Here is a 110120-nt window from a genome sequence, read left to right as displayed (position 1 = left end):
AAGACGCCGCCGTACTCGTCCGCGACCCGGCGCCAGGAGCGGTAGACGTCGTGGAGTTCGTCGCGGTCGACGTAGGGGTGCGGGTCGCGGCCGGGGGTGAAGTCGGGCAGGCGGGGGTCCTTGGCGAGCAGGGCGGCGGAGTCGATACGGACCCCGGCGACGCCCCGCTCGAACCAGAACCGCAGGATGTCCTCGTGCTCCTGGCGGACGGCCGGGTGCGCCCAGTTGAGGTCGGGCTGCTCGGGGGCGAACAGGTGCAGGTACCAGGCGCCGTCGGGCAGCCGGGTCCAGGCGGGGCCGCCGAACTCGGACGTCCAGTCGTTGGGCGGGAGTTCGCCGTGGGCGCCGCGGCCGGGCCGGAAGTGGAACAGCTCGCGCTCGCCGCCGCCGGCCAGCGCGGCCCGGAACCAGGGGTGCTGGTCGGAGACATGGTTGGGCACGATGTCGACGATGGTGCGGATGCCCAGCTCGCGGGCCTCGGCGATGAGTTTCTCGGCCTCGGCGAGGGTGCCGAAGGCGGGGTCGACCGCCCGGTAGTCGGCGACGTCGTAGCCGCCGTCCTTCATCGGGGACAGGTACCAGGGGTTGAACCACAGGGCGTCCACGCCGAGTCCGGCGAGGTACGGCAGCCGGGAGCGGACGCCGGCGAGGTCGCCGGTGCCGTCGCCGTCGCCGTCGGCGAAGCTGCGGACGTACACCTGGTAGATGACGGCGGAGCGCCACCAGGCGTCGTCGGCGCGGCTGCTCCGGGCAGGGGCGGGCTGTCCCACAGTGCGTGCCTTTCTGTCTCATTCTGTCCGAGCCTGTCTAGGGCTGTATAGGACTGTCTCGATCTGTCTCGGTGCGAGGGGCCGGGTCAGGTCAGCCCTTGGTGCTGCCCGCGCTGATCCCGGCGATGATGTGCCGCTGGAAGACGAGGAAGAGCGCGACCATCGGGATGCTGGCGATCACCATGGCGGCGATGAGCACGGTCAGCTGGATGTTCTGCGAGAGCTGGACGAGGGCCACGCCGATGGGCTGCTTGTCGGTGTCGGAGAAGACCATCAGCGGCCACAGGAAGTCCTGCCAGACGGCGACCAGCGCGAAGATGGACACCACGCCGAGCACGGGCCGCGACATGGGCAGCACGATCGACCACAGGGTGCGCAGCTTCCCGGCGCCGTCGATCTCGGCGGCCTCCAGGACGTCCCGCGGTATCTGGTCGAAGAACCGTTTGAGCAGGTAGAGGTTGAAGGCGTTGGCGACGGCCGGGAGCCAGATGGCGAGGGGGTCGTTGAGCAGGCTGGTGTGGAGGAGCGGCAGGTCGGCGACGGTCAGGTACTTCGGTACGACCAGGGCCTGGGCCGGGACCATCAGGGTGGCGAGGATGGCGCCGAGGATCACCTTGCCGAAGGCCGGTCTCAGCTTGGACAGGGCGTAGGCGGCCGCGGTGCACAGGACGAGCTGGAAGGCCCAGGCGCCGGCCGCCTGGACGAGTGTGTTCCACAGGTGCCGGGGCAGCTGCATCAGGTCCCAGGCGTCGGTGTAGGCACTCAGGTGCCACTGCTCCGGGACCAGGGTGGGCGGGGTCCGCGCCACCTCGTCCGGCGACTTCAGGGCGCCGGTGATCATCCAGTAGACGGGGAAGAGGAAGGCGAGCGCGAACAGCAGCACCACACCGGTGAAGACGGTCCAGTAGAGGACCTTGCCGCGCGGGCGGGCGAGGGCCGCCGGGGAGACGAGGGTACGGGTGCTGCTCATGCGTCCTCCTGGCCGGAGCCGGAGCGGGTCAGCCGCAGGTACAGGGCGGAGAACAGGCCGAGCAGCACGAGCAGCATCACGCTGAGCGCGCAGGCGCCGCCGAAGTCGTTGTAGAGGAAGGCGTACTTGTAGATGAGGTAGAGCACGGTGACGGTGGCGTTCTCGGGGCCGCCGCCGGTGATGACGAACGGCTCGGTGAAGACCTGCATGGTCGCGATGATCTGGAGGAGCATCAGCATCAGGATCACGAACCGGGTCTGCGGGACGGTGACGTGGCGGACGCGCTGGAGGAGGTTCGCGCCGTCCAGTTCGGCGGCCTCGTACAGCTCGCCGGGGATGGACTGGAGGGCGGCCAGGTAGATGAGGACGGTGCCGCCGAGGTTGGCCCAGGTGGCGACCAGGACCAGGGAGACCAGGGCGGTGTCGGCGCCGTTGGTCCAGTTCGAGGTGGGCAGGTGCAGGGTGCGCAGTGCCTCGTTGGCGAGGCCGGCGCCCGGGTCGTAGAACCACTTCCACAGCAGGGCGCTGACCACCGGCGGGATCATCACCGGCAGATAGACGGCGACCCGGAAGAAGGCGCGGGCGTGCCGCAGTTCGTTGAGGACGAGGGCCAGCACGAACGGGACGGCGAAGCCGATCAGCAGGGCGAGTCCGGTGAAGACGAGGGTGTTGCGCCAGGCGTCGGCGAACTCCGGGTCGTGCAGGACATGGGTGAAGTTGGCGGTGCCCACCCACTGGGGCCGCTGTCCGGGCGTGTACTTCTGGAAGGCGATCACGACGGCGCGGATCGCCGGGTACCAGGAGAACAGGGCGAAGCAGATCAGGCCGCCGAGCAGGAAGGCGTAGGCGCGGGCCTGTTCGGCCAGGCGGCGCCGCCGGTGCCCGGCGGGGCGGGGCGGCTGCCGCGGCGGCGGGGGGACGGCGGCCCGCTCCCGCGCGGGCCGCCGCTCGGCCGTCTTGGTCATGGCGGCTCAGCTCCGCTCCAGGATGCCGTCGATCTTGCCCGAGGCCTCCTTCAGGAGCTGGTCGATGTCGGCGTCCTTCTTGGTGAGCACGGCGGACACGACGCCGTCCAGCACGGAGTAGATCTGCTGGGCGCTGGGCGGTTCCACCTTCAGCGTGAGGCTCCGGTTGCCGTCCAGGAAGGCGCGGTAGTTCTCCACCGGCACATTGGCGTTGGCCTTCTTGACCTGCTGGTCGGTGGCGTCGGCGGCGCCGGTGAACAGGCGCGGCTCGGGCAGGCCGACCGGGGCGTCGTGCTTCTTGGCGCGGGCGTAGTCGCCGAGGAAGCCCTTGCCGGGGGTGAGGAACATGTGGTCGAGCCACTTCAGACCGGCCCGGATCTGGGCGGGTGTGTCCTTCTTGCTGAACATGTATCCGTCGCCGCCGACGAGGGTGCCCTGGCCGCCGGGCATCGGGGCGAGGGCGAGGTCCTTGTAGTTGCCGCCCTTCTCCTTGACCAGGATCGGGATGTTGTCGGGGGCGGAGAGGTACATGCCGAGCTTGCCCGAACCCATCATCTGCTGGGCGTCGTTGATGACGAGGAGCTGCTTGCTGCCCATGGAGTCGTCGGTCCAGCGCATGTCGTGCAGGTTCTGGAGGACGGCGTGGCCCGCGGGGGTGTCGACGCCGGCCTTCTTGCCGTCGGCGCTGACGACGTCGCCGCCCTGGGAGTACAGCTCGGCGGTGAAGTGCCAGCCGCCCTGGTTCTGGGCGCTGTAGTCGGCGTAGCCGACGGTGCCGCCGCCGAGCGCGGCGATCCGCTTGGCGTCGGCGCGGACCTCGGCCCAGGTCGTGGGCGGCTTGTCGGGGTCGAGTCCGGCCTTCTCGAAGAGCTTCCTGTTGTAGATCAGACCCATCGAGTAGCCGGTGCGCGGGATGCCGTAGACCTTGCCGTCGACGGTGTAGATGTCGCGCAGCTGCTTGCTGAGGGTGGGGTAGCTCTTGAGCTCCTTGACGTACGGGGTGAGGTCGGCGGCCTGGCCGGTGGCGACCACATGGCGGACGTCGGTGAAGTAGGTGTAGAAGACGTCCTCCATCTGGCCGCCGGCCAGTTTCGCGTCGAACGTCTTGGGGTCCTCGCAGGGGAACGCGTCGTGCGCGACGACGTCGATGTCCGGGTTCTGCTTCTCGAAGGACGCCACGTCCTCGTCGAAGAACGTCCGGTCGGTCCTGGCGCTCTTGGGCGGCTGGCAGTTGACCGTGATGCGGGTCTTGCCGTTCGCGGACGCGTCGTCGTCGGAGCCGCACGCCGTCGCGGCGAGGGCGAGGGAGCAGACGCCGATCGCGGCGACGGCATGGCGGAACCCGGTGCTTCTCATCGGTGGACCCCTCTGGACAGGAGCGGTGGGCGCCGCACACTCAAGCACCGGCGACAGGTCTTCGCAAGATGTCGCGCAGAATCTGCAATTATTTGACAGGACGATGGATCTCCGGGACGCTACCCGGCATCGTCACCCCCGGAGGCGGCCTCAGGGGCGGGGGGCCTGGGCGGTCGAGCCGCGGACCACCAGCTCCGGTTCGAACAGCAGCTCGTCCGCCGGTACGGCGCTGCCCCCGATCCGGGCGTGCAGCAGCTCCACGACCGCCTTGCCCATCGACTCGATGGGCTGGCGGACCGTGGTCAGCGGCGGTGCGGTGCAGTTCATCAGGGCGGAGTCGTCGTACCCCACGACCGAGATCCGGGCGGGGACGTCGAGCCCGCGGCGGCGGGCGGCCCGTACGACGCCCAGGGCCAGCGGGTCGCTGGCGCAGATGAACCCGGTGACCCCGCGGTCGATGAGCTTGGCCGCCGCCGCGTGGCCGCCCTCGATGGAGAAGATGGCGCGGGCGACGAACTCCTCGGGCAGATCGGGGCGGATCGCGCGGGCCGCCGCGAGCTTGCGCGCGGACGGCACATGGTCGCCGGGGCCGAGGACGAGGCCGATCCGCTCGTGCCCCAGGGAGGCCAGATGGCGCCACGCCTGCTCCACCGCCACCGCGTCGTCGCAGGACACGCCCGGGAAGCCGAGGTGTTCGATGCGGGCGTTGACCAGCACGACCGGGATGTTGCGGTCGGCCAGCAGCCGGTAGTGGTCGTGCGGCGCGTCCGACTGGGCGTACAGACCGCCGGCGAAGACGACGCCGGAGACCTGCTGCTGGAGCAGCAGCTCCACGTAGTCGGCCTCCGAGACCCCGCCCTTGGTCTGGGTGCACAGCACGGGGGTGAGGCCCAGCTGGGCCAGGGCGCCGCCGATGACCTCGGCGAAGGCCGGGAAGATGGGGTTCTGGAGCTCGGGCAGGACCAGCCCGACCAGGCGCGCGCGCTCGCCCCGCAGCTGGGTGGGCCGCTCGTAGCCGAGCACGTCCAGCGCGGACAGCACCGCCTGCCGGGTGGCCGCGGAGACTCCCGGTTTGCCGTTGAGCACCCGGCTGACCGTGGCCTCGCTGACCCCGACCTTCTTCGCCACTTCCGCAAGTCGTCGCGTCATGGCCGCAAGAATAGCGCAATTCATGCAAGCCGCTTGCGTTCCGTATGTGCGTGCCCGCTACACGCGGCTCGTGGTCGCCGTGTCGGACGACAGCCGCTGGGCGAGGTGGATCGGGACGACGGAGAGCAGCACCAGGACGGCCGCCACGACGTTCACCACGGGTGCCTGGCGCGGCCTGGTCATGTTGCCGTAGATCCAGACGGGCAGGGTCTCGACCCCGGGTCCGGCGGTGAAGGTGGTCACCACGATCTCGTCGAAGGACAGCGCGAAGGACAGCAGCGCGCCCGCCAGCAGCGCGGAGCGGAGCAGCGGGAAGGTGACGTCGGCGAAGGCGCGCAGGGGGTGGGCGCCCAGGTCCGCCGCCGCCTCCTCGCAGGAGCCCGAGGTGCGCCGCAGCCGGGCCACCACGTTGTTGAAGACCACGACGACGCAGAAGGTGGCGTGTCCGACGACCACGGTGAACAGGCCGAGGCCGATCCCGAGCGGGGCGAGGACCGTGGAGAACGCGGAGTTGAGGGCGATGCCGGTGACGATGCCGGGCAGCGCGATGGGCAGCACGACGGCGAAGGACAGGGCACCGCTGCCGAAGAAGCGGTGGCGGGCCACCGCGAAGGCGATGAGCGTGCCGAGGACCAGGGCGATCGCGGTGGCCCCCAGCCCGGCCCGCACCGACACCCACAGCGCCTGGCGGGCCCCCGAGCTGTGCCAGGCCGCCGCCCACCAGCGGGTGGTCAGCCCCGGCGGCGGCCAGGTCGCGCTGCGGTCGGGGTTGAGGGAGTTGACGAGGACCAGCAGCAGCGGGACGTACAGCAGCGCGAAGCCCGCGCAGGCGGCGGCGCGCAGCGCGATGCGCGCCCGGCGGGAGAGGTACAACACGGCGGGAACCCCCTGTGACGTGCCGCGACGGGTGGTCAGAGCCCGCTGAGCGCGCCCGTGCGGCGCAGCGCCAGCAGATAGACGACGATGACGGCGACGGGCACGGTGGCGAGGGCGGCGGCCAGCGGCGGGTCGAGTTCGATCTCGGAGTGGACGAGGTTGCCGATCAGCTGGGTCTTGCCGCCGACGATCTCCACGGTGATGTAGTCGCCGAGGCTGAGCGAGAAGGTGAAGACCGACCCGGCGGCGACCGACGGCAGCACGAGGGGCAGCACCACCGAGCGGACGGTGCGCCAGGGCCGGGCCCCGAGGTCGGCCGAGGCGTCCAGCAGCCCCGCGGGCAGCCGCGCCAGGGCGGTGTGCACCGGCAGGATCATGTACGGCAGCCACAGGTACGTCAGGGTCAGCACCGCCGCCGGCAGCCCGAATCCGGGTCCGCTCAGACCGAGCGGCCGCAGCAGCCAGTCGGCGAGGCCGCCCTGGGACAGGATGAGCCGCCAGGCGTACACCTTGACCAGGTAGCTCGCCCACAGCGGGGTGAGGACGGCCACCACGAGCAGCGGGCGCAGCCGGGGCCTCGCGACACACGCGGTGCAGAAGGCCAGCGGCAGGGCGATCACCGTGCACAGGGCGGTGACGGCGAGCGCCACACCGATGCTGCGGACCGTCACCTGGCGGTAGACCGGTGTCGTCAGCAGGGTGTGGAAGTTGTCCGCCGACCAGACCTTGACGACCGCCGAGGTGAAGGAGTCCGTCGTCCAGAAGGCGGAGACGAACAGCATGGCCAGCGAGCCGAGATAGAGCACGCCGAGCCAGAGCAGCGGGGCGGTGAGCAGCAGCCCGAGTCCGAGCCGGGGGCGCCGGTGCAGGGCTCCGGCGAGCCGGGTGAGGGGGCTGCGGGCCGGTGCGGCGGCCCGCTCGGTGGCGGCCACGGCTCAGCCCTTGATCTCGGTCCAGGCGCGCACCCACGCGGCGTAGGGCACGCACTTCACGCCGGTACGGCCGTCCAGGCACTGTTCGATGGGCGTGTTCCAGAAGGCGATCCGCTTCCAGTACGCCGCGTCGGCCGCGTGGTAGACGGCGCAGAAGTTCCGGTCGGCGGTGTGCGCGCAGGCCCCGGCGTTGGCGGGTGCCTCGCCGAAGTACTCGGCGACCTGGGCGTTGACCTTCGGCGAGACGATCCAGTCCAGCCACTTGTAGGCGCAGGTGGGGTGCTTCGCCCTGGCGGAGACCATCCAGGTGTCGGACCAGCCGGTCGAGCCCTCCTTCGGGACGAACGCCCTGACCTTCGCGCCCTCGGAGGCGGCGAAGTTGGCGATGACCTGCCAGGTGGTGCCGATCACGGAGTCGCCGCTCTTGAAGGCGGACACCTCCTTGAGGTAGTCGCCCCAGTACTCGCCGATGTCCGCGTTCTGCTTCTTCAGCAGGGCCACGGCCGCGTCGAACTGCTTCTGGTCCAGCGCGTACGGGTCCTTGATCTTCAGCTCGGGCCGGGACGCCTTGAGGTAGAGCGCCGCGTCGGCGATGTAGATCGGCGAGTCGTAGGCCGTGACACGGCCCTTGTACGGGGCCGCGCCGTCGAAGACGGCCGACCAGGAGGTGGGCGCGGGCTTCACCTTGCCGGTGTCGTACATGAGGAGGTTGGCGCCCCGGCCGTGCGGGATGCCGTAGGCGCGGCCCTTGACGGAGTTCCACGGCCGCATCCTCAGATCGGGGTAGACACCGCGGTAGTTCGGTACGAGGTCGGTGTTGACGGGGGCCGCGTCGCCGGACGCGATGAGCCGCAGGGAGGCGTCCCCGGAGGCCGACACGGCGTCGTAGTCCCCGGTCTTCATCAGCTTGACCATCTCGTCGGAGTCGGCCGCCACCTTGGCGCGGACCCGGCAGCCGGTCTGCTTCTCGAAGCCGCTGACCCAGTCGGCCTTCGGATCGTCCGAGCCGTCCTCGACGTAGCCCGCCCAGGCGATCAGGTTCACCTGTCCCTCCGCCCGGCCCAGGTGGGCGGGGGCCTTGAGATCGGGTGGCCGGAGACCGCCGGACGAGGCGGAGCCGCCGGAGGAGCCGCAGGCGGTGGCGGCGAGCAGCAGTGCGGCGGCGGTCACGCGGATGAGGATGCGGGTGGGGCGCATGCGGTGACTCCCAGTGGGGTGGGACGGGGGTTCAGCGGGTGCGTCAGCGGGTGTCGGGGACCGGGACCGCGTGGCGGCGGTGCCAGGTCAGGCCGACGCGGGTGCCGCGGTAGGCGGCGACGTCCGCGGCGGAGGTCTCCAGGTTCTGCTGGAGCGCGGTGAGCCGGCCGCCCGCGTCGAGGTCGACCAGGAAGCGGGTGGAGTCGCCGAGGTAGACGACCTCGGCGACGGTGCCGGTGGCCGTGACGTATCCGGGACCGTCCGCCCCGGTGGCCTCCTCGCCGACACGGATCTTCTCCGGGCGGACGGTGTGCAGGCCGCCGGTGCCCAGGATCCGCCGGGCGGCCGCGTCCCGGAGCAGGTTGGAGGTGCCGACGAAGCCCGCGACGAAGGCGGTCGCGGGCCGTTCGTAGATCTCGGCGGGGGTCCCGGCCTGTTCGACGCGGCCCTCGCGGAGGACGGCCACCCGGTCGCTGAGGGCCAGTGCCTCGGTCTGGTCGTGGGTGACGAGGACGAAGGTGATGCCCACCTCCCGCTGGAGCGCCTTGAGTTCGCTCTGCATCCGCTCCCGCAGTTCGCGGTCGAGGGCGCCGAGCGGTTCGTCCAGGAGCAGCACCCGGGGGCGGCCCACCAGGGCGCGGGCGAGGGCGACGCGCTGGCGCTGGCCGCCGGAGAGCGCCCCGGGGCGCCGGGCGCCGTAGCCCTCCAGGCCGACCTGGGCCAGTGCCTCGCGCGCCTGGGCCAGGCGCCGTGCCTTGGGCACCTTGCGGACCTTGAGGGCGTAGGCGACGTTCTGTTCGGCCGTCATGTGCGGGAAGAGGGCGTAGTCCTGGAAGACGGTGTGCACGTCCCGCTCGAACGGGGCGAGGCCCGTGACGTCCCGTCCGCCGAGGGCGACGGTTCCGGCGGTGGGGCGCTCGAAACCGGCGATCAGGCGCAGCACCGTGGTCTTGCCCGAGCCCGAGGGGCCGAGCAGGGAGAAGAACGCGCCGTCCGCGATCTCCAGGTCGACCCCGGCCACCGCGGTGGTCCGCCCGAACTCCTTGCGCAGGCCACGCAGCCGGATCGCGCTTTCCCGCATGCGGACCCCTTCCGGCCCTCATGGACAGTGCAACGTTGCACGCAAGATAGGGAGTCGTGGTGCAAAGCTCAAGACCGCCTCGGGGCGCACCCCTGCCCGAGGGGTGGGACGGGTGGGGTGCGCGCGGGGCGGGAGCGAAGGGGAGCCGGGGGCGGGGGCCGGGGCCGCCCGGCGCCGTCGGCGACCTGAACGCCGACGGTGCCGGGTCAGACCTCGGAGTCCGGTACCACGCTGAGGTGGCCGGACGGGCGGCGGACACGACGGGCCCGGCGGGGCGCCGGGGCGGGGCGGCGTGCCTCGCGCAGGACCAGGGTCAGCCGGGAGTAGCCGAGGTCGCGCAGGGTCGCCGGGGTCTCCTCGACCACACGGCAGTCGGTGGCGCCCCAGCGGGGGTCGGGATGCAGCAGCGGACGGACGGCGCCGTCCGAGCGGGTGGCCGCGGCGCCGACCGCGCGGATCCAGTGCGGCAGGCCGTGCCGGTAGGCGGCCTCCATGATCGGGTCCTGGGCGATGTCCCGGCGGATGGCCTGAAGTCCGTGGTCGGGGCCGGTGCTCTCCACGGCGGCCGCGAACTGCGCCAGCATCGGCAGGCACCAGCGGGACTCGTGCTCGCCGAGGACCGCTCCCGCGTCCGGGTGGAAGAGCACGAAGCGCAGGAAGTTGTCGCCCGGCATGGCCGACGGGTGCTGCCCTATGCCCCGGAAGAGCGCGGTGTAGGCGTTGTTGGCCAGGATCACGTCCCAGCGGTGGTCGACGACGAAGGACGGAAAGGAGACGGCCTCCAGCAGCACGGCGTAGTCCTGAAGGTAGGCCTGCGCCTCGGGTCGGACGGGAACGGGCTGCGGCGCCGGCCGCTGCCCTCCTGCCTGAAATGCCATCGGGAGGTCACCCCTCTTGCCTCTGCGGCCTTCACGCGGCGCCTTGATCCTGCTGCTCAGCGGCATGCCATGTCAACTATCGTGGCATTTCATGCCGGTTGACGGCTGAAATTGGCCACAGTTGTGGCGAGACCTGGATGCGAGTTCGAACAAGGGGCTACTCTCCGGGAAGTTCACGGCGACCCCGCCCCGTGAGAAGCCTGTGAGAGACGTAGGAGATCTGTCGGTGACGGACGGCATCGAGGATCCGGGCACCACGGCGTCGGTCGTGCTGACGGCGGCGGTCACGCGTGTCACCGCGCTCGCCGGTCGGCTCGGCGTGCCCCAGGCGGAGGTTTTCGACACCGGCCGCCTCTCCGTGGCCTGCGGAGTGCCGGAGCCCGTGGTCAAGGCCCTGCTGAGCGGCCGGAGCGCGGGCGAGCCGGATGTGCAGGCACGCTTCCTGCAACGGCTCGGTCTGCTGCGCCGCACCCGGCTGAAACCGAACGGCCGGCGCTACACGCAGCAGGAGATCGCGGACGGCGCGGGCATGTCGCGCCAGCAGGCGGGCGCCCTCATCAACGGCGACCGGCGCCCCACCATGGAGCACTGCGACGCCCTCCAGCGGTTCTTCCGCGTGCACGCCGGGTTCCTCACCGCCGAGGACCCGGAGGCGCTCGCGAGCGCGCTCCAGCGCACCGAGCAGGATCTGCTCCAGCGGCTCGCCGACCGCGAGCGGGAGGCCGCCGCTGCCGCCGGTGATCCGCTGGAACGCCTGCTCCAGAACCACGGCGTCCGCTCCATCGCCTGGCGGGCCGCCCAACTCCCCACCGACCAGCACCGCGACAAGGTCGCCGAATGGCTGGACATGCTCCTGGAGAGCGTCAAGCGCCCCGAGGAGTGAGGCCGCCGCCGGTCGCCACCGGCCGCCACGGGCCGCCACCGGTCCCGGGCCGCTCGCGGGGCGTGCGCCGGCCGGTCACCCGCTGGGCCGAGCGGGCGAAGCGGGACGCCGCGCGGGGGCATTGTCAGCGGGGGGCGGCAAGCTGGAGGGGTGCCACCGCCACGCGGGGGGCACGGCGCGCCGTCCGGGCGACCGGACGCGTGCGCGACCGTGTGCTGCCGAAACCGGGGAGAACGAGCCATGCCGACCGCCGTACCGACCGACCACGAGCGCACCGCAGTCCAGGCGTATCTGCGGCTGCTGCACACCGTGCGCGCCGCCTTCGACGCCCCGGCGGCCGTCCGGCGGCCCGTCCCCGTCCCGCCGTCGGTGCTCGCCGAGGCGGAGACGGCGCTGGCGGGCGCCGGACTCGCGGGCAACGAGGAGGAGTTCTTCCGGCTGCTGCGTGACTGGTCCGCGCCCGGCGGCTGACGGCCGCGCCGCGGACCGCGCGGACCGGGACGGGCGGGACGGTCAGGTGTGGTGCACCGTCACCGCGGTGACCAGCAGCCCCGCCCCCGCGGCCCAGCGGCCGTCGAAGTGGGTGAGGTGACGGCCGTCCAGCACGGGGCCCGGGACGAGGAGCCGCGCCCGGAAGCCGCCGCTGTGCGGGGCGCCCGGGTCGGTGCCGATCTCGACGTCGGCCTCCGTGAAGTCCAGCCACTGCCCGGTCAGCGGGTACCACGCCTTGTAGACGGACTCCTTCGCGCTGAACAGCAGCCGCTGCCAGTGCACGTCGGGCCGCCGCTCGGCCAGTTCGTCCAGCCGTCGGCGCTCGTCGGGCAGCGTGACGGCGGGCAGGACCTCCTCCGGGAGCGGTTCGTCGGGTTCCGCGTCGATGCCGACGGAGGCCACGTCGGCGGACCGGCCGAGCGCGGCGGCGCAGTAGCCGTCGCAGTGGGTCATGCTGCCGACCAGCCCCGAGGGCCAGCGCGGGGCGCCACCGGCGCCGGGCAGGACCGGCTGCGGCGGCACGCCGAGCTTCTCCATGGCGCGGCGCGCGCAGTCCCGCACTCCGGCGAACTCCCGGCGGCGCTTGGCGACCGCCCGTACCATCACGGCCTGTTCCTCGGGGTACAGCGGGGCGTGGCCGGGCCCGTCCGTGCCGTACGCCTCCACCGCCACCACCCGGTCCGGCAGCAGCTCACCGATCACCGGTTCCGTCCTCCATCGGCAGTACGCGGCGCAGCCGGCCCGGTGGTTCGGGGCGCTTGCGCCACTCGCGGGGGTATCCCACCGACACCTCCTCGAAGCGGACGCCCTCGTGCCAGGTGGTCCGCGGTATGTGAAGGTGACCGTAGACCATGGCGGCCACCCGGAACCTGCGGTGCCAGTCGGCGGTGAGCCGCGTGCCGCACCACATGGCGAACTCCGGGTACCAGAGCACGTCCATGGGGTGCCGGTCGAGCGGGTAGTGGTTGACGAGCACGGTGGGCAGGTCCTCGGGCAGTTCCGCGAGCCTGCGTTCGGTCTCGCTCACCCGGGCCCGGCACCACGCCTCCCGGCTCGGGTAGGGGTCCGGGTGCAGCAGGTACTCGTCGTTGCAGACGATGCCGGTGCCGTGCGCGTAGGCCAGGCCCTCCTCCTTGGTGGCGCAGCCCTCGGGCAGGAACGAGTAGTCGTAGAGCAGGAAGAGCGGGGCCACGGCCACCGGGCCGCCGGGTCCGGACCAGACCGGGTAGGGGTCCTCGGGGGTCGTCACGCCCAGGTCCCTGCAGAGTTCGACCAGGTACTCGTAGCGGGCGACACCGCGCAGGGTGACGGTGTCCCGGGGGTGGGTCCACAGTTCGTGGTTGCCGGGGGTCCAGACGACCTTGCGGAACCGGCTCGCCAGCGTCTTCAGCGCCCAGCGGATGTCCGCGACGGTCTCGGCGACATCGCCCGCGACGATCAGCCAGTCGTCGTCCGAGCCGGGTACCGTCCGTTCGACCAGGGCCCGGTTCTCGCTGTAGCCGATGTGCAGGTCGCTGATGGCCAGCAGTCGCCCGCTGCCACCGACCGTCCCCGTCACCGCTCACCCCTCTGTCACCCGCCCGTGGGAACCACAACAACACACCCGGCCACCTGCGGACAAGGTCCGGCCCGGCAACCGGCCACCGCCGTGGCCGGATCCGGCGTACGCGCCCGCCGGGCGGCCGCCGCGGAGCCCGCCGCCACGGGCCGCGCTTCCCCTCGCGCGTCCTTCGCAGGCCCCTTCTCCCCCGCCGGGAAATTTTTTCGCGGCTTTTTTCGCCGCGGGGTGTATCAGGGCCCGTACCAGCGACTCTCAAGGGTGGGGGACGCGGGGAGCACGGGGGAACCGCGGGGGAATCACGGGGGACACGGGGGACCGGGGGAAAAGGGGACGGGGGAACGGGGAGTCGGGGCGGTCGGTCGCCGTACGGGGGAGCGACCGACCGCCTCGGCGCGTTCGCCGCCCGCCCCCGGACCCGCCCCGCCTCGCCTCGCCTCGCCGCCCGCCGCTACCCGAGGTAGGCGAGACCGGGATGGACCCGGGTGTACTCCTCGACCAGCCTGCGGGCCACGTTGACGGAGTCCACCAGCGGATGCAGGGCGAACGCCTTCACCGCGACCGCCCGGGAGCCGGATGCCGCCGCGGCCAGCACCTCGCGCTCGACCGCCTTGACCGAGCGGACGAGACCGGCCGCGTGCCCCGGCAGCGGGCCGGTGGAGACCGGGTGCGCGCCGTTGGCGTCGACCAGGCAGGGCACCTCGACGACGGCGTCGGAGTCCAGCTCCGGCAGGGTGCCGCGGTTGCGGACATTGAGGATGAGGGTGGTGCGTTCGTCGCGGGCGACGGCCCGCATCAGGGCGAGCGCCACCTTCTCGTAGCCGCCGGAGAGGTCGTCCTCCTCGCGCTCGCCCGCCCCGGCCGCCTCCCGGTTCTCCGCCATGTACGTGGCCTCGCGCTCGGCGCGGGTGCGGTTCCAGGCGTCCAGCGCCGGGGCGTGCGGGTCGCCCAGCTCCTCGTAGAAGCGGGCCTGCTGGTCGCGCAGGAAGGCGCCGCGGGTCTGCCCGGCCCGCTGGTAGGCGTCGACGGCCTCGCGGTTGAAGTAGTAGTAGTGCAGGTACTCGTTGGGGATCGCGCCCAGCGTGCGCAGCCACTCGGCGCCGAAGAGGCGGCCCTCCTCGAAGGAGCCCAGCAGCGCGGGATCGGCGAGCAGGCGCGGCAGTTCGTCCCGGCCGCCGACCCGCAGCCCGCGCACCCAGCCGAGGTGGTTGAGGCCGACGTAGTCGATCCACGCCTCGCGCGGGTCGGCGCCGAGCACCCGCGCGATACGGCGGCCCAGGCCGACCGGTGAGTCGCAGATGCCGATGACGCGGTCGCCGAGGTGGCGGGACATGGCCTCGGTCACCAGCCCGGCCGGATTGGTGAAGTTGATGACCCAGGCGCCGGGTGCGAGCCGGGCCACCCGCCGGGCGATGTCGACGGCGACGGGGACGGTGCGCAGGCCGTAGGCGATGCCGCCCGCGCCGACGGTCTCCTGGCCCAGGACGTCCTGGGCGAGCGCCACCCGCTCGTCCGCCGCCCGGCCCTCCAGACCGCCCACCCGGATCGCCGAGAACACGAAGTCGGCTCCGCGCAGGGCCTCGTCCAGGTCGGTGACGGCCCGCACCGCCGGGGCGTCCGGCACCCCGGCGGCCTGCTCGGCCAGCACCCGGGTGATCGCCGAGAGCCGGCCCGCGTCGAGATCGTGCAGGACGACCTCGGTGACACGGCCCGCGCCGCGGTCCGCGAGCAGCGCCCCGTACACGAGCGGCACCCGGAACCCGCCGCCGCCCAGAATCGTCAGCCTCACCCTCGCACCTCTCCGCCACGGCCCCGCGCCGGCCACCGGATCCGCGATCCGGCGGGCGCGCGCACATCCGGAACGAAACCCTACTCGGCGCCGCGCTCCGGGCCCGTGAGCCGCCCGCCGCCACCGGGGGCCGCCCCGCCGTCCCCGCGCGCGGCCGACCGGGTGATCCGGAATCCACCGCCCCGGCAGGCGATACGTGATTCCATTCGAATCCCCACCCCCTAGTCCACGGCAGGAAACTGATGAGACGTCACCTCTTCGCCCTGGCCGCCCTGTCGGCGGCCGTCACGCTCGGTGCGGCGACCTCCTCGGCGGCGGCCGGGCCGGTCTGGCAGGAGACCGGCACCGCGCACGTCGACTCGCTGAGCGGCAGCCAGGGCCTCGCCAGCCGCGCGGACGGTTCACTGGTGTACCGGGGGCTCGCCTCCGTCCCACTGGACCTGCGCGTCAAGGGCTGGAACCACGTCGGCGACCCGGATGTGGCCCAGGGCCATGTCTTCGACGCCTACCAGGGCGCGGACTCGGCGACCTCCAAGATGTTCGCGGTGACCACCCCGGGCGGCCAGCGCTACGAGTACGTCCATCCGCTGGACGCGGGCGAGAAGGTGAACAACTCCTTCGCGGCCGTCTCCCCCGACGCCCAGTGGCTGGTGTCCGGGGAGTGGGGCGACCAGAACCGGCTCCAGGTCTTCCCCGCCCCGCTGCTCAACCCGTCCACCCCGCGCACCGGCGGCACGCTGCCGCAGGCCCCGCAGATCACCCTGGACAAGCCGGTCCGCGACATCCAGGGCTGCGACTTCGTCGATGACACCCGGCTGCTGTGCGCCTCGGACGACGGCTCCAAGGAGCTGTTCCCCGAGGACCGGCCGCTGCTCCAGGTGGACCTGGACCACAAGCTGGACGGCGGCGCCGTGACCGGGCACGTCACCAGCCTGTTCGCGCTGCCCCAGCGCAGCGTGTGCAGCGGGGGGTTCGAGGCGGAGGGGGTGGACTACGAGACGTCCACCGGCACCCTGCGCGCGGAGGTCGTCCCGCCGAGCGTCTGCAAGGTCGCCACGACCGTGTACAGCTTCCGCCTGGGATAGCGGCGGACGGGAGTGGTCACCGGACGGCGGCGGGCCGGGCCCGCCGCCGTCCGCGTTCCGCGGCCGGGTCCCCGCACCGCCCTCTCCCCCGCGTCCTCCTCCGCTCACCCCCTTCGCCCCGCCTCACCCCCCTTCACCCCCTGAACTCCCCCGCCCGCACCGGACTTTCCCTGCTTCAACTCTTGACGGCCGGGGCGGTGGGGAGCACATTGGCGGGCGCACCTCCTGAGAGCGCTCTCAGAACGTTCCCCTCGCTCCCCACCCCACCCGGGAGGCCCCCGTGAGTGAACCCTCAGGCGCACCCGCCCAGTTGCCCGCCGCACGCAGCGCGCCCCGACGGCGGCGCTCCGCGCGCCGCGCGCTCGTCGCGGCGCTCGGCACCCTCGGTCTGGCGGCGGCCCTGGCCACCGCCGCGACGCTTCCGGCCGACGCCTCGGCCCCCGCCCCGCCCTCGGGCTGGACCCAGGTCTTCCTGGACGACTTCGACGGGGCCGCGGGCTCCGGTGTCGACACCTCGGCCTGGCAGTACGACACGGGCACCTCGTACCCGGGCGGCGCGGCCGGCTGGGGCACCGGCGAGGTGGAGACGATGACCTCGTCCACCGCCAACGTCGCCCTGGACGGCAAGGGCGATCTGCTGATCACCCCGCGCCGGGACGCCTCCGGGCACTGGACCTCGGGCCGGATCGAGACCACCCGCACGGACTTCGAGCCGCCGTCCGGCGGCAAGCTGCGCGTGCAGGCCCGCATCCAGCTGCCGGACGTCACCGGCGCCGCCGCCAAGGGCTACTGGCCCGCCTTCTGGGCGCTCGGCTCGCCCTTCCGCGGCAACTACTGGAACTGGCCCGGCGTCGGCGAGCTGGACATCATGGAGAACGTCCAGGGCCTCAACACCGACTGGGCGACGATGCACTGCGGCACCAGTCCGGGCGGCCCCTGCAACGAGACCACGGGCATCGGCGGTTCGACCCCCTGCCCCGGCGCGACCTGCCAGGCCGGCTTCCACACGTACGCCATGGAGTGGGACCGCTCCGCCAGTCCCGAGCAGATCCGCTTCTCGGTGGACGGCACCGTCTTCCACACCGTGCGGGCGGACCAGGTCGACGCGACCACCTGGGCGAACGCCACCCGGCACGGCTACTTCGTGATCCTGGACGTGGCCATGGGCGGCGGCTTCCCGGACGCCTTCGGCGGCGGCCCGGACGGCGGCACCGAGCCGGGCCACCCGATGACGGTGGACTATGTGCAGGTGCTGACCTCGGGCGGCGGTGGCGGCGGCACCACTCCCCCGCCCGCCGGCCACCGCGACGCCTACAGCCCCGTACAGGCCGAGTTGTACGACAGCCAGAGCGGTGTGAGCACGGAGGCGACCACCGACAGCGGCGGCGGACAGGACATCGGGTCGCTCGCGAACGGGGACTGGGCGCTCTACAAGGGCGTCGACTTCGGTTCCGCGGGCGCGCGGCAGTTCTCCGCCCGGGTCGCGAGCGGCGCGGCGAACGGGGTGAGCGGGCTGGTCGAAGTGCGCCTGGACAGCCGGGGCAACGCGCCGGTGGGCAGCTTCGCGGTGGGCAGCACCGGCGGCTGGCAGTCCTGGCGCACGGTACCGGCGAACATCGGCACGGTGACCGGCACCCACGACGTCTATCTCACCTTCACCAGCGGCCAGCCGGCCGACTTCGTGAACGTCAACTGGTTCGACTTCGGCCACTGAGCGCCGTACCGGATGAGCGCCGTACCGGGTGAGCGCCGTACCGGACCGGCAGGCGCGGCCGGACCGGCACGGACAGGGGCCCCGCGACGGCGCGGGGCCCCTGTCCGTTCAGCGCAGTTCCGCCCGGAAGGCCACCGGGGTCTGCCCGGTGTGCAGATGGAAGAACTTCGAGAAGTTGGCCGCGTCCGGGAAGCCCACCGCCACGCCGACGCGCCCGATGGGGAGTTCGGTGTGCGCGAGCAGGCGTTTGGCCTCCAGCACGACGCGCCGGTCGATGAACCCCTTGGGCGTCTGGCCGGTGGCGGCGCGGACCGCGCGCACCAGCGTGCGGCGTGAGTAACCGAGGGCGTCGGCGTAGGCACTGACGCTGTGGTTGGTGGTGAAGCCCTGTTCGACCGCGTCGCGGAACAACGTGAAGGTGGTGTCGGCCTGTTGCCGGTCGGCCTCAGCCGAACTGGCCGCGAGATGGGCGAGGCGGAGCAGGAACGCGGTCAGCGAGTGCCGCAGCACCGCCGTGTGCAGGCTCAGCGGCAGGGTCTCCGTGTCCTCGTACTCGCGGCGGAGTTGGGCGAGCGCGGCCTCCAGCGCGACGCGCCCGGCCGTGTCGGGGTGGAGCAGCGGCGGCAGGTCGTAGCGGTACAGGCCGGTGGCCTCGACGGTGGCGCGGGGCAGGAAGCCGGGCTGCATGGTCAGCACCGTTCCGCGGTACTCGTGCGCGCGGGAGAAGCGGTGGACCTGTCCGGGGCGGATCCACAGCACGTCACCGGCGGCCGCCTCGTACTCGGTGAAGTCGACCATGTGCCGGACGGGGCCCGCGGCGAAGAGCATGACCACATGGAAGTCGATGCGGTGGACGCGGTGGAGAGGAGCCCCGGCGTGCCAGGTCCGGCCGGTGCCCAAGGGGCCTATCTGGAGTCCGACGCCGCCGAGGCTCAGGTCGACCGGGAAGGGGAAGGTCCTGATCGCGTGGCCGCCGCTTCCCGCGCCGTCCTCGTCGCCACCGTCGCCGTCCTGGGTGATTTCGTCCGCCATGTCCTTCTCGTACCGGCTCGGCCGCCCGCCGACGGGCCGCGTGATCCAACTGTGTCCCACTTTCACCACAGGCTGACACACGGAGACCTTCCGGCAAAAAAGTCTGACTTTTAAGTTCGAACACGTCCGGCAGCAATCCAGCTTCTCCCGAGGACTTCTTGAAGATGAGCGAGCAGACGACCGTCCCCTTCGAGTGGACCGACCTCGACCGGCGCGCCGTGGACACCGCGCGCCTGCTGGCGGCCGACGCCGTGCAGAAGGTCGGCAACGGCCACCCCGGCACCGCGATGGCCCTGGCCCCGGCCGCGTACACGATCTTCCAGAAGCTGATGCGGCACGACCCGGCCGATCCCGAGTGGACCGGCCGCGACCGCTTCGTCCTCTCCCCCGGCCACACCTCGCTGACCCTCTACACCCAGCTGTACCTGGCCGGCTACGAGCTGGAGCTGGACGATCTGAAGGCGTTCCGCACCTACGGCTCCAAGACCCCGGGCCACCCCGAGTACGGCCACACCGCCGGGGTGGAGACCACCACGGGCCCGCTCGGGCAGGGCGCCGCGATGGCGGTCGGCATGGCGATGGCCGCCCGCTACGAGCGCGGCCTGTTCGCCCCGGACGCCCCCGAGGGCACCTCGCCCTTCGACCACACCATCTGGGCCATCGTCTCCGACGGCGACCTGGAGGAGGGCGTCTCCGCCGAGGCGTCCTCGCTGGCCGGCCACCAGAGGCTCGGCAACCTGGTCTTCCTCTACGACGACAACCACATCTCCATCGAGGGCGACACCGCCACCGCCTTCTCCGAGGACGTGCTGGGGCGCTACGAGGCGTACGGCTGGCACACCCAGCGCGTCGAGCCCGCCGCCAACGGCGACGTGGACGTGCGCGCCCTGCACGCGGCGCTCTCGGCGGCCCGCGCCGAGACGTCCCGCCCCTCGATCGTGGCGATGCGCACGGTCATCGCCTGGCCGGCCCCGCACGCCCGGAACACCGAGGCGTCGCACGGCTCGGCGCTGGGCGAGGAGGAGGTCGCCGCGACCAAGCGCGTGCTCGGCTTCGACCCGGAGCGGACCTTCCAGGTGGACGAGGACGTCCTCGCGCACACCCGGCGGGCCCTGGACCGGGGCGCCGAGGCGCACGCCGCCTGGGAGAAGCAGCTCACCGAGTGGCGCGGGGTGCGGCCCGAGCGGGCCCGGCTGCTGGACCGGATCGTGGCCGGGAAGCTGCCCGAGGGCTGGCAGGACGCGCTGCCGGTCTTCGAGGAGGGGAAGTCCGTCGCCACCCGCGCGGCCTCCGGCAAGGTGCTCCAGGCCCTCGGCGAGGTGCTGCCCGAGCTGTGGGGCGGCTCCGCCGACCTGGCCGGCTCCAACAACACCACCATCGACAAGACCTCCTCCTTCCTCCCCGCGGGCAACCCGCTCCCCGAGGCGGACCCCTACGGCCGCACCATCCACTTCGGCATCCGCGAGTTCTCCATGGCCGCGGAGATGAACGGCATCGCCCTGCACGGCAACACGCGCGTGTACGGCGGCACCTTCCTGGTCTTCTCCGACTACATGCGCAACGCCGTGCGCCTGTCCGCCCTGATGCAGCTCCCGGTGACGTACGTGTGGACGCACGACTCCATCGGCCTCGGCGAGGACGGCCCCACCCACCAGCCCGTCGAGCACCTCGCCTCGCTGCGCGCCATCCCGGGCCTCAACATCGTCCGCCCGGCCGACGCCAACGAGACCGCCCTCGCCTGGGCCGAGATCCTCAAGCGGCACGCCACCCACCCGGCGCCGCACGGCCTCGCGCTCACCCGCCAGGGCGTACCGACGTACGCGCCGGACCCGGACACCGCCAAGGGCGGCTACATCCGCCTGGAGGCGTCCACCGGCACCCCGGACGTGATCCTCATCGGCACCGGCTCCGAGCTCCGGCTCGCCGTGGCCGCCCGGGAGGCGCTGGAGGCCGAGGGGATCGCCACCCGGGTGGTGTCGATGCCGTCCGTCGAGTGGTTCGAGGAGCAGCCCCTCGCCTACCGCGAGCACGTCCTGCCGCCGTCGGTGCGGGCCCGGGTCGCCGTCGAGGCGGGCATCAATCTGACGTGGTACCGCTTCACAGGTGACGCAGGACGGATCGTCTCCCTCGATCACTTCGGTGCCTCCGCCGATGCCGGGACCCTGTTCGCCGAGTACGGCTTCACCCCCGAGAACGTCGCCGCCGCGGCCCGCGCCTCGCTGGCCGCCGCGCGCGCATGATCCGAACGCAACAAGGAAGATGATCACTGTGACCGAACAAACCGCGGCCTCGGAAGCGCTGGGGCGCCTGTCCGACCAGGGCGTGTCGATCTGGCTGGACGACCTGTCGCGCCGCCGGATCACCTCGGGCAACCTGGCCGAGCTGGTGGCCGGACGGCATGTCGTGGGCGTCACCACGAACCCGTCGATCTTCCAGGCCGCCATCGGTTCCGGCGCGGGCTACGAGGAGCAGCTCGCCGACCTGGCGGTGCGCGGCGTCACGGTCGACGAGGCCGTGCGCATGATGACCACCGCCGACGTACGGGACGCGGCCGACGTGCTGCGCGGGGTGTACGACGCGACCGGCGGGCAGGACGGGCGGGTCTCCATCGAGGTGGACCCGCGCCTCGCCCACGACACGACGGCGACCGTCGCCGAGGCCCGGCAGCTGGCCTGGCTGGTGGACCGGCCCAACGTCATGATCAAGATCCCCGCCACCCGTGCGGGCCTGCCGGCCATCACGGAGGTCGTCGGAGCGGGTATCAGTGTCAATGTGACGCTGATCTTCTCCCTGGAGCGCTACCGCGAGGTGATGGACGCCTACCTCGCCGGTCTGGAGAAGGCGCGCGCCGCCGGGCACGACCTGGCGTCGATCCACTCCGTGGCCTCCTTCTTCGTCTCCCGGGTCGACTCCGAGATCGACAAGCGGCTGACGGCGCTGGGCACCGGCGAGGCCCTGGCGCTCAAGGGCCGGGCGGCCCTGGCGAACGCCCGGCTGGCCTATGCGGAGTACGAGCAGGTGTTCGGTTCCGCGGACGGGACGACCCGGCCGGGCGAGCGGTTCGCCGCACTGGTGGGCGCGGGCGCGCACGCCCAGCGTCCCCTGTGGGCGTCGACCGGGGTGAAGGATCCGGCGTACAAGGACACCCTGTACGTGGACGAGCTGGTCGCGCCCGGCACGGTGAACACCATGCCGGAGGGCACGCTGAACGCCACCGCCGACCACGGCGCGATCACCGGTGACACGGTGACCGGCGGCTACGAGCAGGCCCGCGCGGACCTGGCGGCCGTCGGGCGGCTGGGCATCTCCTACGACGAGGTCGTCCAGCAGTTGGAGGACGAGGGCGTCGCCAAGTTCGAGACGGCCTGGCAGGACCTGCTGGACGCGGTCACGAAGTCCTTGAACAGCAAGGGAGTTGACGCGGAATGAGCAAGAAGCCCGCCGAGCCGGCGGCTGCGGAGGCCGGGGCGGCGAGTCCGTCGCCCGCCGCCGCCGTACGGCCCGAGGACCAGGAACCGGATCCCAAGGCCATGCAGCAGGCGCAGGCGTCCGGGGCCACGGGCTCCGCCGCGGCGCGCGGGACGGCGGACGCGCGCGTCCCGGCCGTCCCGGCCGCCGACTGGGTGAATCCGCTGCGCGACCCCCGCGACCGCCGGCTGCCCAGGATCGCGGGCCCCTCCGGGCTCGTCATCTTCGGTGTCACCGGCGACCTGTCCCGCAAGAAGCTCATGCCGGCCGTCTACGACCTGGCCAACCGCGGTCTGCTGCCGCCGGGCTTCTCGCTGGTCGGCTTCGCCCGCCGGGACTGGGAGGACCAGGACTTCGCGCAGGTCGTGCACGACGCCGTCAAGGAGCACGCGCGCACCCCGTTCCGCGAGGAGGTGTGGCAGCAGCTCGCCGAGGGCATGCGCTTCGTCCCCGGTGACTTCGACGACGACACCGCGTTCAAGCAGTTGCACGACGCGGTGCAGGAGCTGGACTCCTCGCGGGGCACCGGCGGCAACTTCGCCTTCTACCTCTCGGTGCCGCCGAAGTTCTTCCCCAAGGTCGTGCAGCAGTTGAAGAAGCACGGTCTGGCGGAGGGCCCCGAGGGCTCCTGGCGGCGCGCGGTCATCGAGAAGCCGTTCGGCCACGACCTGGCCAGCGCCCGCGAGCTGAACCGGATCGTGCACGAGGTGTTCGACCCGGACCAGGTGTTCCGCATCGACCACTACCTGGGCAAGGAGACCGTCCAGAACATCCTGGCGCTGCGCTTCGCCAACCAGATGTACGAGCCGATCTGGAACCGTTCCTATGTCGACCATGTGCAGATCACCATGGCCGAGGACATCGGCATCGGCGGCCGGGCCGGCTACTACGACGGCATCGGCGCCGCCCGCGACGTCATCCAGAACCACCTGCTCCAGCTGATGGCGCTCACCGCGATGGAGGAGCCGATCGCCTTCGACGCGGAGGCGCTGCTCACCGAGAAGCTGAAGGTGCTCAAGTCGGTGCGGCTGCCCGAGGAGCTGGGCGAGCACACCGTGCGCGCCCAGTACGCCGAGGGCTGGCAGGGCGGCGAGAAGGTGCCCGGCTACCTCCAGGAGGAGGGCATCGACCCGAAGTCGAAGACCGACACCTACGCGGCGGTCAAGCTGGAGATCGACAACCGCCGCTGGGCGGGCGTCCCCTTCTATCTGCGCACCGGCAAGCGGCTGGGCCGCCGGGTCACCGAGATCGCGGTGGTCTTCAAGCGGGCCCCGCACTCCCCCTTCGACACCACCGCCACCGAGGAGCTGGGCGAGAACGCCATCGTGATCCGCGTGCAGCCGGACGAGGGCATGACGGTCCGGTTCGGTTCGAAGGTGCCGGGCACCTCGATGGAGATCCGGGACGTGACGATGGACTTCGCCTACGGCGAGTCCTTCACGGAGTCCAGCCCGGAGGCGTACGAACGCCTCATCCTGGACGTGCTGCTCGGTGACGCGAACCTGTTCCCCCGTCACCAGGAAGTGGAAGAGTCCTGGAAGATCCTCGACCCGATCGAGGGCTACTGGGACGAGCACGGCAGGCCCGCCCAGTACCCCTCGGGCACCTGGGGACCGCGGGAAGCCGACGAGATGCTCGCACGAGACGGACGGAGCTGGCGCAGGCCATGAAGATCGACCTGACCGACACCACGGCAAGCAAGATCAACAAGGCGCTGGTGGAAGGCCGCCGCGCCATCGGCACGCCCGCCGTGGGCATGGTCCTGACGATGGTGATCGTCGCCGACGAGGAGAACGCCTACGACTCGATCAAGGCGGCCGAGGACGCCTCCCGCGAGCACCCCTCGCGCACCCTGGTCGTGATCAAGCGGCACGCGCGCACCCTGCGCGACCGCACCCACTCCCGGCTGGACGCGGAGATCCGCCTCGGCTCGGAGGCCGGCACCGGCGAGACGGTGGTGCTGCGCACCTACGGAGACGTCTCCGACCACGCCGACTCGGTGGTGCTGCCGCTGCTGCTGCCGGACGCGCCGGTCGTCGTGTGGTGGCCGGTGGAGGCGCCCGGCAACCTCGCGGCGGACCCGCTGGGCGCGCTGGCCCAGCGCCGCATCACCGATCTGTACGCCTTCGAGAACCCGCTGGAGGTCCTGCGGACCCGGGCGCGCCACTACGCGCCCGGCGACACCGACCTGGCCTGGACCCGGCTCACCCTGTGGCGCTCGATGCTGGCGGCGGCGCTGGACCAGGCCCGGGTGCGGGTGACCTCGGCGGCCGTGGAGGCGGAGGCCGACAACCCGAGCGCGGAGCTGCTGGCCCGCTGGCTGGAGGCCCGGCTGGGCGTCCCGGTCGACCGGGTGGGCAGCGAGGGACCGTTCGTGACGGCCGTCCGCCTGGGCACCGCCGACGGCGAGATCGTCATCGACCGGCCCGAGGGCCCGCTGGCCACGCTGAGCCTGCCCGGCCAGCCGTCCCGCACCCTCGCCCTCAAGGTCCGTCCCACCTCCGAACTCATCGCCGAGGAGCTGCGCCGCCTCGACGCCGACGAGATGTACGCCGTGGCCCTGCGGGGCGACGGGATCAAGGAGACCGTCTGACATGTCCGACACCACCAAGCTCACCCGGCGTCCGCAGTGGACCGCGCTGGAGGACCACCGCGCCCGGTGGACCTCCCACCTGCGGGAGCTGTTCGCCGAGGACCCCGCGCGCGCCGAGCGCTACACGGTGCGCGTCGGTGATCTGCGCATCGACTACTCCAAGCACCTGGTCACCGACGAGACGCTCCAGTTGCTGCGGGAGCTGGCCGAGGCGACCGGCGTGGCCCCTCTGCGCGACGCCATGTTCGCCGGGGAGAAGATCAACGTCACCGAGGGGCGGGCCGTGCTGCACACCGCGCTGCGCGCGCCCCGGGACGCGGTGATCGAGGTCGACGGCGAGAACGTGGTGCCCCAGGTGCACGCGGTCCTCGACAAGATGGCCGGCTTCGCCGAGCGGATCCGCTCGGGCGAGTGGACCGGGCACACCGGCAAGCGGATCCGCAATGTGGTCAACATCGGCATCGGCGGCTCCGACCTCGGCCCGGCGATGGCGTACGAGGTGCTGCGCGCCTACACCGACCGCGCGCTGACGGTCCGGTTCGTCTCCAACGTCGACGGCGCCGACCTGCACGAGGCGACCCGCGACCTGGACCCGGCCGAGACGCTGTTCATCGTCGCCTCCAAGACCTTCACCACGATCGAGACGATCACCAACGCCACCTCGGCCCGGGACTGGCTGCTCAAGGGGCTGGACGGGGACCCGAAGGCGGTCGCCAGGCACTTCGTGGCGCTGTCGACGAACACGGAGAAGGTCACCGGGTTCGGTATCGACGTCGACAACATGTTCGAGTTCTGGGACTGGGTCGGCGGCCGGTACTCGTACGACTCGGCGATCGGCCTCTCGCTGATGATCGCGATCGGCCCGGACCGCTTCCGCGAGATGCTGGACGGCTTCCGCATCGTCGACGAGCACTTCCGCGACGCGCCCGCCGAGGCCAACGCGCCGCTGATCCTGGGCCTGCTGGGCATCTGGTACGGCAACTTCTTCGGCGCGCAGACGCACGCGGTGCTGCCGTACTCGCACTATCTGTCGAAGTTCACCGCCTACCTCCAGCAGCTCGACATGGAGTCCAACGGCAAGTCGGTGCAGCGCGACGGCGAGCCGGTGGAGTGGCAGACCGGGCCGGTGGTCTGGGGCACGCCCGGCACCAACGGCCAGCACGCCTACTACCAGCTCATCCACCAGGGCACCGAGCTGATCCCGGCCGACTTCATCGGCTTCGCCAACCCGGTCGCGGAGCTGAGCGACGAGCTGAAGGCCCAGCACGACCTGCTGATGGCCAACCTGTTCGCGCAGGGCCAGGCGCTGGCCTTCGGCAAGACCGCCGACGAGGTGCGCGCCGAGGGGGTGCCCGAGGAGCAGGTCGCCCCGCGCACCTTCCACGGCAACCACCCCACCACCACGATCCTGGCGGGCGAGCTGACCCCGTCGGTCCTCGGACAGCTGATCGCCCTCTACGAGCACAAGGTGTTCGTGCAGGGCGCCGTGTGGAACATCGACTCCTTCGACCAGTGGGGCGTCGAACTCGGCAAGGTGCTGGCCAAGCGGGTCGAGCCCGCGCTGACCGAGGGCGCCGAGGTGCCCGGTCTCGACCCGTCCACCGCCGCCCTCGTGGCCGCCTACCGCGAACTCAAGAAAGTGAACTGACATGGCATCGACGCAGATCGGTCTCGTGGGCCTCGGCAAGATGGGCGGCAACATGCGGGAACGCCTCCGCAACGCCGGCCTCACGGTCGTCGGCTACGACCGCAACCCCGAGGTCTCCGACGTGCCCAGCCTGGTCGACCTGGTCGACCGGCTCGACGGCCCGCGCGCCGTCTGGGTGATGGTCCCGGCCGGCGGCGCCACCCAGCACGTCATCGACCAGCTCGCCACCCTCCTCAAGCCCGGTGACCTGGTGATCGACGGCGGCAACTCCCGCTGGACGGACGACGAGAAGCACGCCAAGCAGTTGCACGCGCGCGGCATCGGCTTCGTCGACGCGGGCGTCTCGGGCGGTGTGTGGGGCCTGAAGAACGGCTACGCGCTCATGGTCGGCGGCGACAAGGAGCACGTCGACCGGCTCAAGCCGGTCTTCGACGCCCTCAAGCCCGAGGGCCCCTACGGCTACGTCCACGCGGGCAAGGTGGGCGCGGGCCACTTCGCGAAGATGGTCCACAACGGCATCGAGTACGCGATGATGCAGGCGTACGCCGAGGGCTGGGAGCTGCTGGAGAAGGTCGACTCCGTGGACAACGTCCGCGAGGTCTTCCGGTCCTGGCAGGAGGGCACCGTCATCCGCTCCTGGCTGCTCGACCTGGCCGTCAACGCGCTGGACGACGACGAGCACCTGGAGAAGCTGCGCGGCTTCGCGGAGGACTCCGGCGAGGGCCGCTGGACGGTGGAGGCGGCCATCGACAACGCCGTGCCGCTGCCCGCGATCACGGCCTCGCTGTTCGCCCGGTTCGCCTCCCGCCAGGACGACTCGCCGCAGATGAAGATGGTCGCGGCGCTGCGCAACCAGTTCGGCGGCCACGCCGTCGAGTCGAAGAAGGGCTGACGCGCCGTGGGGGACCTTCTCCTGGTCCGCCACGGCGAGACGGAGTGGAGCCTGTCGGGACAGCACACCAGCCGTACCGACCTGCCCCTGACCCAGCGCGGCGAGGAGCAGGCCAAGCTGCTCGCTCCGCTCCTGACCGGCCGGACCTACGCACAGGTGCTCACCAGCCCGCTCGGCCGGGCCGTGCGCACCGCCGAACTCGCGGGTCTGACCGGCGCCGAGGCGGAACCCGATCTGCACGAATGGGACTACGGCGGCTACGAGGGCGTCACCACCGCCGAGATACACCGCTCCCGGCCGCACTGGGACCTGTGGACCGACGGTGTGCCGCACGGCGCCTCCCCCGGTGAGTCCCCGGAGGAGGTCGGCCGGCGCGCCGACCGGGTGCTGGAGCGGGTCGCCCCGGCGCTCGCCCGGGACGGCGGCGACGTGGTCCTGGTCGCGCACGGCCACTTCCTGCGGGTGCTGACGGCCCGCAGGCTGGGCCTGCCGCCCGCCGAGGGCCGCCTGTTCCAGCTCGCGACGGGCACGGTGAGCCGGCTCTCGACCGAGCACGACCGGCCGGTCGTCGCGGAGTGGAACACCAGGGCGGCGTAGCGGCGGACACGCTGCCCGCCCGCGCGGGGGCCCCGGCACCGAGCCGGGGCCCCCGCGCGTGCGCCGGACGTGTCCTCAGGTGGCGGGCGGGCGGTGGTCCGGGGCCACGGCCGCGTCCAGGAACGGGCCCAGTTCGCGGGCCACGGTCGTCAGCGGGGCCACGCCGCCCTCGGCGCGGGCCATGACGAGCGCCCCTTCCAGCGAGCTGATCATCAGCGTGGCCAGGGCCGGTGCCCGCCCGGACGGCACGCCCAGCTCCGTGAGGGCGGCGACCAGCGGCTCGCACCAGGTGGCGAACGCCGCGGCGACCGTCCGCCGTACGGTGCCGCCCTGGGCGCACTCGACGGTGGCGGCGGCGACCGGGCAGCCGCGCAGTTCGCCGACCGCCTCGTACTCGTCCGTCCACTGGCCCACCATCGCGGCGAACAGCGCGCTCGGCGCGGGCTCGGCCAGACCCGCCAGGAAGCGGGCGACGCGCCGTCCGGCGTACTGCCCGGCCCAGGCCACCGCTTCCTCGACCAGCTGCTCCTTGCCGCCCGGGAAGTAGTGCTGGAGCGAGCCGCGGGGTGCCCCGGCATGGGCGGCCACGTCCCGCATGCCGGTCGCGGCGACGCCGTCGCGCCGGATGAGCTGGGCCGCGCTGAAGACCATCCGTTCGCGGGGCCCGTACCGGGATCCCGTCCCGGTCCCGGCCGGCCGCTCTGCTGGATCGCTCATCCCGAGACTCTATGACTCGCGTCATAGGGCTCGCTACTATGACAGCCGTCATAGCATCGGCCCCGACCCCAGGGCGGCACCCCATGAACGTCGGCTTCCTCGGTCTCGGAGTCATGGGCCGGCCCATGGCGCTGCGGCTCGTCCGCTCCGGCATCCCCCTCACCGTGTGGAACCGCACGGCGGCCCGCGCGGAGCCGCTGCGCGCCGCCGGAGCCCGGGTGGCGGCGGACCCGGCGGAGGTGTTCGCCCGTACGGACACGGTGGTCCTGATGCTGGCCGACGAGCGCGCCATGGACGAGACCCTGGGCCGGGGCACCCCGGACTTCGCCGCCCGGGTGGGCGGCCGGACGCTCGTGCACATGGGCACGACGTCGCCCGCGTACTCGCACGGCCTGGAGGCCGACGTCCGCGCGGCGGGCGGGCGCTACGTCGAGGCGCCGGTCTCCGGCTCCCGGCTCCCGGCCGAGCGGGGCGAGCTGGTGGCCATGACCGCCGGGGACGAGGAGGCGGTACGGTCCGTGGGCCCGCTGCTCGCCCCGCTGAGCCGCCGGACCTTCGCGTGCGGGCCGGTCCCCGGCGCGCTGCTCATGAAGCTGTCGGTGAACCTGTTCCTGATCACCCAGGTCACCGGGCTCGCCGAGGCGTTCCACTTCGCCGGGCGGCAGGGGCTCGACCGGCGGCTGTTCCTGGAGGTGCTGGGCGCGGGCCCGATGGCCAGCCCCGTCTCGCTGATGAAGGCGCCCAAGCTGCTGGACGGGGACTTCGCGGTGCAGGCGGCGGCCCTGGACGTGCTCAAGAACAACCGGCTGATCGCCGGGGCCGCGCGGGAGGCGGGCATCGCCTCCCCGCTGCTCGACGCCTGCCACGCCCTCTTCGAGGAGACGGTCACGCTCGGGCACGGCGGCGAGGACATGGTGGCCGTGCTGCGGGCACTGGAGGCGCGCACGGGGGCCTGACCCGCGACGGGCGACGGGCGACGGGCCCTAGCCGGATTTCGGGATGCCGTACGCCCGCTCCACCCGCAGGCGCAGCACGAGGCGGCGGTCGCGGACCATGGTGGCGCGGAAGTCGTCCCAATCGGGGTGTTCGCCGACGACGTCGCGGTAGAGGCGGACCAGTTCCTCGACGGTCGCGTCGTACGGGTCCGCGGCGACCGGCGACAGGTCGGCGGTGCCCTCGGCGACCGTGTAGGCGCGGCGGTCCGGGGCGGTCACGTGGTAGGAGGCACGCGGGTCCCGGCGCAGATTGCGGGTCTTGGCCCGGTCGTCGGTGACCGAGACGCGCAGGACGCGCTCACCGGGGTCGTAGGCGTGGCTGACGTTCGACAACTGGGGGCGGCCGTCGCGCTTGAGGGTGACCAGCACGCCGCCGTGGACGTCGGCGAGGAGGGCGAGCAGCGCGTCCGGTGCGGGACCGGGCGCCGCGCTGTGTGTGTCCTGAGTCATACCCCGCTCAACTGCCGCGACCACGCGGCGCATTCCCGGCGGGGAGAAGACCCGGAGCATGAGTAGACACTGTCTACTGACGCCTGGTAGACACTGTCCATGCATGAGCAAGAGTCGGAGAAGAGCCCCGGCGGCCTGCGCGAACGCCTGGTGGACGTCGGGGTGGACCTGGTCGCCGAACAGGGCGCGCAGGCGCTCACCCTGCGGGAGATCGCGCGCCGCGCGGGCGTCTCGCACGGCGCGCCGCGCCGCCACTTCCCCACCCATCTGGAGCTGTTGTCCGCCATCGCGCGCCGCGGCTTCGAGGAGCTGGCCGCGCGGGCGCGGACGGCGACCGCCGACCCCACGGCACACCCCCGTGACCAGCTCACGGCGCTGGGCCGGGTCTATCTGGACTTCGCCCTGGGCCACCGCGGCATGTACGACCTGATGTTCCGCCACGATCTGCTGGAGAGCGGCCACCTCGGGCTGCGGGACACCAGCCTGCCGCTCTTCGCCACCCTGGTGGACCTGGTCGGCCGGGTCCGTCCCGGCGCCGACGCCCGGACCGTCGCCGCGTCCCTGTGGGCCGCCCTGCACGGCATCGCCCAGCTCTGGCGCTGGGGCAGCCTCCAGCTCGCCACCGGCACCGACGACATCGCCCCGCTGCTGCGTACGGCGCTCGACGCGCACCTCGGCCCGGAGCGGCACGGATGAACCGCGTCCAGGCGCTGACCCTGGCGAGCAGTGTGGCCGGGGCGGTCGTCGTCGCGCTGGACGGCACCGTCCTCACCGTCGCGCAGCCCGCGCTGCGCCGCGACCTGGACGCCTCGTACGCGCAGGTCCAGTGGACCAGCACCGGGTATCTCGTGGCGGTGGCGAGCCTGCTGGTGTTCGCCGGGCGGCTCGGCGACCTGCCGCGCGGACCGACCCGCCGGTCGGCGCCGCTCGGCCACCGGCGGATGTTCGCCGCCGGGATGCTCGGCTTCGGCGCCACCTCGGCGGGCATCGCCGTCGCACCCGGCATCGGCTGGGTGATCGCCCTGCGGGTCGCCCAGGGCGTGTGCGGGGCCATGCTGCAACCGGCCACGCTGGGCATGCTCCGGTCGGCCTTCCCGCCCGACCGGCTCGGGATGCCGCTCGCGGTGCGCACCAGCGCCATCGGGGTGGCGGCCGCGGCCGGACCGGTGCTGGGCGGGGCGCTGGTGGCCGGGCCGGGCTGGCGGGCGGTGTTCCTCCTGAACGTCGTCCCGGCGCCGGTCTTCGCCCTGCTCGCGCTCGCCCTGCCCGGCAGGGGGCCGGACCCGGCCGCCCGCCGGGCACCGGCCGTCCGGCTCGACCTGCCCGGCGCGCTGCTGCTCGCCCTCGCCCTGGGCTGCGCCGTGCGCGCCCTGGTCGCGGTGGCGGAGCCCGGCGGAGCGGGCGCGGACACGGTCCCCGTCGTGCTCGTGGGCGCCGCCGCCGCGGTCCTCCTCGTCCGGCACGAGCGCCGCGCCGCCGATCCGCTGCTCCCGCCGGACGTCATCGGCTCGGCCGTCGTCGGCTCGGCGGTCGCCGTGCTGGTGGCGGCCTCGGCGACCTTGTCCGGCACGCTGTTCGTCCTCACGTACGTCCTCCAGGACACCCTGGGGCTCGACCCGTTCCAGAGCGCTCTGCGCAGCCTGCCGCTGGCGGTGCTGATGGTGCTCGCGGCGCCGCTCGCCCCGGTGCTGCTGCGCCGGCTGGGCGCGCGCCGGACGACCGTGGCGGCCATGGCCGCGCTCGCGCTGGGCGTCCTGCTGCTCGCCCGCGCCCCGGGCACGGTCGCGCTGTGCGGGGGCTTCGCCGTGCTCGGGGCCGGGTTCGGCACGGTGCTGGTCGCGGCGACCCATGTCGTCGTACGGGAGTCGGCCGTGGCCTCGGCCGGGGTGGCGGGCGGTCTCCAGCAGACCGCCATGAACATCGGCCCCGCCCTCGGCGTGGCCGCCGCGACCGCCCTGCGCGGCTCCGACGGCGGCCCGGGGCTGCCCCTCGCCGTCCTGGCGTCGGTGGCCGCGGCGGGCGCGCTGACGGCCCGCGCCCTGCCGGGACGCGTCCACGCCCGGCCCGGGGAAGCGGAAAAAGAGAGGCAGAGGGGCGAGGAAGAAGAGGCGGAGGCAGGGGCAGGGGCCGTCTGAGCCCCCGGCGGTCGGCGGTGCGCGACGACAACACCCAGCCCCCTCCCGGGGGGCGCTCAGCCGGCGGCGCCCCGGGGCGCTCGGTCCCGGCGGGGCAGGAGCCCGATCGCCGCGACGGGTACGGCGGCCAGTGCCAGCCAGGGGACGGCCGGGGGGAGGGAGGAGTCGAGCAGGCGGCCGCTCGTCGCGCTGCCGAGGAGCACGATCAGGCCGGAGACCGAGGACAGGGCGCCGGTGTAGAGGCCGAGCCGGCCCTCTTCGGCCAGGTCGGGCACCCAGGCGCGGGCGACGGGCGCGACGGTCAGCTGGCCCAGCGTGAGCAGGACGACGAAACCGGCGGCGGGCACCAGCCCGGCCGGGCCGCTGCCCGTGGCGGCGGCCGGGCGCCCCACCGCGACCAGCGCGAAGGCGGCGCCGGTCAGCAGCAGCCCCGCCGCCATGCTGCCGCGCGGGCCGAGCCGCTGTGCCGTCCAGCGGGTGAGGGGCAGTTGCACGGTCACCGCGAGCAGGGAGGACAGCGCGAACAGCCAGGCCAGCGCCGTCTGGGAGCCGGTCACCCGCCGCACCTCGGCGGGCAGCGCCAGATAGAGCTGGTTGTAGGCGAGCAGACAGGTGCCGTACGCACAGCACAGGGCCAGGAAGCGGCGGTTGCGCAGCAGGACGGTGAGGCCGCCGCGCGCCCGGGTGCGGGTGCGGCCGGGGATGTGCTGGGGCAGCAGCCGGGCGTGCCCGGCGAGGACGAGGACGAAGACGCCCGCACCGGCCAGGCAGGCGGTGCGGAAGTCCACCGCGAGCAGCAGCGCGCCCAGCAGCGGGCCGGCGAACGCCCCGGCCTGCCCGGACGCGGCGAACAGCGCCAGGACCCGGGTGCGGGGACCGCCGCCCGCCGCCTCCAGGGCCACGGCCTGCCGTACGACCTCCGACTCGACGGCGGGCGAGAACAGCGCGGCGGCGAAGCCGATGAGCAGGACCGCGCCGATGACCGGCCAGGTGCCCTGCGCGTAGGCGAGCCAGGCGAATCCGGCGATGCGCAGCACACAGCCGCCGAGGACGACGGGCCGGACGCCGAAGCGGTCGGTGAGGATGCCGCCGACGACGAACAGCCCCTGCTGGCTGAAGGTCCGCAGCCCCAGCACCAGTCCGACCAGCCAGCCCGCCATGCCGACGCCCTGCCCCAGATGTCCGGCGAGGAAGGGCAGCACGGCGAAGAAGCCGATGTTGAAGGCGAGCTGCGTCCAGATCAGCAGGCGCAGCAGCGGCGGCAGCGGAGCCCGTTGCGCTGCGGGGGACGCGGTCGTCGTGGTGGGCGGCTGCGCGGTCACCGGCGCGCCGCCTCCGTGGCCACCGCGGCCGCCGTGGCCGCCGTGGCCGCCGCGTCCGCCGGGACCGGTGACCGCGAGAAGCGCGTCCGCAGCCGTCCGGCGCCGGTGCCGGGTGACCCCCCGATCCCCCCGGCCGCCGTCACCGCGAGGGCGCCCAGCAGGGCGAGGACGGCGGCGGGGGCGAGGACGGCCCAGGGGGCGCGTTCGGCGTAGGGCTGGTTCTCGGCGAGCAGCAGGCCCCATTCGGGGGACGGCGGCTGGGCGCCGAGGCCGAGGAAGCCCAGCGCGGCGAGGGCGAGGGCGACGCCGGGCAGCCGGAGCAGGGCGTGCCGGGTGACGGAGGGCAGTACGGCGGGCAGGAGGTGGCGGCGCAGCAGATGGCGGCGGCTCGCGCCGAGGCCCCGGGGCGCGGCGAGGTGCAGGGCGGCGCGTTCCTGGCGCAGCAGCGCGGAGGTGTGGGCGGCCAGCGGTGCCCAGGCGACGGCGGTCACGGCGAGCGCGGGGGTGGCCGGTCCGCTGCCCCAGACGGCGGTGGTGAGCAGCGCGGCGAGGACGGGCGGTACGGCGTTGACGGTGTCGACGAGCGGTCCGGACAGCCGGGGCAGCAGGCCGAGCAGCACCCCGGCGAGCAGGCAGGCCGCGCTGATCGCGAGGGCGAGGAGCACGGTGTGCAGGGCGCCGTGCGCGACGCGGCCGAGCAGGTCGCGGCCGAGCGCGTCGGTGCCGAAGGGGTGTCCCGGCGAGGGGGCGCGCAGCCGGGCGGTGGTGTCGAGGGCGAGCGGGTCGCGGGGCAGCCCGGCGAGGACGACGGCGAGGAGCAGCACGCCGTGCAGGAGCGGCAGGGCCCGGCGGGCGGGCGGCCGGGGCGGGTGCAGGGTGGGCAGGGCGCCGTCGCGCAGGGCGGGGCCGGTGAGCGGGCGGGCGGCGAGGCGGGCGGCCAGCGAGGCGGCGGCTCCGAGCAGGACGAGGACGAGGGTGCCCGCCTGGAGCACGGGCAGGTCCTGGGCGAGGGCGGCCTGGAGCGTGGTGCGGCCGAGTCCGGGGATGTCGAAGACCTGCTCGACGGCGACGGCGCCGCCGGTCAGGCCGACGGCGAACAGCCCGAGGTTGGGCAGCAGCGCGGGCAGGCAGCGGTGCACGGCGTGTAGGGCGATCCGGCGGCCGGGGATCCCGCGGGCGGCGGCGGCCCGCGCCCAGGGTTCGGCGAACGCGCCGGGCAGCAGGTCGGCCAGCAGCCGTCCGAGCACGGCCCCGGCGGGCAGGCCGAGGGCGAGCGCGGGCAGCACGGTCCAGCGGGGCCCGTACCAGCCGAGCGCGGGCAGCCAGCCGAGCTGGACGCCGACGACGGTGGCGAGCACGGAGGCGGTGAGGAACTCGGGCAGCGCGGCGAGCATCGCGGCGGCGGTGCCGCCGGTCCGGCCCGCCGGGCGGCCGCGGGCGCCCCGGCGCAGGACGGGGGCGCACACCAGCGCGGCGGTGGCGGCGGCGACGGCGAGCGCCACCGCCATCAGCAGCAGGGAGGCACCGAGGGCCTGGAGCACGGCGGGCGTGACCGCCTGTCCGGACAGCCAGGACCGTCCGGCGTCCCCGCGCGGCAGCCCGCCGAGCCAGTGGGCGAGCAGCCGCAGCGGGCCGTCGTCCAGGCCGAGCCCGGCCCGGATGTCGGCCAGTACCTCGGGGGTGGGGTCGCGGTCCGCGGAGCGGGCCTTGAGCACGGTGAGCGCCGGGTCGGTGCGGGTGAGCCAGGGCAGCAGGCCGATGCCGCACAGCAGGGCGGCGGCGACGGCGAGCCGCCACAGCACGGCGCCCGCGGCGGCCCCGCGTCCGCCCCGGCGCCCGCGCGGCCGGTCCGCCGCGCGCTCCCCCGGCCGCCGGGCGGCACGGCCGCCCGGGGTGATCGTCGCCGCCATGGTTCAGCGGCGGGTGCCGGTGCCGACGAGGACGCGCTCGTACGGGTCGAGGAGGACGCCCTTGACCGAGGTGCCGACGCCGGTGATGACGCGCTGGTGGACCAGCGGGACCACGGCGTCGGTGCCGAGGATGCGCGCCTCGGCGGCCATCGCGGCGTCCTGGCGCCTGCCGTTCTCACCGACGCCCTCGGCGTCGGCCACGGCCTCGTCCACGGCCCGGTCGCACAGCCGCGCCAGGTTGTAGCCGCCCTTGCAGGTGTAGTCGCTGGCGAGCACGGCGACGGGGTCCCCGGTGTCGACGAGGGTGTTGCGGGCGAGGACGACGCCGTCGAACCTGCCCGCGAGCGCGTCGGTCTCCAGCCGTGAGTACTCCCGTACGACCAGTTCGACCTTGAACCCGGCCTTCTCCAGCTGCTGCTTGAGCACCTGGGCGGCCTCGGGCAGCTCGGGGCGGTTGTCGTAGGTGGCGAGGGTGACGGAGGCGCCGTGCGGTGCGCCGGCCGCCGCCCTGCCCACCGGCGGTGTGCGCTTGCCCGCGGCCCAGGTGACGGCGGGGCCGTAGATCCCGGCACCGGCGTCGGCGTGGTTCTCGTAGACGCCGCGCGCCAGGGCGGCGGGGTCCACGGCGGCGCGGGCGGCGGCGCGCAGCTTCGGGTCCTTGAAGGGTCCGGCGGCGCTGTTGAGGAGCAGGCTCGTGGTGCGGGTGGTGGCGGTCTCGCGGCGGGTGGCCGCCTCCAGGGTGGCGGCCTGGGCGACGGGGACGGCCTCGGCGATGTCGGCCTGGCCGGTGCGCAGCGCGTTGGCGCGCGCGGTGCCGTCGGCGATGAAGCGGGCGTCGATCCCGGCGGACTGGGCGCGGCCGCCCCAGTAGTCGTCGAACCGGTCGAGCCGGGCGGAGGTGCTGCCCTCGACCTCGGCCAGCGTGAAGGGCCCGGTGCCGGTGCCGACCGGGTTCACCCGGCCGTTCCTGGCGGCGTACGCCTTGGCGGAGAGCACGGCGAGGCTCGGGCTGGACAGCCGCAGCGGCAGCACGGGGTCGGAGGAGCCGGTGCTGACGCGCAGGGTGCGGGCGCCCTCCGCCTTGACGCCGACGGTGACGCCGGACAGGGCGGCGGGGGCGGGCTTGGCCCGGGTGGCGTGGGTCAGGGAGGCGGCGACGGCGGCGGCGGTGACGTCGGTCCCGTCCTGGAAGGTGGCCTCGCGCAGGGTGAACAGCCAGGTGTGCTCGTCCTGGCGGCGCCAGGACTGGGCGAGCGCGGGGGCGGCGGCGCCGTTGGCGTCGAGCGCGGTCAGGCCCTCGGTGACACCGAGCCTGCTGAGGATGGTGGCGTCCGCGCCGTAGGGCGAGAGGTTCTCGGCGGGCGGGAAGGCGAGGGCGACCCGCAGGCGGGACCCGGCCGCGGTGTCGGCGGACCCGCCCTGCGCTTCGCCGCCGCCGGAGGCGAAGCAGGCGGACAGGAGGGGGGCCAGCAGGAGGGCGGCGAGCAGCCGGGGGCGACGGTGGGGCATGGTCCTCGTTCTGGATCTTGTCTGGGCGCTGAGCCGACAGGCTACATGAAAATGGTTTCCATCAATCCCCCGCTCCCGGCCTCGCAGGCCACGGCCGCCCGACTGCGGGGCAGCCGGGCAGCGGGCAGCGGGCGTCACACCAGCGGGACCTCGAAGTGCACGATGCCCTGGCCGCCGCCCGGGTCCTGGCGCTCGTCGTGCACGGCCTTGCCGAGCGAACGCCAGAACGCCTCGGCGCCGGGCACGGCGGGGTCGGTGTGCAGATAGACGGAGCGGTAGCCGCCGTCGGCGGCGGCGAAGGCGAGCAGCTCCCCGACGAGCCGCCGGGCCAGGCCGCGCCTGCGGTGCCCGGGACGGACGTAGACGCGGCGCAGCTGCGCGGTCTCGCCGGAGGGATAGCGTTCGGCGAGGTGGCGCGGGTTGGGCGGGTGCGCGGGCCCGCGCGCGTCGAGCGCGGCGGTGGCGACGACCTCGCCGGTGGCCTCGTCGACCGCGACCAGCAGGGTGTGCCGGGCGGGGGCGAGATAGGCGGCGGCCGGGTCGACGATGTCGCCGTGCCAGCGGGGCACGTAGCCGGTGCCGAAGTCGCGGTACACGGTGTCGAGCATCACCGCTCGGGCGCCGTCGACGTCGCCGGGGGCCGCGGGCCGGATGAGGTAGTCACGCACCTGCACATCATATGCATTAAGGGACGAGCGGAACGCAGGGGGCAGGGGCGGACAGGCACGGACACCGGCCACGGCGTGCCAAGATGATGTTCTGACAGTCACTCACCACGGTGCAGGTGGTGGCGGGACGTGAGTCCAGGACGGAGCCAGGCAGCGATGACCTCCCCGAGCAGCGGCGGCGGCGCCCCCGCGCACGAGATAGACACCAGCAAGCCGCATCCCGCACGGATGTACGACTACTTCCTGGGCGGGAAGGACAACTACCCGGTCGACCAGGAGGCCGCCGAGCAGTTCATGAAGGCGGCCCCCGAGGTGCGCACCGGTGTCCTCGCCAACCGGCACTTCATGCACCGCGCCGTCCGGCACGTCGTCGCCGAGGGCGGGGTGCGGCAGATCCTCGACGTGGGCACCGGCCTGCCCACCGAGCCCAATGTGCACCAGATCGCGCACGGCATCGCCCCGGGCACACGGATCGCGTACGTCGACAACGACCCGATCGTCAGCACCCACTCGATGGCCCTGCTGGACGGCACCGGCACCTCGGTGGTCCTGGCCGACCTGCGCGAGCCGCAGGCTCTGCTGGACCACCCCGAGGTGCGCCGGGTCATCGACTTCGGCGCACCGGTGGCGCTGCTGCTGGTGGCCGTCGTGCACTTCCTCGCGGACGCCGACGACCCCGACACCGTCCTCGCCACCCTGCGCGACGCGCTGCCCGTCGGCTCCTACCTGGTCCTCTCGCACGCCACCGGCGACATCCACGAGGACCGGCGGGAGGACGCGGCGGCCGTCTACCGGCGCGCCACCGCCTCCCTGAACCTGCGCCCGCACGCCCGCGTGCTGGACTTCTTCGGCGACTTCACCCTGGTCGAACCGGGCCTGGTCAAGGTCACCGACTGGCGCCCCGACGAGGCGCCGCAGCCCGGCACGCCGCCGATCGGCATCTACGGGGCGGTGGCCCGCAAGGACCGCTGAAAGGACCGCTGAGCGGCCCGGCGGACCGCGGCGCACACCCCGGCGGACACGGCCCCCCGCGCCGCGTCCACCGGTGCGCCCCCGGCCCCTCCCCGTCGCACCGGTGCGCCGCTACGCCGCCCTGCGGCCCCCGCCCCCTTCCCGGTGCGCCCGGACGATCTCCGCGTACCGGTGGCCGCTGCCCTTGACCGTGCGGACCTGGGTCCGGTAGTCGACGTGGACGAGGCCGAAGCGCTTGTCGTAGCCGTACGCCCACTCGAAGTTGTCCAGCAGCGACCAGGCGAAGTAGCCCGCCAGCGGGGCGCCCTTGCGGGCGGCGGCGGCGCAGGCGGCCAGATGCCGCACCAGGTAGTCCTGGCGCCCGGTGTCGTCGACGGTGCCGTCCGGGCCGACCGTGTCCGGGAACGACGAGCCGTTCTCGGTGACATGGATCTTGCGGGCGCCGTACTCGTCGGTGAGGCGCAGCAGCAGCGTCTCGATGCCGCTCGCGTCGATCTCCCAGTCCATGCCGGTGCGCGGCACGTCGGGCAGGCGCACGGCGCGGGCGTACGGCACCGGCCCGTCCGGGTCGTCGGCGACCGTCGCCGGGAAGTAGTAGTTCAGCCCGACCCAGTCCAGCGGGGCGGCGATGGTCTCCGCGTCGCCGGGGCGCTCGGGCAGCTCGACGCCGTAGACCTCGCGCATGTCGGCGGGGAAGCCGCGGCCGTGCACCGGGTCGAGCCACCAGCGGTTGACGTGCCCGTCGTGGCGGCGGGCGGCGGCCAGGTCCTCGGGCCGGTCGCTGGCGGGGAAGACGGTGGAGAGGTTGTTGACGATGCCGATGCGCGCGTCCGGTGCGGCGGCGCGGACCGCCTGCGCGGCCAGACCGTGCCCGAGGAGCAGGTGGTAGGAGGCGCGGACGGCCGCCGTCAGATCGGTCAGACCGGGCGCCATCCTGCCCTCCAGATGACCGATCCAGGCGGAGCAGGAGGGCTCGTTCAGCGTGGTCCAGTGCGTGACGCGGTCGCCGAGGCGGTCGGCGACCACGCCCGCGTACGCCGCGAAGTGCTCGGCGGTGGCGCGCTCGGGCCAGCCGCCGCGGTCCTGGAGGACCTGCGGCAGGTCCCAGTGGTAGAGGGTGACGGACGGCGTGATGCCCGCCTCCAGCAGGGCGTCGACCAGCTCGTCGTAGAAGGCGAGCCCCTTGGCGTTGACCGGGCCGTCGCCGCCGGGCACGACGCGCGGCCAGGCGACGGAGAGCCGGTAGGCGTTCGTGCCCAGCCGGCGCATCAGGTCGACGTCCTCGCGCCAGCGGTGGTAGTGGTCGCAGGCGACATCGCCGTGGTCGTCGTTGTCGACCTTCCCGGGGGTGTGCGAGAAGGTGTCCCAGATGGACGGCGAGCGGCCGTCCTCGGCGACGGCGCCCTCGATCTGGTAGGCCGAGGTGGCCGTGCCCCACAGGAAGTCGTGCGGGAGCGCGGCGAGGTCGATGGCGTCGGACACGGAAGCCCTTTCGGTAGGACGGTGGCCGGTCACTTGACGGCTCCCGCCGTCAGTCCGGCGACGAGATAGCGCTGGAGGAGCAGGAACCCGGCGACCACCGGGACGCTCACGACGAGCGAGGCGGCCATGATCTGGTTCCAGTAGACGTTGTTCTGCGTGGAGTAGCCCTGGAGGCCCACGGCGAGTGTGCGGGTGGTGTCGTTGGTCATGACGGAGGCGAACAGCACCTCGCCCCAGGCGGTCATGAAGGCGTAGACGGCGACGGCGACGATGCCGGGGATCGCGGCCGGGACGACGACACGGAAGAGCGCGCCGAGCGGGCCGCAGCCGTCCACCAGGGCCGCCTCGTCCAGGTCGCGCGGCACCGAGTCGAAGTACCCGATGAGCATCCAGATCGAGAACGGCAGCGAGAAGGTGAGATAGGTGAGGATCAGACCGCCGCGCGAGCCGAACAGGGCGATGCCGGTGGCATTGCCGATGTTGACGTACAGGAGGAACAGCGGCAGCAGGAAGAGGATGCCCGGGAACATCTGCGTGGACAGCACGGTGACCGTGAAGACGCGCTTGCCGTGGAAGGCGTAGCGGCTGACGGCGTACGCCGCGAAGACCGCGATCACCACCGAGCAGACCGTCGCGGCACCGGCCACCACCAGCGAGTTCACGAAGTACTTCGCGAGCGGCACGGTCGACCAGATGTCGATGTACGGGCGGAAGGTCAGCCCGCTGGGCAGCCAGCGGAACTTCCCGGTGACGTCCGCGAGCGGTTTGAGCGAGCTGGAGACCATCACGTAGACCGGCACCAGGACGAAGCCGGTCAGCAGGGTCAGGAAGACGCGCCGCGACCAGGTGAAGGAGCGGGGCGGCGCCATCGGGGACCGGGGGATGTCAGACATCGGCCGCCTTCCGTCCGCGTGAGGTGATCGCCAGATAGGTGCCGGTGACGACCAGCAGGAAGAGCAGCAGCAGTACGGACATGGCCGAGCCGGTGCCGAAGTCCCAGCTGACGAAGGACGCCTGGTAGATGTGGACCGAGATGAGGTCGGCGGCCTCCGGGGCGGCCCGCCCGAACAGCACGTACGGCGTGTTGAAGTCGTTGAACGTCCACAGGAACAGCACCAGCACCAGCACCTGGTTGACCGGGCGCAGCGAGGGCAGGGTGATCCGGCGCAGCTGCTGCCACTGGCCCGCGCCGTCCAGCGCCGCCGCCTCGTACAGCTCCTTGGGGATGTTCTGGAGTCCGGCCATGACGATGAGGAAGGCGAACGGCCAGCCCTTCCACACCGACACGACCAGCAGGGCGACGAAGCTGTTGTCGCCGATGAGCCAGAAGGACGGCTTGTCGGTCAGGTGCAGCTGGTCGTGCAGGACGTGGTTCACCAGGCCGTTGTCGTGCTGGAACATGAACACCCAGGTGATGACGGCCGCGTAGACCGGCAGCGCGTACGGCACCAGGAACAGCGCGCGCAGCAGGCCCCGGCCGCGGAAGGTGTCCTGCATGCAGATCGCCGCGGCGGTGCCGATCAGCCAGCACAGGCCGACCGAGAGCAGGGTGAAGGCGACGGTGACGGCGAAGGAGTGGAGCAGCGCCTCGCCGATGGGGGCGTCGAAGTCCACCGACACCTTGTAGTTGTCGAAGCCGGACCAGGGGGCGGTGCCCCAGTCGCGGATGTAGAACTGGGTGAGCTGTTTGAAGCTCATGACGATGCCGATGACCATCGGCACCAGGTGGACCAGGAGTTCGAGGACGAGCGCGGGCAGCAGGAGCAGATAGGGCAGGGTGACCCGGCGGATCCACCCGGCGCGGCGGCGCGGGCCGGGCGCCGCCGCGCCGGGGGACTTCCCGGGCGCGGCGGTGGGCGCGCCCGGGTCGCCGGAGACGGTGGTCGTGGTCATCGTGCTCACTTCGCCGGCATCTGCTGCTGGGCCTTCTGGAGCTTGGCCCTGACCGAGTCGGTGGTCACCACGCGGCCGGCCGCCGCGTCGGCGAACAGCTCCTTGACGGCCGTGCCGACCGTCGTCTCGAACTGGGACTCGGCGGCCACCTGGGGCAGGGCGGCGGCGCTGGTGGCGAGGGTGTTCTTGAGCACCGCGTTGGCCGTGGTGCTGAACGCCGGGTCCGACTGGGCCGACTTGACCGGCGGGATGGAGCTGTACGCCTTGTTGAGGATCTTCTGCTCCTCGTCGCCGGTCAGGAACTTCACGAACTGCGCGGCGCCGTCGAGGTTGTGGGTGTTCTTGAAGACGGCGACGTTGATGCCGGCGACCATCGAGTTGACCTGGGTGCCGGTGCCCGGGGTGCCGGACCGCACGGGCACGGGCGCGACCCCGTAGGCGTCCTCGCTCATTCCCTGGGACTTGAGGTTGGCGGAGGCCGTCTGCCACAGCAGCATGGCGGTCCGGCCCTTGGCGAAGTCGCTGACCGACTGGTTCTGCGCGTACTCGGCGTCGCCCGGCGGGATGGCCTTGTCCTTCGCCATCAGGTCGACGTACTGCTTGACGGCCGCGACGACCCCGTCGCCGGTGAAGTCCGGCTTGCCGTCGGCGGTGAAGAAGTCGGCGCCGTGCTGCTTGGCGAAGACGAAGACGTGGTGGATGTTCTCCGACACGTTGGAGCCCTCGGCACCGAGCACCTGCTTGCCCTTGGCCTGGATCTTCTGTCCGTCGGCGACCAGTTCGTCCCAGGTGGCGGGCGGCTTGGCGATACCGGCGTCGGCGAAGATCTGCTTGTTGTAGTAGAGGGCGTAGGCCAGCGAGTACAGCGGCACGGCCGCCGGGTCCTTGCCCTGGACGCCGGTCGAGCCGAGCGCGGAGCCGACGAAGCGGTCCTTGCCGCCGATCTTGGCGAAGTTCTCGTCGTCCCACGGCAGCAGCGCGCCGGTCGCCTGGAGGGAGGCGCTCCAGGTGTTGCCGATGTTGAGGACGTCGGGTCCCTGTCCGGAGGTGGTCGCGGTCAGGATCCGGTTCAGCAGGTCCGACCAGGGCACGACCTCCAGCTTCACCTTGATGCCCGTCTGCTTCTCGAACTTGTCGAGTTCGGGCTGGAGGACCTTCTTGTCGACCTCGATGCTGGCGCCCTGGTTGGAGGCCCAGTACGTCAGCGTCTTGGGCGAGTCGTTGGACCCGCCGCCCGTCGACGAACCGCCTCCGCAGGCCGAGGCGGCAAGGGCGAGAGACAGGGTGACGGCGCCTACGGCCGCGGCTCGGATGCTGCGCATGGCTCCTGGGTGTCCCTTTCCGGGAGTCGAGGCCCGAGGGCGTCCTCCGTTCGACTTCCGAACGACTACCTCAGGGCTTAATTTAGGACGTGAGTTAAACCCTCCCGGAAAGGTTCGTCAAGGGATCCGGCAGCAGCGAATCGGCACGCGGGGCCGATGCGGACCGGCGCGTCCGGGGACAGGCGCCCGGCCCACCCGGCTGACCTGCGGCGCGAGGGCCTACGGGGTCAGTACAACGGTTGGATATCGGCGGCCCCTCGGGGGGGTGGGTGCGTGCCGCGCGGCGGGGATGCGGTCAACTCCCGGCGGGAAGTGGGGAGAAGGGGCCGGGCAGGACCGGTGTTCACTTCCTGAAGCGGGGGGTGCGGGCGGGCCTGCGGCCCTGGCGGCGCGCCCTTCCGCCGCTTCCTGCCCCTTCGCCCCGCCGTGCGGAAGGACGCCTCCGGGGAGTCCTTCACCTGCATGGCGCTGTCGGTCGGCGCGGCGCCTGTGGGTCGGCCGCCCGCGCCTGCTCCGCGCCGTCGTCCGTGCCCCGTACGGCAGACACGCGGCGACGGCGTCGAGCAGGGGCCCGATCCCCCGGTTGCGGCAGGCGGAGCCGCACAGCACGACGGCTCCGCCGCCGGTACGGGTCGGCTCACGCAGCGCGGCCGTGAGGGGGTTCTCGGTGCCGCGCACCGCCCATGGCCTTTCGGGATGGCCCGGAGAAGGGCGGCGCGATTCCCGTACGAGGACGCTTCCGGCGCCCACCCCGCACCCGGCGGACGGCCGGGTGCGCGGGAGCGGGAGCGGTCAGTCCCGGCGCGGCAGGATCAACAGGGCGTCCCCCACGGGCCGTTCGCCGGTGGCGTCCGAGGGATCGTTGAGTACGGTGCCGCCGACGGCCATCGTGGTCGAGCCGCCGCCGTCGAGGTTGACCGCGTCGCGCAGCCCGAGCGCCCTGGCGACCGCTGCGCTCTCGGTGATGCTGAGTCCGAGTGCGGCGGTGCTGCGTCCGTCCGCGGTGACCAGCACCGTACGGCCGTCCGCGTCCACCCCGGCGAGGGTGCGCGGGTTGCGCTTGTGCACCCACCCGTAGTACCAGCTCGGATCGTCGGGGTGCACCATGCCGTCGGTGGCGGGGGTGACGTGGAGCCTGCCGTCGCGGACCAGTTCGGGCCCGCCGTTGACGATGCTGGTGCCGTGGCCATGGCCGGTGGCGGTGCCGTGACCGGTGGCGGTGCCGGGCGAGGAGGAGACGCGGAGCCCCCGCCGGTCCAGCAGGTCGGTGGTCACCCGCAGGCGCTCGCCGGGGCGGGCGAGCCGGGTGAGTTCGGCGACGCGCCGGCCGGTCGCCTGGACCGAGCCGCCCCCGGCCGGGAGCGGTCCGCCGCGCGGCGAGCGCACCTCGACGACCCGGCCTCGGGCGTCCAGCACCGCTTCGGCGCCCGCTCCCTGCGGGGTCCGCCCGGCGAAGTCACCCGTGAAGGCGACGAGTTCGTCGGGGTTGGTGCAGGTGACGTCGTGCAGCGGCGCGGAGGTAGGAAGGTCGCCCGGCTTGCCGCCGCAGTTCCTGATCAGGCCCGGGACCCGGTTGATGCCGCTCAGCGCCAGCGAGGCGTACTGCCCGGCGACCCGGCCCCGCCAGGTGAACCGGGTGATCTCGGTCCCCCGGCCGTCGCCGTGGACGACCAGGCCGGGACGCCCGGCGACCGGCTCGCTCAGCAGCCGTCCGTCGTACATGCCCACACCGGCCGGGTCGCCCGGGGCGCCCGCCGCGGGATCCAGGACGAAGAACCCGGCGTTGACCGCCGCGGTCGCGCCCGCGGCGCCGGACAGCGCGCTGGTGGTCTCGCGGCTCTCCAGGTCGGGGCCGTAGGAGGCGCGCAGGCCGCCGTGGAACCGGCGCGGGTCGATGGTGAGGACGTCGACGTGCCACGGGCCGCGCGCCGAGGAGTCGCCGTCCCAGCCGGTGTAGACGGCGGAGCCGGTGTACCCGGCCGCCTTGAGGCGGGCGCGTTCCGCCGTCGCGGCGGACTCGCTGCCGAACGAGCCGACGCGCACCCGCCGGCCGAGCGTGCCGCCCGCGTAGTCGGCCGTGCTCGGCGTCACGACCCGCTCCACGCGGGCGGCGAACCCGGCCCGCCGCAGACCGTCCGCCAGTTCACCCGCGCTCTTCTCGTCCTTGAGGACGGCCGGCGGCGCGTCCGGGTCCGGCGAACCCGGCCCGCCGGGGATGGACACCTCGACCGTCCAGCGCAGCGCCGGATCGGCCTCGCCGCGCACGATCCGGGTCAGGGTGACGCCCGGCTGGAGGGTCGTCGTCGTACGGGTCTCGGTCAGCCCGGCGGGCCCCAGCGGCAGCGCCCACAGGCTGTGCGGCGCACCGGCCCGCGTACCGGGCGGCGCGGCCGTGGACGTCTGCGCGGGCAGCGCGCCGAACGCGACGAGGACACCGAGCACGACACCGGCACCGCACACTCTCTTCTTCAATCCGCACCGCCTGGAGAGAACCGGAAAGAACCGTAAGGACCGGACAGAACCGTAAGAACCGGAAGGACCGGAAAGGAAAGGCACACCGAGGACGTCGGGGAGGGGATTCGGCAGCAGCCCCTCGGAACGGCCCTTTCCTGCCCCGCCCGGGTCGCGGCCATGCGCGTCCGCACCCGGCGCAGTACCGTACCGGCCCGGAGTGCGGCCGGTACGGCACCACATGTCATGTCATGTCTCGTGGCGCACGGGCGCCCGGTCGACGGACGGGGGGCGGCGCCTCACGCCGTGTGCAGCGTCAGCCCGTAGCGTCCGAGGATCTCGTTGACCGGCTGGTACCAGGTCTCGCCGCCCGAGCTGCAATTGCCCCAGCCGCCGGAGGTGACGCCCTGGGCCTGGTCGCCGCTGATGAAGGAGCCGCCGGAGTCGCCGGGTTCGGCGCAGACGTTGGTCTTGGTCATCTGGTGGACGGCGCCCTCGCTGTAGTTGACGGTCTCGTTCTTGGCGAGGACGGTGCCGCAGTGCCAGTGCGACGTGGAACCGGAGCGGCAGATCGACGCGCCGATGGGCGCCTCGGCCGAGCCGCGGACCAGCTGGTCGGAGACGGTGCCCCAGCCGAGGACGACCGGCACCGTCCACCAGCCGCTGCCCACGCTGACCCAGGCGTAGTCGTTGTCGGGGAACGAGGAGCCCTGGAAGGTGCCGATGTACGAGCCGTCCCAGCCGTTGACGCCCATGCTGGGATGCCCGCAGTGCCCGGCGGTGACGAAGCCGCCGTACACCGAGAAGCCGATGGAGCAGCGGACGTTGCCCGTGTAGTACGGGTCGCCGCCCACGGTTCCGGCGGCCAGCGTGCGCGGGGCCTGCGCGGTCTCGCTCACGGTCACGGGACCGGCGGCGCGGGCCTGGTCGAGGAACGCCTTGACATCGTTGTCTCCCCGGTGTGAGGAGACCACGGTGACGGCGACCGAGCCGGAGCGCGGATCGACGTGCCAGCCGCTCACGCCCCCGGGCGCCTTGAGTTTGTCCAACTTCGCTTTCGCGGCGTCCAGTTGGCGTTCGGTGTGGCGGACACGGGTGACCTCGGCGCCGGTCGCCTCGACGGCGGCGCGGTGGGTGTCGTCGGCGAGGGCGACCACCAGCGTGTCGCGCCGCGCGTCGAACCACGAGCCGCCGTACGCCGGTCCGGCGGCCTTGCGTGCCGCCTGCTCGACGGTGCGCGCCGTGGCCTCGGCGGCGAGACGTGCGGTGGCCTGGGACTTCGTCAGGTGCAGGTCGTGCTGGAGGGCGGTGACGAGGGCCGCGGAAGCGGGGGCGTCGGCCGCCGCGCCCGAGCCGGCCGACGACGGGGTGGCGGCGGTCGCCTGACCACCGGCCAGACCCGCGCCGACCGTCAGGAGGAGCGCCGCGGACAGGGCGGCGCGCAGAACTGTGGTGCGTCTCATGTGGATTGCTGCCTTTCGTCGTTCCGGTCACGACGGGGCACCCGCCCCGATGACGGTGGGGGTGGAGCGGAAGGGCATGCGGGGAGTGAGAGCGCTCTCAAAGGTGGTGCACGGGAGAGGGTAGCGGCGCAGGCAGATCAGGTCCATGCCAAATACGGATGCGGATGCGGTGGGGAAGTGTTCCGGGGAGAGGGGGTTCAGGGCGGTGCGTGGGGTGCGTGGGGTGCGTGGGGTTCCGGTTCCGCGGTGCGGCACCGGCTCGGTCCGTACGGCGTACGATCCTTGACGGCGGCAGGCGGGGACGCCCGGTCACACGGACGTACGGGAACGCGAACACGCGAAGGCGGCGGCAGTGCACAGCAGCGGAACGTCGGCGCGGCCCTCCTTCGCGTACCTGCCCGGCGCGCCCGGCTCCCCCGTCATCCTCCACGTCCCGCACTCCTCACGGGTCGTCCCGGCGGACGTACGGCGCGGCATCACGCTGGACGACGCCGCCCTCGCCCGCGAACTGGACCACATCACCGACGCCCACACCGAGGAGATCGCGGCGGCCGCGGCGGCGCGCTGCGCGGTGCGGCCCTGGCGGTTCGTGAACCGGCTCTCGCGCCTGGTGACCGACCCGGAGCGGTTCCCCGACGAACGCGAGGAGATGCTGTCGGTCGGCATGGGCGCGGTGTACACGCGGACCACGCACGGGGCGCCGCTGCGCCCGGCGGCGTACGACTCACGCCCGCTCGTCGAGCGGTACTTCCGTCCGTACGCCGCCGCCATGACGGACGCGGTCGCCGAACGGCTGGCGGCCGTGGGCCGGGCAGTGATCATCGACGTGCACTCGTACCCGACCGAACGGCTCCCCTACGAACTGCACGGCGACGGCCCGCGGCCCGCGATCTGCCTGGGCAGCGACGGTTTCCACACCTCCACGGAACTGCTGGGCCGGGCCGGGCGCGCCTTCGCGGAATGCGCGCGATCAGCGGAGTCCGCGGCATCCACGGCACCCACGGCATCGGCGGCATCCACGGAGCCGGGAGACGTCCCGGGGACGGCGGACGGGGGCGGCGGTCGCGGCGGCCACGGTGGTCGGGGCGGCGGGATCGGGATCGACAGTCCCTTCCGGGGCACGTACGTACCGCTGAAGTACTACGGGACCGATCGGCGGGTCGCCGCGCTGATGATCGAGATCCGGCGGGACGTGTACATGAGCGAACCGGGCGGCCCCGCCGACGCCTCCGGTGTGGAGGCGCTGGGCGAGGCCCTGGCCCGGCTCGTCGACGCGGCGGGCGCGCTCTGAGAGCGGCTCAGCGCTTGCTCAGCGCCAGGACGCTCAGCCCGAACATCGCGACGCCGAGGGGCAGATGGACCGACGGCACGTGCGCGATCCCGAGGACGACCTGGACGGAGGCGAGGACGAGGAAGCCGGTCGCCTGCCAGATGGGCCGGGTCGAGCCGCCGCCCGGCTTCCACGCCAGTATCGCCGCGAGGACGTACAGCATCGACGCCCCGTACATCACCCGGGCGCCGACGCTGTGCAGCGTCTCGCCGTAGGACGCGGTCAGCAGCAGTCCTGCGGAGACCGCTTGCAGAAAGATGGTCAGGGTCTGCACGGCGATCGCGAACCGCAAGAACGAGATGCCGTGTCGTGCCGTCGCCTGGGTGGCCATGTGACGGTCCCCCCTTTTCCGCCCCGGAGGGCAGTAGATCGATAAGGTCTCACCAACCCGACGACGCGGGCCCGCGAAAGGTAAGGCGAGGAGGCGGCGGGGCATGGGGACAGCCGGGACGGGCATCGGCCGGGCGGCCGGTGAGCGGCGCCAACTGATCAATGTGGCCTACCGGTTGCTCGGTTCGCTGACCGAGGCCGAGGACGCCGTGCAGGAGGCGTACACACGCTGGTACGCGCTGCCGCGGGGCAGGCAGGAGGAGATCGCCTCCCCCGGCGCCTGGCTGACGACGGTGACCGGCCGCGTCTGCCTGGACGTGCTCGGCTCGGCGCGGGTCCGGCGCGAACGCTATGTGGGCGCATGGCTGCCCGACCCCCTGCCCGACCGCACCGAGTGGGGCGGCCCCGGCAACGGCTCCGCCGACCCCGCCGACCAGTTGGTCCTGGACGAGTCGGTGAGCATGGCCTTCCTGGTCGTCCTGGAGTCGATGACGCCCGCCGAGCGGGTGGCGTTCGTCCTGCACGACGTCTTCCGCTACCCCTTCGCCGAGATCGCCCGCATCGTCGGCCGGACGCCCGCGGCGTGCAAGCAGCTGGCGGCCTCGGGGCGCCGCCGGGTGCGCGCCGCCCGCCCGTCGGCGACGGCCGCCGGCCGGGCCGAGGCGGTACGGCAGGTCAAGGAGGCGTGGCAGGCGAAGGACATCACCGCCCTCGTGGGCCTGCTCGACCCGGCCGCCGTGATGACCGCCGACGGCGGTGGCGTGGCCGGTGCCGCCCTGCACCCGGTCGAGGGCGGCGCCCGCATCGCCCAGTACATGATCGCCATCGCCGACCGGGCCCCGGGACTCGAACTCCTGGAACGCTCCGTCAACGGCACCCCCGGCCTGGTGGCCCGGCGCGCGGGCGTCGTCCTGACCGTCGCCGCGTTCGACGTCCACGACGGACACGTCACCCGGATCTGGGCCGTCCGCAACCCGGAGAAGCTGCGGCCGTGGGCCGAGGGCGGCTGAACGGCCCGCCCCCGGCCGGGAGCGGCCGCACCCCCGTCCCGCCCTCAGGCGGTCAGGCGGCCTCCCACGCGGCCTCGATCATCCGGAAGATCTCGTTCAGGGCGGTCTGCGGGTCGGCGGCCTCGCGGGCCAGCGCATAGGCGTCGATCACGAACCTCGCGATCGTCCGGCAGGCCATCGCGGACCGGTTCAGACCGGGATCGGCGACGATGGCCGCCGCCAGCGAGTCCGCGTGCCGCAGCCGCATCGACTCCTCGTACTCCCGCAGGGCACGCGACTCGTCGATCATGCGGTAGATCGGGGCGGAGCCCTCCGCCGTGCAGTGCCGGACCATGGCATGGACCTCGCGGCGCAGTGCGGGGATCAGCGGTGCGTCCGGCGCGCGGTCGGTGACGGCCCGCTTGAGGCGCTGCTCGAAGTCGGCGTCCTGCTCGAACACCAGGGCCTCTTTGGAGGCGAAGTGGGAGAAGAGCGTGGTGACGGCCACGTCGGCCTCGGCGGCGACGTCGCGGATGCCCACCGCGTCGTATCCGCGCTCCAGGAAGAGCCGCAGGGCGGTGTCGGCGATCTTCTGGCGGGTGGCCGCCTTCTTGCGTTCGCGGCGTCCGGTCGGCACGGTCATGGCGCTGACACTACCAAATCCGAAGGAGAAACAGTTCCGAAATACTAACGGCTAGTGTTACGGTCGCGGCACAGGGAGCGCGCGAGCTCCGCCCGCCCATCGGGCCGCGGGCCCATCGAGTCCATCGGGTCCATCAGGTCCATCAGGTCCATCGGGAGATCGCCATGTTTGCTGTGCGCTATCACCGCTACGGCGGCTCCGACGTCCTCCGCGTCGAGGACATCGCGGAGCCGCACGCCGGACCCGGTCAGGTCCGCATCGCCGTGCGGGCCACCGGAGTCACCCCCGCCGACTGGTACCTGCGTTCCGGGATGCTGCGGGACGTCGTCCCCCTGCCCCTCCCCCATGTCCCCGGCATGGACGCCGCCGGAACGGTCGACGAGGTGGGAGAGGGGGTCACCGGCACCGCCGTCGGGGACGAGGTCTTCGGCCTCGTGCCGTTCGCGGACCAGGGCGGCGGCGCGGCCCAGTACGCCGTCCTGGAGGCATGGGCGCCCACACCGCGCTCGTGGTCCTTCGAGGAGGCGGGCGGCGCCGCGGGCAACATCGACACGGCCACGCGCGTACTCGAAGCCCTGGGCGCCGCCGACGGCATGACGCTGCTGATCGAGGGCGCCGCCGGAGGCGTCGGCACCCTCACCGCCCAGCTCGCCCGAGCCCGCGGCCTCACCGTGATCGGCACCGCGAGCGAGGGCAACCACGGCTTCCTCAGGCAGTTCGGCGTCATCCCGGTCACCTACGGAGCGGGGCTGGCCGACCGCATCGCCCCTGTGGCCCCGCGCGGCGTCGACGTGGTGCTCGACGCGGCCGGCAAGGGCTCCCTCGCCCAACTGGTGGCCATCGCCGGTGACCCGCGGCGCGTGGTCACCATCGCCGACTTCGACGCCGAGCGGCACGGCGTGCGGTTCTCCCGCTCCCAGGCCGGCACATCACCGGGCTGGGCCGGCCTGCCCGTCGCCGCCGGCCTCGCCGACCAGGGCCACCTCACCGTCCCCCTCCACGCCGTCTTCCCCCTCACGGACACCGCCGCGGCCCACGACGCCAGCGCCACGGGCCACGCACGCGGCAAGATCGTCATCAGGGTGCGGTGACGGCCTGGGGCGGCCTGGGGCGGCTGCCCGTCGAGAAGCACGCCCACTCAGCCCAGGAATGCCGACGCACCGGCTACCAGGGAACACGCATCACTCGCCAGGCGGCTCTGGGATCCTCCCGGTCCGGCCTGGGATCTCTCTGCCTGTTCGCCACCCGGCCTGTCGCGCCGCAGTCCGGGAAACAGAAAATCCCCAGGTCAACTGGGGTTTCTGCTGGTGTCCGAGGGGGGACTTGAATTCTCCACTCGGGCACCAGCTCATTTAATTGGCTGACCTGCGAAAACATGCCCCTGAGTGCTGCTTCTTGACGGACTGGGTTGAAAATGCGTACCCCTGTTTCGGGCTGTTTCGGACCGCCGTTGGTCATGGGTTGGTCACGTGGCCAACCACTCGGCTCAAGTCAGAGACGCCACCGCCTCGGCAAGAAGGGAGCGGGCTGGTGCTCCCCGCGCGGCCCCCTGAGAGAGCCGCTCAAAAGCTCGGGTGTAGAGCTCGACTTGGCTGGGCTGCGTGAGGGTGGACGCAGCGTCCAACGTGTCTGCGTACACCCGGCTGTCATCGAAGATCGTGAAGGTGGGCATGGGCCACACGGATCGTTGCTTGGAGAACGGGACGATGCCCACGGCGACGTTCGGAAGGTCCATGACGCCGAGCAAGTGGCCGAGCTGCGCCGCCATGGTTTCGGCGCTGCACAGCCGGTATCGCAGTACGGACTCTTCCAGCACGAAGGAGAACCGGTGCCCACCCTTGTGCAGCACTTCGTTACGCCGCATGCGGGCCGCCACGGCTTCGCTCACGTCGTCCGGTGTTCCTCGGAAATCCGCGATGGAGGTCAGCAGGGCCGAGGCGTACCCCGCAGTCTGAAGGAATCCAGGGATCACGTCGGATACGTAGACGCGAAAGGTCTTGGTTTGTCCGTAGAGGTCGGCGGTGCTCTCCTGGAGCCGCCGGAGACCGGTCCGTTGGAGTCGCTTCCACTCCACATGCGCTTCCGCGGACCGCCGGTTGGTTGCCACCAGATCCGGGACCTGGTCCTCAGCATCACAGGCCCGGCACCACGCCCGGATGTCGGCATCGGACGGAGGCGTCTTGGCGTTCTCGATCCGGGACGACTTCGACTCGGACCAACCGCATCTGACGGCCAGCTCCCGTCCACTGATCCCGGCGTCCTTCCGGATCTCGCGCAGTCGGCCGGCCAAAGCTTCGCGGGCCTTCTGAACGCGTGACGAGCGGGGCGGGGGCATGGAGCCGGCTTTCTTCAGACCTTGTACTGGTGGTGCGGGATCGCTTGCTCCCAGACCGTCTCAAATGCAGCGGAGCACAGCTTCACCGCTTCCGGATCAGCCGTGATCTCGTCCTCCACCACCGCACCGTCGCCCGAGAAGTGGTGGACCCTGAGAAGAGTGTCATCGAACAGCCAGAAGTCGTTTCCGGGAAGGGGGATGGTTGTGGCTTGCGGCCGGGGAAGCCAGCGGACTTGCTCCCCTGCTGTGACGTTGGCATGGGTGACGTAGTGCTCCCAGCGGATGTACTCGGAGACCGGCTCGGAGACCACCCGCGCCCTTCGGATCACCACGCCCCTGGCGACGGTGTCAGCGACCAGCTGATCGTAGGGATGCCACCAGGACTCGCGGTCCTCCCAGTTGACCCGCTCCCCACGCTTCCACGCCTCGAACCGATCCGAGGCGGCGTAGGAGTCGCGCAACTCTAGGTGGACGGCGGACCGTTCGCACCGGCCGAGCAGCTCAGCGAAGCTGGGCACGCTCGACGGCATCACACGCCTCCCTGATCATCGAAATCATCCGGGCCGGGATCCTGACGATGGCCTCGCTGTCAGGCACCGGACCGTTCGCGGGGCTGCTCGCCTCGCAGTCCGCCTGAGTTTCGGGGGTAGGCTTCCAGCCTTGCAACAAGATCTCATGAGCTTCGGCGTCCGCCCACACAGTGGGGCAGTGGTCCCGGTCGGTGTCGGGGTCGATCCCAACGAACTCTACGGCCATGGCAGGCTCCCTGGTCCAGGTACTTGCTTGGGCTTGCACCAGCATCTTTGAACTGGGAAGAGAACGTCAATACCGTAACGAGCCAAGCGAATTGGCGTGCAAGCTCATGCAAGTTTGTGGAGCCTGAGCCTCTCCGCTTCCTACGGTCACCACATCGACGCGGAATCGATCGGGAGGCCAGCATGGCGAGCGGGATGAAAACGGCAGAAGGGGCTGGGGAGTTCACGGCGTGCGTGTCCGAAGGGGTGTCGGCATGAGTGAGCCGAGAACCTATCCGAGCAGGCCCCTGGAGCTTTCACTGACTGCGGACCTGGAGCCCACCCCCGTGCCGGGCTGCGCTGGATGTGCAGAACTGGCCAACGCGCGAGATCGTGCGCGGGTCGTTGGAGACGTGACCACAGTGTCGGACTGCAACGTCTTCTTGCGGCGGCATCCGGAGGGCCACTGATGGTCTCGGCCCGAGGCATCGGGGCTCTGGTCACGGATGCAGGGTGCAGGGTCGGCATTCTGTGTGGCGTGCTCCCGGACTTCGAGGACCCCGCCGACCGCCTCAGGACCGCCAGAAACGCCCGACAGCGATTCTGTGACCTGAGTCCGGAGGCACTGAGTGGCTGGTCTCGCCGGGTTCCGTGCAACGGAATGAGAAGGCTCCGATGCGTCCGTCGACCCCGTGAAGAGTACCGGGCCATCCCACCCCGGCAGCGAGAACTTTGGCGAGTTGAGCCACCCGGGTGGGCTGTGAAACCCCACAACAGGGAGGAACGCCCATGCACGATGTACGCGCATTACTCACCCCTGCCGCGTTCGGGGGTGTCGTCGCAACCGTCATCGACAACAACCCCGGCATGCAGGAGGCTACGGCCGAGCGGATCGTGGCGGAAGCGCTCAAGTTCATGGACGCCGCAGCGCAGTTCCCCTTCGTCAAGATCACACCCTCCAACGTGGTGGACGAGGGCTGGCATGCTCTGATCCTGCATACGAACCTGTACGAGAAGCTGTGCGAGCGTCTGGGGCGGTTCGTGCATCACTGGCCCGAGCGTCCCGACGTCGAACGGCACGACGAGCACGCGCTTACTCGTACGATGGCCACCATCGAGCAGGTCGGGCACACCGTGGACAGCGAACTGTGGACGGGCCCGACCAAGGCCCTGGTATCGGTGGCGGCGAACTGCTCCCACACACCCAAGCCCGGCGGCTGCGGCCCGATCAATCCGGGCAAGTGCGCTTCGCACTGCTCGGGCGGTGGCGGTAGCCAGGCCGGCCGCGAGCAGACGGAAGGCGGAAGCGTGAACGCTGAGCAGGCCCCCGGCAAGTTGACGCCGTGTTGAGGCAGTTGGGAATCCCCGGTGTGGTCGCACTCGAGAACCCGGAGAACACGGCAGGGCCTTGGCGCGTGTACGACACGGCCGACCCTGCTACGCGCCGGGATGTGACGGCTGATGCACTCGCATCCGTGGCCGCCGAATTCCCGGAAGAGAAAATGGAGTCAGGGCCGATGCGGGGATTCGTGATCCCGCCCAAGGACGAATGACTGCCTGCGACGCCGACCAACAAACCAACGCCCCTGCCGCGAACGGCAGGGGCGTTCATTTTGGGTTTCTTCGAGCGGTTCAGAGCAACGCGCGGAACGGGGTGGCGGGTGACTGGCTCGACAAGTGGCATGCCAGCCTAAGAAAGGAGGGAACGACCGTGGCCGGGTACGCGACGAAGATCCGTCTGCACATCAAGCCGCACATCGGTGCTGTAAGGCTGAAGTCACCGACGACGCCTTGGACGACCTGTACCGGATACTGGAGACCGCTCCGTGCGGCATGTCCCCAACATCCTCGCTGGCGCACTCGGTGCGGCGGCGCCCAAGGTGATACCCAGCAACCCGGCCGCCACCGCCAACCCGCCCACGGGCCGTGAGACCCGGGCGAGGGAATGAGACTTCCCCACCCTGGACGACGACGGAACTGCCCGCTTTCTGTCCTCGGTGTGGGAGCCCTGCGGCAACCGCGCCTGCGACAGCGGCCTGACCCACCACTGCCTTCGGGATGCTCCGCTGTGGACCGTCTACGCCGCCACCGGAGTGCGGCGCAGTGAAGCCCTGGGAAGGACGGCGACGCCAACGCCGTCAATCTACGTGGACCAGTCCGTGATGAACGTCCTCAAGTGGCAGAAGGAACGCCGGGACGCCGAACGCGAACGCCTCGGCTCCGGGTGGACGCATCACGGCCTGGTGTTCGCCCGCGACGGCTTCAAGCTCTACCGGGGCGAAGCCGGAGGGCCACAGGACCCCGAGAAGGTCTCGGCACGCTGGCGCACCCTCCGGAACCGGCTGCATCTGCCGGACGACTTCCGGATTCACGACTGGAGGCACAGCAAGGGAGCCCGCCGACTGGCAGCCTCCGGAGCGGGCCGACTCGGCCTGTCATCCCTGGTCTGACCTGGGGAATCTCTCGGCTGTTGGTCACGTGGTTGGTCACGCCACAGTCGGAGAAACAGAAAAACCCCAGATCAACTGGGGTTTCTGCTGGTGTCCGAGGGGGGACTTGAACCCCCACGCCCGATAAAGGGCACTAGCACCTCAAGCTAGCGCGTCTGCCATTCCGCCACCCGGACCAGGTGTCTGTCGCTCGGTGGGGTGTTCCCCGTGGCGACATGGACAACCATACCAAGGTTTCGGAGTGCGTTTCACCTGCGTATTCCGTGCCCGGGTCAGGGGCAGCGGACGACCTGGCCCGCGTAGGAGAGGTTGCCGCCGAAGCCGAAGAGGAGTACGGGGTCGCCCGTGCCCACCTCGCCCCGTTCGACCAGTTTGGACAGGGCCAGGGGGATGCTCGCGGCCGAGGTGTTCCCGGACTCGGCGACATCGCGGGCGATCACCGCGTTGACCGCGCCGAGCCTGGCGGCGAGGGGCTCGACGATGCGCAGGTTCGCCTGGTGCAGCACGACCGCCGCCAGCTCCTCGGGGGCGACGCCCGCACGCTCGCAGGTGCGCCGGGCCAGCGGCGGCAGCTGCGTGGTGGCCCACCGGTAGACGCTCTGCCCCTCCTGCGCGAACCGCGGGGGCGTGCCCTCGATCCGTACCGCGTGCCCCATCTCGGGCACCGAGCCCCACAGCACCGGTCCGATGCCCGCGCTCTCGCCCGGCGCGCACGCCTCGACCACGGCGGCGCCGGCCCCGTCGCCGACCAGGACGCAGGTCGTCCGGTCGGTCCAGTCGGTCACCTCGGACATCTTGTCGGCGCCGATGACCAGGGCGCGGCGCGCGGCCCCGGCGCGCACGGTGTGGTCCGCGGTGGCCAGGGCGTGGGTGAACCCGGCGCACACCACGTTGACGTCGATCACCGCCGGGCCCGGGATGCCGAGGCGGGCCGCGACGCGGGCGGCGGTGTTGGGCGAGCGGTCCACGGCCGTGGAGGTGGCGACCAGGACCAGATCGATGTCGTCGGGCGTGCGGCCCGCCGCCGCCAGCGCCTTGGCCGCCGCGTGCGCCGCCAGTTCGTCGACCGGTTCGCCGGGGCCCGCGATGTGCCGGGTGCGGATGCCGACACGGCTGGTGATCCACTCGTCACTGGTGTCCACCATGGCCGCCAGATCGTCGTTGGTGAGCACCTGGGCGGGCTGGCAGTGGCCTACGGCGGTGATGCGTGAGCCGTTCATGGGTGGGCGGTCCCCTCGTTGCCGTGCGTGGTGGTCCTGCCGTGGCCGCACCCCGGGACGCCCCCTGGATGCGCCCGGCGGTTCCCCACGGATCGCGGTCGAGGCACCAGTCTGTTCGGTGACTCGCGGGTACGGCGGAGGGCGAAGGCACAGGAATCCCGGGCCCCGCTTGTGGGCTTCCGTCAGAGGTCCCCGGGTTCCGCCGCCCGTCCCGAGGGGCCGGACCCGGGTGCCCGCCGTGCCGGACAAGCCGTGCAGGACGAAGAGGCAGGGCCGTGCTGGACAATGAGACGGTCGGGGTCGCCCGCGCCGTCCGTCGGCCCGGTGGTCGCGGCGAGCTGGGCAGCAAGGGCCGGCACGGCCACCCGCACGGACAGAACCGGGACTGATCAGGGCATGGGACGAGTCACGGAACGACGCAAGGTGATCCGCATCCGGGACGGCGCGGTCTCCTCCCGGCCGGACACGCTGGTGGCCGAGGAGCCCCTGGAGATCCGGCTCGACGGCCGGCCGCTCGCCATCACCATGCGCACCCCTGGCGACGACTTCGCGCTGGCCGCGGGCTTCCTGGTCAGCGAGGGCGTCCTGGCCGCCGCCGCGGACCTGCGGAACATCGTGTACTGCGCGGGGGCGACGTCGGACGGCGGCAACACGTACAACGTGGTGGACGTGCGCACCGCGCCCGGCGTGGTCCTGCCCGACATCACCCTCGAACGCAACGTCTACACCACCTCCTCCTGCGGGCTGTGCGGCAAGGCCAGCCTGGACGCGGTCCGCACGACGGCCCGCTGGCCGATCGCGGACGAGCCCGCGGTGCGCCTGACGCCCGGCCTCCTGGCGAGCCTGCCCGACCGGCTGCGCGCGGCCCAGCGGGTCTTCGACCGGACCGGCGGGCTGCACGCGGCGGCCCTGTTCACCGAGGACGGCGAGCTGCTGGACATACGGGAGGACGTGGGCCGGCACAACGCGGTCGACAAACTGGTCGGCCGGGCCCTCCAGAACGGCGCCCTGCCCCTGTCCCGGACGGTCCTGCTGGTGTCCGGCCGGGCCTCCTTCGAGCTGGCGCAGAAGGCCGTGATGGCGGGCATCCCGGTGCTCGCGGCGGTCTCGGCGCCGTCCTCGCTCGCCGTGGACCTGGCCGCGGAGACCGGGCTGACCCTGGTGGGCTTCCTGCGGGGCGGTTCCATGAACGTGTACGCGGGTGCGGACCGTATCGTCCTGGGCGCCGACTCGGCCCAGGACTGAACCCGGCCTGCGGCCTCCGGGTACGCCTGGACCCAACCGGTGTCCGACCGTCGCGGCCGCCCGGGTCCGGCCCCCGTCAGTCGCGCGTCCCCGACACCCGGACCAGCAGCTCCATGAACCGTTCGCGGTCGGCCGGGGACAGCGGCGCCAGCAGGGTGTCGTTGGCCGCGCGGGCCGCCCGCTCGCAGCGGGTCAGCAGGCGGTTGCCCTCGGCGGTGAGGGAGACCGCGTTCTTGCGCCGGTCGGCGGGGTCGGGTTCGCGCAGGACGAGTCCGGCGGCCTGGAGGTCGTTGAGGACGCCGACCAGGTCCTTGGGGTCCAGCCCCACACCGCGGCCGAGGTCGGCCTGGGCGACCGGGGCGAGGTCGCGGACGGCGGACAGCACCACGTGGTGCCACATCTTCAGCCCCTCGGCGGCGAGCGCCTCGGCGACCAGGGCCCGGCCCCGGGCGGCCGCCCGGCCGAGGAGCCAGCTGGGCAGGGAACGGATCTCGGCGAGGGGAGCTTCGGCTTCGGCCATGCCACGCAGCTTAGCGAAAAGTCGTTGGACTTCCCCATGAAACAGGGATACCGTTGGGATTTCCAATGACTTGGGCTCCCCCACGCTTTTCGAACAGCCTTTCGCCCTGGAGGTGCGATGCGACGCGTGCGCTACGAGTCGGCCGGTGGCCCCCTGTTCCTGGAGGAAACGCCCGTTCCCGAACCCGGCCCCGGTGAGGTCCTCGTACGCTGCGAAGCCGTCGGCGTCACCCTGCCCGTCGTCCGCAAGATCACCGAGGCCGCCGAGCCGGTCCCGCTGGGCGGGGAGATCGCCGGTGAGGTGGCGGCGGTCGGCGCGGACGTCACGCGCTTCCGCCCCGGCGACCGGGTGACCGGGCTCTGCTTCGGCCACGGGTACGCCGACTTCGCGGTGCTGCACGAGGCCATGGCCTCCCCCGTGCCCGAGGGCGCCGGGGCCGTCGACGCGGTCGCCCTGGTCCGCAGCGGCCTGGTCGCCCTCGGCGCCCTGACGGCGGCGCGCCCCGAGCCGGGCGAGTCGGTGCTCGTGACGGCGGCGGCCGGCGGCGTGGGGCACCTCGCGGTGCAGCTCGCCCGGGTGCGGGGCGCGGGCCGGGTCGTGGGCGCCGTCTCCGGCCCGGCCAAGGCGGACTTCGTGCGCTCCCTCGGCGCCGACGAGGTGGCCCTCTACACCGACGGAAGCTGGGGTGAGCCCGTCGACTGCGCCCTGGACGCGGTGGGCGGCGACCTGCTCACCCCGGCGCTCGCCGCGCTCTCCCCGGGCGGACGGCTGGTGGCCTACAGCTCGGGCGGCGGGACCGTCCAGGCGTACGACCTGCTCGTGGGCGCCAAGTCGGTGATCGGCTTCCAGATGGCCCGGATCGCCCGGGACCGGCCCGGACTGTACGAGCAGTGGCGGCAGGAGCTGTGGCGGCTGTTCGAGGAGGGGCGGATACGGCCGGTGGTGCACGCCGAGTTCGCGCTGCCCGACGCGGCGAAGGCCCATGAGGCGATCATGTCGCGCGGCAACCTCGGCAAGGTGGTGCTGCGCCCCTGACCGGGCGGACCTGAGGGCCGGAGGCCGCCCCGGTGGATCACCGGGGCCGGGGCGCCGTACCGACCCGGGCCGAGGGCGGTGCGGGCTCCTCCGCCGGGCCGCCGCTCCCCTCCCGCGCCTCCGGGCCGCCGTTCCCCTGCCGTGCCTCCGGATCGCGCGCCCTGCGCTTGGCGATCACCGCGCACACCATCAGCTGCATCTGGTGGAAGAGCATCAGCGGCAGCACGGCGAGCGAGGCGTGCGCGCCGAACAGGACGCTCGCCATGGGCAGCCCGGCGGCCAGGGACTTCTTCGAACCGGCGAACTGGATCGCGATGCGGTCCCCCCGGCCGAACCGCAGCGCCCTGGCCCCGTACCAGGTCAGGGCGAGCATCGCGGCGAGCAGCGCGGCCTCCACCACGAGCAGACCGCCCAGCCGCAGGGCGCTGACCTGGTGCCAGATGCCGCGCACCATGCCCTCGCTGAACGCGGTGTAGACGACGAGCAGGATCGAGCCGCGGTCGACGAGCCCGAGCACCTTCTTGTGCCGGGTCACGAAGCCCCCGATCCAGCGGCGCAGCAGTTGCCCCGCGACGAACGGCACGAGCAGTTGCAGCACGATCGTCACCAGCGAGTGCGCCGAGAAGCCGGCCCCGCTGTTGCCGAGCAGTACCGCCGCGAGCAGCGGGGTCAGCACGATCCCGATCAGCGAGGAGAAGGAACCGGCGCAGATCGCGGCGGGCACGTTGCCGCGGGCGATGGAGGTGAAGGCGATCGACGACTGGATGGTCGACGGGACGAGGGTGAGGAAGAGCAGGCCCTGGTAGAGCGGCTGGTCGAGCAGGACCGGGACCAGTCCGCGCGCGGCCAGGCCGAGCAGTGGGAAGGCGACGAAGGTGCAGGCCAGCACGGTGCCGTGCAGTCGCCAGTGCTTCACTCCTTCGAGTGCCTCGCGGGTGGAGAGCCGGGCGCCGTACAGGAAGAAGAGGAACGCGATGGCGGCGGTGGAGGCGCCGGAGGCCACGTGCGCGGCGGCCCCGCGGGCCGGCAGCAGCGCCGCCAGGCCCACCGTCGCCAGCAGCAGCACGATGTACGGGTCGATCGGCATCCGACTCGGCCGGCGCAGGCGTTTCACGGTGCTCCACTCGTCACTCGTCGGTTATCGGCGCCTGTCGGCGCCCGGCATCGCTCTCGTCGCTCCATGCTCCTCTCCCCCCGGCGATCGGGAAACCGCGATACCGCTCTGACTGTCATCATGTTCCGCGATGAGCGCGGGTAGCCTGGTGCCGTGTACGACCCCGCTCAGCTGCGTACGTTCCTCGCGGTCTCCCAGACGCTCAGTTTCACCCGGGCGGCCCGGCGGCTCGGGCTGCGCCAGTCGACCGTCAGCCAGCATGTGCGGCGGCTGGAGGACGCCACCGGACGGCCGCTGTTCAACCGTGACACCCACTCGGTCGAGCTGACCGAGGACGGCGAGGCCATGCTCGGGTTCGCCCGCCGGATCCTGGAGGTGCACGAGCAGGCCACGGCGTTCTTCACCGGCACCCGGGTGCGCGGCCGGCTCCGCTTCGGCGCCTCGGAGGACTTCGTGCTGACCCGGCTGCCGGAGATCCTGGAGGGCTTCCGCCATGCGCACCCCGAGGTCGACCTGGAGCTGACGGTGGAGCTGTCGGGCACCCTGCACGAGCAGCTCGCCGCCGGGAAACTGGACCTGGTGCTGGCCAAGCGGCGCCCGCAGGATCCCCGGGGGGAACCGGTCTGGCACGACCGGCTGGTGTGGATCGGCGCGCGGCGGCTGCGCCTGGATCCCGGGCGCCCGGTGCCGCTGATCGTCTATCCGCCGCCGGGGATCACCCGGGCGCTCGCCTTCCGGGCGCTGGAGCGACAGGGCCGCCCCTGGCACGTCGTGTGCACCAGCGGCAGCCTCAACGGGCTGATCGCCGCGGCCCGCGCGGGCCTGGGGGTGATGGCGCACGCGCGCGGGCTGGTCCCGCCGGGCCTGGTGCCGGTCCCGGAGCGGGCCGGGCTGCCGGAGCTGGGCGGCGTCGACTTCGTCCTGGTCCACGGCCGCCACCGCCCCTCGGCCCAGCACGCGGCCGACGCGCTGGCCGCGGCGGTCCTCGCCGGGGGCGAGGGCCTCCACCACCGCTGACCGGCCCTCCGCCTCCCCCGCCCGTTCTCCGCCCCCCGGCCCCGTCAGTGCGCCGGACGCGGATAGGTGAGCTGTTTGACGCGCCGCAGGTACGGCGTGGCCTCCACGTGCCGGACGCCCGGCAGGGCACCGAGGGGGCCGCTGAGGTAGGCGTACAGGCTCGCCGTGTCCCGGGCCACGAGGGTCGCCATGATGTTCGACTGCCCCGCGGTGGCCGTGACGTAGGCGATCTCCGTGTGGGCGGCGAGGGCCTGCCCGACGGAGTGCAGCGCGGCGGGCGCGGTGGTGATCCACAGGGCGGCGCCGATGTGCTGGCCGAGGGTCTCGGGGTGGTACTCGACGTCGATGTAGAGGGCGCCGGAGGCGACGAGCGCGGACAGGCGGCGCTTGACGGCGGACTCGGAGCGGCCGGTGGCGCGCTGGAGTTCGGGCAGCGCGGCCCGGCCGTCGCGCTCCAGGACGGCGACCAGCGGTTCGTCCTCGGGGTCGATCCGGGGCGGTCCGGCGGTGGGCACCGGGGCGGGCAGGAGGGCCGCGCGTTCGGCGTCGGTGAGCGCGCGGAACTTGCGCAGCCAGCCGTCCGGGCCGCCGAAGAAGCGGTGCAGCAGCTGGTGGGCACGGATCTCCACGACGCTCGGGGTGCGCGGCAGCTTGCCGAGGAGCAGGTCGTCGCGGTCACCGGCGCTGCGCGGCCGCATCCCGCAGACCACCTCGGTCCCGCCGGACGCGAGCCCGATCCAGCTGGTGTCGGGGCGTTTGGCGAGCGCGTCGGCGATCGTCTGGGCGGTGTCCGGCACGCAGCGCAGCCGCAGCATCCACTGGTCCTGCCCGAGCCGTTCGGGGTCGCGGACCGCCACCACCCGCAGCCCGCCCTCCGCGCACAGCCGGCGGTAGCGGCGGGCCACGGTCTGGTCGGAGACGCCGAGCACCGCCCCGATCCGGCTGAAGGAGGCCCGTCCGTTGACTTCCAGCGCGGACAGGATCCGCAGGTCGAGCCGGTCGAAGAGGTCCGAGTCCAGCACCGGTGGCGCGATGGCTCCGCCGGAGGATTCCACTGTGATCGCCCTCTCTGCTGTCGGGTTCCGGCGCCCACCGGCCGTACTCCGCCGGGATCCGCCGCGCGCCGCCCATCGTACGGGGAGGCGCGCGGGCCCCGGCCCGGCGCTGAGTACCGGGTGACGGAGTACCGGTGACGAGGAGCGAGGGAGAGACATGCGTACGTGGGGGCCGCTGACGGCGGTGTGCCTGGGCACGTTCATGTTGTTGCTGGACGTGACGATCGTGGTCGTCGCGCTGCCGGACATGGCGCGGGCGCTGCACGCGTCGCTGGGTGATCTGCAATGGGTGGTGGACGGCTACGCGCTGGCGTTGGCCGCGCTGCTGCTGGGGCTGGGGGCGGCGGCCGACGCGCTGGGGCGGCGGCGGGTGCATGTGGCCGGGGTGGTGCTGTTCGCGGTGGCGTCGCTGCTGTGCGGGCTCGCGTCCGGGCCGGGCACGCTGGTGGCGGCGCGGGCCGTGCAGGGGGTGGGCGCCGCGGCGATGTTCGCGACGACGCTGCCGCTGCTCGGCTCGGTCTACCAGGGGCGGCAGCGGTCGGCGGCGCTCGGGGTGTGGGGCGCGGTGAGCGGCGGTGCCGCGGCGGTCGGGCCGGTGCTGGGCGGGGTGCTCACGGAGGGGCCCGGCTGGCGGTGGATCTTCTTCGTGAACCTTCCGGTGAGCGTCGCGGCGATCTGGCTGACCCTGCGGCTGGTCCCGGAGTCGAAGGGGCGCGCGGGGGCGCGGATCGACTGGCTGGGCACGGTGGCCTTCGCCGCCTTCGCGGGCGGGGCGACGTACGCCGTGGTGCGGGCCGGGGAGGACGGCTGGGGTTCCGCGGCGACGCTGGGCACCTCGGCGCTGGCCGTGGCGGCGCTGGTGTGCTTCGTGCTGGTGGAGCGCCGGGCGGCGCATCCGCTGCTCGATCTGTCGCTGCTGCGGGTGCCCGCGTTCGTGGGGGTGATGGCGGGCGGGTTCGTCTTCAACGGGGTGGCGTTCGGGACGACGCCGTACCTGTCGCTGTGGATGCAGACGCTGCTGGGCATGAGCCCGGTGCGGGCGGGTCTGACGCTGCTGCCGATGACGGTGGCCGCGATGGCGGTCGCGATCGCGGCCGGGCGGCTGCTGCACGGGGCACCGGCACGCCGCACGATCGGCGGCGGGCTGCTGCTGATCGGCGCGGGCTGCCTGGCTCAGGCGGTGCTGGGCGCGGGCTCGACCTGGACGGCGCTGGTCCCGGGGTTCGTGCTGGTCGGTGCGGGCACCGGGCTCGTCTCGCCGACCGTCGCCGGTGCGGCGCTGGCCGCGGTGCCCCCGGAGCGGGCCGGTATGGCGGGCGGCGCGGTGAACACCGTGCGGCAGCTCGGGTACGCGCTCGGGGTGGCCGTGGCCGGAACCGTACTGTCCTCGCGGATGCGGGACACGCTGCCGCGCGAGGCGGCGCACACGCTGGCGGGCGGCGGCGCCGGGGCGCTGCGCGGCTCGTTCCCCGAGCACACGCTGCGGGCGGCCTTCGCCTCGGGTCTCGACGCGGCGCTGCTGGTGGCCGGATGCGCGGGGCTGGCGGCGGCGGTGCTGGTGGCGGTGCTGGTCCGGCCGCCGCGCGGCCCGCGGGGCACGGCGCCCCGGTCCGGGGCGCGCCCGCTGCCGGGGAAGGAGACGGTGTCCCGGGGGTGACCGGGCGCCCGTCCGCGGCTCCGTCCGTGCACCCGTCCGCCCGCCGGTCGACCTGCACCCGTACACCCGTCCGCCCGTGCGCCGGAGGTGCCGATCCGGCCAGGGGAGGGTCAGGGGGTCGTACAGATTCGGTGGAGATACCGGCACCGAAACTCACTGAACCGTGGGATCTTCTGTCCGACCCTGCCCCATGTGAGCGCTTTTTCCGTCGCTGACCTGGGCGGACGCGACCGCTGTCCGCTTCCGGCCCGCCCCGGGGCCCCGGTTTCCGTGGGGTAGCTTTCACGGCGCTGTGCGGAGCGTCACAGGCGTCCGGGAGTCGAACCGGAGCGGGAACGGAAGCGGGAGCGGGGTTTGCGCGAGTTCACCAGCCCTCCGTCGGCATCGGCACCGCCGGTGGGCGGCCTGGCCGACGTCGTGTTCCAGCACGCCGAGGCCGACCCGTCGTACGTCGCGCTCGGCCGCAAGGACGCCTCGGGCGGATGGCGCGAGGTGACCTCCGCCGGCTTCCGTGACGAGGTGCTGGCCCTCGCCAAGGGGCTGCTCGCCCAGGGTGTGCGCTTCGGCGACCGGGTCGCGATCATGTCGCGCACCCGCTACGAGTGGACGCTGTTCGACTTCGCGCTGTGGACCATCGGCGCCCAGGTGGTGCCGGTGTACCCCACCTCCTCGGCCGAGCAGTGCTTCTGGATGCTGTACGACGCGGAGGTGTCGGCGGCGGTCGTGGAGCACGAGGACCACGCCATGACGATCGCCACCGTCATCGACCGGCTGCCCCGCCTCGGCCGGCTGTGGCAGCTCGACGCGGGCGCGGTGCAGGAGCTGAACGAGGCGGGCGCGCACCTGGACGACGAGGTGGTGCACCGGCACCGCGAGGCGGTGACACCGGAGTCGGTCGCCACGGTCATCTACACCTCCGGCACCACCGGCCGCCCCAAGGGCTGCGTCCTCACCCACGGCAACTTCATGACCGAGGCGGACACGGTCCTCGACCGGTGGGAGCCGGTGTTCCACTCCCGCCGGGGCGACGAGGCGTCGACGCTGCTGTTCCTGCCGCTCGCGCACGTCTTCGGCCGGATGGTGGAGGTGGCGGCGGTCCGCGGCCGGGTCCGTTTCGGCCATCAGCCGCACCTGCACGCGGCCGCGCTGCTGCCGGACCTCCAGGCGTTCCGGCCGACGTTCGTCCTGGCGGTGCCGTACATCTTCGAGAAGGTGTTCAACGCGGCCCGGCGCAAGGCGGAGAAGGAGGGCCGGGAGGGGGCCTTCGAGAAGGCGGTGGACGTGGCGGTGAAGTACGCGGACGCGGTGGAGGCGAAGGCGTGGGGCTTCGGGCCGGGCCCGTCGGCCGCGCTGCGCGTGCAGCACCAGCTCTTCGACAAGCTCGTGTACGCCAAGGTGCGGGCCGCGATGGGCGGCCGGATCCGCAACGCGATGTCCGGCGGCTCGGGCATGGACCGGCGGCTCGGCCTGTTCTTCGCGGGCGCCGGGGTGCAGATCTACGAGGGCTACGGGCTGACCGAGTCGACGGCGGCGGCCACCGCCAACCCGCCGGACCGCACCCGCTACGGCACGGTCGGCCGGCCCATCCCGGGGGTCACCGTGCACCTCGCCGACGACGGCGAGGTCTGGCTGCGCGGCGGCAATGTCTTCCAGGGCTATCTGAACGACCCCAAGGCCACCGACGAGGCGCTGCACGACGGCTGGCTGGCCACCGGTGACCTCGGCGTCCTCGACGACGACGGCTATCTCACCATCACCGGCCGCAAGAAGGAGATCCTGGTGACCTCCGGCGGCAAGAGCGTGGCGCCGGGCGTGCTGGAGGAGCGGGTGCGCGACCATCCGCTGGTCGCGCAGTGCATCGTCGTCGGCAACGACCGCCCGTACGTCGCCGCCCTGGTCACCCTGGACCACGAGGCCGTCGAGCACTGGCTCCAGATGCGTGACAAGCCGCGGCGCGGCCCGGCCGAGCTGGTGCACGACGCGGATTTGGAGACCGAGGTGCGGCGCGCGGTGGTGGCCGCGAACACCCTGGTGTCCCAGACCGAGTCCATCCGCACCTTCCGCATCCTCGCCCAGCCCTTCACCGAGGAGCACGGGCTGCTGACCCCGTCCCTGAAGCTGAAGCGCCGGGCGATCGAGGACGCGTACGCGGCCGAGGTGGAGGCGCTGTACCGGGGGTGAGGCCCGGGTGCGGACCGGCTCGCGCGGTGGTGATTCCGGCCGGATCCCACGGTCAGGAATGCGGCACGGCTCGTGATCGTTGACGATAGGAGTACCACTTCACGTCGACCGAAGGATCCACACCTCGTGAGCAGCCAGGTCCCCCCGATCATCCTCAACAACGGCGTCGAGATGCCCCAGCTGGGCTTCGGCGTCTGGCAGGTGCCGGACGACGAGGCAGAGCGGGCGGTCACCTCCGCTCTGGAGGCCGGGTACCGCAGCATCGACACCGCGGCGATCTACGGCAACGAAGAGGGCACCGGCCGGGCCGTCGCGGCCTCCGGCCTGCCCCGCGAGGACCTCTTCGTCACCACCAAACTCTGGAACGGCGACCAGGGGTACGACAGCACCCTGCGCGCCTTCGACACGTCCCTGGCCAAGCTCGGCCTGGAGTACGTGGACCTCTACCTGATCCACTGGCCGATGCCGTCCAAGGGCACCTATGTGGACACGTACAAGGCGTTCGAGAAGCTGCTCGCCGACGGCCGGGTCCGGGCGATCGGCACCTCCAACTTCCTGCCGGAGCACCTGCGGGAGCTGATCGCCGAGACCTCGGTGATCCCGGCGGTCAACCAGATCGAGCTGCACCCGCACCTCCAGCAGCGCGCCGCCCGCGAGTACCACGCGGAGCAGGGCATCGCGACCGAGGCGTGGTCGCCGCTGGGCTCGGGCAAGGGCCTGCTGGAGGTCCCGGCGGTCGTGGCGATCGCGCGCAAGCACGGCCGCACCCCGGCCCAGGTGGTGCTGCGCTGGCACCTCCAGCTCGGCAACATCGTGATCCCGAAGTCGGTGACGCCGTCCCGGATCAAGGAGAACATCGAGGTGTTCGACTTCAGTCTGGACGACGAGGACCTCGCGGCGATCAGCGCCCTGAACGAGGACCGGCGCCTCGGCCCGCATCCGGCGGAGTTCGAGGTCGTCTGACCCGGCGGGCCGGACCGGCCCCCTGTGTGTGAGTGCCCCGGCACCACCGCCGCACGGCGGTGGCGGCGGGGCACTTCCCGTCCCCGCGGTCCGGACATCCCCGTACGCCACCCTTGACGCGCACATGGCCAAGGGGCCACCTTGTAACGCACCCGGTCAGGAAAGTTTCCTAACAGAAGGGTCCCCCCACCGTGCGCGTACGAACTCTGGCCCTCGCCGCCGCCTCCGGAGCCGCCCTGCTCGCCGCCGGAGTACTCCCGGCCCACGCCTCCGGCACCACCGCTCCCCGCTCCGCCCAGGAGGGCTCGGTCAGCGCGGCCGACCTGCTCGCCAAGGTGAAGTCCTGTTCGCAGATCTCCAACGGCAAGTACAAGACCGACGACGAGACCTCGGCCACCGTCCCCGTGTGCGGCAAGAACGGCGCGGTGTTCTGGAAGGCCGACATGGACATCGACTGCGACGGGCAGCGCACCACCAACTGCAACGAGGACCGCGACCCCTGGTACCAGGACGACACCCGGTTCCACCAGTCCGACGACAAGCCGCTCAAGGCGGAGTCGCTGCCGTACGTCGTGGTGCCCAGCTCCAGCAGCATCTGGAACTACGCCGACTCCGGCATCAAGGGCGGCGGCGTGGTCGCCGTCATCTACAACAACAAGGTCGAGTACGCCGTCGTCGGCGACACCGGACCGAGCAAGATCATCGGCGAGGCGTCGTACGCCACCGCCAAGGCCCTCGGCATCGACCCCGACCCGGAGACCGGCGGCGCCGACTCCGGCGTGACGTACATCCTGTTCAAGAACTCGAAGGCGTCGCCCATCGAGAGCCACAGCGCGGCCGTCACCCTCGGCGACCAGCTCGCCAAGCAGTTCATCGCCGCCAACTGAGCGGCCGGGCGGGCGGGTCCGGTGCACGGCACCGGGCCCGTCCGCCCCGTCCGCGGCGCCGTCCGCGTCAGGCCGTGCGCGTCAGGCCGTGCGGACGGCCGTGTGCACGGTGTGCGCCTTCAGCACGAAGACGTCCTTCCTGCGGTGCACGCTCGCCTCGTCCTCCGGGTCCAGCAGGCGGTCGAGCGCGGCCAGGTCGTCGGCGGCGAGCTCCTCGGCCGTGCCCTCCCGCATCCGGGCCAGGGTCGCGGCCACATAGGCGCGGGCCGGGCCGGAGACCGGGGCGGGCAGGTCCAGCAGGAAGGTGCGGGTGTCGGTGGGCTTCAGCCCGGCCGAGGCCAGCAGTTCCGGCCAGTCCTCGGTCTCGGCCACCGAGCCCGGCAGGTCCTCGCGCATCCGGGTGAACCAGTCGGCCTCGACGGCGTCCAGCCGGGCCTGGAGCGCGGGGCGGCCGAAGCCGATGTCGCGGGGCAGGAAGCGGGCCGGCAGACCGCCCTCCAGCAGGGCGAGCGTGCCGCCGGGCGCCAGCCGCTCGGCGAAGGCGGCCAGCGCGGCCCGCTGGTCGCCCAGGTGGTGCAGGCTGTTGCTGGCCCACAGCAGATCGGCCGGGTAGCCCACCTCGTCCAGCGCGCCGGGCAGTTCACCGGTGACCGTGGTGAGGCGGTCGGCCAGGCCCAGCCGGTCCGCGCGGGCGCGGGCCAGCTCCAGCAGCGGGGCCGAGCCGTCCACCGCCGCCACCCGGGCGCCCGGGAACGCCTCGGCGAACAGACAGGACACCACGCCGGGACCGCTGCCCGCGTCCACGATCAGACCGGGCTCGGGCGCCAGCTCGCCCAGCCAGGCCATCGCCTCCCGGTACATCGGGGCGAACAGCTCCGCCTGGGACTCCAGCAGCGGCGCCAGCACGGCCCAGTCGAGGTCGCCGTGATCGTGGTGGTGCCCGGGGCGGCCCCCCTGGGCACCATCCTGGTGGCCGTGCTGGCCGTGGTGGTGCGGACCCTGGTGGCCCGCGTGCTCCTGCGCCATGGTGGTCTGCCTCTCGTCTCGGTGCGGCCAGCGTGCGCCGCCGCACCGCGCCGGGGCCAGTTCCCTTGCCGGGACTGCAAAAAACAGGCACGGATTTCCGCTCCTGGCAACGAGCGGCGGGGACCGGCGGCGCGGCCGTGCGATCCGCCGGGGCCGGTCCGGACCGGCCCCGGCGGATCACCCGCGCTCCCTCGGTCAGGGCAGCGGCGGGTAGGCGTTCTGCATCAGCTGCCGGAACTGGGCGGAGAACCAGTGCCCGGCCAGCGGCGCGTCGGCCAGCGCGCCCGAGGGGCTGTTGCCGTTGCGCGCGTTGCCCCCGTACGTCGGGTCGCACATACGGTCGAAGCCCTTGCCCTCGTCGTTGGAGACGGCGGAGCTGGACCCGTCCGACTCCCCCGGCGGCTTCACCCACACATAGGCGTCGATCCCGGCGGCCGGGGCCGCCGTCGGCCGTTCGCCGAGCCCCGCGCCGCTCTGGTTGCACCAGTTGCCCGCGTGGATACGGCGGTCGACACGGCCCCCGTCGACATAGGCGTCCACCGAGGTCAGCGGCCCGGCTCCGGCCGGACGCGCGGAGCCGCCCCAGCCGTTGCGGGAGGTGTCGATCAGCATGCCGATGCCGGAGTCGAACCCGGCCGCCACCAACTGGCCGCGCAGCGCCTGGGCGTAGGACTGCTCGTCCACGTACTGGTTCCAGTCCACCCACTTGGACTGGCGCACGGTCTGCCCGTTCACGCTGTCGGTGACCTTGAGGTACGGCTCGGTCGTGGGGCTGTAGTTGGCCGTGTTGACGATGAATCCGGCCACATCGCCCACGCTCGCGCCGTTGCTGGTCGCGGCGGCGCGGAACTCCTGCACGGACGGGCCGAGGTTGGAGTCCCAGCCCAGCCAGCCGTGGTGGGCGGCGTCGATGTAGTTGTAGACGTTGGGGACGGCGCCGAGCTTGCTCAGGGCGTAGCCGACGCCCTTCTCGTAGTTGCCGTTGGCCTTCATGGTCACGCAGGCGTCGGTGGTCGTGTCGGTACCGCCGGCGTTGGTGACCAGGTTGGGCAGCGAGTCGGGTTCGATGACGGTGGCGATGCGCAGCCCGGCGTACTCGGGATCGGCCAGGATCGCGGCGATCGGGTCGATGTACTCGGTCTCGTACCTGCCGAGGTCGGCGGGGCCGAGCTCGCCGTTGGAGGCGAGGGCCGCGCAGTCGCGGCCCGGCAGGTCGTAGATGACCAGCTGGACGACGAGTTCGCCCGATCCCTTCTGCTTCAGCGCCTCGTCGAGGTGGTCGCGCAGGCCCATCCCGCCGTCGACGCCCCCGATGGCGGCGATCCGGTCGAGCCAGACGGCGGTGGGCTGACCGGCGACGCGGCTGCCGCCCGGTTCGGCGGCGGCCTTCGCGGACCACTCGGGGTTCACATAGACCTTGGCGCCTTCGTACGGGTTGGCCGCGCGTCCGCCCGGGTCGGTGCTGCCGCCGCCCGGGTCGGTCGTGCCGCCGCCGGGGTCGGTCGTGCCGCCTCCCGGGTCCGTGGTGCCGCCGCCGTCGACGTCGCAGGCCGCTCCGTCGAGGGTGAAGGCGGCCGGGACGGCGTTGGTGCCGCTGTAGGTGCCCTGGAAGCCGAAGGTGGCGGCGGAGCCGGTGGCGAGGGTGCCGTTGTAGCTCTCGTTGGCGGCGGTGACGGCGGTACCGCTCTGGGTGATCCGCGCGTTCCAGCCGCTGGTGACCTTCTGGTCCCCGGCGTAGGACCACTTCAGGGTCCAGGCCGACTTGGCGGCGCCGTGGTTGGTGACCGTGACGGCGGCCGTGAAGCCGGTGTTCCACTGGTTCTGCACCTGGTAGTCGACGGTGCAGGGCGCGGCGGCGGCGCTCGCGCCCGCGGGGACGGCGGTGAGCGCCAGCCCCGTGCCCCCGGCGACCAGGGTCAGGGCGGCGAGCATCGCTGTTCTGCTGCGGCTCATGGGTGGGGAACTCCTCCTGTGGGATGGGACCTGGGACCTGTCCTGTGGGATGGGGCCTGGAACCTGCTGACGTGCCGGTGCCGCGGGGATCCGCGCCACCGGCGCACGGGCGTCCGGCCCGCCCGGCGTGCGGGAGGGCGTGCCGGTACGGGAGGGGTGTGTCAGGGGGTGCGGGCGCGCAGGTGACCGCGCGGTCCGGCGGCCGTGCGGCCGGGGTCCGGGAAGACGCCGTCGTCGCACCGGCCCGTACGGGCCGGTGGCGGCGAGGAGCGGGAAGAGCGGGGGTGGCGCATGAGCGACTCCTTGCAGACCGGGCGCGTCGCGAGGGACGCACCGACTGATGGAACCGCTCCCACTGGTGCGAGTGAAGGTAGCGCCAAGTCCCGCCGGAGAACAGGGGGCCGGTCACTTTCCGTCGGCTTTCCGTCGGCGCTCCGTCGACTTTCCGACGTCACGGCCCGTCGGGGGGCACCCGAATGTTTTCGCTCCCGCAAGCTCTTGACCGTGCCCTGACACATCCGCACTATGGGAGCGCTCCCACTGGTCAAGACTTGTCGCTCCTCCCCCGTTGTCCGAGCCGCACGGAGAGGATTCCCCGCCCATGCCTCCCTGACATCAGCAGGACGCCGGGCACCGCCCGCGCGCACGCCCGGCGTGCGGGCGCAGCGCGGGCCGGACGCTCAGCCCGCGTCCGGCCTGCGGAACGCCCGCAGGCTGAAGACCGGGTCCGGACGCGGCCGGTCCTGGTCGGGCAGGGCCGCCAGCCGGGCGGCGAAGCCGTCCGCGAGCGGATCGCCCGGCGGCAGCGTGACGAACCAGCCGCGCCGCAGGTCGGCGACGGTGCCGCGCGGGCTGCGGCCCTGGCCGAGGCCGGGGAAGCGGGCCGCTCCGGCCGGGACCAGGCCGTGTGCGGCGGCGTGCCCGGCGACCAGCCGGGCCTCGTCCCGGGCGGGGCTGGGCGGCCGGGAGGCGAGGACGGCGTCGATGTCGCTGCCCACGTTGTGCGCGGCGGCCTTGTCGACCGTGGTGACGTACACCCCGCCGGGGCGCAGCACCCGGGCGCACTCGGCGACCATGGCGCGGGCGTCGGCGTCGCTCGGGGCGAGGTGCAGGAGCCAGACGCTGACGACCGCGTCGAAGGCACCGTCCGGGAAGGGCAGGTGCCGCGTGTCGGCGCGGACGACGGCACCGGGCAGCCGCGCCGCGGCCCGGCGGGTCATCTCGGGCGCCAGGTCCACACCGGCCACCCGTCCCCAGGAGCGGGCGGCGGCGAGGCGGCGGGTGACGATGCCGGTGCCGCACCCGGCGTCCAGCAGATCCGTGCCGCCCGGGTCCAGCAGGCTCAGGACGGCGTCGGCCGCGGCGGCCGCCCGGGGCTCGCCGCCGCGCGCCGCGTCGTAGCGTTCGGCTTCCTCGTCGTAGTCCAGCACGCGGTTCCCCCCTGGTCCGGGCGTGGTTCAGCTCGCTCCGTGGGCCGGTGCGAGGTCCTGGACACGGCGGGCGAGCCGGAGGTCCAGTTCGGTGACGGCGCCGCCCGCGCTGTGGGTGTTCACGCTCAGGTGGACGGTGTGGTAGCCGAGGGTGAGGTCGGAGTGGTGGTCGAGTTCGTCCTGCACCTGGGCGATGTGCGCCACGAGCGCGGCCGCCGCGATGTGCGAGCCGAGCCGGTAGGTGCGGGTGAGACGGTCCCCGTCGAGGGTCCAGCCGGGCAGATCGGCCAGCCGGTCCTCGATCTCCTGGTGCGGCAGCGGTGCGACGGCCATGGGCCGGCTCCCTTCCTGGGCGCCGCGGGGCGGCGCGGCCCGCGGCGGCGGTCTCGGGGCGTGCCGGTGCGGCCTGCCCCGTTCAGCCTGCCACAGGAGGCCCGCCGGGAACCGGCCCGGCGGGCGCCGCGTGGCTCAGCCGGGCAGGCAGGCGGCCGCGAGGTCGTCGGCGAGGACGGCGATCCGGGCCCGTCCCTCCACGCGCTCCACCCAGGGGTGCGGCAGGGCGTGGTCGCCGTGCCGGGCGCCGAGGATGTTCCCGCAGACCGACCCGGTGGAGTCGCTGTCGCCCGAGTGGTTGACGGCCAGCAGCAGCGCCTCCTCGGTCCCGGGGGCGGCGAGGGCCGCGTAGACGCCGATGGCCAGGGCCTCCTCGGCGATCCACCCGGCGCCGAGCCGCTCCACCCGCTCCGCGCTCGGGGCGCCCTCGGCGGCCAGGTCGAGGGCCTGGGTGAGGGCGGTGGTGGTCTCCTCGTGGCCGGGGTGGCGGCCGAGCAGGCGCAGCGCGCGCAGCACGGCGCCCTCCACGGACTCCCCGTCCACCAGGTGCGCGACGATCGCGGCGAGGGCACCGGCCGCGTAGTAGCCGGTGGGGTGGCCGTGGGTCGTCTGGGCGCAGCGGGCGGCGCTCTCGAAGGCCTCCTCGGCGGTGGCGCCGGTGAGCCCGAAGGGCGCCGAGCGCATCACGGCGCCGCAGCCCTTGGAGTCGGAGTTGATGGGTCCGGGCGGGCCGAGCGGGGCGGCCGGGTCGGGCACGAGGTCCAGGGCGAGGCCGGACAGGCAGGCGTTGCCGGGCGCGCGCCGGGAGTACAGCCACCCTTCGGTGACCAGTCCGCCGCGCGGGCCCGCGTAGGAGCCGCCGGAGGGCTGGGCGAGTTCGCTCTCGTGCGGTCCGGTGCGGCGCTGGGTCTCCAGCCAGCGTTCGTAGGCCCAGCGCACCAGCCGGAACCCGGCGCTGCCCAGGCGCGGGCCGTGGCCCTGCTGGTGCGCCTGGCGCAGGCCCTCGACGGTGAACAGGGTCATCTGGGTGTCGTCGCTGACCAGGCCGACGGCCCCGGCCCCGGTGGACGCGGTGACCAGGCCGGTGAGGCCGCGCGGGCCGTGGGTGGCCCGGATCCGCTCCAGGGCGCTGAACTCGATCGGATAGCCGAGGGCGTCCCCGACGGCGCCGCCCAGCAGACAGCCGCGGACCCTCGCCCGGTACACGGCCACCGCTTCCCCCGACGGCTTCCCCAGCTCGTTCATGCGGTCACTCCTCGACAGCGTTTCGACTACGGTCGTACGTATGACCATTCTCGCGACCGGTGACGTCCGGGTCCCCACCGCCCCCTCGGGCCGTGGTGCGGGGCCGCTGCTGCGGGCCTGGCGGGAGCGGCGGCGGATCAGCCAGCTGGAGCTGGCACTGCGCGCCGACTCCTCGGCCCGGCACATCAGTTTCGTGGAGACGGGCCGCTCCCGGCCGAGCGAGGAGATGGTGCTGCGGCTGGCGGAGCAGCTGGAGGTGCCGGTGCGCGAGCGCAACGCGCTGCTGCTGGCGGCCGGTTACGCGCCGCGCTATCCGGAGACACCGCTGGACGATCCGGCGCTGGGCGCGCTGCGGGAGGGTCTGGAGCGGCTGATCCAGGGGTACGAGCCGTATCCGGCGCTGGTGGTGGACGCGGTGTACGACGTGGTGACGGCGAACCGCGGGGTGGCGATGCTGCTGGAGGGCGTCCCCGAGCGGCTGCTCGCGCCGCCGCTGAACGCGATGCGGCTGACGCTGCACCCGGAGGGCCTCGCGCCGCGCATCCGCAATCTGCGCGAGTGGCGGGGGCATCTGCTGGCGCAGATGGAGCGGCAGATCGCACTGGACCGTTCGGAGGCGCTGCGCGCGCTGTACGAGGAGGTGGCCGCGTACCCGGTGCCGGAGCCGGAGCCGGGCGGCGTCCCGGAGGAACCGGCCGGGGAGGTGCCGTACTTCGCGCTGCCGATGCGGATCGAGCACGACGGGCAGGTGCTGTCGTTCGTGTCGTCGATCTCCACGTTCAACACGCCCATGGACGTGACGGTGGCGGAGCTGGCGATCGAGACGTTCCTGCCCGCCGACCCGGCGACGGTGAAGTACCTTCGTTCGCTGTCGGCTTGAGGTGGTGTGACAGACTGCTGCGCGGTTGTCGGCACGGGTCGGGAGGCGTGGCGTGAGTGAGCGGCGGCCCGCGCCCACCGTGGGTCAGGTGGTGCTCGGCAGAAGGCTCCAGGAGCTGCGGGAGGCGGCCGGCCGCACCCGCGAGGAGGCCGCGCAGGTGCTGCGGGTGACCGCGGCGACCGTGCGGCGCATGGAGCTGGCCGAGGTCTCCCTGAAGATCCCCTACGTGCAGATGCTGCTGGCGACGTACGGGGTGGGCGAGGCGGAGGCGGCCACCTTCGTGCGGCTGGCCGAGGAGGCCAACGAGCCGGGCTGGTGGCAGCGGTTCCACGATGTGCTGCCGGAGTGGTTCAGCCTGTACGTGAGCCTGGAGGGCGCGGCCCGGCTGATCCGCTCCTACGAGCCGCACTTCGTGCCCGGACTGCTCCAGACCGAGGAGTACGCGCGCGCCGTCCTGGAGGCCGGGACGGTCGGGCAGACGGGCCCGGAGGCCATCGAGCGGCATGTGTCGCTGCGCATGGCCCGTCAGGAGCTGCTGGAGCGCCCGGACGCACCGCATCTGTGGGTGATCGTCGAGGAGACGGTGCTGCTGCGGCCGGTGAGCATCCGCGGCGCGGTGATGCGCGAGCAGTTGGACAAGCTGCTGGAGTACACCGAGCGGGACCGGGTGACGGTGCAGGTCGCGGAGTTCGCGGACGGCCCGCATCCGGGGACGTACGCGCCGTTCTCGCTGTTCCGCTTCGCCGAGCCGGAGCTGCCCGACCTGGTCTACACCGAATACCTGACCGGCGCGCTGTATCTGGACTCGCGCAAGGAGGTCTCCGCGCATCTGGAGGTCCTCGACCACATGACGGCCCGCGCGGCGACCGCCGAACGCACCCGGAAGCTGCTGCGGGAGTGCCGCGAGAGGTACTGACCGGGGGGACGGCCGAGGAGCCGTACATCGTGCCGCGGCACGCGTGGGCGCTGGACCTCTCCCGGCCGGTGTGCCTGTCCCTGGTGGCGCTCACCCATGACCTCCCCGGCGACCCGGACGACCTGGAACGACGCGCACGGCCTGGGTGCGGCGCCACGTCGACGCCCTGGCCCCGGGCGGTCATCTGCTGCTGTCGCAGGGGACACCGGACCTGAACCCGGAGGCGGTGGGCCGGGCCGCCGAGCTGTTCCGCCCCGGGGGGGGCTCAGGAGGCGCCGTCCTTAGGGCGCTCGCCGTCGTCGCGGCCGCCGCTCGTGCCGCGGTCGTCGTCGACGATCTCCGCGTCCACCACCCCCTCGTCGTCCGGGGCGCCGCCGGTCCCGGCGGGTCCGGCGGCGTCCTCGGGCGGGCTCTGCTGCTGCGCCTGGGCGTACAGGGCCTGGCCCATCTGCTGGCTGACGGTGGCGAGCCGGTCGACGCCGGTGCGCAGGGCGGTGGTGTCGGCGTTCTTCTCCAGCAGGGACTTCACCTCGGCGGCGGCCGACTCGACCTCGCTCCTGGTCGCCGCGGGCACCCGGTCGCCGTTGTCCCGCAGGAACTTCTCGGTCTGGTAGACGAGTTGCTCGGCCTGGTTGCGGGTCTCGGCGGCCTCGCGGCGGGTGCGGTCCTCCTCGGCGTACTGCTCGGCCTCGCGCATCATCCGGTCGATGTCGTCCTTGGGCAGGGCGGAGCCGCCGGTGACGGTCATCTTCTGCTCGCGGCCGGTGGCGAGGTCCTTGGCGGACACGTGCATGATGCCGTTGGCGTCGATGTCGAAGGCGACCTCGATCTGCGGCACCCCGCGCGGGGCGGGCGGCAGCCCGGTGAGATCGAAGACGCCGAGCTTCTTGTTGTAGGAGGCGATCTCGCGTTCGCCCTGGTAGACCTGGATGCCGACGGAGGGCTGGTTGTCCTCGGCGGTGGTGAAGATCTCCGAACGCCGGGTGGGGATCGTGGTGTTGCGCTCGATCAGCTTGGTCATGATGCCGCCCTTGGTCTCGATGCCGAGGGACAGCGGGGTGACGTCGAGCAGCAGCACGTCCTTGACGTCGCCGCGGATCACCCCGGCCTGGAGGGCGGCGCCGACGGCGACCACCTCGTCGGGGTTGACGCCCTTGTGCGGGTCCTTGCCGGTGAGTTCGCGGACCAGTTCGGTGACGGCGGGCATCCGGGTGGAGCCGCCGACGAGGATCACGTGGTCGATGGCGGACAGCTTGACGCCCGCGTCCTGGACGGCCTGGTGGAACGGCTTCTTGCAGCGTTCCAGGAGATCGGCGGTGAGTTCCTGGAACTGGGCGCGGGTGAGCTTCTCGTCCAGGTGCAGCGGGCCCTCGGCGGAGGCCGTGATGTAGGGCAGGTTGATGGAGGTCTCGGTGGACGAGGACAGCTCGATCTTGGCCTTCTCGGAGGCCTCGCGCAGCCGCTGCACCGCCATCTTGTCGGCGCGCAGATCGATCCCGTACTGCCCCTGGAACCGGCTCGCCAGGTGCTCGACGATCCGCTGGTCCCAGTCGTCGCCGCCCAGGTGGGTGTCGCCGTTGGTGGCCTTGACCTCGATGACGCCGTCGCCGATCTCCAGCAGGGACACGTCGAAGGTGCCGCCGCCGAGGTCGAAGACGAGGACGGTCTGCTCCTCGCCCCGGTCCAGGCCGTAGGCGAGGGCGGCGGCCGTGGGCTCGTTGATGATGCGGAGCACCTTCAGACCGGCGATGTCCCCGGCCTCCTTGGTCGCCTGCCGCTGGGCGTCGTCGAAGTAGGCGGGCACGGTGATCACCGCGTCGGTGACGTCCTCGCCGAGGTAGGACTCGGCGTCCCGCTTGAGCTTCTGGAGCACCCGGGCGGACAGTTCCTGCGCCCGGTAGCGGGTGCCGTCGACCGAGCCCTCCTCGGGGAAGCGCCAGTGCGCGTCGCCCATGTGGCGTTTGACGGAGCGGGCGGTGCGGTCCACGTTCGTCACCGCCTGCCGCTTGGCGACCTCGCCGACGAGCACCTCGCCGCTCTTGGCGAACGCCACGACCGACGGGGTGGTCCGCGCGCCCTCCGCGTTGGCGACGACCGTGGGTTCGCCGCCCTCCAGGACGGCCACCACCGAGTTCGTCGTCCCGAGATCGATCCCGACCGCGCGTGCCATGGCCGTCCCCTTTCCCTGCTTCCCCTGCTCTGCCCCTGCGCTTCCGCCGCTGCTCTGCGCCCCGTCCGGGTACCCAGGCGGGCCGGGAACACGACGGCGCCGCGCCCCCCTTCGCGAGAAGCGGGGGCGCGGCGCCGGGCGATGCGCGGGACGCGTCAGACGAGCTTGGCGTCCAGGGTGATCGTCGTGCCGGTCAGGGCCTGGCTGACCGGGCAGTTCTTCTTGGCGTCCTCGGCGGCGGCGACGAACGCGTCGTTGTCGATGCCGGGGACGGAGCCCTCGACGGTCAGGTGGATGCCGGTGATGCCCTCACCGGGCTGGAAGGTCACGTCCGCCCTGGTCTCGACCTTGGTGGGCGGGGTGCCGGCACCGGCCAGGCCGTGCGACAGCGCCATCGAGAAGCAGCTGGAGTGGGCGGCGGCGATCAGCTCCTCGGGGCTGGTCCTGCCGTTGGCCTGCTCGGCGCGCGACGGCCACGACACCGGCTGCTCGCCGATACCGGAGGAGTCGAAGGTGACGACGCCGTTGCCCTGAAGCAGGTTGCCTTCCCAGACGGTGTGAGCGGTGCGCGTGGTTGCCACGGTGTGTTCCATACCTTTCGCCTAGGTACCCGTTTCCGGGGTTCGTTCGCCCCCATCCGATCACATCCGCGCCGCGCGTACCCGCCGAACGGGGTGCGCCGCCCGACGTTCTCCGTCCGGCCTCGTGCGTGGGCCGAGCGGTCAGGCGGCCCGCTCCTCCTCCGGCCGGGCCGGACGCGGCACCCGCGGGGCGGCCTCGGCGGCGTCGGCGGCGGCCTCCGCCAGCCAGCGGCGCAGGACCCGGTGGACCTGCTCGGCGCCGACGATCTCCCCGCCGCCCTCGGCCGGCGGGGAGCACAGCAGCGGCGACAGCAGGAAGGGGCGGCCCTGCTGCCCGCCGAGCCCGCCGTGGGAGCCGATCTGCTCCTCGAAGGCGAGGACCTCGCCGTCGTCCGGGTCGTGGCAGGAGTTGACCATGATGTCGGCGGTGTGCGGGAAGGAGTGGGTGCGGCGCACCGCGTCGGCCGCGCCGGGTCCGAACACGGCCAGCGGTCCGGGATCGGTGCCGAGGGCGGCGAGGGGTGTCTCCGCGCCGCGCGCGCCGAGCACCACGCCGCCGTGCTCCTCGCTGCGCACCAGCAGGAAGCCGACGCCGGGGTGGTTGGCGAGGGTGGGCAGCAGCGCGGGGTGGCGGGCGTCGATCTCCTCGCGGCTCATGCGGTGCGGGACGTCCGGGAAGGAGACCAGGCCCAGGTTGCCGGAGGCCAGGACGACGGGTTCGCTGCGGCGGCCCGCGGGCTGCCGCTCCCGCGGCTCCTCGGCCGGGCGGCGCAGCGCGGCCCGGACGGCGGCCCGTGCCTCGGCGCCGCTGCGGGTGCGTTCGGCCCTGCGGGGCACATGCAGTCCGCAGCCCGCCCGGACCAGGTCGCCGAGGGTGAGGCCGTAGCGGGCGTGGAAGGTCTCGCCGGGGCTCTGGCCGTGGTCGGACAGGACGACGATCCGGTAGGGGCGCGGGGCGTGCTCGGCGACCTTCTCGATCAGCGCCAGGGAGCGGTCCAGGCGGCGCAGCACCTTCGCGGCGTCCCGGCTGTGCGGTCCGGAGTGGTGGGCGACCTCGTCGTAGGCGACCAGGTCGGCGTAGACGGCGGTGCGGCCCGCGAGCAGGTCGCCCATCACGGCGGCCACCACGACGTCCCGTTCGACGACGGTCGCGAAGGCGCGGACGAGCGGGTAGAGCCCGCCGCGGGAGACGCGCGGGCGCTGCTCCCGGATCCGGGCGCGCAGCGACTCGCCGATCTCGCGGACCACCTCGGCGCCGAAGGACAGGGCGGTGCGCACCGCGTTGGCGGGGTCGCAGAAGTAGGCGAAGTAGCCCGCGCGGGAGCGGGTGCCGCGGCCGCGGCGCGCGGAGACGGACAGCACGAGGGCCAGTTCCCCGGCGCCGCCGCTGAACAGGTTGCCGCGGCTGGCGCCGTCGTCGCCGAGGAGTCCGTCGTCGCCGGTGCGGGCGACGGCGCGGCGCTGGAGCTCGACCGCGCTCGCCGGCCGGTTGCAGACCATGACCTCGCCGGTGTCCTTCTCGTACCAGCGGAAGGCGGGGACGTCGTGGTTGCTGCCGTGCAGGATGCCGAGCTGGCTCGCGCCGGTCTGGCTGGACCAGTCGGTGCGCCAGGGGGTGAGGCGGTGGGTGGGCGGGCGGCCCGGGGTGATGTCCGCGGCGGCGCCCGGGGCGGTCTCCGCGCCGGTGCCGGTGCCCTTGCCGGGGCCCGTGCCGGTGCCGGTGCCCAGCCAGCGGGCGACGGTCGGCATGAGGCCCTGGTCCACGGCGTCCCGCAGCACGTCGTGGCCGACGCCGTCGAGCTGGATCAGGACCGTGCCGGGCGTGCCCGAGCAGGGCGGCTGCCGTCTGCGGCGGCGGTCGGCGAGCCGGTGGAGTCTGCGCCGGTACGCCTCGTCGTCGCGCACGGCGAGGGCGCCGCCGGTGGCGGAGGCCACCGCGGACATCACCGCGGCCACGATGACGGCGGTCTCGGGGGCCGCCTGCGGGTGCCCGGAGGGGTTGACGCGCAGGGCGAGCAGCAGCAGCGAGCCGTTGAGGAAGAACACCAGCAGCCCGAGGACCAGCGCGGGCACGAGCAGCAGCAGCCGGACCAGCAGCGGCCAGACGACGGCCGAGAGGACACCGAAGGCACCGGCGCCCAGGGCCGCGGTCACCGCGATGGTGGTGGCGCTGTCGCCGTCGGCCGACTGGAGCCGGAAGTCCGGCAGGATCCCGGCGAGCACCAGCATGGTGACCGTGGAGACGGCCCACACCGTGATGCTCCGTCCCGCCTGACTGGCGGCCCGCCGCCACCACCCGCCTCGCACGTCCGCACCTCACGTCCCGGCCCGGGTCGTCCGCACGGGCCCGGTCCAGCTTGTCACACGGCGGGAGCGCACCGGCCCGTCGTCCACAGGCCGCGGGCACCCTCCGGCCCGTTGTCCACAGGCGGCCGGGTCCCGCCGGGCCGGTCGGCGCGCCGGAGCCGGTCAGCGGCCGTCGTAGCCCGCCGTCGGCATGGACAGGCGGCGGTGGACGCGGGCCTTCATCTGGGCGTCGTAGCAGGGTTCGGCGGTGCCGACCGTCTCCACGCGCACCCCGCGCCGCGCGCACTCCGCGGTGAACTCCTCCACGGAGGACAGCGCCCGCTCCAGCACCCGGCGGCTGGGCGCCACGAACAGGTCCAGGCCCGGCCGTACGCCTTCCCACAGCGCGCGGTGGTCGGTGCGCAGCCCGCCCACGAGCAGTTCCCGCGCGATCACATAGCCGTGCTCGGCGGCCCAGCGCGCGCACATCGCGTACTGACTGCGGGAGTCCACGAGGAAGGGGTCCTCGTTCAGCTCCTCCAGGGGGGTCAGACTGGCGATCGCCGTCACACGGACCGGCGTCGCGACGCCCTGGCCGCGAGCGTCCCGCACATCTCCCATGGAGTCTCCCTCACCTCCGGGTTCTGCCCGCCGACCCTACCCCTGCACGTAGGCTCAGGGGGAGTCGCGCGAAGGAGGCAAAGAAGGTGCCGGTGGAGATCACCTGGTGGGGTCACGCGACGTGCACGGTCGAGGATTCGGGCGTGCGTGTGCTGACCGATCCGCTGTTCGCCCGCCGGCTCGCGCATCTGCGCCGCCGCCGGGGCGCACCGCCGCCGCCGGACGCCTGGCAGGCCGACCTCGTGCTCGTCTCCCATCTGCACGCCGACCATCTGCACCTCCCCTCGCTGGCCCGGCTCGCCCCGGGCACCCGCGTGCTGGTGCCGCGCGGCGCGGCGCGGGCGGTGCCGGGGCTGCGCCGGCTGGCCGGGCTGCGGATCACCGAGGTGGCGCCCGGCGACCGGTTCGAGGCGGGCGGGCTGGTGGTCCGGGTGGTGTCCGCGCGCCACGACGGGCGTCGGCTGCCCGTGGGACCGCACCGCTCACCGGCGCTCGGCTACGTCGTCGAGGGCGCCGCCCGGACGTACTTCGCCGGGGACACCGGTCTGTTCGAGACGATGGCCGAGGAGGTCGGGCCGGTGGACGTGGCGCTGCTGCCCGTGGGCGGCTGGGGGCCGTACCTCGGCGAAGGCCATCTGGACGCCGGGCGGGCGGCGCAGGCGCTGGCCCGGCTCGCGCCGCGCAGCGCCGTCCCGGTGCACTACGGCACGTACTGGCCGATCGGGATGGACGCCGTGCGCCCCCATGAGTTCTACGCGCCGGGCGAGGAGTTCGTGCGCCATGCCGCGCTGCGCGCGCCCCAGGTGGCGGTGCACCGGCTCGGGCACGGGGAGAGCGTACGGCCGGAGGTCGCCCGGTGATACGGCTCGCCGCCGCCGTCACGACGGTGGTGCCGCCGGAGTCCACCCAGCAGGCGCTCGGCTATCCCTCGCTGTTCCTGCTGGTGCTGATCGGGGCGCTGGTGCCGGTGGTGCCGACCGGGGCGCTGGTCAGTTCGGCGGCGGTGGTCGCCGTGCACCAGACGGCGCCGTTCTCGCTGGCGCTGGTGTTCGTGACGGCGGCGCTGGCCGCGTTCCTCGGGGACGCCGCGCTGTACTGGCTGGGGCGGCGCGGGCTCGGCTCGAAGAACGGCTCGCGCTGGCTGGAGGCGATCCGCTCGCGCGCCCCCGAGGACCGGCTCGCGCAGGCGCAGGAGAAGCTCACCGAGCACGGTGTGGCGGTGCTGGTCCTCTCCCGGCTGGTGCCGGCCGGGCGCATACCGGTGATGCTGGCCTGTCTGCTGGCGGAGTGGCCGCTGCGCCGCTTCTCCCGGGGCAACCTGCCCGCCTGTCTCGCCTGGGCGGCGACGTACCAGGTGATCGGCATCCTCGGCGGGTCGCTGTTCCGGGAGCCGTGGGAGGGCGTGGCCGCCGCGATCGCCGTGACCGTGCTGGTCGGCGCGGCCCCGGCGGTGTGGCGACGGCTGCGCCGCTCGGCGCCGGTGCACCGCTCGGGCTGACCCGGGGGGGCGGGACAGCGCCCGCGGAGGGTGCGCGGGAATTCCTGGCGAGGCCGCGCGCCGGTCAGGACGGCAGGACCGCCGAGGCGCCCACCGGGAGGTCCCACAGGTTCTCGCGGGCCAGACCGGCCCGGTGCCAGGCGGCGCGGACGCGCGTGAGGGGTTCCAGCACGGGTTCGGCGGAGAGCACGAAGGCGCCCCAGTGCATCGGGGCCATCCGGCGCGCGCCGAGGTCCTGGGCGGCGCGGACGGCCTCCTCCGGGTCGCAGTGCACGTCGCTGAGCCACCAGCGCGGGTCATAGGCGCCGATGGGCAGCAGGGCCAGGTCGATGCCGGGGTAGCGGCGGCCGATGCGCTCGAACCAGTGGCCGTAGCCCGTGTCGCCCGCGAAGTACACGCGCTGCCCGTCGGGCGCGGTGAGCACCCAGCCGCCCCACAGGCTGCGGCAGGTGTCGGTGAGGGTGCGCTTGGACCAGTGGTGGGCGGGCACGAAGTCGACGCGGACCCCGGACAGTTCGGCCGCCTCCCACCAGTCCAGCTCGGTGACGCGGGTGAACCGGCGGCGGTGGAACCAGCGGCCGAGTCCGGCGGGCACGAACACGGGCGTGTCGCGCGGGAGCCTGCGCAGGGTCGGGGCGTCCAGGTGGTCGTAGTGGTTGTGGCTGATGACGACCGCGTCGACGCGCGGCAGCGCCTCCCAGGGGACGCCGACGGGGGTGATGCGGGCGGGGGTGCCGACGATACGGCGGGACCACACGGGGTCGGTCAGGACGGTCAGCCCGCCGATCCGCAGCACCCAGCTCGCGTGCCCGGCCCAGGTGACGGCGACGGTGCGGTGGTCCACGCGGGGCAGCGGCCCCGGTTCGTACGGCAGCAGCGGGACGTCGGCCAGTCCCTCCCGGCCCGGCCGCACCGCGCCCTCGCGGGCGAACCGAGCGAGGGCCTTGAGACCGGGCAGCGGGGCGGTGAGCCGGTCGTGGAAGGCGCGCGGCCACACCCGCCGCTCCCCCAGCGGGCGCGGCTCGGCCAGCGGCGGGAACGGGGCGGGCGCGCCGCCGGGGCGCGTGGCCGTGGCGGCGGCGGACGGGGGCGGGGACGCGGGGGCGGTGGTCGGGGACGGGGACGTGGGGGCGGTGGTCGGGGACGGAGACGTGGGGGCGGTGGTCGGGATCGGCTCGGCGGTCGGGGTCGTGGTCGGCTCGGACTGCTGCGTCATCGAGGAGGCTCCCATCGCCGAGCATCGTCACGGAGACCGTCGAAGACGGACCTCAAGGAGATCAACGCGCTTCGCGGGTGCGGCAGTTCCAGCGGATCGGGGCACGTGAGGCAGGCCGCGCGCTCCTCGTCCGTACCGCCGAGCAGATCCGCGCAGGACAGCCGGACCCGCAGGGCTCCGAGGCCGTCCCCGAACCGGTGGCCACCGGGCGCGGCGATGCCCAGCCGGGCGCCGAGGAAGTCCTCCAGCTCCTGCGCGTCGCCGACCCCGAGGGCGGTGAGCGCGGGGCGCAGCGGGCCGAGGTCGGCGTACAGGTGGCGGCCCGCCTGCGGCGGCGGTGCCAGGGCGCCCGCGCCGACCACGGCGGCGTGCAGGGCGCGGGCCACGCGCGCGTGCAGGCGCACGGTGGCGGCGCGGCGGGCGGTGACGGGCGCGGGTTCGTCCAGCGCGTAGGCGGCAGCGGCGGCGACGGGTTCGGCGATCCGGGCGTCCAGCGCGGTGAGGACGTCCAGCACGCGCGCGTGCAGGGCGTCGCCGGTGGCGCCGGCCGGGAAGCGGGCGAGGGCGGCGGGCCAGCCGCCCGGCAGGAAGGCCCCGGCGAGGTCGGTGACGACGGTGACCCGCTCGGGCAGCATCTCGGCGGGGCTGAGCAGCACCGTGCCGTGCGGCGCGTGCACGGTGTCGCGCCAGGTCTCGTCGGCCACCAGGTGCAGCCCCTCGCCCGCGGCGGCCTCGACGGTCTGGTGCAGCAGTTCCGGCGGGGCCACGGTGGCGGTCGGGTCGTCCGCGACGGACAGCACCAGCAGCCGCGGGTCGCCGCCCTCGGCGCGGACCCTGCGCACGGTCTCCAGCAGGGCGTACGGGTCCGGTACACCGCCGCTCCCGGCCGGTGTCGCGACGGAGAAGGCGGGCCTGCCGAGCAGCCGCGCGGACGGCGCCCACCAGGCGGCGCAGGGCCGGGGCACGAGGACGTCGCCGCCGAGCGCGGCGGTCAGGGCGAGCAGCAGGGAGGGTGCGCCGGGCGCGGCGGCCACCCGCTCGGGCCGGGTCGCGAGCCCGCGCCGCGCCCAGTGTCCGGCGGCGGCGTCCAGGAGCGCGGCGGCGCCGCCGATCGGCCGGTCGTGGCGCCGTCCCGCGGCGGCGGCCAGCGCCTCGCACAGCTCCGGCAGCACCGGCAGCCCGTCGTCGGGCAGCGCCGAGGGCCCGTAGCGCACCGGTCCGTGGCCGTGCCCCTCGGGGACCGTCCGCCGCATGGCCGCCACCTCCGCGCAGTCCCTGGTGCCGGGCCGGACACCGGGTCCGGTCCGGCTGCCGTGCCGGACACCGTGCCGTACCGCCGTGGTGCCGTACGGGCCCGGCGCCTCGGACGCGGCCCGTGCGGCGGCACCCGGCCCGGCCGGTCCGCCGCCGCGTCCCGCACGGAAGGCGACTCCGTACGGTCCGGACCGGCGCACCTGGCGTGCGGGTACCCCGGGGCACGGCGTCCCATGGGAGGCCGGTCGCGGCGCGGTGTGTGCGGCGGCCGTGGAGGGAGCGGTTCCGTGCGGGGGCATGCCGTGTCCTGCGGGCCCGGTCAGCCGTCCGCCCGCCTGCGCCGCCACATCCGGTGGGCGGCGCCGCAGAGCGCGATCGCGATGAGGACGCCGCCGCCGATCAGGGCGGGCAGGGAGGCGGTGAAGGAGCCGCCCGTACCGGCCTGCACCCCGTGCTCGGCCGCCGCCCCCCGGCACGGGTCGTCCGACCCCGGCCGGTCGTCGCCGCCGTCGTACCCGCTCCTGCCCGGGGCGCCGTCGGGTCCGCCGTCCCGGTCCGCGCCCGTGTCCCCGGCGCAGCCGGACCCCGGGGTGCGGCCCGGCTGGTCGCGCGGGGGCGTGTCGCGGCCCGGGGCCCGGGTGGCGGCCGCGTCCCGGCCGGGCGTACGCGAGGGCGTGGCGTGGGGCGCCTGGTCCCGGCCGTCCTGGGCCGGGGAGGTGCCGTGGGCGGGGTCGTACGCGTACGGGGACGGGCCGGTGACCGGGTCGCCGGGCACGGTGCCGACCTGGGGGCCGGTGTCGGCGAGCGGATCCCGGAGGGGGTCCGGGGAGGCCGCCTCGCGGGCCGGGTCGTGGGCCAGCGCGTCCTGGAGCACCGGGTCGTCGGCGGGATCCTGGAGCGCGCCGTCGTCCCCGCCGGACCCGTCCGGCGGGTCGGGCACGAGGGCGGGGACCGGGGCGGCCGCCCGGACACCCGTACCCGGCCCGCCGTCCGGCGGACCGTCCTGCGCGGGCGTGGGCCCGACCGCCGCGCCGCTCCGCGCCGCGGCCGCACGGACTCCGGCGCCCGTGCCCCGCTCCGTCACGGCTCCCTCCGCGAGGGCCGCACCGCGGCCTGCCGCCTGCCGGACGGAGTCCGGGGGCACAGCCGGAGACACGGCCGGAGACACGGCCGGGGACACGGCGGCGGCCTGCGCGGCGGAGCCCGCTATGACCCCCAGCGCGGCCAGAACGGCGGCGGGCAGGGCGCGGGTGGCGCTACGGCGCATGGGCGGAACTCCTCGGACCGGCGGACGGCGGACGGTGTGCGGACGGCGGACAGTGTGCGGGTGGGGGGCGGACGGTGTGCGGGTGAGGGGCGGACGGTGCGGCACGGGACGGACGGCGGACGGGGCCAGGGGCCCGGAAGGGGCGGGCGCGGTGGCCGTGCCTCTCCCTTCCGCCATCACAGCCCCGGGCGCCGCCCGGCGCGCGCGGCCGGGCACCATTCGCGGGACGGCGGCGGCCTATCGGGTGATCTCGCGCGCCGGTGGGCGGCGCGGGCTCCGGCGTGTCCCGGCGGGCGCCGCGGGCTCCGGCATCCGGGCCGGAAAGGCCGTGTCGGCTCGGCGTGCACGGGTACGCGGCAGGCCATCCCCGACGATCTGGAGGGAGACATGCAGCGAGGCAGCGACCGGCTGAGTGTCCACCGTGACGAAGAGATGAAGCACGAGTTGCAGGGCCTGCTCCGGTCCGGTCACCCCACGCGGAGCGAGGAGTGGCACGACCCGGAGCCGACCGCCGAGGACGACCCCGAGGTGTGGGGCGGACCGGTGGCCCCGGGCGGCTCCCGGGCCTCCCTGGAGACCGTGCGCCTGGAACTGGCCAGGATCCTCGGCCGCAGCGCCTTCCCGGCGGACCCGGGCGAGCTGGCCCGCGTACTGCGCCGCAAGAACGCGCCGGACGCGCTGGCCGACGCCGTGCAGCGGCTGCCGCGCCGGACGCGGTACGCCAACGTCCAGGAGCTGGCCGAGGAAGTGACCCACCACGAACGCGCCTGACGCCTGGCCCACAGGCGGCCGAAAGACTCCGGACAGGCGACGGAAGGACTCCGAACCATCATGCGCATCGCTTTTCTGACCGCACCCGAGGGCGTGGAACAGGTCGAGCTGACCGAGCCGTGGAAGGCGGCCGAGGGCGCCGGGCACGAACCCGTGCTGGTGTCCACGCGGGCGGGCGAGGTCCAGGGCTTCGACCACCTGGACAAGGCGGACACGTTCCCCGTCGACGAGGTCGTCGGGGACACCTCCGCCGACTCGTTCGACGCGCTGGTCCTGCCGGGCGGCGTGGCCAACCCCGACTTCCTGCGCACCGACGAGCGGGCCGTGGCGTTCGTCAAGAGCTTCTTCGACCGGGGCAGGCCGGTCGCGGCGATCTGCCACGCGCCCTGGACCCTGGTCGAGGCCGATGTCGTGCGCGACCGCGTGCTGACCTCCTGGCCGAGTCTGCGCACGGACATCCGCAACGCGGGCGGCACCTGGGTCGACGAGCAGGTGCAGATCTGCACGAACGGCCCGAACACGCTGGTCACCAGCCGCAAGCCGGACGACCTCAAGGCGTTCGACGCGGCGTTCCTCGACGTGCTCGCCCGGCAGGGGCCGAACGGCGGCTGAACCGGCCGTCGGCGCGGCGCCGACCGTGCCCGCCCCGGTCCCCGCCCCGGCGGGGACCGGGGCGGGGGTCTCAGCGCTCCCGCGCGCCCTCCCGGGTCCGCCCGGCCGCGACCAGCCGCCGCGGATTCGCCGCAGATACTCGCCCTCCAGCTGGGCCATACGGCCGTTGTGGGCCCGCAGCGCGTCGTCGGAGCCGTACAGCAGGGTGTCGTGGCGCGTGCGGTGGATGGTCTCCAGCTCCTTCATGAGCTGCTGGTCGTCCAGGCGGCCCGGGTCGACTCCGGTCATGGTGCTGCCCCGCTCGTCGTGTTCGTCCATGCGGCCCGGGTACCCGCCCGGCGCACACCGCCACCGACCGGCATCCGGGAGGGAGCCATGGAGCTCGCCTTTCTCCATCCACTGTACGAACACCCGGGCCCCTGGGCCTCCGTGTACGTCGACACCTCCCGTCCCACGCAGGACAGCGCGCACGAGCTGCGTCTGACGGCGCGGGCGATGGCCGGTGAGCTGGCGCAGCGGGGCGCGGACGGGGCGACCTGCCGGGCCGTCGAGGAGGCGGTCGAGGAGTTGCGCCACTCCCCCGACCCGCACGGGCGGGCCTTCTTCGCCCGGTCCGGGACGGTCGTCCTTGACCCGCGTCTCGCCCGTCCACCGCAGGGCGGCAGCCGGGCCGAGTGGGGTCCGCTGCCCCGGGTGGGGCCGCTGCTGGACCTGGCGGGCGAGGATCCGGTCGCGATCGTGGCCTACGTCGACCGCAAGGGCGCCGACTTCGAGCTGCGCAGCGCGCTGGGCCGCCGGGAGGCCGGCACGGTGACGGGGCGGCAGTGGCCCCTGCACCGCACGAGCAGTGCCGACTGGTCGGAGCGGCACTTCCAGCTGAAGGTCGAGAACACCTGGGAGCACAACGCCGCCGAGATCGCCGACGCGCTCAGCGTCTGCCAGGACGAGACCCGGGCCGATCTGATGATCGTGGTCGGTGAGCAGCGGGAGCGGCACGAGGTGCGCGCACGGCTGCCCGAGCGGCTGCGCGACCGCGTGGTGGAGGCCACCCACGGCTTCGGGAGCAGGCTGCTGGACGAGGACGTGGAGCAACTGCGCGCCGAGCACGTACGCGACCGGATCGACGGGGAGCTGGACCGGTTCCGGGCCGCCCGCGCGCCCGACGACGCGGGCCGCGCCGGGGCCGTGGAAGGGGTGCCCGCGCTGGTCGAGGCGGCCCGCGAGCACCGTATCGAGGAGCTGCTGATCCGCCCCGAGGCGGCGGACGCCCACCGCGAGGTGTGGGTCGGCGAGGACCCGGACCAGCTGGCGGCGCGCCGCGGGGAGCTGCGGACGCTCGGCGAGCGGCACGCGTGGGCGACGCGCGCCGACGACGCCCTGATCCGCGCGGCGGTGACCACGGATGCCGCGGCACTGTCCCTGACCCCGGTGGCCCCCCTGCCCGCGGGCGCCGCGCCGAGCGGCGGCCTGGGCGCCATCCTGCGCTGGCGCTGAGCCGCACCGTGCCCTTCCCGGACGCGCCGCCGGTCCGGCCGCGCGGAAGGACCTACCGCGCCCGCTCCACCCGCCGCTCGTCCCAGACCGGTTCCGCCGTCTCGCGGAGCCGCCCGTCGCTGCCGAAGACCAGGTAGCGGTCGAAGGAGCGGGCGAACCAGCGGTCGTGGGTGACGGCGAGGACGGTGCCCTCGTACGCCTCCAGGCCCTCCTGGAGGGCCTCGGCGGACTCCAGGTCGAGGTTGTCGGTGGGCTCGTCCAGGAGCAGGGCGGTGGCGCCCGCCAGTTCGAGCAGCAGGATCTGGAAGCGGGCCTGCTGGCCGCCGGAGAGCCGGTCGAAGGACTGCTCGGCCTGGCCGGTCAGCTCGTAGCGGCGCAGCCGGGACATGGCGGCGCCCCGGTCCTGGGAGTGCTCGGTCCACAGGATGTCCAGGAGGGTGCGCCCGGCCAGCTCGGGGTGGGCGTGGGTCTGGGCGAAGTGGCCGGGCTCCACGCGCGCGCCCAGCTTCCACGCGCCCGTGTGCGCGACGTCCCCGCCGGCCAGCAGCCGCAGGAAGTGCGACTTGCCGGAGCCGTTGGAGCCGAGGACGGCGACCCGTTCGCCGTAGAAGACCTCCAGGTCGAACGGTTTCATCAGGCCGGTCAGCTCCAGGCCCTCGCAGGTGACGGCCCGGATGCCGGTGCGGCCGCCCTTGAGCCGCATCCGGATGTCCTGCTCGCGCGGCGGCTCCGGGGGCGGCCCGGCCTCCTCGAACTTGCGCAGCCGGGTCTGGGCGGCCTGGTAGCGGGAGGCCAGCTCATGGCTGACGGTGGCGGCCTGGCGCAGGTTGAGCACCAGCTTCTTCAGCTGGGCGTGCTTCTCGTCCCAGCGCCTGCGCAGTTCCTCGAAGCGGGCGAAGCGCTCGCGCCGGGCCTCGTGGTAGGTGGCGAAGCCGCCGCCGTGCACCCAGGCGTCGGCCCCGGCCGGTCCCGGCTCGACCGAGACGATCTTCTCGGCGGCGCGGGCGAGCAGTTCCCGGTCGTGGGAGACGAACAGGACCGTCTTGCGGGTCTCCCGCAGCCGCTCCTCCAGCCAGCGCTTGCCCGGCACGTCGAGGTAGTTGTCGGGCTCGTCGAGCAGCAGCACCTCGTCGGTGCCGCGCAGCAGCGCCTCCAGGACCAGCCGCTTCTGCTCGCCGCCGGACAGGGTGCGCACCTGCCGCCACTGCGCCTTCTCGTAGGGCACGCCGAGCGCGGCCGTGGTGCACATGTCCCACAGGGTCTCGGCCTCGTAGCCGCGGGCCTCGGCCCAGTCGGCGAGCGCCTGGGCGTACCCCAGCTGGGCGGCCTCGTCGTCGACGGTCATCAGGGCGTGCTCGGCCGCGTCGACGGCGCGGGCGGCCTCCCGCACGCGCGGCGGCGCGACCGACACCAGCAGGTCGCGCACGGTCGTCTCGTCCCGGACCGAGCCGACGAACTGGCGCATCACGCCCAGGCCGCCGCTGACGGTGACGGTGCCGCCGTGCGGCTTCAGCTCGCCGGAGACCAGCCGCAGCAGGGTCGTCTTGCCCGCTCCGTTGGGCCCGACGAGGGCGACCACCGCTCCCTCGCCCACCCGGAAGGACACGTCGCCGAGGAGCGTCCTCCCGTCGGGCAGGTGGTACTCCAGGTGCGCGGCTTCCAGATGTCCCATGGTCACGCATTGTGCGGGCGCGCCCGGGGCGGCGGCAAACCCTTAACCGGTCAGCGGTCCGCGCGCCCGGTCATCCGGCGTCGACCGGGCGGCCCGCGGGCCCGCCCTCGCGCGCGGGCGTGACGAGCGCGCCCGCCCAGGACAGCGCCTGCCACCCGCCGTCGGGCGAGCCCTCCAGGACGACCACGCCGGTGTTGCGCAGCGGGTGGGCGGCGGCGAAGTCCGCGTCCAGGTTGCGGGCGCGGACGGCGGTCCACAGGCGGATGGCGGCGCCGTGGCTGACCATGGCGACGGTCCGGGCGCCGCTGCCCGCGGCCTCGGCGACGACCGCGTCGTAGCGGGCCAGTGCCTCGGTGCCGCTCTCGCCGCCCGGTCCCGGCATCCGCAGTTCGCGCTCGCCGTCCGCCCAGGCCAGGACCGTACGCATGTAGAGCCGCCCGCGTTCGGTGTCGCCCGGTTCGCGCTCCAGGTCGCCCGCGGCCAGTTCGCGGATGCCGTCGCGGATGTGCACGCGAAGGCCGCGGGCGGCGGCGAGCGGGGCGGCGGTGAGCTGGGTGCGCACCAGGGTGGAGGCGTACAGCGCCTCGATGTCCTCGTCGGCGAGCGCCTCGGGCAGCGCGGCGGCCTGCCGGGCGCCGCGTGCGGTCAGGCCGGGCCCCGGGGCGGCGGTGTCCAGCAGCGAGGCGACGTTGGACGGGGTCTCGCCGTGGCGGACGAGGAGCAGGCGCATAGGTGGTCCCGGGTGCGGAGGCAGGGGCGTGCCGTGCGCGCCCGGGGCCGGGTCCGGCCCGCGCACAAGAAACGGCCGCTTCAGGGTAACGGTGCCTGTATGAGCCCAGATCTCGACCTCACCTCCGCCGCCGCCGCGGGCCGCGGCGCCCGTACCGGCCTGACCCGACTGCTCGCCGCGGACGCGTGGCTGTTCCGCGCGGCGGCCGGACGCCGCTGGCCGGGCGCGGGCCCGGTGCTGCCCCGGCTGAGCCGGAGCGCCAACCACGGTGTGCTGTGGTTCGCGACGGCGGCGGCGGTCGCGGCCAGCCGCACCCCGCGCGCCCGCCGGGCCGCCGTACGGGGCCTGGCCTCGCTGGGGCTGGCCTCGCTGACCGTGAACACGCTCGGCAAGCGCTCGGTGCGCAGGCCGCGTCCGGACCTGGGCCCGGTGCCGCTGGTGCGCCGGCTGGGGCGGCAGCCGATCACCACCTCCTTCCCGTCCGGGCACGCGGCCTCCGCCGCCGCCTTCGCGACCGGGGTGGCCCTGGAGTCCCCGGGCTGGGGCGCGGCGGTGGCGCCGCTGGCCGTCTCGGTGGCGGCCTCCCGCGTCTACACCGGCGTCCACTTCCCGAGCGACGTGCTGGCGGGCGCGGCCCTCGGCGCGGGGGCCGCGTTCGCCGTACGGGGGCTGGTCCCGGCCCGCGCCCAGCTGGTGCCGCCCGCCCGGCCGCGGGCCGAGGTGCCCGCGCTGGCGGAGGGCGAGGGGCTGGTGCTGGTCGCCAACGACGCCTCCGGCACCTCGGACCGGGCCCGCGCCCTGCGGGACGTGCTGCCGAAGGCGGAGGTCGTCGAGTGCGCGCCGGAGGACGTCGGGGACGCGCTGGAGGAGGCGGCGGGCCGGGCCGTGGTGCTCGGTGTGTGCGGCGGCGACGGCACCGTGAACACCGCCGCCGAGACGGCCCTGCGCCACGGTCTGCCGCTCGCGGTGCTGCCCGGCGGCACGCTCAACCACTTCGCGTACGACCTGGGTGTGGAGGACGCCAAGGACCTGGGCCGGGCGGTGCGGCACGGCCACGGGGTGCGGGTGGACGTGGGCCGCTTCACCTCGGGGCGCGGGCAGGGCATCTTCCTCAACACCTTCAGTCTCGGGGTGTACCCGGAGCTGGTGCGGCTGCGTGAGCGGTGGACGGACCGGATCGGCGGCTGGCCCGCCGGGCTGCTGGCGGCGCTGCGGGTGCTGCGCGCGGACCGCCATCCGCTGGAGGCGGAGGTGCAGGGCCGCTGCCGTCCGATGTGGCTGCTGTTCGCCGGGAACGGCACGTACCACCGCATGGGGCTCGCGCCGGGCCGCCGCCTCGACCTGGCCGACGGGGTGCTGGACGTCCGGGTGGTGCACGGGGGCCGCAGGCCCGCGCTGCGGCTGCTGTCGGCCGCGCTCGCGGGCCCGCTGACGCGCTCGCCCGCCCACGCGGCCGTCCAGGTGCGCCGACTGCGGCTGGCCGGTCTGGAGCCGGGCACCCTCCTCGCCTACGACGGCGAGGTCACCGAGGTGGAGGGCGAGGTGCGCCTGGAGAAGCTGCCCGAGGCGCTGACGGTCTACCGGCCGCTGCCCGACGCCTGACCGTGCCGTCACTGACGCACCGTCAGTCCGGATGCCGAAACGCGGGTCTCATCATTCGGCATGCGCGCGTACCGTGATCCGTACCGCCCCGGGGCCGCGCGGCCCGTGCGGGGACAGGTCAGGAGAAGGGGTACCGCCATGCCGGAACCGCGGGAGACGGCCGTCTACACCCATGGGCACCACGAGTCCGTGCTGCGCTCGCACACCTGGCGCACCGCCGCCAACTCGGCGGCCTACCTGCTCGGTTCGCTCAAGCCGCACATGAAGGTCCTGGACATCGGCTGCGGCCCCGGCACCATCACCGCCGACCTGGCGGAACTGGTGCCCGACGGTCATGTCACGGGCGTCGACCGGGCGCCGGGCGTCCTGGAGCAGGCCCGCGCCACGGCGGCCGGACGGGGGCTCGGCAACGTCGACTTCGCCGTGGCGGACGTGCACGCCCTGGACTACCCGGACGACACGTTCTGCGTGGTCCACGCCCATCAGGTGCTCCAGCACGTCGGGGATCCGGTGCGGGCGCTGCGCGAGATGCGGCGCGTGACGCGGCCCGGCGGGATCGTCGCGGTCCGGGACGCGGACTACGCGGCGATGACCTGGTACCCCGAGGTGCCGGGGCTCGACGACTGGCTGGACCTGTACCGGCGGGTGGCGCGGGCCAACGGCGGTGAGCCGGACGCGGGCCGGCGGCTGCGCTCCTGGGCGCTGGAGGCGGGCTTCCCCCGGTCCGCGGTGACCTCGACCTCCGGTACCTGGACCTATGCCACCGCCGAGGAGCGGGAGTGGTGGAGCGGGCTGTGGGCCGACCGCACGCTGGCCTCGGCCTACGCCGAGCGGGCCACCTCCGGCGGCCACGCCACCGAGGAGGAGCTGCGGGCCGTCTCCGGGGCCTGGCGCGCGTGGGGACGGCAGGAGGACGGCTGGTTCGCGGTCCTGCACGGAGAGGTTCTGTGCCGCAAGGAAGGCTGATTCCCCCCGGGTCATTGCCGGGTCATTGCGCCGGGTCATTGGCGGGGAAGCAGCGGTCCCAGCGGTCCGAGGTCCAGGTTCAGGTCCTCGGGCCGCAGTCCGTAGCGGTCGCGCAGCTCGGCCATGCGGTCCTCCAGCAGCATCAGCGTCAGACCGATCCGCTCCTCCTGGTCCTCGGACAGGTCCCCCACGTCGAAGCGGCGCAGCGCCTGCCGCTCCATGAGCTGGCGCAGCAGCTCGACCACGGTGAGGACGAGTTTGACCAGGTCGCGTTCGACGGTGTCGGGTTCCAGCTCCAGACGCTTGCGCGCGCTCACGACGGTTCCTCCGGGGGTTCGACGGGCTCCTGCGGCCCTTCGACCGCCCTGAGGGGGCCGAACGGCGAGGGCACCTGTGCGTTCACCGAGCTGATCAGCGCGTTCAGGTCGATCCGGACCAGGTCGACGTCCGCGATCCGCAGGGTGACGTCGCCCGTGATGACGACCCCGCCGGCCAGCAGCCGGTCCAGCAGGTCGACCAGGGCGATCTCCCGGCGCTCGATGACGGTCATGGGTTCCCCCCGGCATCGCCCTCGGGGTTCTCCCCGGCGAACGAGTACGCCGCCCAGGGGCCCGTCAGTTCCACCCGCAGCCCCGGTGCCTCGTCCTTCGTGCGGTCCACGAGTTCTACGAACTCCTCGGAATGCGCGCGCGGCACCAGATAGGCGGCGTTGAGCACGTTCTGCCCGGCGGCGCCGGAGAGCGCGGGATTCTGCGGGGCGTGCAGCCGGGACTCCTCGGCGAACGCCGACAGCCTGCCGTGCAGCCGGGTGGCGAACGTCTCGGCCCGCTGCCAGCGGTCCTCGTGGGCCCGGGACTCCTGCCGCCGCTGCCGCAGATAGTCCCGGCCGGACGCGGGCCTGCGCCCGGCGCCCGCGGCCGCCGGTTCCTCGGACCGCTCGGGCTCCACATACACCTTGACGCCCCACTCCACCCGGCCCTGGAGGCGTTCCAGGGTCTGCCGGAAGTGCTCCTCGCGGGACTCGATCATCGCGCGCACCCCGCTGTCGTCCCGGAAGACCGTGGCCAGCCGCAGCGGGAGCGGGGTGGTGACGACGGTGAGCGCGTCGATGACGCCCTGATGGGCGCGGGCGGTGGCGGCGAGCCAGTCCAGGTCCTCCAGACGGGCGCGCAGCGCCTCCTCGGAGAAGTCCCGTTCCGGTACCTCGCTGACGACGGCGACCAGGCCGTGGTGGGCCAGCGACTTGGCCGGCGCGCCCGCGACCCCGGTCAGCTGCGCCTGGAGGGGCGCGCCGAGGGGGCGGCAGACGGCGTAGACGTACCGCAGTCCCGTCATGGTGCCTCCTTGCGGACCGTGCTGCCCTGTTCCAGCTCCTCCAGACGCGCCAGCCGCTCGCGCAGCGCGGCGTTCTCCCGGGTGAGCTCGTCGCGGCGGGCCCGGGAGGAGAGCGCCGGGTCGCTCTCCCACCAGTCGATGCCCATCTCCTTGGCCTTGTCCACCGAGGCGACGACCAGCCGGAGCTTGATCGTGAGCAGTTCGATGTCGAGCAGGTTGATCCGGATGTCCCCGGCGATGACGACACCCTTGTCGAGCACCCGCTCCAGGATGTCGGCCAGATTGGCGCCGCTGCCCGAGCCGTACGGGTCCGGCAGCCTGCTCGGCGTCGTCATCGACGGCTCCCGCCCTCGGCGTACTCGTCGTCGTACTCCGCCTCGTCCTCGTCCTCGTACTCGTCCTCCGCGTCGTCCTGCGCGTGGCGCTCCTCCTCGTCCTCGGGCTCCTCTTCGTACTCGTCCTCCGCCTCGTCCTCAGGCTCGTACTCGTCCTCGGGGCCCTCGTCCTCCTCGTCCTCGGGTTCCTCGTCCTCGGGCTCCTCCTGGTCCTCCTCGGTGCCCTCGGCCTTCTCCTCCTCGGCGACCGCGTCCTCGTGGCTCTGGACGACCTCGCCGTCGCGGATCTCCCCGCGCCAGCCGTCCTCCGCCTCGCCCTTGAGGGTGATGAAGCGGGCGAAGTTCTTCAGGTCGAGCCGGGCGCGGCGGCCCTGGGCCCGCCAGATGTTGCCGGTCTTCTCGAAGAGGCCGCTGGGGTAGTACTCCATGACCAGCAGGACACGGGTCAGGTTCTCCTCCAGCTCGTGGAAGGAGACGACCCCCTTCGTGGTGCCCTTGGCGCCCTCCGACGTCCACTGGACGCGGTAGTCGGGGATCTGCTCGACGGTGTGCGACTTCCAGCTCCGGCTGGACCAGAAGATCTTCGCCTGCCAGTCGGAGTGCGTGTCGTCGGCGCGGCTCGCGCTCTTGACGCCCTTGGCGAAGGTGCTGAAGTCCTGGAACTGGGTCCACTGGTCGTAGGCGGTGCGCAGCGGCACGCCGACGTCGACGGACTCGATGATGACGATCGGCTTGTTGCCACCGCCGCGCTTGCCCTTGCCCTTGCCGCCGCCCAGGTTCTTCAGGGCGCCCATCACGCTGTCCTTGGCGTGCGAGGCGCCCAGCTCCAGCGCGGAGCGCACCGGCCCCTTGCCCTCGGCGATCTTCCGGCCGCCTTCGAGGGCGAGGCGCGCGAAGCCGGGGCTGTTGCCCTCGGCGATGTCGTTGAGCTTCCCGGTGGTCTCGCCGAGCTTGCGGCCGAGGCCGGCCAGCAGCCGTTGGGCCTGGGCGGACAGATACTCCTGCGCCTCCGCCTTGAGCCGGTCGGCGGCCTCGCTGTGGGCCAGGTCGCCCAGCGGGCTGCCCTTGGCCGCCCCGGCCGCCGTCCTGCCCGCGGTCGAGGCCGCGGATCCCAGGGTCTCGGTCATCGTTCACCGCCGCCCTTCGCCGACCGGGACCGGGCGGTGCGAGGAGCCCGGCCGGACGCGGCCGTCTTCTTCGCGGCCGCCTTGCGGGCCGGGGCCGTCTTCTTCGCCGCCGCCTTGCGGGCGGGGGCCTTCTTCGCCGCCTTCTCGGCGGGCTCCGCGGCCGGTGCCTTGCGGGCCGCCTTCTTCGCGGGGTCCGCGGGGCTCTTCTTCGCGGGCGCCTTCCGCCGGGGCTGCTCCCGCCTGTCCTGCCGTGATTCCCGCCGTGTGTCCTGCCCGGGGTCCTCGTCGGCCTCGCGGCCCTCGCCGCGATCCTCGTAGTCGTCGTCGCCGTCGTCGTAGCCGTCCTGGCGCCCGTCCTCGGCGCCGTCGCCCGAGCCGCCGTCCGGCACCACACCGGCCAGTTCGTCGCGCACCTGGGCCGTACGGCCGTGCAGCCGGTCGGCGAGTGCCGTCATCTGCCGCTCGACCATCGCCCCGGAGGCCGCCTTGCCGACACCCCGCAGGTCCTGGCGCAGCTGGTCCCCGATCTCCTTGAACTGGGGGTTGTCCTTGAGCTGCTGGTTGAGCAGGTCCGCCAGGGCGCGCGGCCCGAGGTTCAGCTTCTTGCCCGCGACCAGACTGCCCACCGCGAAGGCGAGTTTCGCCTTCTTCGTCCGCCCCAGCAGATATCCGGCCCCTATCGCGAGGCCCAGTCCCACTCGGTTCATCGTGCCGTCCCCTCACCCGTCCCCGCGCCGCCGCGCAGGCCGATCTCCAGCCGGTCCAGAAGTTCGTCCTCCTGGCGGTCGAACTCCTCCTCGGTGATCTCCTGCGCCTCCAGACGCTCCTCCAGCCGTGCCAGCTCGGCCCGTACGGTGGCCGGGTCGTAGTAGATGCGCTCCGCCTCGCGCAGCACCTGTCTGATCGCCCAGGAGCTGCCGCGCGCCGGTGCGAACGGCAGCAGCAGCACCTCCGAGATCAGTCCCATGGCGTCACTCCGCTCCCGCGTCGGCTCCCGCCGCTGTGCCCGCGGGCTCGGCCGGGCCTGGCTCGACGAAGCTGTAGGGCGGCAACGGGCCGTTGACGCGCAATTCGAGATGGGGCAGGTCCTTGCGGGCCTGTTCGGCGGCCTCCAGGAAGCCGGCCGCCTCGTCGCGGCCGACCAGGAAGGAGGCGTTGACGAGCCAGCCCGTGGACGCCGGGCCCTCGCTGACCGCCGCCGCGTGCGACTCGACCGCCCGGATCACCAGGGCGCCGTCTTCCGCCTCGCGGGCCTTGACGGCCGCGGCGACCATCTCGCCCAGCCTGATCTTGTCGTCGTAACTGCCGCCCCCGGCCTGCCGGTTGGCCTCGGCCTGGGCCCTGATCTCCGGGTTGTCGGCCATCACGTGGTGCAGGACGGCCTCCTCCACATGGCTGGCCTTGATGTTGTACTCGACCTTGCCGTGCAGCGCCCGCAGGCGTTCCTTGTAGTGCTCGGCGCGCTCGGTGAGCACACCGGTGACGGAGTCGTCGTCCGGCGCGACGCTGCCGAACCGCATGGGCAGCACACAGCCGGCGGCGCCCGCCTCCCCGAGCACGCCCTGGTGGGCGAGGAGTTCCCGGCGCTTGGGGCGCAGGTCCTCGGGTGCGTCGCTGACCACGGCGGCCAGTTCGCCCGCCGTCAGCACGCGGACCGGCCGGGCCGGGTCGCCGATGCCGGTCAGTCCCTCGGGCAGCGCGGGGTGCGAGGCGGCGGTGATGCCGTAGACGTACGTGCTCACTCCTGCTCCTCCTTCCGGCGCGCCGAGGAGGTCCTGCGCGGTCGCGGACGGGACTCCGACTCGCCCGAGCTCTCGGAGCGGGCCTGCTTGAAGGCGTCGGAGACGGTCTGGGCGGCGCCGGACAGCGCCCCCTTGGACTTGCCGCGCGCGCCGGACTCGGTGACCTCACCGACGAGGTCCGGCAGGCCCGGACTCTTGTGCGGGCCCGACTCCAGGTCGAGCCGGTTGCACGCCTCGGCGAAGCGCAGATACGTGTCGACGCTGGCGACGACGACACGTACGTCGATCTTCAGGATCTCGATGCCCACCAGCGAGACCCGCACGAACGCGTCGATCACCAGTCCCCTGTCGAGGACGAGTTCCAGTACGTCGTAGAGGCCGCTGCTGCCGCCTCCACCACCGGACGTCTGTGCCGGGACAACGGTCATGCCGACCGTGCCTCCTCTTCTCGTGTGAGGGTGTGTTTCCCGTAAGGAAAAAGGTGTGTTTCCCGTGTGAAAATGGAGTGCCCCGGGCCGCCCGGGTCAGCGGCCGCCGGACTTGCGGGCGTCGGACCGGCCGCGTTCGTAGCGGCTCAGCCGCCGGTATCCGGTGAGCTGGCCCTCGGGGTCGAGTGCGACCTCGTAGCTCGCCATCAGGCTCATCGTGTCGGGCACGCGGGCCAGTTCCAGGACCTCCAGCTCCAGCGACCAGCCGTCCCCGGTCCGCTCGAAACTCGTGACGGACTCCGGGGCGAGACCGGTCAGCTCGCCGAACTGGGCGCGCGCCTCGCGCAGCACCTCCATCGGCCGGGGCCGCGCCGGGGCCTGGTGGCCCTCGTGGTGGCCGCTGCCCGACTGCTGGGACTTCTGTGTTCTCTGAGGCTTCTGTGCTGTCCGGGATCCCCGGGGCTTCCGGGGCTCTTGTGGTTCCTGCGACTCCGCCGCGTTCTCCGGCTCTTCCGGATCCTCCGGCTCTTTCGGGGTCTCTGTGTTCGCCATGACCACCTCTCCTCTTCGTGTGGCCGCAGGTTCCTTGGCCAAACCTCAGTCACGCAGCGCATCCGGTCGCCGCCGGGCGGGGCCCGGCGCCCGGCGGCATGCGGGCAGCCCGGACCAGGGACGCGTCCGGGTCTGTTCGGCGGTGTGCCGGGCGCACTCCCGCAGCTCGTCGACCCCGCACCGCCGGCGGCGGCGGTGCGGGGTCGGGGACGACTGGTCCGGGCGGTACGCGGGGGTGTTCCTCCGCACGGACACGGGGCCGTCCAGGCCGTCGGGGCGGCGCTCCAGCACCAGCGGCCGGGGCCGTACCGTGCGGGTGCTTCAGCTCACCGCACCACCGCTTCCTCCACCAGGAGCCGGGCGGAGGCGGCGATGGACTCCGCGTCGATGCCCGCCGCGTGCAGCTGCTCGGCGGGCGTGGCCGAGCCCGGCATGCTGCGCACCGCGAGCCGGACCAGGCGGGGCACCGGGCGGCCGTCGAGGAAGGCGTCGAGCACCGCGTCGCCGATGCCGCCCTCCTCCCGGTGGTCCTCGACCGTGAGCAGGCACCCGGTGTCCTCGGCGGCCTCGCGCAGGGTGGCCCGGTCGACGGGCTTGACGGAGTACAGGTCGACGACGCGCACGGGGATGCCCTCCCGGTCCAGGGAGTCGGCGGCGGAGAGCGCCTCGTGCAGGGTGACCCCCGCGGCGACGATCGTCAGCCGGTCCCGGTCCGAGGAGCGCAGCACCTTGCTGCCGCCGACCGGGAACTCCTCGTCGGGCCCGTACAGCACCGGGCTCTCGCCGCGCGAGGTGCGCAGATAGCGGATGCCGTCCAGACCGGCCATGGTGGCGACGAGCCGCGCGGTCTGGTTGGCGTCGCACGGGTAGAGCACGGTCGAGCCGTGCACGGTCCGCATCATGGCCAGGTCCTCCAGGCCCATCTGGCTGGGCCCGTCCTCGCCGATCGACACGCCCGCGTGCGAGCCGTTGAGGTTGATCCCGGAACCGCTGACGGCGGCCATCCGCACGAAGTCGTACGCCCGGGTCAGGAACGCGGCGAACGTGGAGGCGTACGGCACCCAGCCGCGCCGGGCCATGCCGACCGCCGTGGCGACCATCTGCTGCTCGGCGATGTAGCACTCGAAGTAGCGGTCGGGGTGTTCCTTGGCGAAGAACTCCGCGCGGGTGGAGTCGCCGACCTCGCCGTCCAGGGCCACCACGTCGCCGCGCGCGGTGCCGAGCGCGGCCAGCGCGTGTCCGTAGGCGTCGCGGGTGGCGACCTGCTCGCCGCGCTCCCAGCGGGGCAGTTCGAGGGTGCCGTCGCCCACGGCGTGCAGGGAGCGCGCGGAGGGCGGTTCGTGCACCTGGACGCGCAGGTCGCGCGGGCCGCCCAGTTCCTCGATCGCCTCGTCGGCGTCCTTCAGCGGCTTGCCGTGCAGTCCCTCGCGGTCCTCGGTGTCCTTGACGCCCTTGCCCTTGAGGGTGCGGGCGATGATCGCGGTGGGCCGGCCCCTGGTGGAGGCGGCCTCGCCGTAGGCCCGGTCGATCGCGTCCACGTCGTGGCCGTCGATCTCGACCGTGTGCCAGTCGAAGGCGCGGAAGCGGCGGGCGTAGGCGTCCAGGTCGTGGCCGTGCCGGGTGGGACCGCGCTGGCCGAGCCGGTTGACGTCCACGATCACGGTCAGGTTGTCCAGGTGCTCGTACCCGGCGTGCTCGGCGGCCTCCCAGATCGATCCCTCGGCCAGCTCGCTGTCGCCGCACAGCACCCAGACGCGGTAGTCGGCGTGGTCCAGGCGCTTGCCCGCCAGGGCGATGCCGACGCCGATGGGCAGCCCCTGGCCGAGCGACCCGGTGGCCGTCTCCACCCACGGCAGCCGCTGCGGGGTGGGGTGGCCCTCCAGACGGCTGCCCAGCTTGCGGAAGGTGAGCAGTTCGTCGTCGTCGACGGCGCCGGCCGCCTTGTAGGCGGAGTACAGCAGCGGGGAGGCGTGCCCCTTGGACAGCACGAAGCGGTCGTTGCCGGGGTGTTCGGGCCGGTCGAAGTCGTAGCGCAGGTGGTGGGCGAGCAGCACCGCCATCAGATCGGCGGCGGACATGGAGGACGTGGGGTGCCCGGAGCCCGCCGCGTCGGCGGCCCGCACACTGTCGACGCGCAACTGCTGGCCGAGGTCGACGAGTTCGGCGTGGTTCATGAGTCTCCTTCCGCGGGGATGTCGGCCCGCTTGACCGGGCCGGGGGCCGGGTGGTGCTCGTGGTGCGCGGCCGTGCCGGGGTCGGGGCCCCTCGGGCCGTGCCGCCGGGCGGACCGGTTCGGCACGGGCTCCCGGCCGCCCTCCGGGGGTCTCTTCGTACGGGTCCCGGGTCCGGTCCGGCCGGACCGAGGGTCGGTCTCCGGCGCCCGTGCCGGTGCCGTGGTGTGCGGTGCCGGGGTGTGCGGTGCCGGTTCGGCGCCCGCCAGTTGGGCCTTCTCGGTGTTGTCGATGATCTCGGTGACGCTCTCTCCGTCCCGGCCGCCTTCTCCGCCCTTGCTGTCCCTGCTGTCCTTGCCGGTCCCGCCGCCTCTGCCGCCCGGCGCGCGGCCCACCCGGGCCAGTTCCGGGGAGGCGGTGTCCAGCGGCACGGACCAGGACCGTACGAGTCCCAACTGGACGGCCTGGCGCGGCAGTACGCCGCCCAGCAGCCAGTCGGCGGCCACCCGGACCCGGTTGCCCGGCATCGCGGCCAGGTGGTAGCCGCGGGTGACGGCGGCGGCCGGCAGCCCGGACAGCGGGACGCCCAGCGGATTGGCGGCCGCCCGCGCACCGCCGAGGTCCACGACGAAGCCCAGGTCGCGGTGGCGGTAGGGCCGCCGGGCGCAGGCACCGAGCGAGGCGGCGACGTTGATCGCGGCGATCCGGCCGTGCCGCCAGGCGTGCTGGGCGGTCATCGGGGTGACGGAGCCGGGGTGGTGGGCGTCGGGCACGGCCGCCGCGTCGCCGCAGGCGAACACCTCGGGCCGCCCCGGCACCTGGAGGTAGGGGTCCACGACGATCCGGCCGCGTTCCAGGTCCTGCCCGGTGCTCTCCACCAGCGGGTCGGGGCGGACGCCCACGCACCACACGAGGGTGCGGGTCGGCACGAACCCGCCGTCCGTCAGCAGCACCCCCTCATGGGTGGCCTCCTGCACGGAGGTGCCCATGCGCACCTCGACACCCCGGTCCCGCAGCGCCCGGTCGGCGGTGCGCGAGAGCCGCTCGTCCAGCTCGGGCAGGACGCGCTCCGCGATGTCCAGGAGCAGCCAGCGGGGCCGCGTCCCGTGGTGCGGCGGGCGCTCGTGCGCCTGCGCGTCGGTGTACATCTTCCCGTGCGCGGCCACCTCGGTCCCGGTGTAGCCCGCGCCGACCACGACGAAGGTGCGGCGGGCGGCACGGAGCGCGGGATCGTCCTCCGCGGCGGCCAGTTCCATCTGGCGGGTCACGTGGTCGCGCAGATACAGCGCCTCGGGCAGGCCGCGGAAGCCGTGCGCGTGCTCGGCGACACCGGGGACCGGGAGCAGCTTGTTGACGCTGCCGACCGCCAGCACCAGCCGGTCGTAGCCGAGCATGCCGGGATCACCCTCGGGTCCGGTGAAGTGCACGGTGCGCGCGTCCAGGTCGACCCGGCCGGCCTCGCCGAGCACCAGGCGGACCCCGGGCAGCCCGGCGGAGAGCGAGACGGCGACCCGGCGCGGCTCCAGCACCCCCGCGGCCACCTGGGGCAGCAGCGGCACGTACAGGAAGTAGTCGGTCGGGTTCAGCACGGTGATGTCGGCCCTGTTCCGGGACATCCGGGACAGGGTCCGGGCCGCGTGGAAACCGGCGAAACCGGCGCCCACGATCACGATGCGGGGTCGACTCACGGTTCGCCTCCGGCGCTCTCGCGTACCTGGAACGGAGCTTTCCGCGTCCCCCGGGCCGGGGCACCCAAACGTGCGGGCGGCCCGGCGCCACGCGCTCCGGCGGCCCGTGCCCGCTGCCCCCGCGCCGGTTTCCGGCCCCTCGCCCGGGTACTCGGGTGCGCGGTCCCGCCCGCCCCCTTCGTGGAGGTTCGCCCCATGCCCGAGTACGGCTACTTCCTGTCCTGCGAGCAGTACGGCCCGGCGGAACTCGTCGAGCAGGCCAGAATGGCCGAGCAGGCCGGATTCGAAGCCCTGTGGATCTCCGACCACTACCATCCGTGGAACGGCGCGCAGGGTCAGAGCGCGTTCGTGTGGTCGGTGATCGGGGCGCTGTCCGAGGCGGTGTCGCTGCCCGTCGAGACGGCGGTGACCTGTCCCACGGTGCGGATGCACCCGGCCGTGGTGGCGCAGGCCGCGGCGACCGCCGCGGTGATGGCCGAGGGCGGCTTCCGGCTCGGTGTGGGCACCGGGGAGGCGCTCAACGAGCACATCCTCGGCGACCGCTGGCCGCCCGCGCATGTCCGCCTGGAGATGCTGGAGGAGGCGATCCAGGTGATGCGCCGGCTGTTCACGGGCAAGGAGGTGAACCATCACGGCACGCACTACACGGTGGAGAACGCCCGCCTGTACACGGTCCCCGAGGAGCCGGTGCCGATCGACGTCTCCGGCTTCGGCCCGAAGGCGACCTCGCTCGCGGCGCGGGTGGGCGACGGGTACATCACGATGACGCCGGACGAGGAGATGGTCACGCAGTACCGCAAGGGCGGGGGCGGGGCCAAGCTCGTCAGCGGCGGGACGAAGGTGTGCTTCGGGCACGACCGCGAGGAGTGCGTCCGCACCGTGCACCGGCTGTGGTACAACGAGCAACTGCCCGGCGAGATGGGCCAGGTGCTGCCCACACCTCGCCACTTCGAGCAGCTGGAGCCGCTGGTCACCGAGGACATGGTCCGCGACAACGTGGTGTGCGGCGACGACGCGGACCAGCATGCGGCCACGCTGCGGGAGTACGCCGACGCGGGCTTCGACCGGGTGTACGTCAACCAGATCGGCCCCGACCGGCGCGGCTTCTTCGACTTCTACCGTACGAAGGTGCTGCCGCAGCTCCCGCACTGACGCGCCCCGCCCGCAGCGGCGCCCGCCCCGTCGATGTCGATCGAGATCAAGGGGCGGACGCCGGATGCTGCTGTCGGGGTGCCGCTCAGGACACGTCGTCCCCCCGGGTGTGCGGCGGACGCGGCACGGCGGGCGGGCTCGGCGGCATCGGCGGCACGTGCGAGGCCGCCGGGTGCGACGCACGGGCCGCCTCCGGACCGCCCGCCACCCCCGCTGCCGCTGTTCCCGGTGCCGCCCCCGGTGCCCCCGGCCGCGCGGCGCGGCGCAGCGCATAGGCCGCCGCGCCCAGCACCGCCGCCGTGATCAGGGCGGCGGCCCAGCCGGGCAGTCCGATCGCGAGGGCCAGTCCCACGGCGAGCGCGACGGCCGCGCCCGCGTACAGGGCGACCGCGCCCGACGCGGCGTACAGCAGGGCCGTACGGCGCTGCCTGCGGGCCTGCTCGCGCAGTTCGTCGCGCACCGTCTCGCGCGCCACCTGCGCCAGTTCGTCGACCAGGTGCTTGTCCAGATGCTCCATGTGTTCGAGGCGCTCCATGGAGCTGCGGGTACCCGCGCATGGACGCGTCACGCGTGGCCGGTCCGGCAGCCCCGCGGCAGTCGGCGCAAACGATCTCCGCCGGGCCGGGCGTCCAACTAGGCTCCCTGGCATGGAGATTCTGGGAACCAGCCTGCGCGTCTGCGTCGACGACCTGGAGACCGCCGTCCCCTTCTACGAACGTCTGGCGGGCACCCCGGCCCTCCGGTTCGAGCGCGGCGGGGTGCAGGTGGCCGCGGTCGGCTGCTTTCTGCTGATGAGCGGGCCCGCGGCCGAGCTGGAGGTGCTGCGCAAGGTGTCGGCGACGATCGCCGTGGCGGACGTCGAGGAGGCGGCCCGGGTGCTGACCTCGCTGGGCGCCCGGGTGATCGCGGGCCCGGTCGGCACTCCGGCGGGCCGCAATCTCATCGCCGTGCATCCGGACGGGTCGGTGTACGAGTACGTGGACCGCCGCGGCTGACCGGCACCGGGGCGCCCGCCCACGGCGGTCAGTGCGACGACGGCCGCATCCGGAAGTCGTGGCGCTCCGGCAGCGGTGTGCCCACCGCCCGCTCCCACACCCGGCCGATCCGCTCGTCGCCCTCCCTGAGGTCGGCGACCTCGAAGCCGTCCTCGAAGACGGCGCGGGCGCGGTCGCGGTGCCCCTCCGCGAGCAGCAGTTCCGCCTCCAGCAGCCGGAACCGGCCGCGTGCGCGGGTGGCGGCGGGCAGCCGGTCCCACACGGAGCGCGCACCGGCCGCCCGGCCCGAGTGCAGCAGCGCCTCGATCGCCTCGCGGCCCAGGGCGGCGAGGGCGGCGGCGACGGCGGCGCTGACGTCGCCGTCCTCCCCGTCTTCCCCGTCCTGCCCGTCCTGCCCGGTGGCGGCGCGGCACAGGTCGTCGAACGCCTCGGTGTACCGGTCGGCGGCCCGCTCGTGGTGGCCCGCCTCCTGGTCGGCGACGGCCAGGCAGCGCAGCGACGGCCAGCGCAGCGCGGCGCGTTCGAGGGCGCGCTCCCAACTGCGCACCGCCTGCGCGCGGTCGCCCGCGTGCCACTGGGCGACACCGAGGTGGTACTCGGCCAGCGGACCGGCGGGCGCCGTCTCCAGCAGGTCCCGCCAGTGCGGGGCGACCAGGCTCTCGCCGGGCGGGTCCTGCCGGTGCCGCTCGGGGAAGGAGCCGGTGCGCAGCAGTTCCCGCCAGGGCTCCTGGGCGGCGCCGAGGGCGGACTCGGAGAACGGCGTGCCGGGCAGCTTCCAGCCGGAGCGCAGGACTTCGAGCGCGCCCCAGCCGGACCCGGCACTGAGGATCTCCTCCGGTTCGGTGTCGGCGTACGGCCGCCAGGCGGCGTGGGCGGCCTCGACGGCCGCGCGCGGCAGAACCGCTTCGAGACGCTCCTCGGTGCGCCGTACGGCGGCGTCCCACTCCCCCGCCGGGGCGGGCGCGTCGAGCGGTCCGTAGGACTCCAGCCACGCCACCTCGCTCTCCGGCTCCAGGCGTACGTGTTCGAGCTGGGTGCGGGCCAGTCCGGCCTGGATCTCGCAGTAGCCGCCGGTGCCGGGCTCGGTCAGCCACTGCTGCCAGCGCCGTCCGCCGGGCCCGGAGCCCCAGACGAACAGCTTGCGCCCGCGCAGCGCGTCGGTGGAGGTCTGCACCAGCCCGGTGCCCTCCTCGTCGAGGGCGGCGATCCAGCGGCGGCGGCCGTCGGGCACCTCGTAGAAGTAGTCAGCGGCGTAAGGGCTGTTGAGGGGGTAGGTGCGGTCGGCGCCGTCGTGCTCGGGGACGGGGACGCGGGTCAGGCGGCGTTCGTAGCCGAAGTGCCATGCCTCGTCGGCGGGGGCGAGGACCCGGCGTTCCTCGGGGACGGCGATGTTGGACCACCAGTAGGTGGGTACGGGCCGCTCGTGCGGGTTGCGGACGCGGACGCCGACGTGCAGGAAGTCGGAGCCCTCGGGCAGCCACAGGTCCACCTGGAAGGGCAGGTCGCGCAGCCGCTCCCACTCCCACAGGCGCAGCATGGCGCCGCCGTCCGGGGCGGGGACGCGGGCGGCGTGCACGGGTGCGCAGGACAGGGTGGTGTGCCCGGTGGCGCCGATGTTCCACTCGATGCCGCCGGAGAACCAGGCGCCGTTGAGGGCGAAGTTGGCGGCCTGCAACACCGGGTTGCGGTAGAGGAGTTCGCGTCCGGTGGGCTTGTGCACGAGGGAGGCGATCCGGCCGCCGAGGCCGGGCAGCACGGTGGCGCGCAGCCGGTCGTTCTCCAGGACGAGGGCGTCGACGGCGGCCGGTCGCCGGGTGCGGCCGTAGCCGTCGCGGATCCGCGCGGGCAGCAGGCTGTGCAGGGGGGCGTAGCCGATCTGCCGGGCCATGTCGTGCGGCAGGCCGTCCCGGTCCCGGTCCTCGATGCGGTGCGCCTCGTCGAGCGGGCGCAGCGCGGGCAGCGGGTTGTCCGGCCCCAGCGGTGCGGCGGGGAGCGTCAGTACCTCACGTCGGATCGTCGTCACGATCACCATGGAACCCGGTGAGCGGGGAGCTGACCAGGGGCGGCACACGTCAGGATTGCGCAAAGCGTGCGGGCGGGCCGTGCCGGGCGGCGCGGAAATCCCGTGGGCCGCGGCCCGGCGGGCGACGTACAGTCGGGGCTTCGGCCGTGCCCGCGCGCGCGGGCACGCACGGCACCGAGGAGCACGGGACGCGATGAGCGAGCAGCACACCTACCGGGTCATCGTCCGGGGTACCTGGGACGGACTGACCGACGAGGCGCGGGCGCGGCTGCTCGCCGAGGCGGGCGACCACGGCATGACGAGCATGCGGTTCACCGAGGAGGGTTCGCTGTCCTACGAACCGGCGCCGCTGAAGCACTTCTCGATGCGCTACGTGGTGGTGTCGGACGCGGCGGACGGCGAGGAGATGGCGGCGGCGCTCGCGGAGGAGCGCGCGGAGGGTGCGCTGCGGGCGCTCGGCTGCGGCTTCCGGGACCTGCGCTCGACCGTGACCGACCTGGACACGATGAAGATCAACCGGAAGCCCGCGTCCCGGCGCTGAGCGCCCGGCGTTCATGGCCGCGCCAGGCCCCGTCGGCGTACGGCGCCTTCGCGGAGCAGCCCTTCCGCCGGAAGCCGGAGGAGCGGGCAAGGCCGAGGGAGGCCGTGTCGTTGAGGCCGCGTCGTGGAGGCCGTGTCGTCGATGCTGATGTGTCCGGCGACGGCGCCGCCGGGTCTCTCGCAGAACCAGGAACCCGGCCCGGTCCTCGTCCGTGATCAGCCGGGCCCCTCGGCGGGACGCGGTGTGCGGCATTCCGCCGGGCCGCGCGGGCACCGGCGGTGCCGGTCAGCGCAGCGCGGGTGTGTCCAGCGCCAAGGTGCCCGCGTCCGCGTCGAGTTCGGCGGCCACCCCGAAGGGCATCGTGCGGGCGCCCGCGCAGTGCCCGAACCCGAAGTCGGCCGCGACGGGCACCCCGAGTCCGCCCAGCCGGTCGGCGAGCAGCGCGCGCACCCGCTCGGGTGCGCCGCAGTCCTTCCACGAGCCGAGCAGCACCCCGCTCACCCGCTCCAGCCAGCCGGCCCGCAGCAGTTGTGTGAGGTAGCGGTCCAGGCGGTACGGTTCCTCGCCGACGTCCTCCAGGCAGAGCAGG

The 110120-nt window shown here is 73.6% G+C and carries 105 protein-coding genes, 1 tRNA gene and 2 pseudogenes (2 of these 108 only partly in view); 40 read left to right on the top strand and 68 right to left on the bottom strand.

Annotated features, from left to right (window positions below; all coding sequences use genetic code 11):
* From ACWDYF_RS01445 to ACWDYF_RS01400, 10 genes are all read right to left on the bottom strand, one after another.
* A protein-coding gene (locus ACWDYF_RS01445) for a glycoside hydrolase family 13 protein (RefSeq protein ID WP_389464365.1) crosses the window boundary here: on the bottom strand, positions 1 to 770 show its 5' end (the start). The gene continues 835 nt to the left of window position 1, outside the view; the window shows 770 of its 1605 coding nt (coding positions 1–770); its start codon is at positions 768 to 770; its stop codon lies off the left edge, out of view.
* Between the two features lie 91 nt (positions 771 to 861).
* Positions 862 to 1740 carry a carbohydrate ABC transporter permease gene (locus ACWDYF_RS01440; RefSeq protein WP_389464366.1) on the bottom strand — a complete coding sequence of 293 codons (879 nt, stop codon included), beginning with the start codon at positions 1738 to 1740 and terminating at the stop codon, positions 862 to 864.
* Positions 1737 to 2705, bottom strand: a complete 969-nt coding sequence (locus ACWDYF_RS01435; RefSeq protein ID WP_381740272.1) for a carbohydrate ABC transporter permease — start codon at positions 2703 to 2705, stop codon at positions 1737 to 1739. Before ACWDYF_RS01435 ends, ACWDYF_RS01440 begins: the two co-directional genes overlap by 4 nt.
* A gap of 6 nt (positions 2706 to 2711) precedes the next feature.
* Positions 2712 to 4061: an ABC transporter substrate-binding protein gene (locus ACWDYF_RS01430; RefSeq protein WP_389464368.1), complete on the bottom strand. Its 1350-nt coding sequence runs from the start codon at positions 4059 to 4061 to the stop codon at positions 2712 to 2714.
* Between the two features lie 150 nt (positions 4062 to 4211).
* The gene (locus tag ACWDYF_RS01425; RefSeq protein ID WP_173860912.1) at positions 4212 to 5210 is read right to left on the bottom strand and encodes a LacI family DNA-binding transcriptional regulator; all 999 of its coding nucleotides are present in this window, start codon (positions 5208 to 5210) and stop codon (positions 4212 to 4214) included.
* 57 nt (positions 5211 to 5267) lie between these two features.
* Positions 5268 to 6083: an ABC transporter permease gene (locus ACWDYF_RS01420; protein WP_389464619.1), complete on the bottom strand. Its 816-nt coding sequence runs from the start codon at positions 6081 to 6083 to the stop codon at positions 5268 to 5270.
* A 38-nt stretch (positions 6084 to 6121) separates the two neighbouring features.
* On the bottom strand, positions 6122 to 7018 hold the full coding sequence (locus ACWDYF_RS01415; RefSeq protein WP_389464371.1) for an ABC transporter permease: 897 nt from the start codon (positions 7016 to 7018) through the stop codon (positions 6122 to 6124).
* Positions 7019 to 7021: 3 nt separating this feature from the next.
* Complete coding sequence (locus ACWDYF_RS01410; protein WP_389464372.1) at positions 7022 to 8215, bottom strand: ABC transporter substrate-binding protein; 1194 nt, start codon at positions 8213 to 8215, stop codon at positions 7022 to 7024.
* Between the two features lie 43 nt (positions 8216 to 8258).
* Positions 8259 to 9296: an ABC transporter ATP-binding protein gene (locus ACWDYF_RS01405; protein ID WP_389464374.1), complete on the bottom strand. Its 1038-nt coding sequence runs from the start codon at positions 9294 to 9296 to the stop codon at positions 8259 to 8261.
* Positions 9297 to 9502: 206 nt separating this feature from the next.
* The gene (locus ACWDYF_RS01400) at positions 9503 to 10174 is read right to left on the bottom strand and encodes an MmyB family transcriptional regulator (protein ID WP_026252661.1); all 672 of its coding nucleotides are present in this window, start codon (positions 10172 to 10174) and stop codon (positions 9503 to 9505) included.
* A 226-nt stretch (positions 10175 to 10400) separates the two neighbouring features.
* On the opposite strand from ACWDYF_RS01400, the gene ACWDYF_RS01395 reads away from it, so the two are divergent.
* Together ACWDYF_RS01395 and ACWDYF_RS01390 are read left to right on the top strand one after the other, a co-directional pair.
* A complete protein-coding gene (locus ACWDYF_RS01395) occupies positions 10401 to 11057 on the top strand; it encodes a helix-turn-helix domain-containing protein (RefSeq protein WP_064536227.1) in 657 nt (218 codons plus the stop codon).
* Positions 11058 to 11297: 240 nt separating this feature from the next.
* Positions 11298 to 11528, top strand: coding sequence for a hypothetical protein (locus ACWDYF_RS01390; RefSeq protein ID WP_018568648.1), 231 nt, complete (start codon positions 11298 to 11300; stop codon positions 11526 to 11528).
* Between the two features lie 42 nt (positions 11529 to 11570).
* Here the strand turns inward: ACWDYF_RS01390 and ACWDYF_RS01385 are convergent, their stop codons facing one another.
* The 3 genes from ACWDYF_RS01385 to ACWDYF_RS01375 all read right to left on the bottom strand — a co-directional run bounded on the left by ACWDYF_RS01385 (position 11571) and on the right by ACWDYF_RS01375 (position 14896).
* Positions 11571 to 12251: a 4'-phosphopantetheinyl transferase family protein gene (locus ACWDYF_RS01385; RefSeq protein WP_018568647.1), complete on the bottom strand. Its 681-nt coding sequence runs from the start codon at positions 12249 to 12251 to the stop codon at positions 11571 to 11573.
* Positions 12241 to 13107: a metallophosphoesterase family protein gene (locus tag ACWDYF_RS01380; protein WP_389464377.1), complete on the bottom strand. Its 867-nt coding sequence runs from the start codon at positions 13105 to 13107 to the stop codon at positions 12241 to 12243. The genes ACWDYF_RS01385 and ACWDYF_RS01380 overlap by 11 nt, the downstream gene beginning before the upstream one ends.
* 451 nt (positions 13108 to 13558) lie before the next feature.
* The gene (locus tag ACWDYF_RS01375; RefSeq protein WP_018571829.1) at positions 13559 to 14896 is read right to left on the bottom strand and encodes a 6-phospho-beta-glucosidase; all 1338 of its coding nucleotides are present in this window, start codon (positions 14894 to 14896) and stop codon (positions 13559 to 13561) included.
* A gap of 242 nt (positions 14897 to 15138) precedes the next feature.
* On the opposite strand from ACWDYF_RS01375, the gene ACWDYF_RS01370 reads away from it, so the two are divergent.
* Both ACWDYF_RS01370 and ACWDYF_RS01365 read left to right on the top strand, forming a co-directional pair.
* Positions 15139 to 15981, top strand: a complete 843-nt coding sequence (locus ACWDYF_RS01370) for a hypothetical protein (RefSeq protein WP_389464379.1) — start codon at positions 15139 to 15141, stop codon at positions 15979 to 15981.
* A 280-nt stretch (positions 15982 to 16261) separates the two neighbouring features.
* Complete coding sequence (locus ACWDYF_RS01365; protein WP_389464380.1) at positions 16262 to 17695, top strand: glycoside hydrolase family 16 protein; 1434 nt, start codon at positions 16262 to 16264, stop codon at positions 17693 to 17695.
* A gap of 108 nt (positions 17696 to 17803) precedes the next feature.
* Here ACWDYF_RS01365 and ACWDYF_RS01360 read toward each other — a convergent pair whose 3' ends face one another.
* Positions 17804 to 18727, bottom strand: a complete 924-nt coding sequence (locus tag ACWDYF_RS01360; protein ID WP_381740255.1) for a helix-turn-helix domain-containing protein — start codon at positions 18725 to 18727, stop codon at positions 17804 to 17806.
* A 164-nt stretch (positions 18728 to 18891) separates the two neighbouring features.
* On the opposite strand from ACWDYF_RS01360, the gene tkt reads away from it, so the two are divergent.
* From tkt to ACWDYF_RS01325, 7 genes are read left to right on the top strand one after another with little or no spacing between them, the layout of a single operon-like run.
* On the top strand, positions 18892 to 20967 hold the full coding sequence (gene tkt / locus ACWDYF_RS01355; RefSeq protein WP_389464382.1) for a transketolase: 2076 nt from the start codon (positions 18892 to 18894) through the stop codon (positions 20965 to 20967).
* Between the two features lie 19 nt (positions 20968 to 20986).
* A complete protein-coding gene (gene tal / locus ACWDYF_RS01350; RefSeq protein WP_381740252.1) occupies positions 20987 to 22156 on the top strand; it encodes a transaldolase in 1170 nt (389 codons plus the stop codon).
* Positions 22153 to 23865, top strand: a complete 1713-nt coding sequence (zwf, locus tag ACWDYF_RS01345; RefSeq protein WP_389464384.1) for a glucose-6-phosphate dehydrogenase — start codon at positions 22153 to 22155, stop codon at positions 23863 to 23865. Before tal ends, zwf begins: the two co-directional genes overlap by 4 nt.
* Positions 23862 to 24788: a glucose-6-phosphate dehydrogenase assembly protein OpcA gene (opcA, locus tag ACWDYF_RS01340; protein ID WP_381740251.1), complete on the top strand. Its 927-nt coding sequence runs from the start codon at positions 23862 to 23864 to the stop codon at positions 24786 to 24788. Before zwf ends, opcA begins: the two co-directional genes overlap by 4 nt.
* Position 24789: 1 nt before the next feature.
* The gene (gene pgi, locus ACWDYF_RS01335) at positions 24790 to 26436 is read left to right on the top strand and encodes a glucose-6-phosphate isomerase (protein WP_381740250.1); all 1647 of its coding nucleotides are present in this window, start codon (positions 24790 to 24792) and stop codon (positions 26434 to 26436) included.
* A gap of 1 nt (position 26437) precedes the next feature.
* On the top strand, positions 26438 to 27328 hold the full coding sequence (gnd, locus tag ACWDYF_RS01330; RefSeq protein WP_381740248.1) for a phosphogluconate dehydrogenase (NAD(+)-dependent, decarboxylating): 891 nt from the start codon (positions 26438 to 26440) through the stop codon (positions 27326 to 27328).
* 6 nt (positions 27329 to 27334) lie between these two features.
* The gene (locus ACWDYF_RS01325) at positions 27335 to 27925 is read left to right on the top strand and encodes a histidine phosphatase family protein (RefSeq protein WP_389464387.1); all 591 of its coding nucleotides are present in this window, start codon (positions 27335 to 27337) and stop codon (positions 27923 to 27925) included.
* A gap of 75 nt (positions 27926 to 28000) precedes the next feature.
* Here ACWDYF_RS01325 and ACWDYF_RS01320 read toward each other — a convergent pair whose 3' ends face one another.
* Positions 28001 to 28642, bottom strand: a complete 642-nt coding sequence (locus ACWDYF_RS01320) for a TetR/AcrR family transcriptional regulator (protein ID WP_451584255.1) — start codon at positions 28640 to 28642, stop codon at positions 28001 to 28003.
* Between the two features lie 83 nt (positions 28643 to 28725).
* Here ACWDYF_RS01320 and ACWDYF_RS01315 point away from each other — a divergent pair, with 83 nt between their 5' ends.
* Positions 28726 to 29598 carry an NAD(P)-dependent oxidoreductase gene (locus tag ACWDYF_RS01315; RefSeq protein WP_389464389.1) on the top strand — a complete coding sequence of 291 codons (873 nt, stop codon included), beginning with the start codon at positions 28726 to 28728 and terminating at the stop codon, positions 29596 to 29598.
* Positions 29599 to 29625: 27 nt separating this feature from the next.
* Here ACWDYF_RS01315 and ACWDYF_RS01310 read toward each other — a convergent pair whose 3' ends face one another.
* A complete protein-coding gene (locus tag ACWDYF_RS01310) occupies positions 29626 to 30087 on the bottom strand; it encodes a TIGR03618 family F420-dependent PPOX class oxidoreductase (protein WP_018571816.1) in 462 nt (153 codons plus the stop codon).
* 99 nt (positions 30088 to 30186) lie between these two features.
* On the opposite strand from ACWDYF_RS01310, the gene ACWDYF_RS01305 reads away from it, so the two are divergent.
* Positions 30187 to 30783, top strand: coding sequence for a TetR/AcrR family transcriptional regulator (locus ACWDYF_RS01305; RefSeq protein ID WP_389464391.1), 597 nt, complete (start codon positions 30187 to 30189; stop codon positions 30781 to 30783).
* Positions 30780 to 32222, top strand: coding sequence for an MFS transporter (locus ACWDYF_RS01300; RefSeq protein ID WP_389464393.1), 1443 nt, complete (start codon positions 30780 to 30782; stop codon positions 32220 to 32222). The genes ACWDYF_RS01305 and ACWDYF_RS01300 overlap by 4 nt, the downstream gene beginning before the upstream one ends.
* 56 nt (positions 32223 to 32278) lie before the next feature.
* Here the strand turns inward: ACWDYF_RS01300 and ACWDYF_RS01295 are convergent, their stop codons facing one another.
* The 4 genes from ACWDYF_RS01295 to ACWDYF_RS01280 form a co-directional block, all read right to left on the bottom strand.
* Positions 32279 to 33544: an MDR family MFS transporter gene (locus ACWDYF_RS01295; RefSeq protein WP_389464395.1), complete on the bottom strand. Its 1266-nt coding sequence runs from the start codon at positions 33542 to 33544 to the stop codon at positions 32279 to 32281.
* Positions 33541 to 35454 carry an ABC transporter permease subunit gene (locus tag ACWDYF_RS01290; RefSeq protein ID WP_389464397.1) on the bottom strand — a complete coding sequence of 638 codons (1914 nt, stop codon included), beginning with the start codon at positions 35452 to 35454 and terminating at the stop codon, positions 33541 to 33543. Before ACWDYF_RS01290 ends, ACWDYF_RS01295 begins: the two co-directional genes overlap by 4 nt.
* Before the next feature lie 3 nt (positions 35455 to 35457).
* Entirely contained in the window at positions 35458 to 36963 is a 1506-nt protein-coding gene (locus tag ACWDYF_RS01285; protein WP_389464398.1) for an ABC transporter substrate-binding protein, read from the bottom strand.
* A 134-nt stretch (positions 36964 to 37097) separates the two neighbouring features.
* On the bottom strand, positions 37098 to 37631 hold the full coding sequence (locus ACWDYF_RS01280) for a GNAT family N-acetyltransferase (protein ID WP_389464400.1): 534 nt from the start codon (positions 37629 to 37631) through the stop codon (positions 37098 to 37100).
* A 156-nt stretch (positions 37632 to 37787) separates the two neighbouring features.
* Here ACWDYF_RS01280 and ACWDYF_RS01275 point away from each other — a divergent pair, with 156 nt between their 5' ends.
* The gene (locus ACWDYF_RS01275) at positions 37788 to 38603 is read left to right on the top strand and encodes an SAM-dependent methyltransferase (RefSeq protein WP_389464402.1); all 816 of its coding nucleotides are present in this window, start codon (positions 37788 to 37790) and stop codon (positions 38601 to 38603) included.
* Positions 38604 to 38714: 111 nt separating this feature from the next.
* Here ACWDYF_RS01275 and ACWDYF_RS01270 read toward each other — a convergent pair whose 3' ends face one another.
* From ACWDYF_RS01270 to ACWDYF_RS01240, 7 genes and pseudogenes are all read right to left on the bottom strand, one after another.
* The gene (locus tag ACWDYF_RS01270) at positions 38715 to 40085 is read right to left on the bottom strand and encodes a GH1 family beta-glucosidase (RefSeq protein ID WP_389464403.1); all 1371 of its coding nucleotides are present in this window, start codon (positions 40083 to 40085) and stop codon (positions 38715 to 38717) included.
* Between the two features lie 29 nt (positions 40086 to 40114).
* Positions 40115 to 40954: a carbohydrate ABC transporter permease gene (locus tag ACWDYF_RS01265; protein ID WP_018571807.1), complete on the bottom strand. Its 840-nt coding sequence runs from the start codon at positions 40952 to 40954 to the stop codon at positions 40115 to 40117.
* A 16-nt stretch (positions 40955 to 40970) separates the two neighbouring features.
* Positions 40971 to 41978, bottom strand: coding sequence for a carbohydrate ABC transporter permease (locus ACWDYF_RS01260; protein WP_381740228.1), 1008 nt, complete (start codon positions 41976 to 41978; stop codon positions 40971 to 40973).
* Positions 41979 to 41983: 5 nt separating this feature from the next.
* The gene (locus tag ACWDYF_RS01255) at positions 41984 to 43300 is read right to left on the bottom strand and encodes an ABC transporter substrate-binding protein (protein ID WP_389464405.1); all 1317 of its coding nucleotides are present in this window, start codon (positions 43298 to 43300) and stop codon (positions 41984 to 41986) included.
* A gap of 481 nt (positions 43301 to 43781) precedes the next feature.
* Positions 43782 to 43969 (bottom strand): annotated as a pseudogene (locus tag ACWDYF_RS01250) (hypothetical protein); the annotation flags it as partial.
* A 123-nt stretch (positions 43970 to 44092) separates the two neighbouring features.
* The gene (locus tag ACWDYF_RS01245) at positions 44093 to 45772 is read right to left on the bottom strand and encodes a phosphodiester glycosidase family protein (RefSeq protein ID WP_389464407.1); all 1680 of its coding nucleotides are present in this window, start codon (positions 45770 to 45772) and stop codon (positions 44093 to 44095) included.
* 278 nt (positions 45773 to 46050) lie between these two features.
* Positions 46051 to 47214: an alpha-lytic protease prodomain-containing protein gene (locus ACWDYF_RS01240; protein WP_389464408.1), complete on the bottom strand. Its 1164-nt coding sequence runs from the start codon at positions 47212 to 47214 to the stop codon at positions 46051 to 46053.
* 352 nt (positions 47215 to 47566) lie between these two features.
* On the opposite strand from ACWDYF_RS01240, the gene ACWDYF_RS01235 reads away from it, so the two are divergent.
* Positions 47567 to 48505 carry an N-formylglutamate amidohydrolase gene (locus tag ACWDYF_RS01235; protein WP_389464409.1) on the top strand — a complete coding sequence of 313 codons (939 nt, stop codon included), beginning with the start codon at positions 47567 to 47569 and terminating at the stop codon, positions 48503 to 48505.
* Positions 48506 to 48512: 7 nt separating this feature from the next.
* Here the strand turns inward: ACWDYF_RS01235 and ACWDYF_RS01230 are convergent, their stop codons facing one another.
* Positions 48513 to 48875 (bottom strand): hypothetical protein, encoded by a 363-nt coding sequence (locus ACWDYF_RS01230; protein ID WP_018571800.1) that lies wholly within the window; start codon positions 48873 to 48875, stop codon positions 48513 to 48515.
* Between the two features lie 103 nt (positions 48876 to 48978).
* Here ACWDYF_RS01230 and sigJ point away from each other — a divergent pair, with 103 nt between their 5' ends.
* On the top strand, positions 48979 to 49884 hold the full coding sequence (sigJ, locus tag ACWDYF_RS01225) for an RNA polymerase sigma factor SigJ (protein WP_389464411.1): 906 nt from the start codon (positions 48979 to 48981) through the stop codon (positions 49882 to 49884).
* Positions 49885 to 49936: 52 nt separating this feature from the next.
* Here sigJ and ACWDYF_RS01220 read toward each other — a convergent pair whose 3' ends face one another.
* Entirely contained in the window at positions 49937 to 50506 is a 570-nt protein-coding gene (locus ACWDYF_RS01220; RefSeq protein ID WP_389464413.1) for a TetR/AcrR family transcriptional regulator, read from the bottom strand.
* A gap of 164 nt (positions 50507 to 50670) precedes the next feature.
* On the opposite strand from ACWDYF_RS01220, the gene ACWDYF_RS01215 reads away from it, so the two are divergent.
* Positions 50671 to 51597, top strand: a complete 927-nt coding sequence (locus ACWDYF_RS01215) for an NADP-dependent oxidoreductase (protein WP_389464415.1) — start codon at positions 50671 to 50673, stop codon at positions 51595 to 51597.
* A 395-nt stretch (positions 51598 to 51992) separates the two neighbouring features.
* Here ACWDYF_RS01215 and ACWDYF_RS01210 read toward each other — a convergent pair whose 3' ends face one another.
* From ACWDYF_RS01210 to ACWDYF_RS01200, 3 genes are read right to left on the bottom strand one after another with little or no spacing between them, the layout of a single operon-like run.
* Positions 51993 to 52841, bottom strand: coding sequence for a helix-turn-helix domain-containing protein (locus ACWDYF_RS01210; RefSeq protein ID WP_389464416.1), 849 nt, complete (start codon positions 52839 to 52841; stop codon positions 51993 to 51995).
* 14 nt (positions 52842 to 52855) lie between these two features.
* Positions 52856 to 53371, bottom strand: coding sequence for a DUF6879 family protein (locus tag ACWDYF_RS01205; protein ID WP_389464418.1), 516 nt, complete (start codon positions 53369 to 53371; stop codon positions 52856 to 52858).
* A complete protein-coding gene (locus ACWDYF_RS01200; RefSeq protein ID WP_389464420.1) occupies positions 53343 to 53597 on the bottom strand; it encodes a hypothetical protein in 255 nt (84 codons plus the stop codon). The genes ACWDYF_RS01205 and ACWDYF_RS01200 overlap by 29 nt, the downstream gene beginning before the upstream one ends.
* A 253-nt stretch (positions 53598 to 53850) precedes the next feature.
* Between ACWDYF_RS01200 and ACWDYF_RS01195 the strand changes: the two genes are divergently transcribed.
* The 3 genes from ACWDYF_RS01195 (at position 53851) to ACWDYF_RS01185 (ending at position 56025) form a co-directional block, all read left to right on the top strand.
* Positions 53851 to 54045 (top strand): hypothetical protein, encoded by a 195-nt coding sequence (locus ACWDYF_RS01195; protein ID WP_389464422.1) that lies wholly within the window; start codon positions 53851 to 53853, stop codon positions 54043 to 54045.
* A gap of 319 nt (positions 54046 to 54364) precedes the next feature.
* Positions 54365 to 54925, top strand: coding sequence for a glycine-rich domain-containing protein (locus ACWDYF_RS01190; protein WP_389464424.1), 561 nt, complete (start codon positions 54365 to 54367; stop codon positions 54923 to 54925).
* 812 nt (positions 54926 to 55737) lie between these two features.
* The gene (locus ACWDYF_RS01185) at positions 55738 to 56025 is read left to right on the top strand and encodes a hypothetical protein (protein WP_451584254.1); all 288 of its coding nucleotides are present in this window, start codon (positions 55738 to 55740) and stop codon (positions 56023 to 56025) included.
* An 88-nt stretch (positions 56026 to 56113) separates the two neighbouring features.
* On the opposite strand, the gene ACWDYF_RS01180 is transcribed toward ACWDYF_RS01185, so the two are convergent.
* Positions 56114 to 56201 (bottom strand) — tRNA-Leu (locus ACWDYF_RS01180).
* Positions 56202 to 56297: 96 nt separating this feature from the next.
* Positions 56298 to 57245, bottom strand: coding sequence for a beta-ketoacyl-ACP synthase III (locus ACWDYF_RS01175; RefSeq protein ID WP_381740173.1), 948 nt, complete (start codon positions 57243 to 57245; stop codon positions 56298 to 56300).
* A 396-nt stretch (positions 57246 to 57641) separates the two neighbouring features.
* On the opposite strand from ACWDYF_RS01175, the gene fdhD reads away from it, so the two are divergent.
* Positions 57642 to 58490 carry a formate dehydrogenase accessory sulfurtransferase FdhD gene (fdhD, locus tag ACWDYF_RS01170; protein ID WP_037889648.1) on the top strand — a complete coding sequence of 283 codons (849 nt, stop codon included), beginning with the start codon at positions 57642 to 57644 and terminating at the stop codon, positions 58488 to 58490.
* Positions 58491 to 58566: 76 nt separating this feature from the next.
* Here the strand turns inward: fdhD and ACWDYF_RS01165 are convergent, their stop codons facing one another.
* Entirely contained in the window at positions 58567 to 59010 is a 444-nt protein-coding gene (locus tag ACWDYF_RS01165) for a MarR family winged helix-turn-helix transcriptional regulator (RefSeq protein WP_389464429.1), read from the bottom strand.
* Between the two features lie 117 nt (positions 59011 to 59127).
* Here ACWDYF_RS01165 and ACWDYF_RS01160 point away from each other — a divergent pair, with 117 nt between their 5' ends.
* A complete protein-coding gene (locus tag ACWDYF_RS01160; protein ID WP_389464431.1) occupies positions 59128 to 60045 on the top strand; it encodes a quinone oxidoreductase family protein in 918 nt (305 codons plus the stop codon).
* Between the two features lie 37 nt (positions 60046 to 60082).
* On the opposite strand, the gene ACWDYF_RS01155 is transcribed toward ACWDYF_RS01160, so the two are convergent.
* A complete protein-coding gene (locus ACWDYF_RS01155) occupies positions 60083 to 61159 on the bottom strand; it encodes a bile acid:sodium symporter family protein (protein ID WP_389464433.1) in 1077 nt (358 codons plus the stop codon).
* 153 nt (positions 61160 to 61312) lie between these two features.
* Between ACWDYF_RS01155 and ACWDYF_RS01150 the strand changes: the two genes are divergently transcribed.
* On the top strand, positions 61313 to 62176 hold the full coding sequence (locus ACWDYF_RS01150; RefSeq protein WP_037889644.1) for a LysR substrate-binding domain-containing protein: 864 nt from the start codon (positions 61313 to 61315) through the stop codon (positions 62174 to 62176).
* 44 nt (positions 62177 to 62220) lie between these two features.
* Here the strand turns inward: ACWDYF_RS01150 and ACWDYF_RS01145 are convergent, their stop codons facing one another.
* Positions 62221 to 63198 carry an Lrp/AsnC family transcriptional regulator gene (locus ACWDYF_RS01145; protein WP_451584253.1) on the bottom strand — a complete coding sequence of 326 codons (978 nt, stop codon included), beginning with the start codon at positions 63196 to 63198 and terminating at the stop codon, positions 62221 to 62223.
* Between the two features lie 190 nt (positions 63199 to 63388).
* Here ACWDYF_RS01145 and ACWDYF_RS01140 point away from each other — a divergent pair, with 190 nt between their 5' ends.
* From ACWDYF_RS01140 to ACWDYF_RS01125, 4 genes are all read left to right on the top strand, one after another.
* On the top strand, positions 63389 to 64888 hold the full coding sequence (locus ACWDYF_RS01140) for an MFS transporter (RefSeq protein ID WP_389464436.1): 1500 nt from the start codon (positions 63389 to 63391) through the stop codon (positions 64886 to 64888).
* Between the two features lie 354 nt (positions 64889 to 65242).
* Entirely contained in the window at positions 65243 to 67069 is a 1827-nt protein-coding gene (locus tag ACWDYF_RS01135; RefSeq protein WP_381740163.1) for an AMP-dependent synthetase/ligase, read from the top strand.
* 126 nt (positions 67070 to 67195) lie between these two features.
* Complete coding sequence (locus tag ACWDYF_RS01130) at positions 67196 to 68032, top strand: aldo/keto reductase (protein ID WP_389464438.1); 837 nt, start codon at positions 67196 to 67198, stop codon at positions 68030 to 68032.
* Between the two features lie 191 nt (positions 68033 to 68223).
* Entirely contained in the window at positions 68224 to 68919 is a 696-nt protein-coding gene (locus ACWDYF_RS01125) for a glycoside hydrolase family 75 protein (RefSeq protein WP_381740159.1), read from the top strand.
* A gap of 81 nt (positions 68920 to 69000) precedes the next feature.
* Here ACWDYF_RS01125 and ACWDYF_RS01120 read toward each other — a convergent pair whose 3' ends face one another.
* The 6 genes from ACWDYF_RS01120 to ACWDYF_RS01095 all read right to left on the bottom strand — a co-directional run bounded on the left by ACWDYF_RS01120 (position 69001) and on the right by ACWDYF_RS01095 (position 74906).
* Positions 69001 to 69945: a class I SAM-dependent methyltransferase gene (locus ACWDYF_RS01120; protein ID WP_389464440.1), complete on the bottom strand. Its 945-nt coding sequence runs from the start codon at positions 69943 to 69945 to the stop codon at positions 69001 to 69003.
* A 195-nt stretch (positions 69946 to 70140) separates the two neighbouring features.
* Entirely contained in the window at positions 70141 to 71898 is a 1758-nt protein-coding gene (locus tag ACWDYF_RS01115) for a glycoside hydrolase family 6 protein (RefSeq protein WP_389464441.1), read from the bottom strand.
* A gap of 161 nt (positions 71899 to 72059) precedes the next feature.
* Complete coding sequence (locus ACWDYF_RS01110) at positions 72060 to 72191, bottom strand: hypothetical protein (RefSeq protein WP_381740154.1); 132 nt, start codon at positions 72189 to 72191, stop codon at positions 72060 to 72062.
* A 387-nt stretch (positions 72192 to 72578) separates the two neighbouring features.
* Positions 72579 to 73328: a class I SAM-dependent methyltransferase gene (locus tag ACWDYF_RS01105; protein WP_389464443.1), complete on the bottom strand. Its 750-nt coding sequence runs from the start codon at positions 73326 to 73328 to the stop codon at positions 72579 to 72581.
* Between the two features lie 27 nt (positions 73329 to 73355).
* A complete protein-coding gene (locus ACWDYF_RS01100) occupies positions 73356 to 73661 on the bottom strand; it encodes a 4a-hydroxytetrahydrobiopterin dehydratase (protein ID WP_381740151.1) in 306 nt (101 codons plus the stop codon).
* A gap of 135 nt (positions 73662 to 73796) precedes the next feature.
* Entirely contained in the window at positions 73797 to 74906 is a 1110-nt protein-coding gene (locus tag ACWDYF_RS01095; protein WP_389464445.1) for an ADP-ribosylglycohydrolase family protein, read from the bottom strand.
* 40 nt (positions 74907 to 74946) lie between these two features.
* Here ACWDYF_RS01095 and ACWDYF_RS01090 point away from each other — a divergent pair, with 40 nt between their 5' ends.
* Complete coding sequence (locus ACWDYF_RS01090; RefSeq protein ID WP_018571769.1) at positions 74947 to 75786, top strand: helix-turn-helix domain-containing protein; 840 nt, start codon at positions 74947 to 74949, stop codon at positions 75784 to 75786.
* A 52-nt stretch (positions 75787 to 75838) separates the two neighbouring features.
* Positions 75839 to 76702, top strand: coding sequence for a helix-turn-helix domain-containing protein (locus ACWDYF_RS01085; RefSeq protein ID WP_389464448.1), 864 nt, complete (start codon positions 75839 to 75841; stop codon positions 76700 to 76702).
* A gap of 265 nt (positions 76703 to 76967) precedes the next feature.
* Here the strand turns inward: ACWDYF_RS01085 and dnaK are convergent, their stop codons facing one another.
* The 4 genes from dnaK to ACWDYF_RS01065 all read right to left on the bottom strand — a co-directional run bounded on the left by dnaK (position 76968) and on the right by ACWDYF_RS01065 (position 82360).
* Positions 76968 to 78872, bottom strand: coding sequence for a molecular chaperone DnaK (dnaK, locus tag ACWDYF_RS01080; RefSeq protein ID WP_389464450.1), 1905 nt, complete (start codon positions 78870 to 78872; stop codon positions 76968 to 76970).
* A 155-nt stretch (positions 78873 to 79027) separates the two neighbouring features.
* Positions 79028 to 79453 carry an OsmC family protein gene (locus tag ACWDYF_RS01075; protein ID WP_381740145.1) on the bottom strand — a complete coding sequence of 142 codons (426 nt, stop codon included), beginning with the start codon at positions 79451 to 79453 and terminating at the stop codon, positions 79028 to 79030.
* Between the two features lie 141 nt (positions 79454 to 79594).
* Complete coding sequence (locus ACWDYF_RS01070) at positions 79595 to 81760, bottom strand: alkaline phosphatase family protein (protein ID WP_389464453.1); 2166 nt, start codon at positions 81758 to 81760, stop codon at positions 79595 to 79597.
* A 162-nt stretch (positions 81761 to 81922) separates the two neighbouring features.
* A complete protein-coding gene (locus ACWDYF_RS01065; RefSeq protein WP_381740142.1) occupies positions 81923 to 82360 on the bottom strand; it encodes a hypothetical protein in 438 nt (145 codons plus the stop codon).
* Positions 82361 to 82446: 86 nt separating this feature from the next.
* On the opposite strand from ACWDYF_RS01065, the gene ACWDYF_RS01060 reads away from it, so the two are divergent.
* Positions 82447 to 83220, top strand: a complete 774-nt coding sequence (locus ACWDYF_RS01060) for an MBL fold metallo-hydrolase (protein ID WP_389464455.1) — start codon at positions 82447 to 82449, stop codon at positions 83218 to 83220.
* Positions 83217 to 83858, top strand: coding sequence for a DedA family protein (locus ACWDYF_RS01055; protein ID WP_381740139.1), 642 nt, complete (start codon positions 83217 to 83219; stop codon positions 83856 to 83858). The genes ACWDYF_RS01060 and ACWDYF_RS01055 overlap by 4 nt, the downstream gene beginning before the upstream one ends.
* Positions 83859 to 83922: 64 nt before the next feature.
* On the opposite strand, the gene ACWDYF_RS01050 is transcribed toward ACWDYF_RS01055, so the two are convergent.
* The 3 genes from ACWDYF_RS01050 to ACWDYF_RS01040 form a co-directional block, all read right to left on the bottom strand.
* Positions 83923 to 85074, bottom strand: coding sequence for an MBL fold metallo-hydrolase (locus tag ACWDYF_RS01050; protein ID WP_389464458.1), 1152 nt, complete (start codon positions 85072 to 85074; stop codon positions 83923 to 83925).
* On the bottom strand, positions 85071 to 86327 hold the full coding sequence (locus ACWDYF_RS01045; RefSeq protein WP_389464460.1) for an aminotransferase class I/II-fold pyridoxal phosphate-dependent enzyme: 1257 nt from the start codon (positions 86325 to 86327) through the stop codon (positions 85071 to 85073). Before ACWDYF_RS01045 ends, ACWDYF_RS01050 begins: the two co-directional genes overlap by 4 nt.
* Positions 86328 to 86647: 320 nt before the next feature.
* Entirely contained in the window at positions 86648 to 87595 is a 948-nt protein-coding gene (locus tag ACWDYF_RS01040) for a chromosomal replication initiator protein DnaA (protein ID WP_389464462.1), read from the bottom strand.
* A gap of 387 nt (positions 87596 to 87982) precedes the next feature.
* On the opposite strand from ACWDYF_RS01040, the gene ACWDYF_RS01035 reads away from it, so the two are divergent.
* Positions 87983 to 88366, top strand: a complete 384-nt coding sequence (locus ACWDYF_RS01035; protein ID WP_389464463.1) for a DUF2795 domain-containing protein — start codon at positions 87983 to 87985, stop codon at positions 88364 to 88366.
* Positions 88367 to 88426: 60 nt separating this feature from the next.
* Positions 88427 to 88978 (top strand): type 1 glutamine amidotransferase domain-containing protein, encoded by a 552-nt coding sequence (locus tag ACWDYF_RS01030; RefSeq protein ID WP_381740132.1) that lies wholly within the window; start codon positions 88427 to 88429, stop codon positions 88976 to 88978.
* A gap of 70 nt (positions 88979 to 89048) precedes the next feature.
* Here the strand turns inward: ACWDYF_RS01030 and ACWDYF_RS01025 are convergent.
* Positions 89049 to 89296: pseudogene (locus ACWDYF_RS01025) on the bottom strand (DUF6158 family protein).
* 57 nt (positions 89297 to 89353) lie between these two features.
* Here ACWDYF_RS01025 and ACWDYF_RS01020 point away from each other — a divergent pair.
* Positions 89354 to 90472, top strand: a complete 1119-nt coding sequence (locus tag ACWDYF_RS01020) for a baeRF2 domain-containing protein (protein WP_389464466.1) — start codon at positions 89354 to 89356, stop codon at positions 90470 to 90472.
* Positions 90473 to 90524: 52 nt separating this feature from the next.
* On the opposite strand, the gene ACWDYF_RS01015 is transcribed toward ACWDYF_RS01020, so the two are convergent.
* Entirely contained in the window at positions 90525 to 92144 is a 1620-nt protein-coding gene (locus tag ACWDYF_RS01015; RefSeq protein WP_381740129.1) for an ABC-F family ATP-binding cassette domain-containing protein, read from the bottom strand.
* A 70-nt stretch (positions 92145 to 92214) separates the two neighbouring features.
* The gene (locus tag ACWDYF_RS01010; RefSeq protein ID WP_389464468.1) at positions 92215 to 92874 is read right to left on the bottom strand and encodes a histidine phosphatase family protein; all 660 of its coding nucleotides are present in this window, start codon (positions 92872 to 92874) and stop codon (positions 92215 to 92217) included.
* 99 nt (positions 92875 to 92973) lie between these two features.
* Here ACWDYF_RS01010 and ACWDYF_RS01005 point away from each other — a divergent pair, with 99 nt between their 5' ends.
* Both ACWDYF_RS01005 and ACWDYF_RS01000 read left to right on the top strand, forming a co-directional pair.
* Positions 92974 to 94476, top strand: a complete 1503-nt coding sequence (locus ACWDYF_RS01005) for a bifunctional phosphatase PAP2/diacylglycerol kinase family protein (RefSeq protein WP_389464470.1) — start codon at positions 92974 to 92976, stop codon at positions 94474 to 94476.
* Positions 94477 to 94614: 138 nt separating this feature from the next.
* A complete protein-coding gene (locus tag ACWDYF_RS01000; RefSeq protein ID WP_381740124.1) occupies positions 94615 to 95442 on the top strand; it encodes a class I SAM-dependent methyltransferase in 828 nt (275 codons plus the stop codon).
* Positions 95443 to 95477: 35 nt separating this feature from the next.
* Here ACWDYF_RS01000 and ACWDYF_RS00995 read toward each other — a convergent pair whose 3' ends face one another.
* From ACWDYF_RS00995 to ACWDYF_RS00940, 12 genes are all read right to left on the bottom strand, one after another.
* Positions 95478 to 95759, bottom strand: a complete 282-nt coding sequence (locus ACWDYF_RS00995) for a gas vesicle protein K (RefSeq protein WP_018571751.1) — start codon at positions 95757 to 95759, stop codon at positions 95478 to 95480.
* Positions 95756 to 95992, bottom strand: a complete 237-nt coding sequence (locus tag ACWDYF_RS00990) for a gas vesicle protein (protein WP_381740122.1) — start codon at positions 95990 to 95992, stop codon at positions 95756 to 95758. The genes ACWDYF_RS00995 and ACWDYF_RS00990 overlap by 4 nt, the downstream gene beginning before the upstream one ends.
* Complete coding sequence (locus tag ACWDYF_RS00985) at positions 95989 to 96777, bottom strand: GvpL/GvpF family gas vesicle protein (protein ID WP_018571749.1); 789 nt, start codon at positions 96775 to 96777, stop codon at positions 95989 to 95991. Before ACWDYF_RS00985 ends, ACWDYF_RS00990 begins: the two co-directional genes overlap by 4 nt.
* Positions 96774 to 97112, bottom strand: coding sequence for a gas vesicle protein (locus tag ACWDYF_RS00980; RefSeq protein ID WP_018571748.1), 339 nt, complete (start codon positions 97110 to 97112; stop codon positions 96774 to 96776). The genes ACWDYF_RS00985 and ACWDYF_RS00980 overlap by 4 nt, the downstream gene beginning before the upstream one ends.
* On the bottom strand, positions 97109 to 98239 hold the full coding sequence (locus ACWDYF_RS00975) for an SRPBCC family protein (protein WP_389464473.1): 1131 nt from the start codon (positions 98237 to 98239) through the stop codon (positions 97109 to 97111). Before ACWDYF_RS00975 ends, ACWDYF_RS00980 begins: the two co-directional genes overlap by 4 nt.
* Positions 98236 to 98946 (bottom strand): DNA primase, encoded by a 711-nt coding sequence (locus ACWDYF_RS00970; RefSeq protein WP_389464475.1) that lies wholly within the window; start codon positions 98944 to 98946, stop codon positions 98236 to 98238. The genes ACWDYF_RS00975 and ACWDYF_RS00970 overlap by 4 nt, the downstream gene beginning before the upstream one ends.
* Positions 98943 to 99206, bottom strand: a complete 264-nt coding sequence (locus tag ACWDYF_RS00965; protein WP_018571745.1) for a gas vesicle protein GvpG — start codon at positions 99204 to 99206, stop codon at positions 98943 to 98945. Before ACWDYF_RS00965 ends, ACWDYF_RS00970 begins: the two co-directional genes overlap by 4 nt.
* 4 nt (positions 99207 to 99210) lie before the next feature.
* Positions 99211 to 99981, bottom strand: coding sequence for a GvpL/GvpF family gas vesicle protein (locus ACWDYF_RS00960; RefSeq protein WP_389464478.1), 771 nt, complete (start codon positions 99979 to 99981; stop codon positions 99211 to 99213).
* Positions 99978 to 100409, bottom strand: coding sequence for a gas vesicle structural protein GvpA (locus tag ACWDYF_RS00955; protein WP_064536087.1), 432 nt, complete (start codon positions 100407 to 100409; stop codon positions 99978 to 99980). Before ACWDYF_RS00955 ends, ACWDYF_RS00960 begins: the two co-directional genes overlap by 4 nt.
* Positions 100410 to 100505: 96 nt before the next feature.
* Positions 100506 to 100961: a gas vesicle protein GvpO gene (locus tag ACWDYF_RS00950; protein ID WP_078509745.1), complete on the bottom strand. Its 456-nt coding sequence runs from the start codon at positions 100959 to 100961 to the stop codon at positions 100506 to 100508.
* 326 nt (positions 100962 to 101287) lie between these two features.
* Positions 101288 to 103135, bottom strand: coding sequence for a transketolase (locus ACWDYF_RS00945; protein ID WP_389464480.1), 1848 nt, complete (start codon positions 103133 to 103135; stop codon positions 101288 to 101290).
* Positions 103132 to 104820, bottom strand: coding sequence for an NAD(P)/FAD-dependent oxidoreductase (locus ACWDYF_RS00940; RefSeq protein WP_389464482.1), 1689 nt, complete (start codon positions 104818 to 104820; stop codon positions 103132 to 103134). The genes ACWDYF_RS00945 and ACWDYF_RS00940 overlap by 4 nt, the downstream gene beginning before the upstream one ends.
* Positions 104821 to 105015: 195 nt before the next feature.
* Between ACWDYF_RS00940 and ACWDYF_RS00935 the strand changes: the two genes are divergently transcribed.
* Positions 105016 to 105972, top strand: coding sequence for a TIGR03557 family F420-dependent LLM class oxidoreductase (locus ACWDYF_RS00935; protein WP_018571739.1), 957 nt, complete (start codon positions 105016 to 105018; stop codon positions 105970 to 105972).
* 85 nt (positions 105973 to 106057) lie between these two features.
* Here the strand turns inward: ACWDYF_RS00935 and ACWDYF_RS00930 are convergent, their stop codons facing one another.
* Positions 106058 to 106507 carry a phage holin family protein gene (locus ACWDYF_RS00930; protein ID WP_389464484.1) on the bottom strand — a complete coding sequence of 150 codons (450 nt, stop codon included), beginning with the start codon at positions 106505 to 106507 and terminating at the stop codon, positions 106058 to 106060.
* 112 nt (positions 106508 to 106619) lie between these two features.
* Here ACWDYF_RS00930 and ACWDYF_RS00925 point away from each other — a divergent pair, with 112 nt between their 5' ends.
* Positions 106620 to 106967 (top strand): VOC family protein, encoded by a 348-nt coding sequence (locus ACWDYF_RS00925; RefSeq protein ID WP_381740108.1) that lies wholly within the window; start codon positions 106620 to 106622, stop codon positions 106965 to 106967.
* Positions 106968 to 106995: 28 nt separating this feature from the next.
* Here ACWDYF_RS00925 and ACWDYF_RS00920 read toward each other — a convergent pair whose 3' ends face one another.
* Positions 106996 to 108999: a DUF5107 domain-containing protein gene (locus ACWDYF_RS00920; RefSeq protein ID WP_389464486.1), complete on the bottom strand. Its 2004-nt coding sequence runs from the start codon at positions 108997 to 108999 to the stop codon at positions 106996 to 106998.
* Positions 109000 to 109183: 184 nt separating this feature from the next.
* Between ACWDYF_RS00920 and ACWDYF_RS00915 the strand changes: the two genes are divergently transcribed.
* The gene (locus ACWDYF_RS00915; RefSeq protein WP_389464488.1) at positions 109184 to 109531 is read left to right on the top strand and encodes a DUF6204 family protein; all 348 of its coding nucleotides are present in this window, start codon (positions 109184 to 109186) and stop codon (positions 109529 to 109531) included.
* Positions 109532 to 109816: 285 nt separating this feature from the next.
* On the opposite strand, the gene ACWDYF_RS00910 is transcribed toward ACWDYF_RS00915, so the two are convergent.
* A protein-coding gene (locus tag ACWDYF_RS00910) for a S66 peptidase family protein (protein WP_381740102.1) crosses the window boundary here: on the bottom strand, positions 109817 to 110120 show its end. Its footprint extends 620 nt past the window's final position; only the last 304 of its 924 coding nucleotides appear in the window; its start codon lies beyond the right edge, outside the window; its stop codon occupies positions 109817 to 109819.

Source organism: Streptomyces sp. NPDC003284 (genome assembly GCF_053589675.1).
Note: the sequence above shows the minus strand (reverse complement) of the source record. Positions and strands in the feature narration are given on the sequence as shown.

What these genes read in the sequence shown, in the direction of transcription:
- ACWDYF_RS01440 (WP_389464366.1), bottom strand. Translation starts at nt 1,740, where the DNA reads ATGAGCAGCACCCGTACCCTCGTCTCCCCGGCGGCCCTCGCCCGCCCG.
- ACWDYF_RS01435 (WP_381740272.1), bottom strand. Translation starts at nt 2,705, where the DNA reads ATGACCAAGACGGCCGAGCGGCGGCCCGCGCGGGAGCGGGCCGCCGTC.
- ACWDYF_RS01430 (WP_389464368.1), bottom strand. Translation starts at nt 4,061, where the DNA reads ATGAGAAGCACCGGGTTCCGCCATGCCGTCGCCGCGATCGGCGTCTGC.
- ACWDYF_RS01425 (WP_173860912.1), bottom strand. Translation starts at nt 5,210, where the DNA reads ATGACGCGACGACTTGCGGAAGTGGCGAAGAAGGTCGGGGTCAGCGAG.
- ACWDYF_RS01410 (WP_389464372.1), bottom strand. Translation starts at nt 8,215, where the DNA reads ATGCGCCCCACCCGCATCCTCATCCGCGTGACCGCCGCCGCACTGCTG.
- ACWDYF_RS01405 (WP_389464374.1), bottom strand. Translation starts at nt 9,296, where the DNA reads ATGCGGGAAAGCGCGATCCGGCTGCGTGGCCTGCGCAAGGAGTTCGGG.
- ACWDYF_RS01400 (WP_026252661.1), bottom strand. Translation starts at nt 10,174, where the DNA reads ATGGCATTTCAGGCAGGAGGGCAGCGGCCGGCGCCGCAGCCCGTTCCC.
- ACWDYF_RS01390 (WP_018568648.1), top strand. Translation starts at nt 11,298, where the DNA reads ATGCCGACCGCCGTACCGACCGACCACGAGCGCACCGCAGTCCAGGCG.
- ACWDYF_RS01370 (WP_389464379.1), top strand. Translation starts at nt 15,139, where the DNA reads ATGAGACGTCACCTCTTCGCCCTGGCCGCCCTGTCGGCGGCCGTCACG.
- ACWDYF_RS01360 (WP_381740255.1), bottom strand. Translation starts at nt 18,727, where the DNA reads ATGGCGGACGAAATCACCCAGGACGGCGACGGTGGCGACGAGGACGGC.
- tkt (WP_389464382.1), top strand. Translation starts at nt 18,892, where the DNA reads ATGAGCGAGCAGACGACCGTCCCCTTCGAGTGGACCGACCTCGACCGG.
- tal (WP_381740252.1), top strand. Translation starts at nt 20,987, where the DNA reads ATGATCACTGTGACCGAACAAACCGCGGCCTCGGAAGCGCTGGGGCGC.
- zwf (WP_389464384.1), top strand. Translation starts at nt 22,153, where the DNA reads ATGAGCAAGAAGCCCGCCGAGCCGGCGGCTGCGGAGGCCGGGGCGGCG.
- opcA (WP_381740251.1), top strand. Translation starts at nt 23,862, where the DNA reads ATGAAGATCGACCTGACCGACACCACGGCAAGCAAGATCAACAAGGCG.
- pgi (WP_381740250.1), top strand. Translation starts at nt 24,790, where the DNA reads ATGTCCGACACCACCAAGCTCACCCGGCGTCCGCAGTGGACCGCGCTG.
- gnd (WP_381740248.1), top strand. Translation starts at nt 26,438, where the DNA reads ATGGCATCGACGCAGATCGGTCTCGTGGGCCTCGGCAAGATGGGCGGC.
- ACWDYF_RS01320 (WP_451584255.1), bottom strand. Translation starts at nt 28,642, where the DNA reads ATGAGCGATCCAGCAGAGCGGCCGGCCGGGACCGGGACGGGATCCCGG.
- ACWDYF_RS01315 (WP_389464389.1), top strand. Translation starts at nt 28,726, where the DNA reads ATGAACGTCGGCTTCCTCGGTCTCGGAGTCATGGGCCGGCCCATGGCG.
- ACWDYF_RS01310 (WP_018571816.1), bottom strand. Translation starts at nt 30,087, where the DNA reads ATGACTCAGGACACACACAGCGCGGCGCCCGGTCCCGCACCGGACGCG.
- ACWDYF_RS01305 (WP_389464391.1), top strand. Translation starts at nt 30,187, where the DNA reads ATGCATGAGCAAGAGTCGGAGAAGAGCCCCGGCGGCCTGCGCGAACGC.
- ACWDYF_RS01300 (WP_389464393.1), top strand. Translation starts at nt 30,780, where the DNA reads ATGAACCGCGTCCAGGCGCTGACCCTGGCGAGCAGTGTGGCCGGGGCG.
- ACWDYF_RS01290 (WP_389464397.1), bottom strand. Translation starts at nt 35,454, where the DNA reads ATGGCGGCGACGATCACCCCGGGCGGCCGTGCCGCCCGGCGGCCGGGG.
- ACWDYF_RS01285 (WP_389464398.1), bottom strand. Translation starts at nt 36,963, where the DNA reads ATGCCCCACCGTCGCCCCCGGCTGCTCGCCGCCCTCCTGCTGGCCCCC.
- ACWDYF_RS01275 (WP_389464402.1), top strand. Translation starts at nt 37,788, where the DNA reads ATGACCTCCCCGAGCAGCGGCGGCGGCGCCCCCGCGCACGAGATAGAC.
- ACWDYF_RS01265 (WP_018571807.1), bottom strand. Translation starts at nt 40,954, where the DNA reads ATGGCGCCGCCCCGCTCCTTCACCTGGTCGCGGCGCGTCTTCCTGACC.
- ACWDYF_RS01260 (WP_381740228.1), bottom strand. Translation starts at nt 41,978, where the DNA reads ATGACCACGACCACCGTCTCCGGCGACCCGGGCGCGCCCACCGCCGCG.
- ACWDYF_RS01255 (WP_389464405.1), bottom strand. Translation starts at nt 43,300, where the DNA reads ATGCGCAGCATCCGAGCCGCGGCCGTAGGCGCCGTCACCCTGTCTCTC.
- ACWDYF_RS01240 (WP_389464408.1), bottom strand. Translation starts at nt 47,214, where the DNA reads ATGAGACGCACCACAGTTCTGCGCGCCGCCCTGTCCGCGGCGCTCCTC.
- ACWDYF_RS01230 (WP_018571800.1), bottom strand. Translation starts at nt 48,875, where the DNA reads ATGGCCACCCAGGCGACGGCACGACACGGCATCTCGTTCTTGCGGTTC.
- sigJ (WP_389464411.1), top strand. Translation starts at nt 48,979, where the DNA reads ATGGGGACAGCCGGGACGGGCATCGGCCGGGCGGCCGGTGAGCGGCGC.
- ACWDYF_RS01220 (WP_389464413.1), bottom strand. Translation starts at nt 50,506, where the DNA reads ATGACCGTGCCGACCGGACGCCGCGAACGCAAGAAGGCGGCCACCCGC.
- ACWDYF_RS01215 (WP_389464415.1), top strand. Translation starts at nt 50,671, where the DNA reads ATGTTTGCTGTGCGCTATCACCGCTACGGCGGCTCCGACGTCCTCCGC.
- ACWDYF_RS01210 (WP_389464416.1), bottom strand. Translation starts at nt 52,841, where the DNA reads ATGCCCCCGCCCCGCTCGTCACGCGTTCAGAAGGCCCGCGAAGCTTTG.
- ACWDYF_RS01205 (WP_389464418.1), bottom strand. Translation starts at nt 53,371, where the DNA reads ATGCCGTCGAGCGTGCCCAGCTTCGCTGAGCTGCTCGGCCGGTGCGAA.
- ACWDYF_RS01200 (WP_389464420.1), bottom strand. Translation starts at nt 53,597, where the DNA reads ATGGCCGTAGAGTTCGTTGGGATCGACCCCGACACCGACCGGGACCAC.
- ACWDYF_RS01195 (WP_389464422.1), top strand. Translation starts at nt 53,851, where the DNA reads ATGAGTGAGCCGAGAACCTATCCGAGCAGGCCCCTGGAGCTTTCACTG.
- ACWDYF_RS01190 (WP_389464424.1), top strand. Translation starts at nt 54,365, where the DNA reads ATGCACGATGTACGCGCATTACTCACCCCTGCCGCGTTCGGGGGTGTC.
- ACWDYF_RS01185 (WP_451584254.1), top strand. Translation starts at nt 55,738, where the DNA reads ATGAACGTCCTCAAGTGGCAGAAGGAACGCCGGGACGCCGAACGCGAA.
- ACWDYF_RS01175 (WP_381740173.1), bottom strand. Translation starts at nt 57,245, where the DNA reads ATGAACGGCTCACGCATCACCGCCGTAGGCCACTGCCAGCCCGCCCAG.
- fdhD (WP_037889648.1), top strand. Translation starts at nt 57,642, where the DNA reads ATGGGACGAGTCACGGAACGACGCAAGGTGATCCGCATCCGGGACGGC.
- ACWDYF_RS01165 (WP_389464429.1), bottom strand. Translation starts at nt 59,010, where the DNA reads ATGGCCGAAGCCGAAGCTCCCCTCGCCGAGATCCGTTCCCTGCCCAGC.
- ACWDYF_RS01160 (WP_389464431.1), top strand. Translation starts at nt 59,128, where the DNA reads ATGCGACGCGTGCGCTACGAGTCGGCCGGTGGCCCCCTGTTCCTGGAG.
- ACWDYF_RS01140 (WP_389464436.1), top strand. Translation starts at nt 63,389, where the DNA reads ATGCGTACGTGGGGGCCGCTGACGGCGGTGTGCCTGGGCACGTTCATG.
- ACWDYF_RS01120 (WP_389464440.1), bottom strand. Translation starts at nt 69,945, where the DNA reads ATGGCGCAGGAGCACGCGGGCCACCAGGGTCCGCACCACCACGGCCAG.
- ACWDYF_RS01115 (WP_389464441.1), bottom strand. Translation starts at nt 71,898, where the DNA reads ATGAGCCGCAGCAGAACAGCGATGCTCGCCGCCCTGACCCTGGTCGCC.
- ACWDYF_RS01110 (WP_381740154.1), bottom strand. Translation starts at nt 72,191, where the DNA reads ATGCGCCACCCCCGCTCTTCCCGCTCCTCGCCGCCACCGGCCCGTACG.
- ACWDYF_RS01100 (WP_381740151.1), bottom strand. Translation starts at nt 73,661, where the DNA reads ATGGCCGTCGCACCGCTGCCGCACCAGGAGATCGAGGACCGGCTGGCC.
- ACWDYF_RS01095 (WP_389464445.1), bottom strand. Translation starts at nt 74,906, where the DNA reads ATGAACGAGCTGGGGAAGCCGTCGGGGGAAGCGGTGGCCGTGTACCGG.
- ACWDYF_RS01090 (WP_018571769.1), top strand. Translation starts at nt 74,947, where the DNA reads ATGACCATTCTCGCGACCGGTGACGTCCGGGTCCCCACCGCCCCCTCG.
- dnaK (WP_389464450.1), bottom strand. Translation starts at nt 78,872, where the DNA reads ATGGCACGCGCGGTCGGGATCGATCTCGGGACGACGAACTCGGTGGTG.
- ACWDYF_RS01065 (WP_381740142.1), bottom strand. Translation starts at nt 82,360, where the DNA reads ATGGGAGATGTGCGGGACGCTCGCGGCCAGGGCGTCGCGACGCCGGTC.
- ACWDYF_RS01050 (WP_389464458.1), bottom strand. Translation starts at nt 85,074, where the DNA reads ATGACGCAGCAGTCCGAGCCGACCACGACCCCGACCGCCGAGCCGATC.
- ACWDYF_RS01045 (WP_389464460.1), bottom strand. Translation starts at nt 86,327, where the DNA reads ATGCGGCGGACGGTCCCCGAGGGGCACGGCCACGGACCGGTGCGCTAC.
- ACWDYF_RS01040 (WP_389464462.1), bottom strand. Translation starts at nt 87,595, where the DNA reads ATGCGCCGTAGCGCCACCCGCGCCCTGCCCGCCGCCGTTCTGGCCGCG.
- ACWDYF_RS01035 (WP_389464463.1), top strand. Translation starts at nt 87,983, where the DNA reads ATGCAGCGAGGCAGCGACCGGCTGAGTGTCCACCGTGACGAAGAGATG.
- ACWDYF_RS01030 (WP_381740132.1), top strand. Translation starts at nt 88,427, where the DNA reads ATGCGCATCGCTTTTCTGACCGCACCCGAGGGCGTGGAACAGGTCGAG.
- ACWDYF_RS01020 (WP_389464466.1), top strand. Translation starts at nt 89,354, where the DNA reads ATGGAGCTCGCCTTTCTCCATCCACTGTACGAACACCCGGGCCCCTGG.
- ACWDYF_RS01015 (WP_381740129.1), bottom strand. Translation starts at nt 92,144, where the DNA reads ATGGGACATCTGGAAGCCGCGCACCTGGAGTACCACCTGCCCGACGGG.
- ACWDYF_RS01010 (WP_389464468.1), bottom strand. Translation starts at nt 92,874, where the DNA reads ATGCGCCTGCTCCTCGTCCGCCACGGCGAGACCCCGTCCAACGTCGCC.
- ACWDYF_RS01005 (WP_389464470.1), top strand. Translation starts at nt 92,974, where the DNA reads ATGAGCCCAGATCTCGACCTCACCTCCGCCGCCGCCGCGGGCCGCGGC.
- ACWDYF_RS01000 (WP_381740124.1), top strand. Translation starts at nt 94,615, where the DNA reads ATGCCGGAACCGCGGGAGACGGCCGTCTACACCCATGGGCACCACGAG.
- ACWDYF_RS00990 (WP_381740122.1), bottom strand. Translation starts at nt 95,992, where the DNA reads ATGACCGTCATCGAGCGCCGGGAGATCGCCCTGGTCGACCTGCTGGAC.
- ACWDYF_RS00985 (WP_018571749.1), bottom strand. Translation starts at nt 96,777, where the DNA reads ATGACGGGACTGCGGTACGTCTACGCCGTCTGCCGCCCCCTCGGCGCG.
- ACWDYF_RS00980 (WP_018571748.1), bottom strand. Translation starts at nt 97,112, where the DNA reads ATGACGACGCCGAGCAGGCTGCCGGACCCGTACGGCTCGGGCAGCGGC.
- ACWDYF_RS00975 (WP_389464473.1), bottom strand. Translation starts at nt 98,239, where the DNA reads ATGACCGAGACCCTGGGATCCGCGGCCTCGACCGCGGGCAGGACGGCG.
- ACWDYF_RS00970 (WP_389464475.1), bottom strand. Translation starts at nt 98,946, where the DNA reads ATGAACCGAGTGGGACTGGGCCTCGCGATAGGGGCCGGATATCTGCTG.
- ACWDYF_RS00965 (WP_018571745.1), bottom strand. Translation starts at nt 99,206, where the DNA reads ATGGGACTGATCTCGGAGGTGCTGCTGCTGCCGTTCGCACCGGCGCGC.
- ACWDYF_RS00955 (WP_064536087.1), bottom strand. Translation starts at nt 100,409, where the DNA reads ATGACCGTTGTCCCGGCACAGACGTCCGGTGGTGGAGGCGGCAGCAGC.
- ACWDYF_RS00950 (WP_078509745.1), bottom strand. Translation starts at nt 100,961, where the DNA reads ATGGCGAACACAGAGACCCCGAAAGAGCCGGAGGATCCGGAAGAGCCG.
- ACWDYF_RS00945 (WP_389464480.1), bottom strand. Translation starts at nt 103,135, where the DNA reads ATGAACCACGCCGAACTCGTCGACCTCGGCCAGCAGTTGCGCGTCGAC.
- ACWDYF_RS00935 (WP_018571739.1), top strand. Translation starts at nt 105,016, where the DNA reads ATGCCCGAGTACGGCTACTTCCTGTCCTGCGAGCAGTACGGCCCGGCG.
- ACWDYF_RS00930 (WP_389464484.1), bottom strand. Translation starts at nt 106,507, where the DNA reads ATGGAGCGCCTCGAACACATGGAGCATCTGGACAAGCACCTGGTCGAC.
- ACWDYF_RS00925 (WP_381740108.1), top strand. Translation starts at nt 106,620, where the DNA reads ATGGAGATTCTGGGAACCAGCCTGCGCGTCTGCGTCGACGACCTGGAG.
- ACWDYF_RS00920 (WP_389464486.1), bottom strand. Translation starts at nt 108,999, where the DNA reads ATGGTGATCGTGACGACGATCCGACGTGAGGTACTGACGCTCCCCGCC.
- ACWDYF_RS00915 (WP_389464488.1), top strand. Translation starts at nt 109,184, where the DNA reads ATGAGCGAGCAGCACACCTACCGGGTCATCGTCCGGGGTACCTGGGAC.